This window comes from Chloroflexota bacterium, from assembly GCA_038040195.1.
GTDB lineage: Bacteria > Chloroflexota > Limnocylindria > QHBO01 > QHBO01 > DASTEQ01.
Window position 1 is genome coordinate 602450 of record JBBPIR010000001.1, and the last position, 115343, is coordinate 717792.

Annotated in this window: 115 protein-coding genes and 1 riboswitch (2 of these 116 running past the window's edge); of the genes, 44 read left to right on the forward strand and 71 right to left on the reverse strand. The window is 68.0% G+C overall.

Annotation, left to right across the window (positions count from 1 at the left end; all coding sequences use genetic code 11):
* The 15 genes from atpB to AABM41_03105 form a co-directional block, all read left to right on the forward strand.
* Positions 1–67 carry the end of a F0F1 ATP synthase subunit A gene (atpB, locus tag AABM41_03035; protein ID MEK6191282.1) on the forward strand. It extends 635 nt beyond the left edge of the window, so only the last 67 of its 702 coding nucleotides appear in the window; the start codon falls outside the window, past its left edge; its stop codon occupies positions 65–67.
* A 55-nt stretch (positions 68–122) separates the two neighbouring features.
* Entirely contained in the window at positions 123–344 is a 222-nt protein-coding gene (atpE, locus tag AABM41_03040) for an ATP synthase F0 subunit C (GenBank protein ID MEK6191283.1), read from the forward strand.
* Positions 345–356: 12 nt separating this feature from the next.
* The gene (gene atpF, locus AABM41_03045) at positions 357–854 is read left to right on the forward strand and encodes a F0F1 ATP synthase subunit B (GenBank protein MEK6191284.1); all 498 of its coding nucleotides are present in this window, start codon (positions 357–359) and stop codon (positions 852–854) included.
* 2 nt (positions 855–856) lie between these two features.
* Positions 857–1393: an ATP synthase F1 subunit delta gene (gene atpH / locus AABM41_03050; protein MEK6191285.1), complete on the forward strand. Its 537-nt coding sequence runs from the start codon at positions 857–859 to the stop codon at positions 1391–1393.
* A gap of 10 nt (positions 1394–1403) precedes the next feature.
* A complete protein-coding gene (atpA, locus tag AABM41_03055) occupies positions 1404–3158 on the forward strand; it encodes a F0F1 ATP synthase subunit alpha (GenBank protein ID MEK6191286.1) in 1755 nt (584 codons plus the stop codon).
* On the forward strand, positions 3158–4042 hold the full coding sequence (gene atpG / locus AABM41_03060) for an ATP synthase F1 subunit gamma (GenBank protein MEK6191287.1): 885 nt from the start codon (positions 3158–3160) through the stop codon (positions 4040–4042). The genes atpA and atpG overlap by 1 nt, the downstream gene beginning before the upstream one ends.
* A 36-nt stretch (positions 4043–4078) precedes the next feature.
* The gene (atpD, locus tag AABM41_03065) at positions 4079–5464 is read left to right on the forward strand and encodes a F0F1 ATP synthase subunit beta (GenBank protein MEK6191288.1); all 1386 of its coding nucleotides are present in this window, start codon (positions 4079–4081) and stop codon (positions 5462–5464) included.
* 4 nt (positions 5465–5468) lie between these two features.
* Complete coding sequence (locus AABM41_03070; GenBank protein MEK6191289.1) at positions 5469–5879, forward strand: F0F1 ATP synthase subunit epsilon; 411 nt, start codon at positions 5469–5471, stop codon at positions 5877–5879.
* An 83-nt stretch (positions 5880–5962) separates the two neighbouring features.
* Positions 5963–6289, forward strand: coding sequence for a hypothetical protein (locus tag AABM41_03075; GenBank protein ID MEK6191290.1), 327 nt, complete (start codon positions 5963–5965; stop codon positions 6287–6289).
* A gap of 8 nt (positions 6290–6297) precedes the next feature.
* Positions 6298–7575: a UDP-N-acetylglucosamine 1-carboxyvinyltransferase gene (gene murA, locus AABM41_03080; GenBank protein MEK6191291.1), complete on the forward strand. Its 1278-nt coding sequence runs from the start codon at positions 6298–6300 to the stop codon at positions 7573–7575.
* 61 nt (positions 7576–7636) lie between these two features.
* On the forward strand, positions 7637–8629 hold the full coding sequence (locus tag AABM41_03085; GenBank protein MEK6191292.1) for a rod shape-determining protein: 993 nt from the start codon (positions 7637–7639) through the stop codon (positions 8627–8629).
* Complete coding sequence (locus AABM41_03090) at positions 8626–9384, forward strand: PHP domain-containing protein (protein ID MEK6191293.1); 759 nt, start codon at positions 8626–8628, stop codon at positions 9382–9384. The genes AABM41_03085 and AABM41_03090 overlap by 4 nt, the downstream gene beginning before the upstream one ends.
* A complete protein-coding gene (locus tag AABM41_03095; protein MEK6191294.1) occupies positions 9381–10493 on the forward strand; it encodes a lysylphosphatidylglycerol synthase transmembrane domain-containing protein in 1113 nt (370 codons plus the stop codon). The genes AABM41_03090 and AABM41_03095 overlap by 4 nt, the downstream gene beginning before the upstream one ends.
* Positions 10494–10601: 108 nt before the next feature.
* The gene (locus tag AABM41_03100) at positions 10602–11039 is read left to right on the forward strand and encodes a helix-turn-helix transcriptional regulator (protein MEK6191295.1); all 438 of its coding nucleotides are present in this window, start codon (positions 10602–10604) and stop codon (positions 11037–11039) included.
* Positions 11040–11079: 40 nt separating this feature from the next.
* Complete coding sequence (locus tag AABM41_03105) at positions 11080–11274, forward strand: hypothetical protein (GenBank protein MEK6191296.1); 195 nt, start codon at positions 11080–11082, stop codon at positions 11272–11274.
* 49 nt (positions 11275–11323) lie between these two features.
* On the opposite strand, the gene raiA is transcribed toward AABM41_03105, so the two are convergent.
* From raiA to AABM41_03225, 24 genes are all read right to left on the reverse strand, one after another.
* On the reverse strand, positions 11324–11878 hold the full coding sequence (gene raiA, locus AABM41_03110) for a ribosome-associated translation inhibitor RaiA (GenBank protein ID MEK6191297.1): 555 nt from the start codon (positions 11876–11878) through the stop codon (positions 11324–11326).
* A 62-nt stretch (positions 11879–11940) separates the two neighbouring features.
* Complete coding sequence (locus AABM41_03115; GenBank protein ID MEK6191298.1) at positions 11941–12606, reverse strand: ComF family protein; 666 nt, start codon at positions 12604–12606, stop codon at positions 11941–11943.
* Positions 12607–12651: 45 nt separating this feature from the next.
* A complete protein-coding gene (locus AABM41_03120) occupies positions 12652–13014 on the reverse strand; it encodes a DUF192 domain-containing protein (protein ID MEK6191299.1) in 363 nt (120 codons plus the stop codon).
* Between the two features lie 31 nt (positions 13015–13045).
* Positions 13046–14296 (reverse strand): Tad domain-containing protein, encoded by a 1251-nt coding sequence (locus tag AABM41_03125; protein ID MEK6191300.1) that lies wholly within the window; start codon positions 14294–14296, stop codon positions 13046–13048.
* A gap of 13 nt (positions 14297–14309) precedes the next feature.
* Entirely contained in the window at positions 14310–14789 is a 480-nt protein-coding gene (locus AABM41_03130) for a TadE/TadG family type IV pilus assembly protein (GenBank protein ID MEK6191301.1), read from the reverse strand.
* The gene (locus tag AABM41_03135; protein MEK6191302.1) at positions 14789–15505 is read right to left on the reverse strand and encodes a TadE/TadG family type IV pilus assembly protein; all 717 of its coding nucleotides are present in this window, start codon (positions 15503–15505) and stop codon (positions 14789–14791) included. The genes AABM41_03130 and AABM41_03135 overlap by 1 nt, the downstream gene beginning before the upstream one ends.
* 262 nt (positions 15506–15767) lie before the next feature.
* The gene (locus AABM41_03140) at positions 15768–16991 is read right to left on the reverse strand and encodes a pilus assembly protein TadG-related protein (GenBank protein ID MEK6191303.1); all 1224 of its coding nucleotides are present in this window, start codon (positions 16989–16991) and stop codon (positions 15768–15770) included.
* 20 nt (positions 16992–17011) lie between these two features.
* Positions 17012–17473, reverse strand: coding sequence for a TadE/TadG family type IV pilus assembly protein (locus tag AABM41_03145; GenBank protein ID MEK6191304.1), 462 nt, complete (start codon positions 17471–17473; stop codon positions 17012–17014).
* Between the two features lie 2 nt (positions 17474–17475).
* The gene (locus AABM41_03150) at positions 17476–18213 is read right to left on the reverse strand and encodes a TadE family protein (protein MEK6191305.1); all 738 of its coding nucleotides are present in this window, start codon (positions 18211–18213) and stop codon (positions 17476–17478) included.
* Between the two features lie 134 nt (positions 18214–18347).
* Positions 18348–19868 carry a HAMP domain-containing sensor histidine kinase gene (locus AABM41_03155; protein ID MEK6191306.1) on the reverse strand — a complete coding sequence of 507 codons (1521 nt, stop codon included), beginning with the start codon at positions 19866–19868 and terminating at the stop codon, positions 18348–18350.
* 10 nt (positions 19869–19878) lie between these two features.
* A complete protein-coding gene (locus AABM41_03160) occupies positions 19879–20574 on the reverse strand; it encodes a response regulator transcription factor (protein MEK6191307.1) in 696 nt (231 codons plus the stop codon).
* A gap of 13 nt (positions 20575–20587) precedes the next feature.
* Positions 20588–21511, reverse strand: a complete 924-nt coding sequence (locus tag AABM41_03165) for a type II secretion system F family protein (GenBank protein ID MEK6191308.1) — start codon at positions 21509–21511, stop codon at positions 20588–20590.
* A gap of 3 nt (positions 21512–21514) precedes the next feature.
* Positions 21515–22507 carry a type II secretion system F family protein gene (locus AABM41_03170; protein ID MEK6191309.1) on the reverse strand — a complete coding sequence of 331 codons (993 nt, stop codon included), beginning with the start codon at positions 22505–22507 and terminating at the stop codon, positions 21515–21517.
* A 13-nt stretch (positions 22508–22520) separates the two neighbouring features.
* A complete protein-coding gene (locus tag AABM41_03175; protein MEK6191310.1) occupies positions 22521–23933 on the reverse strand; it encodes a CpaF family protein in 1413 nt (470 codons plus the stop codon).
* A gap of 16 nt (positions 23934–23949) precedes the next feature.
* Positions 23950–25170, reverse strand: a complete 1221-nt coding sequence (locus tag AABM41_03180) for a response regulator (protein MEK6191311.1) — start codon at positions 25168–25170, stop codon at positions 23950–23952.
* Positions 25171–25210: 40 nt separating this feature from the next.
* A complete protein-coding gene (cpaB, locus tag AABM41_03185) occupies positions 25211–26083 on the reverse strand; it encodes a Flp pilus assembly protein CpaB (protein MEK6191312.1) in 873 nt (290 codons plus the stop codon).
* A 299-nt stretch (positions 26084–26382) separates the two neighbouring features.
* Positions 26383–26562: a Flp family type IVb pilin gene (locus AABM41_03190; GenBank protein MEK6191313.1), complete on the reverse strand. Its 180-nt coding sequence runs from the start codon at positions 26560–26562 to the stop codon at positions 26383–26385.
* Positions 26563–26935: 373 nt separating this feature from the next.
* A complete protein-coding gene (locus AABM41_03195) occupies positions 26936–27736 on the reverse strand; it encodes a response regulator transcription factor (protein ID MEK6191314.1) in 801 nt (266 codons plus the stop codon).
* 15 nt (positions 27737–27751) lie between these two features.
* Positions 27752–28816, reverse strand: a complete 1065-nt coding sequence (locus AABM41_03200) for a sensor histidine kinase (protein MEK6191315.1) — start codon at positions 28814–28816, stop codon at positions 27752–27754.
* A 105-nt stretch (positions 28817–28921) separates the two neighbouring features.
* Positions 28922–29827: a glycosyltransferase family 87 protein gene (locus AABM41_03205; GenBank protein MEK6191316.1), complete on the reverse strand. Its 906-nt coding sequence runs from the start codon at positions 29825–29827 to the stop codon at positions 28922–28924.
* Positions 29793–31328, reverse strand: a complete 1536-nt coding sequence (locus AABM41_03210; GenBank protein MEK6191317.1) for a hypothetical protein — start codon at positions 31326–31328, stop codon at positions 29793–29795. Before AABM41_03210 ends, AABM41_03205 begins: the two co-directional genes overlap by 35 nt.
* On the reverse strand, positions 31321–32967 hold the full coding sequence (locus AABM41_03215; GenBank protein MEK6191318.1) for a hypothetical protein: 1647 nt from the start codon (positions 32965–32967) through the stop codon (positions 31321–31323). The genes AABM41_03210 and AABM41_03215 overlap by 8 nt, the downstream gene beginning before the upstream one ends.
* A gap of 806 nt (positions 32968–33773) precedes the next feature.
* Complete coding sequence (locus AABM41_03220; GenBank protein ID MEK6191319.1) at positions 33774–34661, reverse strand: glycosyltransferase family 87 protein; 888 nt, start codon at positions 34659–34661, stop codon at positions 33774–33776.
* A complete protein-coding gene (locus AABM41_03225) occupies positions 34648–35496 on the reverse strand; it encodes a glycosyltransferase family 87 protein (protein ID MEK6191320.1) in 849 nt (282 codons plus the stop codon). Before AABM41_03225 ends, AABM41_03220 begins: the two co-directional genes overlap by 14 nt.
* Before the next feature lie 87 nt (positions 35497–35583).
* Between AABM41_03225 and AABM41_03230 the strand changes: the two genes are divergently transcribed.
* Entirely contained in the window at positions 35584–36504 is a 921-nt protein-coding gene (locus AABM41_03230) for a hypothetical protein (protein ID MEK6191321.1), read from the forward strand.
* Here AABM41_03230 and AABM41_03235 read toward each other — a convergent pair.
* Entirely contained in the window at positions 36398–37489 is a 1092-nt protein-coding gene (locus AABM41_03235) for a glycosyltransferase family 87 protein (GenBank protein ID MEK6191322.1), read from the reverse strand. The two genes, AABM41_03230 and AABM41_03235, sit on opposite strands and share 107 nt — an antisense overlap.
* Positions 37490–37591: 102 nt before the next feature.
* On the opposite strand from AABM41_03235, the gene AABM41_03240 reads away from it, so the two are divergent.
* Both AABM41_03240 and AABM41_03245 read left to right on the forward strand, forming a co-directional pair.
* Entirely contained in the window at positions 37592–39067 is a 1476-nt protein-coding gene (locus AABM41_03240) for a hypothetical protein (protein ID MEK6191323.1), read from the forward strand.
* Positions 39064–40647, forward strand: a complete 1584-nt coding sequence (locus tag AABM41_03245) for a glycosyltransferase family 39 protein (GenBank protein MEK6191324.1) — start codon at positions 39064–39066, stop codon at positions 40645–40647. The genes AABM41_03240 and AABM41_03245 overlap by 4 nt, the downstream gene beginning before the upstream one ends.
* Here AABM41_03245 and AABM41_03250 read toward each other — a convergent pair.
* Entirely contained in the window at positions 40644–42299 is a 1656-nt protein-coding gene (locus AABM41_03250) for a hypothetical protein (protein ID MEK6191325.1), read from the reverse strand. The two genes, AABM41_03245 and AABM41_03250, sit on opposite strands and share 4 nt — an antisense overlap.
* Positions 42300–42403: 104 nt before the next feature.
* On the opposite strand from AABM41_03250, the gene AABM41_03255 reads away from it, so the two are divergent.
* Entirely contained in the window at positions 42404–43693 is a 1290-nt protein-coding gene (locus tag AABM41_03255) for an NAD(P)/FAD-dependent oxidoreductase (GenBank protein MEK6191326.1), read from the forward strand.
* Here AABM41_03255 and AABM41_03260 read toward each other — a convergent pair.
* Together AABM41_03260 and AABM41_03265 are read right to left on the reverse strand one after the other, a co-directional pair.
* Positions 43648–44664 carry a hypothetical protein gene (locus AABM41_03260; protein ID MEK6191327.1) on the reverse strand — a complete coding sequence of 339 codons (1017 nt, stop codon included), beginning with the start codon at positions 44662–44664 and terminating at the stop codon, positions 43648–43650. The genes AABM41_03255 and AABM41_03260 overlap by 46 nt on opposite strands.
* Positions 44664–44864 carry a hypothetical protein gene (locus AABM41_03265; GenBank protein ID MEK6191328.1) on the reverse strand — a complete coding sequence of 67 codons (201 nt, stop codon included), beginning with the start codon at positions 44862–44864 and terminating at the stop codon, positions 44664–44666. Before AABM41_03265 ends, AABM41_03260 begins: the two co-directional genes overlap by 1 nt.
* Positions 44865–45017: 153 nt before the next feature.
* Here AABM41_03265 and AABM41_03270 point away from each other — a divergent pair, with 153 nt between their 5' ends.
* Entirely contained in the window at positions 45018–47321 is a 2304-nt protein-coding gene (locus AABM41_03270; GenBank protein ID MEK6191329.1) for an O-antigen ligase family protein, read from the forward strand.
* A 146-nt stretch (positions 47322–47467) separates the two neighbouring features.
* Positions 47468–48253 carry a metallophosphoesterase gene (locus AABM41_03275; GenBank protein ID MEK6191330.1) on the forward strand — a complete coding sequence of 262 codons (786 nt, stop codon included), beginning with the start codon at positions 47468–47470 and terminating at the stop codon, positions 48251–48253.
* On the opposite strand, the gene AABM41_03280 is transcribed toward AABM41_03275, so the two are convergent.
* Entirely contained in the window at positions 48184–49068 is an 885-nt protein-coding gene (locus AABM41_03280; protein ID MEK6191331.1) for a glycosyltransferase family 87 protein, read from the reverse strand. The two genes, AABM41_03275 and AABM41_03280, sit on opposite strands and share 70 nt — an antisense overlap.
* Entirely contained in the window at positions 49068–49223 is a 156-nt protein-coding gene (locus AABM41_03285) for a hypothetical protein (protein ID MEK6191332.1), read from the reverse strand. The genes AABM41_03280 and AABM41_03285 overlap by 1 nt, the downstream gene beginning before the upstream one ends.
* 124 nt (positions 49224–49347) lie before the next feature.
* On the opposite strand from AABM41_03285, the gene AABM41_03290 reads away from it, so the two are divergent.
* From AABM41_03290 to AABM41_03305, 4 genes are read left to right on the forward strand one after another with little or no spacing between them, the layout of a single operon-like run.
* Positions 49348–49623, forward strand: coding sequence for a type II toxin-antitoxin system Phd/YefM family antitoxin (locus tag AABM41_03290; GenBank protein ID MEK6191333.1), 276 nt, complete (start codon positions 49348–49350; stop codon positions 49621–49623).
* A 1-nt stretch (position 49624) separates the two neighbouring features.
* Positions 49625–49879, forward strand: coding sequence for a type II toxin-antitoxin system mRNA interferase toxin, RelE/StbE family (locus tag AABM41_03295; GenBank protein MEK6191334.1), 255 nt, complete (start codon positions 49625–49627; stop codon positions 49877–49879).
* Positions 49879–51039, forward strand: a complete 1161-nt coding sequence (locus AABM41_03300; protein ID MEK6191335.1) for a glycosyltransferase — start codon at positions 49879–49881, stop codon at positions 51037–51039. The genes AABM41_03295 and AABM41_03300 overlap by 1 nt, the downstream gene beginning before the upstream one ends.
* Positions 51036–51752 (forward strand): class I SAM-dependent methyltransferase, encoded by a 717-nt coding sequence (locus AABM41_03305; GenBank protein ID MEK6191336.1) that lies wholly within the window; start codon positions 51036–51038, stop codon positions 51750–51752. Before AABM41_03300 ends, AABM41_03305 begins: the two co-directional genes overlap by 4 nt.
* Here AABM41_03305 and AABM41_03310 read toward each other — a convergent pair.
* From AABM41_03310 to AABM41_03325, 4 genes are all read right to left on the reverse strand, one after another.
* Positions 51731–52684, reverse strand: coding sequence for an SGNH/GDSL hydrolase family protein (locus AABM41_03310; GenBank protein MEK6191337.1), 954 nt, complete (start codon positions 52682–52684; stop codon positions 51731–51733). The two genes, AABM41_03305 and AABM41_03310, sit on opposite strands and share 22 nt — an antisense overlap.
* A 347-nt stretch (positions 52685–53031) precedes the next feature.
* A complete protein-coding gene (locus AABM41_03315; protein ID MEK6191338.1) occupies positions 53032–53994 on the reverse strand; it encodes a cupredoxin domain-containing protein in 963 nt (320 codons plus the stop codon).
* 153 nt (positions 53995–54147) lie between these two features.
* The gene (locus AABM41_03320; protein MEK6191339.1) at positions 54148–54876 is read right to left on the reverse strand and encodes a protein-L-isoaspartate(D-aspartate) O-methyltransferase; all 729 of its coding nucleotides are present in this window, start codon (positions 54874–54876) and stop codon (positions 54148–54150) included.
* Positions 54877–54941: 65 nt separating this feature from the next.
* Positions 54942–55502: a GNAT family protein gene (locus AABM41_03325; GenBank protein ID MEK6191340.1), complete on the reverse strand. Its 561-nt coding sequence runs from the start codon at positions 55500–55502 to the stop codon at positions 54942–54944.
* Positions 55503–55614: 112 nt separating this feature from the next.
* Here AABM41_03325 and AABM41_03330 point away from each other — a divergent pair, with 112 nt between their 5' ends.
* Complete coding sequence (locus AABM41_03330; protein ID MEK6191341.1) at positions 55615–56427, forward strand: alpha/beta hydrolase; 813 nt, start codon at positions 55615–55617, stop codon at positions 56425–56427.
* 33 nt (positions 56428–56460) lie between these two features.
* Here the strand turns inward: AABM41_03330 and AABM41_03335 are convergent, their stop codons facing one another.
* From AABM41_03335 to AABM41_03345, 3 genes are all read right to left on the reverse strand, one after another.
* The gene (locus AABM41_03335; GenBank protein ID MEK6191342.1) at positions 56461–57120 is read right to left on the reverse strand and encodes an adenylate/guanylate cyclase domain-containing protein; all 660 of its coding nucleotides are present in this window, start codon (positions 57118–57120) and stop codon (positions 56461–56463) included.
* Positions 57121–57317: 197 nt separating this feature from the next.
* Positions 57318–57590, reverse strand: coding sequence for a YtxH domain-containing protein (locus AABM41_03340; GenBank protein MEK6191343.1), 273 nt, complete (start codon positions 57588–57590; stop codon positions 57318–57320).
* Positions 57591–57634: 44 nt separating this feature from the next.
* Entirely contained in the window at positions 57635–57925 is a 291-nt protein-coding gene (locus AABM41_03345; GenBank protein ID MEK6191344.1) for a hypothetical protein, read from the reverse strand.
* A 360-nt stretch (positions 57926–58285) separates the two neighbouring features.
* Here AABM41_03345 and AABM41_03350 point away from each other — a divergent pair, with 360 nt between their 5' ends.
* Entirely contained in the window at positions 58286–58843 is a 558-nt protein-coding gene (locus AABM41_03350; GenBank protein MEK6191345.1) for an RNA polymerase sigma factor, read from the forward strand.
* The gene (locus AABM41_03355) at positions 58840–60108 is read left to right on the forward strand and encodes a hypothetical protein (protein ID MEK6191346.1); all 1269 of its coding nucleotides are present in this window, start codon (positions 58840–58842) and stop codon (positions 60106–60108) included. The genes AABM41_03350 and AABM41_03355 overlap by 4 nt, the downstream gene beginning before the upstream one ends.
* An 86-nt stretch (positions 60109–60194) precedes the next feature.
* Here AABM41_03355 and AABM41_03360 read toward each other — a convergent pair whose 3' ends face one another.
* Positions 60195–60800, reverse strand: a complete 606-nt coding sequence (locus AABM41_03360; protein ID MEK6191347.1) for a dihydrofolate reductase family protein — start codon at positions 60798–60800, stop codon at positions 60195–60197.
* Between the two features lie 224 nt (positions 60801–61024).
* Between AABM41_03360 and AABM41_03365 the strand changes: the two genes are divergently transcribed.
* The gene (locus AABM41_03365; protein MEK6191348.1) at positions 61025–61471 is read left to right on the forward strand and encodes an SRPBCC family protein; all 447 of its coding nucleotides are present in this window, start codon (positions 61025–61027) and stop codon (positions 61469–61471) included.
* 74 nt (positions 61472–61545) lie between these two features.
* On the opposite strand, the gene AABM41_03370 is transcribed toward AABM41_03365, so the two are convergent.
* The 8 genes from AABM41_03370 to AABM41_03405 all read right to left on the reverse strand — a co-directional run bounded on the left by AABM41_03370 (position 61546) and on the right by AABM41_03405 (position 71956).
* Positions 61546–63465 (reverse strand): MFS transporter, encoded by a 1920-nt coding sequence (locus AABM41_03370; protein MEK6191349.1) that lies wholly within the window; start codon positions 63463–63465, stop codon positions 61546–61548.
* On the reverse strand, positions 63455–64354 hold the full coding sequence (locus AABM41_03375) for an HD-GYP domain-containing protein (protein ID MEK6191350.1): 900 nt from the start codon (positions 64352–64354) through the stop codon (positions 63455–63457). Before AABM41_03375 ends, AABM41_03370 begins: the two co-directional genes overlap by 11 nt.
* A gap of 751 nt (positions 64355–65105) precedes the next feature.
* A riboswitch (cyclic di-GMP riboswitch) is annotated at positions 65106–65172 on the reverse strand.
* A 531-nt stretch (positions 65173–65703) separates the two neighbouring features.
* A complete protein-coding gene (locus tag AABM41_03380) occupies positions 65704–66192 on the reverse strand; it encodes a hypothetical protein (protein MEK6191351.1) in 489 nt (162 codons plus the stop codon).
* Positions 66193–66586: 394 nt separating this feature from the next.
* Positions 66587–67354: a hypothetical protein gene (locus AABM41_03385; protein MEK6191352.1), complete on the reverse strand. Its 768-nt coding sequence runs from the start codon at positions 67352–67354 to the stop codon at positions 66587–66589.
* Between the two features lie 349 nt (positions 67355–67703).
* Positions 67704–68480: a GNAT family N-acetyltransferase gene (locus AABM41_03390; protein ID MEK6191353.1), complete on the reverse strand. Its 777-nt coding sequence runs from the start codon at positions 68478–68480 to the stop codon at positions 67704–67706.
* 385 nt (positions 68481–68865) lie between these two features.
* The gene (locus AABM41_03395) at positions 68866–69423 is read right to left on the reverse strand and encodes a hypothetical protein (protein ID MEK6191354.1); all 558 of its coding nucleotides are present in this window, start codon (positions 69421–69423) and stop codon (positions 68866–68868) included.
* 446 nt (positions 69424–69869) lie between these two features.
* The gene (locus tag AABM41_03400) at positions 69870–70850 is read right to left on the reverse strand and encodes a ParB N-terminal domain-containing protein (protein MEK6191355.1); all 981 of its coding nucleotides are present in this window, start codon (positions 70848–70850) and stop codon (positions 69870–69872) included.
* Entirely contained in the window at positions 70847–71956 is a 1110-nt protein-coding gene (locus AABM41_03405) for a DUF2130 domain-containing protein (protein ID MEK6191356.1), read from the reverse strand. Before AABM41_03405 ends, AABM41_03400 begins: the two co-directional genes overlap by 4 nt.
* A 291-nt stretch (positions 71957–72247) precedes the next feature.
* Between AABM41_03405 and AABM41_03410 the strand changes: the two genes are divergently transcribed.
* Positions 72248–73168 (forward strand): exonuclease domain-containing protein, encoded by a 921-nt coding sequence (locus tag AABM41_03410; GenBank protein MEK6191357.1) that lies wholly within the window; start codon positions 72248–72250, stop codon positions 73166–73168.
* A 374-nt stretch (positions 73169–73542) separates the two neighbouring features.
* Here AABM41_03410 and AABM41_03415 read toward each other — a convergent pair whose 3' ends face one another.
* The 5 genes from AABM41_03415 to AABM41_03435 form a co-directional block, all read right to left on the reverse strand.
* Positions 73543–74202, reverse strand: coding sequence for a hypothetical protein (locus tag AABM41_03415; protein MEK6191358.1), 660 nt, complete (start codon positions 74200–74202; stop codon positions 73543–73545).
* 268 nt (positions 74203–74470) lie between these two features.
* Positions 74471–75067 (reverse strand): hypothetical protein, encoded by a 597-nt coding sequence (locus AABM41_03420; protein MEK6191359.1) that lies wholly within the window; start codon positions 75065–75067, stop codon positions 74471–74473.
* Positions 75048–75782: an ImmA/IrrE family metallo-endopeptidase gene (locus AABM41_03425; GenBank protein ID MEK6191360.1), complete on the reverse strand. Its 735-nt coding sequence runs from the start codon at positions 75780–75782 to the stop codon at positions 75048–75050. The genes AABM41_03420 and AABM41_03425 overlap by 20 nt, the downstream gene beginning before the upstream one ends.
* Positions 75783–75787: 5 nt before the next feature.
* On the reverse strand, positions 75788–76147 hold the full coding sequence (locus AABM41_03430; protein ID MEK6191361.1) for a hypothetical protein: 360 nt from the start codon (positions 76145–76147) through the stop codon (positions 75788–75790).
* 462 nt (positions 76148–76609) lie between these two features.
* Positions 76610–77128, reverse strand: coding sequence for a DoxX family protein (locus tag AABM41_03435; GenBank protein MEK6191362.1), 519 nt, complete (start codon positions 77126–77128; stop codon positions 76610–76612).
* Between the two features lie 100 nt (positions 77129–77228).
* Here AABM41_03435 and folK point away from each other — a divergent pair, with 100 nt between their 5' ends.
* The 11 genes from folK (at position 77229) to AABM41_03490 (ending at position 89407) form a co-directional block, all read left to right on the forward strand.
* Entirely contained in the window at positions 77229–77783 is a 555-nt protein-coding gene (gene folK / locus AABM41_03440; GenBank protein MEK6191363.1) for a 2-amino-4-hydroxy-6-hydroxymethyldihydropteridine diphosphokinase, read from the forward strand.
* Positions 77780–78202, forward strand: coding sequence for a peptide-methionine (R)-S-oxide reductase MsrB (msrB, locus tag AABM41_03445; protein ID MEK6191364.1), 423 nt, complete (start codon positions 77780–77782; stop codon positions 78200–78202). The genes folK and msrB overlap by 4 nt, the downstream gene beginning before the upstream one ends.
* A 57-nt stretch (positions 78203–78259) precedes the next feature.
* A complete protein-coding gene (locus AABM41_03450) occupies positions 78260–79189 on the forward strand; it encodes a hypothetical protein (GenBank protein ID MEK6191365.1) in 930 nt (309 codons plus the stop codon).
* Positions 79190–79498: 309 nt separating this feature from the next.
* Positions 79499–80620, forward strand: a complete 1122-nt coding sequence (locus AABM41_03455) for a hypothetical protein (protein MEK6191366.1) — start codon at positions 79499–79501, stop codon at positions 80618–80620.
* A 185-nt stretch (positions 80621–80805) separates the two neighbouring features.
* Positions 80806–81246 (forward strand): hypothetical protein, encoded by a 441-nt coding sequence (locus AABM41_03460; GenBank protein MEK6191367.1) that lies wholly within the window; start codon positions 80806–80808, stop codon positions 81244–81246.
* A gap of 25 nt (positions 81247–81271) precedes the next feature.
* Positions 81272–82195 carry a DMT family transporter gene (locus AABM41_03465; GenBank protein ID MEK6191368.1) on the forward strand — a complete coding sequence of 308 codons (924 nt, stop codon included), beginning with the start codon at positions 81272–81274 and terminating at the stop codon, positions 82193–82195.
* A 237-nt stretch (positions 82196–82432) separates the two neighbouring features.
* Positions 82433–85132 carry an adenylate/guanylate cyclase domain-containing protein gene (locus AABM41_03470; GenBank protein ID MEK6191369.1) on the forward strand — a complete coding sequence of 900 codons (2700 nt, stop codon included), beginning with the start codon at positions 82433–82435 and terminating at the stop codon, positions 85130–85132.
* Positions 85133–85229: 97 nt separating this feature from the next.
* Entirely contained in the window at positions 85230–85619 is a 390-nt protein-coding gene (locus AABM41_03475; protein MEK6191370.1) for a nuclear transport factor 2 family protein, read from the forward strand.
* Positions 85620–85671: 52 nt separating this feature from the next.
* Positions 85672–87108 (forward strand): amidase family protein, encoded by a 1437-nt coding sequence (locus AABM41_03480; GenBank protein ID MEK6191371.1) that lies wholly within the window; start codon positions 85672–85674, stop codon positions 87106–87108.
* Positions 87109–87154: 46 nt separating this feature from the next.
* Positions 87155–88570, forward strand: a complete 1416-nt coding sequence (locus AABM41_03485) for an FAD-binding oxidoreductase (GenBank protein MEK6191372.1) — start codon at positions 87155–87157, stop codon at positions 88568–88570.
* 87 nt (positions 88571–88657) lie between these two features.
* Positions 88658–89407, forward strand: a complete 750-nt coding sequence (locus tag AABM41_03490; GenBank protein ID MEK6191373.1) for a sulfite exporter TauE/SafE family protein — start codon at positions 88658–88660, stop codon at positions 89405–89407.
* A 57-nt stretch (positions 89408–89464) separates the two neighbouring features.
* Here AABM41_03490 and AABM41_03495 read toward each other — a convergent pair whose 3' ends face one another.
* The 5 genes from AABM41_03495 to purH all read right to left on the reverse strand — a co-directional run bounded on the left by AABM41_03495 (position 89465) and on the right by purH (position 94889).
* Positions 89465–89893 (reverse strand): hypothetical protein, encoded by a 429-nt coding sequence (locus AABM41_03495; protein MEK6191374.1) that lies wholly within the window; start codon positions 89891–89893, stop codon positions 89465–89467.
* 147 nt (positions 89894–90040) lie between these two features.
* Complete coding sequence (locus AABM41_03500) at positions 90041–91357, reverse strand: MFS transporter (GenBank protein MEK6191375.1); 1317 nt, start codon at positions 91355–91357, stop codon at positions 90041–90043.
* Positions 91354–92208 (reverse strand): adenylate/guanylate cyclase domain-containing protein, encoded by an 855-nt coding sequence (locus AABM41_03505; protein ID MEK6191376.1) that lies wholly within the window; start codon positions 92206–92208, stop codon positions 91354–91356. The genes AABM41_03500 and AABM41_03505 overlap by 4 nt, the downstream gene beginning before the upstream one ends.
* A gap of 220 nt (positions 92209–92428) precedes the next feature.
* A complete protein-coding gene (glpX, locus tag AABM41_03510; protein ID MEK6191377.1) occupies positions 92429–93406 on the reverse strand; it encodes a class II fructose-bisphosphatase in 978 nt (325 codons plus the stop codon).
* A gap of 31 nt (positions 93407–93437) precedes the next feature.
* The gene (gene purH, locus AABM41_03515) at positions 93438–94889 is read right to left on the reverse strand and encodes a bifunctional phosphoribosylaminoimidazolecarboxamide formyltransferase/IMP cyclohydrolase (protein MEK6191378.1); all 1452 of its coding nucleotides are present in this window, start codon (positions 94887–94889) and stop codon (positions 93438–93440) included.
* A 94-nt stretch (positions 94890–94983) separates the two neighbouring features.
* On the opposite strand from purH, the gene AABM41_03520 reads away from it, so the two are divergent.
* The 3 genes from AABM41_03520 (at position 94984) to AABM41_03530 (ending at position 99068) form a co-directional block, all read left to right on the forward strand.
* Positions 94984–95406 carry a hypothetical protein gene (locus AABM41_03520; GenBank protein MEK6191379.1) on the forward strand — a complete coding sequence of 141 codons (423 nt, stop codon included), beginning with the start codon at positions 94984–94986 and terminating at the stop codon, positions 95404–95406.
* Positions 95407–95409: 3 nt separating this feature from the next.
* Positions 95410–95820, forward strand: a complete 411-nt coding sequence (locus tag AABM41_03525) for a hypothetical protein (protein MEK6191380.1) — start codon at positions 95410–95412, stop codon at positions 95818–95820.
* A 170-nt stretch (positions 95821–95990) separates the two neighbouring features.
* Positions 95991–99068, forward strand: coding sequence for an adenylate/guanylate cyclase domain-containing protein (locus AABM41_03530; protein ID MEK6191381.1), 3078 nt, complete (start codon positions 95991–95993; stop codon positions 99066–99068).
* 564 nt (positions 99069–99632) lie between these two features.
* On the opposite strand, the gene AABM41_03535 is transcribed toward AABM41_03530, so the two are convergent.
* The 15 genes from AABM41_03535 to AABM41_03605 form a co-directional block, all read right to left on the reverse strand.
* Positions 99633–100097, reverse strand: coding sequence for a type II toxin-antitoxin system VapC family toxin (locus tag AABM41_03535; protein MEK6191382.1), 465 nt, complete (start codon positions 100095–100097; stop codon positions 99633–99635).
* Positions 100085–100318 carry an AbrB/MazE/SpoVT family DNA-binding domain-containing protein gene (locus tag AABM41_03540; protein MEK6191383.1) on the reverse strand — a complete coding sequence of 78 codons (234 nt, stop codon included), beginning with the start codon at positions 100316–100318 and terminating at the stop codon, positions 100085–100087. The genes AABM41_03535 and AABM41_03540 overlap by 13 nt, the downstream gene beginning before the upstream one ends.
* A 161-nt stretch (positions 100319–100479) precedes the next feature.
* Complete coding sequence (locus tag AABM41_03545; GenBank protein ID MEK6191384.1) at positions 100480–102048, reverse strand: hypothetical protein; 1569 nt, start codon at positions 102046–102048, stop codon at positions 100480–100482.
* Entirely contained in the window at positions 102045–102587 is a 543-nt protein-coding gene (locus AABM41_03550) for a sigma-70 family RNA polymerase sigma factor (protein MEK6191385.1), read from the reverse strand. The genes AABM41_03545 and AABM41_03550 overlap by 4 nt, the downstream gene beginning before the upstream one ends.
* 114 nt (positions 102588–102701) lie before the next feature.
* Complete coding sequence (gene clpB, locus AABM41_03555) at positions 102702–105350, reverse strand: ATP-dependent chaperone ClpB (GenBank protein ID MEK6191386.1); 2649 nt, start codon at positions 105348–105350, stop codon at positions 102702–102704.
* Positions 105340–106302 (reverse strand): J domain-containing protein, encoded by a 963-nt coding sequence (locus AABM41_03560; protein MEK6191387.1) that lies wholly within the window; start codon positions 106300–106302, stop codon positions 105340–105342. The genes clpB and AABM41_03560 overlap by 11 nt, the downstream gene beginning before the upstream one ends.
* Before the next feature lie 22 nt (positions 106303–106324).
* Positions 106325–108862, reverse strand: a complete 2538-nt coding sequence (gene lon, locus AABM41_03565) for an endopeptidase La (GenBank protein ID MEK6191388.1) — start codon at positions 108860–108862, stop codon at positions 106325–106327.
* A 5-nt stretch (positions 108863–108867) separates the two neighbouring features.
* Positions 108868–109239 carry a MerR family transcriptional regulator gene (locus tag AABM41_03570; protein ID MEK6191389.1) on the reverse strand — a complete coding sequence of 124 codons (372 nt, stop codon included), beginning with the start codon at positions 109237–109239 and terminating at the stop codon, positions 108868–108870.
* 361 nt (positions 109240–109600) lie between these two features.
* Positions 109601–111016: a DUF4129 domain-containing protein gene (locus tag AABM41_03575; protein MEK6191390.1), complete on the reverse strand. Its 1416-nt coding sequence runs from the start codon at positions 111014–111016 to the stop codon at positions 109601–109603.
* Complete coding sequence (locus tag AABM41_03580; protein ID MEK6191391.1) at positions 110994–112226, reverse strand: DUF58 domain-containing protein; 1233 nt, start codon at positions 112224–112226, stop codon at positions 110994–110996. The genes AABM41_03575 and AABM41_03580 overlap by 23 nt, the downstream gene beginning before the upstream one ends.
* Positions 112223–113188 (reverse strand): MoxR family ATPase, encoded by a 966-nt coding sequence (locus tag AABM41_03585; GenBank protein ID MEK6191392.1) that lies wholly within the window; start codon positions 113186–113188, stop codon positions 112223–112225. The genes AABM41_03580 and AABM41_03585 overlap by 4 nt, the downstream gene beginning before the upstream one ends.
* A 4-nt stretch (positions 113189–113192) precedes the next feature.
* Positions 113193–113852 carry a TrkA family potassium uptake protein gene (locus tag AABM41_03590; protein ID MEK6191393.1) on the reverse strand — a complete coding sequence of 220 codons (660 nt, stop codon included), beginning with the start codon at positions 113850–113852 and terminating at the stop codon, positions 113193–113195.
* A 1-nt stretch (position 113853) separates the two neighbouring features.
* Positions 113854–114354, reverse strand: a complete 501-nt coding sequence (locus AABM41_03595; GenBank protein ID MEK6191394.1) for a TrkA family potassium uptake protein — start codon at positions 114352–114354, stop codon at positions 113854–113856.
* Positions 114351–114857 (reverse strand): universal stress protein, encoded by a 507-nt coding sequence (locus AABM41_03600; GenBank protein MEK6191395.1) that lies wholly within the window; start codon positions 114855–114857, stop codon positions 114351–114353. The genes AABM41_03595 and AABM41_03600 overlap by 4 nt, the downstream gene beginning before the upstream one ends.
* A gap of 54 nt (positions 114858–114911) precedes the next feature.
* A protein-coding gene (locus AABM41_03605; protein ID MEK6191396.1) for a metallophosphoesterase family protein crosses the window boundary here: on the reverse strand, positions 114912–115343 show its 3' portion. Its footprint extends 300 nt past the window's final position; 432 of the gene's 732 nt are visible here — the last part of the coding sequence; its start codon lies off the right edge, out of view; it ends in the stop codon at positions 114912–114914.

The window sequence follows — 115343 nt, forward strand, 5'->3', positions numbered from 1 at the left end:
CATGACCTACATCACCCTGGCCATCGCCGAGCATCGGCAACACGAGTCCCACACCGAAACGGCCTGACAACGGGCATGCTCCGCCCCCTCTCACGCGGAGCCAGAAGGAGGAATTGAACACCGTGGAATTCCAGCTACTCGCCGCCGGCCTGGCCATCGGCCTGGGCACCATCGGCCCGGGGATCGGCATCGGGATCGGCTTCAGCAAGGCCATGGAGGCCATCGGTCGGAACCCGGACGCTGCGGGCGCGATCTTCGTCCCGTACATCCTGGGCCTCGCCCTGACCGAAGCAATGGCCATCTATGCCCTGGTCATCGGTCTGATCCTGCTCTTCGCGGTCTAGGCTCACAGCCCAGTGGCATTCTTCGAGGCGTTCGGCGTCGACATCTGGAAGCTCGGCTTCCAGATCATCAACTTCCTGCTCCTGCTGTACCTGCTGAACCGGTTTCTGTTCAAGAGGGTCCTGCGGCTGCTGGACGATCGGCAGAGCCGGATCAGCCAGGGGCTGGAGGACGCTGAGACGGCCGCGCGGGACCGAGAGCTGGCACGTGCCGAGCGTGAGGCCGCGCTGACCGAAGCGCGCCGCGAGGCCGAGGCCATGGTTCAGCGCGCCGCCAAGACGGCCGAGGCGACCAGCGCCGAGATCCTGGCCGAGGCCAAGGCATCGGCGGAGCAGATCACCGCTCGGGCCCAGGAGGAGATCTCGGCCGAGAAGGACCGGGCGCTGGCCGAGATTCGAGGCGAGGTGGCCGACCTCGCGCTCGAGGCGGCCGGCAAATTGATCGGGGCCGAGATGGACGCGCCGACCCAGCGCCGGCTGGTGAAACAGTTCCTGTCCGAGAACCACAACTGACCATGGCCCGTCGCGACACCGCCGCACGCCGCTACGCCGAGGCCGCCTTCCAGGTGGCCCAGGCGTCGGATGCGCTCGATCGCTGGCAGGCGGATCTGGCTCTGCTGGACGATGCCCTCGCGGTGCCCGAGCTGCGCGCGCTGGTGGAGCACCCGGCGGTTGCGTTCGCGGACAAGGAGCGCGTTCTGCGCCGAGCGGTGTCCGAGGTTGGGGCCGAGCCGCTCAACCTGGTCCTGCTCATGATCCGGCGCGGCCGCCCGGGCGCCATTCCGGCCATGCGACGGCACTTCGAGGAGCTCGTCCGCCGTCAGCGTGGGATCGCTCGGGCCGAGATCCGCAGCGCCTTGCCCCTCGACGAGCAGGACCGCGCGGCGCTGGAGCACACGCTGGAGCGCCTGGCCGGACGCGACGTCGAATTGACGGAACTGGTCGACCCCAGCCTCATCGGCGGCATCTCGGTGCGGATCGGGGATCAACTCTATGACGCCAGCGTCCGGAGCCGGCTGGAACGGCTCCGGGCGCGCCTGACCGCGGTCTGAGGAGAACTGAATGGCCATTCGATCCGATGAGATCACGTCGATCATCCGCGACGAGATCCGGAACTTCGCCGAAGGCGCCGATGTCGCCGGGGTGGGCACCATCGTGGAGGTCGGCGACGGGATCGCCCAGGTGTATGGCCTATCCGGGGCCCTGGCCTCGGAGCTGCTCGAGTTCCCCGGCGGGGTGATGGGGATGGCCTTCAACCTCGAGGAGGAGACGGTCGGCGCCCTGATCCTGGGCGATTACACGCACCTGAAAGAGGGCGACCAGGTCAAGACCACCGGCCGCGTGGTGGAGGTTCCAGTCGGAGATGCCCTGGTCGGGCGGGTGGTCGATCCGCTGGGCAACCCACTCGACGGCAAGGGCGCCATCGAGACCGATCGATTCCGACCGGTGGAGCGGATCGCTCCTGGCGTCATCGTCCGCCAGCCGGTGGACACGCCGGTCCAGACCGGCATCAAGGCCATCGACTCCATGATCCCGATCGGGCGCGGCCAGCGCGAGCTGATCCTGGGTGACCGCCAGACCGGGAAGACGGCGGTGGCCATCGACACGATCATCAACCAGCGCGGCCAGGACCTGGTCTGCGTCTACGTCGCCATTGGCCAGAAGCTGTCGACCGTGGCGCAGATCGTCTCCCAGCTGGAAGAGCACCATGCCATGGAGCACTCTATCGTGGTCGTGGCCGGGGCCTCCGACCCGGCGCCCATCCAGTTCCTGGCCCCGTATGCGGGCGCAGCCATCGGCGAGGAGTTCATGGAGGCTGGGCGCGACGCACTGTGCATCTACGACGACCTCTCCAAGCATGCGTGGGCCTACCGGCAGGTCTCGCTGCTTATGCGCCGCCCGCCGGGCCGTGAGGCATACCCGGGCGACATCTTCTATGCCCATTCGCGGCTGCTGGAGCGCGCGGCGCGGATGAACAAGGACCACGGCGGCGGGTCGCTGACCGCGCTGCCCATCATCGAAACCCAGGCCGGCGACCTGTCGGCGTACATCCCAACCAACGTCATCAGCATCACCGACGGCCAGATCCACATGCAGACAGACCTGTTCAACCAGGGCCAGCGGCCCGCGCTGAACGTGGGGTTGAGCGTGAGCCGGGTCGGCGGCAACGCCCAGATCAAGGCCATGCGCCAGGTGGCGGGCCGGCTGCGGCTCGACCTGGCCCAGTATCGCGAGCTGGCCGCGTTCGCCCAATTCGCCTCGGACCTCGATAAGGCGACCCGCGACCAGCTGACCCGCGGCGAGAAGCTGACCGAGATCCTCAAGCAGCCCCAGTTCGCCCCGCTCGCGGTCGAGCGCCAGGTGGCGATCATCTGGACCGGCACCAACGGCTACCTCGACGACGTCCCGACACCCAAGATCGCCGAGTTCGAGACCGGCCTGTATCGGTACCTGGACCAGAACCATAAGGGCCTCTTGCCGGGCATCGCCAAGGAGAAGGCCATCTCCGACGCAACCACGGAGGCACTCCGGAAAGCTGTGGTGGCGTACCGGCATGAGGCCGGCTACGAGACAGCTGAGACCAAAAAGGCGGCAGGGGCGGCTGAGGCCGCTGGCGGCCAGGACGCGGCCGAGACCAAGGACGCCGCCGAGACCAAGGACGCAGCCGCGACCGATGAGGGGGCTGCGAGCCAGGAGGCGGCCGGCAACGCAAAGGCGGCGACCCCCAAGGCGGAGGCCCCCAAAAAGGCGGCGACCCCCAAGAAGGCGGCGACCCCCAAGAAGGCGCCTCGCCGGAAGAAGGCGAAGACCGCCTGATGGCCTCCCTGCGCGACATCCGGCGCCGGATCGGCTCCATCCGCAACATCGCCCAGATCACGCGCGCGATGGAGATGGTGGCCGCCTCACGCATGAAGCGTGCCCAGGAAGCGATCCTCGCCGCGCGGCCCTTCACAGAGGAGCTGGATGAGGTCCTGGCCCGGGTCTCGGCCGCCGTGGAGCATGAGGACGAGCCGCTCCTCGCTCGCCGGCCGGTTCGGCACCTGGCGCTGGTCATGGTCACCACGGATCGGGGCCTGGCCGGGGCGCTTAACTCAAACGCTGTCCGAAACGCGCTGCGCTGGATCTCGGAACGGGGCGATGCGGCCCGCGGCGAGGAGCCGGTCCGGGTCTCGGCCATCACGGTCGGGCGCAAGGGCCGCGACGCCCTGCGACGGGCTGGAATCCCCATCGCCGCCCACTTCCCGCAGTTCGGAGATCGACCGACGTTCGCCGACGTGCAGCCCCTCGCCCGGCTCGTGATCGACGACTTCCTGGCCGAGACCTACGACGAGGTCGTCATCAGCTACAGCTCGTTCATCAGCACCCTTGTTCAGCGCCCCGCCATCCGCCGGGTGCTCCCCGTCGAGGAACCCACGCTTCAGGAAGGGGGGACGATCCGCAATGACGAGTACCTGTTCGAGCCCTCGGCCGAGGTGCTGTCTCGGCTCCTGCCGTTCTACGTGACCGCGGACATCTATCGGGCCGTGCTCGAGAACATCGCGTCCGAGCATTCGGCTCGCATGATCGCCATGCGGAACTCCACCGACAACGCGCACGACATCATCGATGAGCTCACCCTCGTCTACAACAAGACCCGCCAGGCCACCATCACCCGCGAGATGATCGAGATCGCCTCCGGTGCCGAGGCCCAGGCGAGCTGAGCCCGAGACCCGACCAGAAGGAGCGCCAGACAATCCATGGCCACCGGAAAGGTGATCCAGATCACGGGACCCGTGGTCGACGTCGAATTCCCCGTCGGCGAGCTGCCCGCGATCTATAACGCGCTGACCATCGGCGAGCTCACCGTGGAGGTCCAGCAGCACCTGGGCAACAACTGGGTCCGGGCCGTGGCCATGTCGACCACCGATGGGCTGTCGCGAGGGGTGGACGCGGTCGACACCGGTGCCCCGATCACCGTGCCCGTGGGTGCCGTCACCCTGGGCCGGGTGTTCGACGTGCTGGGCCACCCAATCGACGGCAAGGGCCCGGTCAAGATCACTGACACGTTGCCCATCCACCGCAAGGCGCCCGGCTTCGAGGACATGGAGACCGAGTCGGCGGTGTTCGAGACCGGGATCAAGGTCATCGACCTCATCGCGCCGTTCAAGCGCGGTGGCAAGGTCGGCGTGTTCGGCGGGGCGGGAGTGGGCAAGACCGTCATCATCCAGGAGCTGATCAGGAACATCGCCGCCGAGCACGGCGGGTACTCGGTGTTCGCGGGCGTGGGCGAACGGTCGCGCGAGGGGAACGACCTCATCGGCGAGATGACCGAGTCGGGCGTCATCGACAAGACGGTGATGGTCTTCGGCCAGATGAATGAGCCGCCCGGGGCCCGCCAGCGAGTCGGGCTCACCGCGCTGACCATGGCCGAGCACTTCCGCGATGTCGAGGGGCGCGACATCCTGCTGTTCATCGACAACATCTTCCGCTTCACCCAGGCTGGGTCCGAGGTCTCGGCCCTGCTGGGCCGGATGCCGTCCGCGGTTGGCTACCAGCCCACCCTGGCCACCGAGATGGGCGACCTCCAGGAGCGGATCACCTCCACGAAGAAGGGATCCATCACCTCGCTGCAGGCCATCTTCGTGCCGGCCGACGATTACACCGATCCGGCACCGGCCACGACCTTCGGCCACCTCGACTCGACCATCCGCCTGGAGCGCTCGATCGTGGAGCTGGGCATCTACCCGGCCGTCGACCCCCTGCTCAGCACCTCGACCGTGCTTGACCCCCGGGTCGTGGGCGAGGACCACTTCGAGGTCGCCCGCGAGGTGCAGCGCACCCTGCAGCGGTATCGCGACCTCCAGGACATCATCGCCATCCTGGGCATGGATGAGCTGTCCGAGGAGGACAAGGTCACCGTCTCGCGCGCCCGACGCCTCCAGCGCTACATGAGCCAGCCGATGTTCGTAGCCGCGCAGTTCACCGGTCGGGATGGCAAATACGTGGAGCTCAAGGAGACCGTGCGCGGCTTCCGGGAGATCCTGGACGGCACGCACGACGCGCTGCCGGAGCAGGCCTTCTATATGGTCGGTCCGATCGAGGAGGCTGTCGCCCAGGCCGAGCAGATGGCGTCCGCCGGATGAGCCGATGACGCTGCGCCTGGAGGTCGTATCGCCCGAGGGTCGGATCTTCACCGACGACGTGGACATGGTGGTCGTGCCCGGCATCGAGGGCGAGCTGGGCATCCTGCCCCACCACACCCCGCTGGTCACAGCGCTGGGCACCGGCGAGCTGCGCATTCGCCAGGCCGGCACGGTCCAGTTCATGTTGATCAGCGGCGGGTTCGTGGAGGTGCGACCCGACAAGGTCGTGGTCATGGCCTTCGTGGCCGAGCACTCGGACGCCATCGATGCCGCGGCCGCGGCCGAGGCGCGACGCGCAGCCGAGGCGGACCTGGAGGCGGTGCACGACCCGGTCGACCTGGCCCGGGTCCGCGCTGCGCTGCAGACCGCCCTCATGCGCGAGCGGATCGCCACCCGGCGCAGCAACCGGAGCTGATCTACGCTGCGCGCGTGAGCATCGAGAAGGGCAAGCCGTTTCAGCGGATGCAGCCGAGTTACCTGGATTGACGGCCTGATCCGGTGCTGAGCTGCGAGCGCTGTGGCGCCCGGTCGGGGGCGCTGCCGGTCCGGATCGAGATCGTGCGCGAGAGCGGACCGATCGGCCTTGCCGGCGGTTCGGACGTGGCCGGTCGGCCGGACTTCACACGGCGCTTCGCCTTCTGCTCTAGCGGCCACCTGTACGAGTGGCTGCGCGAGCATCGGTACATGCTCTGCAACCGCCAGCCTACCCAGGTCGAGGAGGGCATGCAGCCCCTTCTGCCGTCGCGCCACATGGGCGGTCGGCTGGGTCTGTGCGACGGCCACCACCTGGGTGGCCACGAATGGAAGGAGGCGTGGCCCGCCTAGGGCCGCCCATGGACCGCTTCATCGTCGAGGGCGGCAATCCCCTCCGGGGCGAGGTGCGGGTAGCCGGGGCCAAGAATGCGGTCCTGAAGATGATGGCGGCGGCCATCCTGACCGACGAACCGGTCGTGCTCACCAACGTGCCGCGCATCAGCGACGTGGCGATCATGCGCGAGACGATGGCCGACATCGGCTTCAGCTGGACCGATGTCGACGAGCACACGCTCGAGCTGTCGGCCCGCGGCCCGGAGTGGCTGTTCGTCCCGCTCGAGGCGGCCATGAAGATGCGCTCCTCGTTCATCCTGCTCGGACCCCTCCTGGCCCGCCACGGGCGGGTCATCATCAGCAACCCGGGCGGCGATCGAATCGGGCGCCGGCCGGTGGATCTCCACGTCAGGGCCATGCAAACCCTCGGCGCCTCGATCGAGTACAGGAACGGGTACTACTTCGCGCGGGCCGAGCGCCTGCGGGGGGCGCGAATCGCGTTCCCGTACGTCACCGTCATGGGCACTGAGAACGTCATCCTGGCGGCCTGCCTGGCGGATGGGACGACGGTCATCGACAACGCCGCCCGGGAGCCGGAGGTCGACGACCTCATCGCGATGCTGCGGACGATGGGGGCCCGGATCGAGCGGACGGCCCCCCACACGGTCGAGGTGGAGGGTGTCGGATCGCTGAGTGGGGTCGAGCACGCGGTGATCGGGGATCGGATCGAGGCCGGAACGTTTGCCGTTGCGGCAGCCTCCACCGGGGGCGAGGTCAGCATCACCGGCTTTGACGCCACGCACCTGGGCGCGTTCATGGACGTGCTGGCCCAAATGGGGGTCGAGCACCAGGCGTTGGATGCCGATGGTCAGAAGGGGCTTCGGATCCGCGGCGGTTTGCCGGGGAGCGTCCGACCGATGGCGGTCGAAACGCAGCCTTACCCCGGCCTGGCCACGGACCTCCAGGCTCCTCTGGCCGTGCTCATGACCCAGGCTTCGGGCGAGAGCTCGATCCACGAGACGATCTACTCCGACCGCCTGGAGTACGCCGCCGAGCTGGTGAAGATGGGCGCCGTGATCGAGGTGTCCGACGCGCGACACGCCCGGGTGGCGGGGCCAACCCCACTGCACGGGCGGACGGTCCAGATCCCCGACCTGCGCGCGGGTGCGACCCTGGTCCTGGCCGCACTGGCGGCCGAGGGGAGAAGCACCATCAGCGGTGTCGAGCACGTCGATCGCGGGTACGAGGCCTTCGAGGCCAAGCTGGTCGACCTGGGGGCGCGGATCAGCCGGGTTACCGACTGACCCCCGTCAGCCGGCCGATATACTCGGCCCCCACCCCCTTCGCTCTCTGATCGGCCCCGCCATGAAGATCGGCATCGACCTCGGCACCGCCAACATCCTGGTCTATGTCCAGGGCAAGGGCGTCGTCCTCAACGAGCCGTCGGTGGTTGCCATTTCCGAGGATGACAACCGGCTGGTGGCGGTAGGCGCGGAAGCCCGGGAGATGATCGGCCGCACGCCGGCGAACGTTCGGGCTATCCGCCCCATGCGCGATGGGGTCATTGCCGACTACCTGATCACTGAGGCCATGCTTCGCTACGTGATCAACAAGGTCGCCCGGGTCCGCTTTTTTCGCCCCGACGTCATGATCAGCGTCCCGTCGGGGGTGACCAGCGTGGAGAAGCGCGCCGTTCGGGACGCGGCCCTCAAGGCCGGGGCCCGGGACGCATTCCTGATCCAGGAGCCGCTGGCGGCGGCCATCGGGGCCAACGTGCCCATCAGCGGGCCTTCCGGAAACATGATCATCGACATCGGGGGCGGGACCACCGAGATCGCTGTCATCGCGCTGGGCGGGATCGTGGTGTCGGAGTCGGTGCGGGTCGGCGGCTCGCGCTTCGACGAGGCCATCGCCTCGTACATTCGGCGCAAGTACAACCTCATGATCGGGGAGCGCACGGCGGAGGAGGTGAAGATCCGCATCGGATCAGCGCTGCCGCTGGATGAGCCGCTCCAGATGGAGGTCAAGGGGCGGGACCTGATTGCCGGCCTGCCCCGCACCATCCCGCTGTCCAGCGGCGAGGTGACCGAGGCCATCGAGCAGCCGCTGCAGCAGATCATCTCCGCCATTCGCGGCGTGCTGGAGCAGACCCCACCCGAGCTGGCGAGCGACATCATCGACAAGGGCATGGTGATGTCGGGTGGCGGGAGCCTGCTGCGCAGCCTCGACACGCTGCTGACCCAGGTGACCGGCATACCGTGTCACGTGGCGGAGAACGCGCTGAACTCGGTGGCCGTCGGTACCGGCCGCGCGTTGGAGCAGTTCGGGACCTACCGCAAGAGCCTGGTGAGCGTGTGACGGCGACCGTGGCGGCCCCGACCGCGGTCCGCGAGCGTACCGGGGAAGACCGTCGCGGGCTGGCGTTCGCGGATTTCCACTGCCATACCCGCCACAGCCGCGACTCCCGCCTGGGGGAGGACCGCTTCATCGAGCTCGCCCTGGAGCGGGGACTGACCCACGTGGCGGTCACCGATCACAACACGATCGAGGGCTCGGTCGTCGTTCGTGACCGAGCCGAACGGCTGGGCGTGACCGATCGACTGACGGTGATCCTCGGCCAGGAGGTGTCGAGCGCTGACGGGGAGATCATCGGGCTCTTCATCGAGTCCACGATCCCGCGCGGGCTGAGCGCCGAGGAGACCGCGGATGCCATCCATGCGCAGGGCGGCCTGGTATCGGTTCCCCATCCGTTCGATCCGTTCCGGCGGTCCCACATCCGCCCGGAGCCCCTTGAGCGTCTGGCGGCCAGTCGTCGGATCGATGCCGTGGAGGTCTTCAACAGCCGGGTCACCCTCCCGCGCCACAACCAGCAGGCCGCCGAATTTGCCGCGCGGCACGGGATCCCGGGCGTCGCGTGCTCGGACTCCCACACGGCCCTCGAGGTGGCCATGAGCTTCAACGCGCTGCCGGCCTTCGCCAGCGCCGCCGAGCTGTCGGCGGTTCTGCCCGATAACGAGTGGCATGGCAGCCGGACGACCAAGCTGGTCCACCTTGGCACCCGATGGGCGGTGGCATCCAAATGGGTGGGACGCCGGGCTCGACCGAACCGATGAGCAGCGAGCCACCCCACGGTCACTCGGTCTACGAGCCGAGCGAGTTTCTGGGCGCGCCGGCAGCGGAGGCCATCCCCGAGAGCGAGGTGTCGCTGGCCCAGCGGTTCCTGAACCTGCGCACCATCGGCTCGCTGGTCTTTGCCGTGCTCATCCTGTTCCTCTTCTTCCGGGTCGTGCTCAACATCGATTTCGCCGCCACGTGGAACCTGATCCGGGGCGCCGACCTGGTGCTCCTGCTCGGAGCGCTGGTTGTCTACTACCTGACCTTTCCGCTGCGCGGCGGGCGGTGGTGGTACATCCTGGGCAAGGTCGGGACCCGGATCCGGTACTGGGTCGCCACCGAGATCCTGTTCTTGTCGTGGTTTGTGAACTGCCTGGTCCCCGCCAAGCTGGGTGACCTGTATCGCGCCTTCCTGCTGAAGGGCAACTTCGGAGGATCGGCGTCGCGCACGGTGGGCACGATCTTCGTGGAGCGGATTGGCGACGTGGTCGTCATCTTCTCGCTGGCCCTGGCCGCCGGCTTCTGGAGCTTCCGCGGCCGCGAGCGTCCGGAGCTAGACCTCATCTTCGCGGCCGGGTTCCTGCTGGCGGCGGTCCTCATCCTGCTCCTGCTTGGTCTTCGGTTTGCGGGCCACCACGTCGACCGCTTCCTGCCGCGACGCGTGGAGGGGTTCTACACCCGCTTCCGTGAGGGGAGCACGGCGGCGCTCACGCCCCGGGCGTTGGCCGTGATCGGCACCCTGACCGTCCTCGTCTGGCTGGCCGAAGGGCTGCGGGTCTTCTTCGTGATCAAGGCACTCGATCTTCCCGACGCCCAGGTGGGGATCTCGGCCGCCGTGTTCGTGGCACTCGTGGCCGCGCTCCTGACCGCCATCCCGCTCACCCCGGCCGGCCTCGGGTTCGTCGAGGCCGGGATCGTTGGCGCGCTCACCCTGTACGGGGTCAGTGCGGAGTCCGCGGTGGCCATTGCGCTCACCGATCGGGCCATCTCGGTCCTGACCGTGATCGTCCTGGGCGGCCTGGACTACGTCCGCAGTCCGCTCGTACGGCGTGCTCATCGGGCCGGCCTGGGGAACCCGCCCAGCCAGGAGCCGCTGACCGGCACCTGAGCGAGGTACCTTTGTCCCATTGAGGCAATGGCTCCCGAAAGGGATGCTGCGGGTGCGCGCACGCACCACCCGCGCTGCGGGTGGCAGAGCGCCCTACGAGCCTCGTGCATGACGCTCCAAACCCCGCGATCCTTCAACAGCTGGCTACGCGGCCAGCTGAAGGAAAAGAAGATGAGCCAGCGCCAGCTGGCACTCCAGTCGGGAGTCGACCATTCGACCATCTCCCGACTGATCAAGGGCGACCGTATGCCCTCGCTGGGCACCGCGACCAAGCTGGCCCGCGGTCTGCGCGAGATTCACGACGAGGCCGAGGGACCCACCTATTTCGCCGGCCTGGCGGCCCGCCAGCTCCTGCCCACCAGCCGCGTGGAGTACGCGCTTCGCGGCGACGAGCTGCTCACCGAATCCGATGTCCGCGAGCTCATGCAGGCCTACATTGCCGCCCGCTCGCGGCGGCTGCGCCCAGCCATGGGTGGCAATGGCGGCTCGCCTTCTGGGCCGAACGGCGATGGCCCGCCCGGCCCGTCCGCGGGGCGACGCTCATAGGCGACCCCTGCCGGGGAACGCGGTCTGCTAGCGTGGACCCGTGGAAGCGCCCGATCCGTCCGATCCTGTCGCCCAGCCCGACCAGTCAGAACGCGACCAGCCGGACACACCGTCGTCCGCGGCCCCGGTCGGCCTGGACATCACCACCATTGGGCTGCTCATCTTTTTCATTGCCCTGATCGGGATCGTGGCCGCCCTGCTGCTCCTCCCGATCCTGACCGGTTGTTGTAGCTGACTGGTCGCCGCCGGTTGAAACGGCCGGCTGACCTGCCGGCTGACCTCCGCTAGGGCGCGACGACCGGGTCGATCAGCCCGTGGCCGCCACCCGTGCGGCGGTACACGACGTTGACCCGCTGGGTCTGCGCGTTGAGGAAGACGAAGAACGCCTGGCCCAGCTCATCCATCCGGGCGATCGCGTCCTCCGGGAACATGGGGACCATGTCCACCCGCCGGATCTCCACCACCCCGGCTTCCTCCCTCGCTGTTGGCGTCACCGTGCTGCTTGCCGCGCTCCGGGACAGGGGTGGCGCAGACCGTCGCGCGCCTCGCAGACGCTCTTTGGCGCGGATGACCTGGCGTTCGAGCTTGTCGATGACGGCGTCCACCGCGGCCATCGGGGTGGCTGCGGATGAGGTGGAGCGCATCGTGGCCCCGTTCGTCACCAGGGTGATCTCGGCCACGTGAGAGGCATCGGCGGCGCGCGAGGCCTTGGCCGTGAGCTCCACCGTGGCGTGCGCGGCTGGATCGGCTACGCGATCCAACCGCTGCAACTTACGCTCGATCCGGGCCCTGAGCCGCTGGTCGAGCTCGAGATGACGGGCGTGGAGGGTGGTCTTCACACACGGTCTCCGGGTCGCGGGGGCAGACCCTACCGTAACACCTCGCCTCTACGGTGACTGGATCACACCTCACGAGCGACCGCGAATCCGTAGACCGCCTCGATACCGGCCCCACGGAGGATGACCGCGCAGGCCTCGAGGGTGGCCCCGGTGGTCAGGATGTCATCCACCAGCACCACGCTGGAGCCGCCCGGAATGCCCTCAGGGGGAGGGACCGCGCTCAGTGCCATGGCCTGGCGAAGGTTGCGCAGGCGCGTGGCGCGATCCAGCCCATGCTGGCGTTGAGTCGCGCGTCGTCGGACGAGGGCGGGCCACACGGCGACGTTCGCGCGCCGGCCCAGCTCGGTGGCCAGCAGCTCCGCCTGGTTGTAACCGCGATCGCGCTGCCGCGAGCGATGCAGCGGAACCGGGACCAGCGTCGCCGGGCCGGTGACCGCCAGCAGCCGGCACAGGGCCGGCAGTGCCATCTCGGCCAGCGGGCCGGCCAGGCGGCGCCCGCCGCCATACTTGAGTCGGCGCAGGATGCGTTGCGCGGCGTCGCGGTGGGCGAAGGCTGCGAGGCCGAGGATCAGGGCGTCGCCGACCACCAGGCTGGGATCAGGCGCCAGGAACTGGTCCGCAGCCGACCCCAACCGGCGCAGGCCCGCTCGGCAGGCAGTGCAGATGGCGGCGCCGTAGCGGCCGCAACCCGCACATGCCGGGGGCAGCAGCAGGTCGAGGACAGCCACCTGGGCACTATGCCGATGCCGGCTTATCGCCAGCTCACCAGGGACTTAGCCGATGGCCTCCAACCTCAGCTCGTCCCCGACCTGGATGCCAGCTGCCTGCGCCGCACCCGCCGGCATTTCCAGGCAGTCTCGGGCCCCACGTACCCAGGCCACGATCCGCCACGGGCGCAGCCGCTCCACGATCCGCACGACCCGTCCGCTGCGGTCGACGAACACGGCATCGATCGGGTAGCGCATGAAGAACATGTGGATCGACGGCGACCGTTCGATCCACAGCCCCTCCGCGGCCGGGAGCTCCGCGGTTCCCAGCAGCCCGACCGTGCGGTCCCGCAGCGATCGCGCGACGCGGCACCTCTCGACCGCCACCGATCCGCGGGAGTTGTTGGTCACCCGCGCCCAATCCGCCATGCGTGGATGGTACGCGTGGGCCACCCGACGGCTAGTTGATGAGCGTGACCGCCAGGTTCTGGACCTCGCCGGGATTGATGGGACCGATGCCCACCGAGCCCGGCGCGGGGTAGTACGCCACGAACCATCCCTTCAGACAGCCGACCTTGCCGGGAGGTTCGGGCCCGACCAGGACGGGCGAGCCGGGCCCTGTCTGGCACTCGAAGTCGCCGCCCTGGGTGTAGGCCTGGTCGAGCTTGAAGCCGATCCAGAACGGGACGTGGTAGTAGAGGTTGTTGCCCATGCCGGACCAGTCCTCGAAGCTTGGGCACCCCGGATCCGGGGCCACGCCATCAGGTTCTGGCTCCACGTTGTCCGGGACATCCTGGCTGCACGTGAAGTCGTGGATGGGCAGCGCGAGCACGCTGTCCTCGTTGGTAGGCGTGCCGACCTCTGCTGCGGGGCCCGCGTACGAGTTCAGCTCGGCCTCGAGGGAGTTCACGTTTCCGGTCTGGGTGTGAACCCATGCCGGAATCGGGATGGTGATCGGGCAGGGTTCCGTGATCGACAAGGCGAGCCGCTGGCCGCAGTCCCAGTCCAGCCAGCCGACCGACCCAGGCGCAACGTCACACAGCGGGACGATGGCCAGGTTCGACGAGTTTGCAGCCGCCTCGCTGCTGAGGATCTCGTACGGTTCCCACGGCGCAAACCCGTCGTCGGCCTGGACCGTGAACGGCGTTTCAGTCGAGTCACAAATCTCACTCGTCTGGGGGAACGTCACAGGCAGCGCGCCGCCGGTAATCGTCTCCAGGGTGCCCACCACGGCGATGGCGTCGGCGACCGCGGTTAATGTCGGCACCCCGATGACCGCCATCAGGAACGTGTCGAAGGTCTCCGACGCCCGAGCTTTGACGCCCTGCGCGCCAGCCGGGATGCCGACCCCGAGGTCGGATGCGCAGTCGCCCACCAGGACCGGGTTGGGAAGGAGCGATTCGCCGGCGTAATCGACATATTCCGCTTCCTCCACTGCGACGCCGTTCTCGGCCGCGGCGGCGGCGACCGCGCACGCCACGTCGAAGTCGTTCGGGGTCGGCGTATCCAGATCGCCGATGTAGTGCTGCACGACGATCGTGCCTGCCTTGGCCACCGCGTCGGCGCCGTTCTGCGTGTCTCGCTGGCGGCTCCAGGCAAATCCCCCGTCGATGACCAGGCCGACCATGGCCACGATCACGACCAATCCGCCCGCCACGATGACCAGGACCTGACCGCGTTCGCTGCGCCTCGGCGCCGGCACGGGATTCATTCGAAGGTCTCCTCTATTGTCCGAGCGGGCAGTCCCGGCCCGGGAGCTGGTCGATGCAGTTGAACTCGACCGGGAAGCGCCCCTCCCCGGTGACTGATATTGGTCCGATGAGGGCGCTGATGATCGGCGTTGCGGCGGTGTACACGTATGTCACCCGCACCACCGCCAAGCACCCGTAGATGTCCGCCGTCCCCAGCTCCGAGTCGCAGGAGCCGGGATCATTGGGCGTGGTCGGGAGCCGAAAGTCGACGCTCACGCCCGACGGCGCGATGTCGAGCGCAACCGCGTGCTGGGCCGCACGGGCCTGGACATCGGTCTCCGTCTGGTTGACGGTCGCCTCCCGCCCGCCCTCACGCGCCGCGTTGTTCACCCCGTTGTACGCGAAGACGAGCCGTCCGCCGTCGAAGATGCCGACCAGGATCACCACGAAGACCGGCAGGATCAGGGCGAACTCGGCCAGAGTCTGGCCGCGGGACGAATAAGGAACTCTCATCACAGGTTAACCCGCATGGTCGCCGTCTCCAGCGGTTCACACGTGCCGGCGGCAGGCGACTGGAACGTGACGAACCGGTTCCGGTTCGGGCCGATGGGTTGCGGTGTGTAGTTCGCGGGGTCGAAGCCGGCATCCCTCCACAGGCCGTGGGCGTCGATGTTTCGCTCGTCGACCAGGTCGGGCACCCGAGCCTGGCCGGGGTCGCAACCCAACGGGGGCGGAGGGTTCCCGCCACCCGGCAGGCCGGAGGTGATCGCCCGATTGATGGGGAACTCCGAATGGGCCCGGATGATGGCCGGGCTCCCGAGGAAGCTTTCCGCCAGCGGAGTGATGAGCCCGATGGCGCACCTCAGCTGCACTTGAACCAGGTCGCCGTCCTCGAAGTCATCCGTCCCGTTGCCGTCCAGGTCGAAGTTCGGGGCCGGCACCGGGTCACCCTGGCAGCCGAGAGCCTGGAGGTCCTCGCTGACGAGGAGCTCGTAGCGGGCGAGGTCGTCGAGCTCGTTCCCATTTGGAGTTCCTTTCCAGGCGTCAGCGTGGCCGGCAGCGTAATCGGCGCCGATACGGCTCGCGTTGTGGAGGGCGACCCACCCGAAGAACAGGCGACCGGCGTCTACGGCCATGACCAGTAGGAGGGCCAACAGGGGCAGGATGATCGCCATCTCGACGAGGGCCTGACCGCGACGATGGGAATGCAAGGGTGGAAGGGCGAACACCCAGATGACTCCTGCGATGAATGGCGAACCGCGGGGCGACGCGGTCGCGCAGTATAGGCGCCCCCACCTTGCCGGTCACCTTGCGGAGGATGCCGTCAGGTGCGCCCTCGCAACGGAGCCTATTGAGGCCCGCCCTCGAGGCGGCCGCCGTCAGTTGCGCATTGGCAACGGCGCGTTGCGCCGCAGCAACGGAAAGAACGAGGCCGCCCTGCGGAGGGGCGGCCTCGTGCCGTGGGGCCGCCTCGTTCGGCGGCTGGCCGCGCTACTTGATCAGCTGGATGCCCACAGCCGCATTGGGATCCACGGCGCCCGAGCCCGGTCCCACGGTGCCCGTGGTCACGAACCGGACGAACATGCCCCTCAGGCAGCTCGTCGCCCCGTTTCCGTTCTCCTCGCAGTCGGGCTTGTCGGACCCGCTGAGGAACGCACCCTTGGGGTCCTCCAGCAGGAACGAGACGAAGCGGGCAATGTGGTACCACTGGTTCTGGCCACTGCCACCTACGTTGGCGGGCTGACAGCGGTCGACGTCGAGGGTCCCCGGACTGGGCTCGTCGGGCTCGGTGTTGCAGGTCGAGTCGAACATCGGGATCAGGACCGGGATCTGGTTGACTGCGTAGTAGTTGATGGCATCCTCGACGCCCGCGCTGTTCACGTTGCCGGTCGAGGTGATGTACTGCCACGACGGGACACCGACTTCGGGGTTCGTCGTGGGTGGCCCGATTGCGGTGATCAGCTCCGAGGTTCCGCCGGCCGTGGGCGTCCAGTCCAGCCAGCCGACGTTGCCCGGGTTGTTCTTGCACAGCGGGATGGTGAGCGGCACGTTGTAGTACGGCGGCACCGCGTCCTCCGCCCATTCCTGGGGCGGATTGGACACCGCGCTCTCGCCGCTACCGTCGCAGGTCGTGACGTTGGTCGGGATGGTCACTGGAAGCGCGTAGCAGTCGGCATCGGCGGCGCAGACCTCCTCGAGGTAGCCGGCCACGGAGGTGGCGTCGGCGTCGGCGGTCAGAGTGTCGAAGCCGATCACCCGAACCAGGAAGGTCTCGAACGTCTTGGACGTTTCGGCCTGGACCCCGAGCAGCCCGTTCAGACATGCCGGAAGGACACCGTCCCCGACCACGGCCGCGGCGTTCGTGGACCCGACCTCGACACAGTTGTTGTTGACGACGTTGCCCTGGATATTCGTATACCAGGCGCCGACCTTGTCCACGCCGTTGGCCGCCATCGACGCGTCGACAGCCGCCAGGACCTCGGCGTCGCCTCGTGGCAGGCCGGTCAGAGCTTCGGCCAACACCACGGCGCCCGCCTCACTGGCGGCGTCAGCCGCGTTCTGGTTGTCGCGCTGCTGCCCCCAGGCGAAACCGCCGTCGACCACCAAGCCGGTCATCGCGATCATGACGAGCAGGCCGCCGGCCACGATGACCAGCACCTGGCCGCGAGGTTCGCGTTGCGCTCGCTGGCTTTGGAGGAATCGGAACAGGGACATCAGAACTCCTTTAAGAACTATTAGGGCCACGGGCAGGGGTCAAGGTTTGGGTCGCCCGGTACAGGGCACCTCCGCTCCACCGGCATCTGGGTGGTGGCGGTCATCGTGAACGGACCGATAATCTGGCCGATCACCGGAGTTGCCGCCGTATACACGTACTGGACGGTGACCGTGGCCAGGCATCCCAGCCCGTAGGGAGAGCTGCACGTCCCGACACCGCTTGGATCGCCGTAGGTGATGGTCACGTCCGAGGCGCTGAGGCCCAGCGACACCGCCTGCTTCATTGCCTCGGCCTCAACGTCCGCCTGGGTCTGGTTGACGATCGCCACGCGCACCGATTCGCGCGACGCGTTGGAGATCGTGTTGTAGGCAAAGACCGCGCGACCGAGGTCGAACAGGCCGGCCAGGACCACGATGAAGATCGGCAGGATGAGGGCAAACTCGACCAGGGTCTGGCCGCGCTGCGATCGGCGTTTCAGCATCGTCAGTTACCGAACACGGTCATGACCGTGCTGTCACAGTCGACCCGCTGGCCGCCCACGGCAGGAATCTGGGTGGTGATGGTGTAGTTCCCCTGCGGCGGCCGGTTGATGATCACCGTGGTCGTGAATCCCGCCGCGTTCCAGATGGTCTGGGCGACGTTGACCTTGTAACTGCCGAAGCCAGGCACCTCGCACAGCTGCGGCGTGGGGCCTGGCGTTGCCGACGGGTCGGGGGTCGGGGTCGGCGTCGGGGTGGGCGGGAGGCTCCCGACGACTACGCCACCGGCAAGGCCGGCCCGAATCGGGAAGATCGAATCGGCCGTGATGGTGATCGTGTTGCCCAGGATCTGAGATACGAGGGGCGTGATCAGTGTGAAATCGCAGGTCAGGGTGACCTGTGCCGAATCACCCAGATCGGTCCCGCCGGGAAAGACCGGGTCCGGGATGGTTCCCGGCAGCGTGCAGTTGAGGGCGTTCGCGTCGGCGAGGATTTGATCGAGGTAGTTGTCGCGCTGGCCCGCGTCCCCGGGGACGCCCCACGCATCGGGATGACCAGCTGCGTAGCTGGCGCCGATGCGGCTGGCGTTGGCCAAGCCCACCCAGCCGAAGAAGACGCGCCCGAAGTCGACTGCCATGAGCAGGACGAGCATCAGGAACGGGAGGATGATCGCGAACTCGACGAGTCCCTGGCCGCGGAATGAGCGTCGCCGGAACAGGCGTCGGAGCAGGTGAATAACCATGCCGCGAGTGTGTCAGGGCGAACCTTGCGGCCGACCTGACATGCCGGAGTACCTTGCGGTATCGGGGTACCCGTACTTCGGTACCGACGATGCCTCGGGCGCCCTGTTGGGGCCGTCGGTCGGGAAGCGGAGCCCTACTCGCCGGCTTCGGGCTCGGCCCGCTCGGCCGGCAGGGTGACGCGGAAGGTGGTCCCGGCGCCTGAAGCACTCTCCAGCTCCAGGTGCCCGTGCATGGCCTCCACCAGGCCCCGAGCCGCATAGAGCCCGATCCCGCTCCCGTTCGGCACCATCTTCCGGGCGTCGTCACCCCGGAAGAACTGATCGAAGGCGCGTGCCTGGTCGGCCGGGCTCATGCCAGGCCCCTGGTCGGTGACGGCCAGCTCGCTCAGGAGCTTCCCGTCCGTGCCCGCCTGCCCGGTCACGGCGACCCCCACCTCGGTGCCGGGCGGCGCGTACTTGGTGGCGTTGTCGAGGAGTGCCCACAGGACCTGTTCATACCGATCCGGGTCGCCCACGACCAGGTGTGGCTCACCCTCCGATCGGAACGCGAACCGATGGTTCGCGTCGCGCAGGGCGTCCCAGGTGCGCTGGACGATCGGTTCGGCGCGGAAGATCTCCTGGCGAGATTCCAGCGCCCCGGCCTCGAGACGGGAGACCGCCAGCAGCTGGCCCACCATCCTGCGCATACGATCCGACTGGTGGGCGATGGTGGCCAGGTCGCGCTGGGCGGACGCCCCGAGATCTTCGGTTGCGCCAACCTCGGCCGCCAGCGCCCGGATGCTGGTCAACGGCGTCTGGAGGTCATGCGTGATCCCGCGCAGGAAATCGGACTGGACAGCCGCCATCCGATTCAGCTCGTCGGTCTGGGCCCGAAGGCGCGCGTAGAGCAGGGAGTGCTCGATGGCGGTCGACGCGATCTGGGCAATCAGGCTCAGCAGATCGCGCTCCGCCGGCGTCGGCTCCGGTCGCCCCTCCCAGGGGGCCAACAGCAGGGCGTTCAGCTCCTCGCCGCCCGAGGCTTCGACCGCCACCACCGCGCCCCACGGGCCGATGAGATGTCTCGGACCGCGCCGATCCGCTTCTCCGCTGACCGCCGCCCACCGCTCCAGCTCCCCGAGCGGGCGGGGAGGGGAATCCGGGTCCCCGTCGTAGACGCCGGATGGCAGCAGGCCGGGGTCACCGGCCTGCAGGACGACGAGCAACCAGGTTGGGTCGCGGGTGACCTGGCGCGCGACCGTGACGACCCGGGAGGCGACCTCGGCCGGCCCTCCGGTGATGGGCGTCGCTGCGACATCGGCGGCCAGGATCGAGATCTGCTGGTTCCGCTCCTCGAGGGCCATCCTGAGTCGTCGTTGGGCGGCGCTCAGTTCGCCCTCCTCCTCCGCCAGGCCAGACTCGGCTCCGGTCGCTGCACCCCGCTCGGCGAGGGTCACGACTCCCTGCAGGTCGCGCGTCACGCTCCGCGAGCCGACCGCGGCCACGATGGCGGCCCACAGCAGGGTGCCCAGGCCCACCACCAGGAGCACGACGCTGACGCCGACCTCGGCGACCCACGCGTCGCCCAGGACGAGAACCAGGGCCAGTGCAGCCAGCGCCGGGAGGGCGACGACCGCGATGAAGGCGAAGATGCGGAGTGCGGGGCGTCCGAGGTCCACCCGCGGCTCCTCAGCCCGCCGCGGCGCCGACCGTGCTCAGACGGTATCCCACCCCGCGATCGGTCAACAGCACCCGAGGCCGGTTCGGATCGCGCTCGATCTTGTTTCGGAGGCGCCGGACCGTGACCCACACATAGGACGGGTCGGGGAGCTCGCTGTCGGCCCACACCCGGCTGAGCAGAGTATCGGTTGGCACCGTGCGGTCGAGGGAGGCGATCAGCACCTGCAGGAAGCGGACTTCGGTGGGGCTCAGGCTTTCCGTTCGCTGGTCCACCCTGGCGCGACGCTGCACGAGATCGATCTCCAGCGACCCGCCGTCGAGCGTCAGCCCGCCGCGTCCGGACTCGGTTCGGCGCAGCACGCGGTGGATGCGGGCGCTGAGCTCGTCCGGATCGAATGGTTTGGTGACGTAGTCCTCCGCGTAGTACTCGAGCGCGCGAACCTTCGCCTCGCTGGCATCGACCGCGCTGAGCACGATGATGGGCAGGTCCGCGATCTGCTTGACCCGGCGGCACAGCTCAAAGCCGTCCATGCCCGGCATCATGAGATCGATCACCAGGAGGGCCGGCCAGGCCCGCTCCAGCGCCCGCAGCGCCTCCACCCCGGAGCTGACCGGGCGGACGTCGAAGCCGTCGCGGCCCAGACGTCGGGCCAGAACGGAGCGCAGGGTGGGGTCGTCGTCGACCAGCAGGATCGCCGGCCGCATCGCCGGCATCACGTCAGATGCCGACGCCTCGGACGACGGTGACGATGGCGGGTCCCAGGATGACGATGAAGATGGTCGGGAAGATGCAGCCCACCATGGGGAACAGCATCTTGACCGGCGCCTTGGCCGCCGCTTCCTCCGCCCGCTGCCGGCGCTCGATGCGCAACTGCTGGGACTGGATCTGCAGGACCTTGGCGATCGGCACACCGAGCTGCTCGGCCTGCACGATGGCACCGATGAAGTTGGTCACCGGCTGCGCGTCGGCGCGTGAGGCCACGTCGCGCAGCGCATCCCGGCGCAGGCGGCCCATGCGGATCTCGGCCAGGGCCTGACGGAACTCGTTGACCAACGGCCCCTCCATCTTCTCGACCACCTTGGCCAGCGCCGCGTCGAAGCCGAGTCCGGCCTCGACCGAGATGGTCAGCAGGTCAAGGGCGTCGGGGAGCTGGAGGATCATGTCCATCTGCCGCCCACGGATCTTCCGTCCCAGCCAGAACTCGGGGGCCAGGAATCCAACTGCCAGACCACCGATCCCGAAGAGGATTCCGACCGGGAAGCCCATGAGCCCCAGGAACAGAATCGTGAAGCCGATCGCGAACACGATGGATCCCAGGACCTTGACACCCATCCAGTCCGCGCCGCGCAGGCCGCCCGGATATCCGGCCCGATGGAGGCGAGCTTCCGCCTTCTCCACCATGCCGAGCCCACCGCCCCGCTGGGAGACACGTGACAGTCGCGCGACCAGCGGTCGGACCGCGCGCTCGAAGAACGGCTGCTCGAGCTCCGCCTCTTCGAGCGTCCTGGGCTTGACGACCAGCTGTTCGAGCCGCTGCTGGACCGCGTCCTTGGGGGGCCGGGTAGCCGCGCCGAACACGATCAGCAGGACCGCGACGGCGGCCAGGGTGGGGATGAGGAGGGTGGGGAGGTTTTCAGGCATAGCTCAGACCTTGATGTCAACGATGCGGCGAATGAACAGCCAGCCGATGCCCATGCTGAGCAGGCCCACCCCGAACAGGACGATTCCCATCGGGAGTCCCAGCAGCTCCGGCGGCCGCTCAACCATGGGGGTCATGTAGGTGGGGCTGATAACGAACAGCAGCACGGCCAGGCCCACCGGCAGCATGACAATGACGTAACCGCTGTAGCGCTGCATGGCCGTGAGCGTCTGAATCTCGCCCTGGATCCGAACGCGCTCGCGGATGGTGAACGCAATGGCGTCCAGCACGGTGGCCAGGTTGCCACCCACCTGGCTCTGGATGTTGATGGCGGTCACCATCAGCTCCAGGTCCTCGGAGGCCACCCGGCGCACGAGGTTGGCCAGGGCGGGCTGGAGCCCAAGGCCGAGGCTCATCTCGCGCACGACGCGCGCGAACTCAACACTGATCGGCGGCCGGGCTTCGCGGCTCACCAGCTCCATGCCCTGGAGGAACGACGACCCGGCGCGCAGCGAGTTGGCGAGCAGCGTGATCGTGTCCGGCAGCTGCTTGTTGAAGGACCTCAGGCGTCCCTTCTGCCGTCGTCCAAGGTAGAAGCGCGGCAGCCACAGGCCGAGTAGGAACAGCGCCACCAGCGCGAGCGGGCTTTGCAAGGCCGAGAAGAACACGCCCAGCGCTAGCCCTGCGAAAACCATCACGAACGGCGTCGCCAACCAGATGAGGATGAACTCGGCAGGCTTCAGTTTCAGGTCGGCGCGGGCCAGGTCCGTCCCCAAACGAGCGGTGAGGTCCTGCCCTTCGATGACGCGCGACAAGCCGGCAATGACAGCCGACTCGCGCTCGTCACCCTCTCCCTCCGCTCGACCGCCGCGTGACGAGACGTAGCGCTCCAGCCGGTCGGTGACGCCGCCGCCGCTGCCGCTCATGGCAATGCCGATGCTGACCACCAGCACGGCGGCAGCCCCAAGGCCGGCGATGAGCAACGGCAGCATGTTCATCGGACCGGGGCCGTCAGAACGGCGAGCCGAACGTGTTGGGGGGCAGGTGGATACCGGCTGCCTCGAACTTCTCGACGAACTTCGGTCGGATGCCGGTCGGCTTCAGCCGGCCCTGGATCTTGCCCTCGAGGATGCCGGTCTGCTCGAACACGAACACGTCCTGCATGACGATGACGTCGCCTTCCATGCCCTGGACCTCGGTGATGCTGACGATCTTGCGCGTGCCGTCCTTCAGTCGGTTCTGGTGGACAATGAGGTCCACCGCCGAGGCGGTCTGCTCGCGGATGGCGCGCAGCGGGAGGTCCATGCCGGCCATCAAGACCATCGTCTCCAGGCGGGCCAGCATGTCGCGCGGGGAGTTGGCGTGGCCGGTGGACATCGAGCCATCGTGGCCGGTGTTCATGGCCTGGAGCATGTCCAGCGCCTCACCCGATCGCACCTCGCCGACCACGATCCGGTCGGGTCGCATGCGGAGGGCGTTGCGGACAAGCTCGCGGATGGGAACGGCTCCCTTGCCCTCGATGTTCGATGGTCGCGCCTCCAGAGTCACGACGTGCTCCTGGCGGAGCTGGAGCTCGGCCGCGTCCTCGATGGTCACGATCCGCTCATCGTCGGGGATGAACGAGCTCAGCACGTTGAGCGTGGTCGTCTTCCCGGAGCCCGTGCCGCCCGAGACGAAGCAGTTCAGGCGAGCCTTCACGCACGCCTCGAGAAACTCGAACATCTCCGAGGTGGCGGTGCCGAACCGGATGAGGTCCTCAACGGTGAACGGGCTGGCGGCGAACTTCCGGATGGTCACCACCGGGCCCACCAGGGACAGCGGCGGAATGATGGCGTTCACGCGGGAGCCGTCCACCAGGCGGGCGTCGACCATCGGGCTCGACTCGTCGACCCGCCGGCCGATGGGGGCGATGATGCGCTGGATGATCTTCATCACGTGTTCATCGTTCTGGAACGTGACGCCGGTCAGTTCCAGCTTCCCTTCGCGTTCGATGTAGACCTGCTGGGGCCCATTGACCATCACCTCGGTGATGGTCGCGTCGCGGAGCAGGGGCTCCAGCGGACCGAGGCCCAGGATCTCGTCGGTGATCTGCTCCAGCATGCGGACCCGCTCGGCGCGCGTCAGGGCCAGACCTTCCTCATCGGCGACCTTGCCGAACAGGTCTTCGATCTGGCGCTTGACCTCGACCTGGTTGCTGAGGTCCATCTTGGGGTCGAGCTCGTTGATGAGCCGGTTCTGGACTCGGTACTTCGCCTCGCGGAAAGACTCGCGCGTCGCGCCGCCCGCAAACGGACGGGTTGGGCCCTGTCCGGACGGAGCGGCCGGTCCTTCGCCCGACGGCGCGGGCGGCATGCCGGCTGGCACGGGCGTGAAGTCGGCTTCTTGCCCTGGCTGGGCTCGTTCGATGCGCTTCAGGAGAGACATGGCGGCTTCCTTCTGGTCAGCGGCGCGCGAAGATACCACGCCGGTTGGGTTTTTCCTCCGCGGTGGCAATGGTGTCACCGATGAGGGTCTGGGCAAGACGATTGACGTCCCGCGACAGCGGGCTTTCCGGGTTGGAAAGGATGAACGGCACACCCCGGTTGACGGCCAGGACAGCGAGCCGTCCGTCGGACACGATGGTGCCGTCGATCGAGCGCCGGATGGAACCCTCGACGTCGCCGAGGCGGATGCCCTGCGTGGTGTCCGAGCGGTTCATCACGATCCGAAGCTTGGATCGCTCGTAGCCGAGCTGGTCGGCGACCTCCAGGAACAGGCGCAGGTTCTTGATGGCCGTGATCTCGAGGGCTGCCACGATCACGATCTGGTCCGCGATTTCCATGATCGCGAGCGAGTGGTCGTTGAGTCCGGCCGGCAGGTCTACCACCGTATAAGCGTGCATGGCCCGCAGATGCCCGACCACGGTCAGCAGCGACGCCGGCGTGATGAGGTCGGCCCCTTCGGGTGTCGGGGGCGCCAGGAGGGCCCGGATGCCGGACGAATGATCGATGAGGACCGATTCGACGAGGTCCCTATCCAGTTCCCCACCGTCGGCCGCGTCCACGATGGATTTCGTCTTTGGATTCAAGTTGAGCAGCACGCCCACGTCGCCGAACTGGAGATTGGCATCCAGCAGCGCGACCCGTGCGCCGGTCTGCTGCTTGATCGCGATTGCCAGGTTGGTGGCGATGGTGGTACGTCCCGAACCGCCCTTGGGCGAGAAGATGGCGATCACCTGGTGCTCGACATCGGGGTCCGCCTCGGCGACAACCGGACCGGCCGGCATGGACGCCTGGATCTGGTGACGCCGGGCCTCTTCTCGATCGTGGACGCGCTTGATGGTCTCGCTGAACTCGTCGCTCGAGAACGGCTTGACGAGGAACTCGCGGGCGCCCGCCTGGAGCGAGCGCCGCATCTGCTCCGCCTCGCCGTGGACGCTCATCATGATGATCGCGACCTGGGGCAGGCGCTGGGAGATCAGCTCGGCGGCGGCGATGCCGTCCATGCCGGGCATGTTGATGTCCATGACCACGACGTCGGGTCGGAGGTCCATCGCCATCTGGATGGCCTCCTCACCGGAGCTCGCGGACCCGGCCACCTCGACCGTCTGCTCCATGGCGAGCAGCTTGGTGAGGTGGTCGCGGGTTTCCGCGATGTCGTCGACGATCAGGACCTTGATCACGCCCGACGACCTCTCAAACCCGGTGCTCTGCGCACGCCGGCTACTCGAGGGGAAGCAGGATGAGGTTGGGAATCGGCACGCCGTACAGCTCGATCAGCATCTGGAGCGTGACGCCGGTCGTGGCCTCGGCCACGTCATCATCCCGCGAACGCAGGACCGCCGTAAGCGGGCCCACGGTCTCGACGTCGTTCTGCGCCAGCTTGATGAGCTCGGCATCCTGGTCGGTTCCCGCGAATACGATGATCACGCTGGTGATCGCCGCCGCCGGCGCGGCCTCGCCACCTTCCGGCGGCGGGGTGGGCTCGGGGCCCGGGACGTCCCGCGCCTGGCTAACGTACAGCACGCGCTTGTTCTGGAGGACGGTCTTCACGGTCGTGCTGCCCTCGAGGCCAGGGACGACCTCGAACCGCTGTGTCCCGGTTGGGTTATTTATCGTGTCCGAGGTCGGCTGGAGGACCGTAACGTTCACCCGGACGAGGACGTCAATCCGGTCGCCGGGCAGGATCAGGAAGTCGAGGCCCGTGACGCGGTCCACCTGGAAGGCGATGGCCTTCTCTCCGGGCTGGAGCTGGCAGGAGATACAGGTAGCCGTCCCCGCCACCAGCCCGATCGCCTCCTGGTTGACCTGCGTGCCCTCCGGAATGGGCAGCAGCGCCGGACGGCCGGAGACCTGCGAGGGGTCAACCAGGGGATGCCCCAAGACACCGGCGGGGTCGATCTGGACCGCCTCCACCATGTCGGGCGTCACTTCCTCGTCGAGTTCGATGTCCCGAGTCGCGACCAAGACCGTGGCCTGGATGGTCTCGGGCGTGGTCGTGGTCGGCTGCTGGTTCAGGATGAACAGGACGCCGACGAAGGCGAGCACCGCCAACAGGACGCCGACCAAGATCACCAGACGGTTGGATCGCTTCACGGGGAGCGTCTCCTATAGCTGAAACGGGTCAATCCGATGTGGATGATTCCCGCACTATTGTGACTGCGGTCAACAGTGTACGCACCCCGTCTCGAAGGTTCGACTGGACTTGTGGGCTAGGCGGCGGGGGTACTAGTCGGGAATGGCGCGCCGTGCAGGGAGCGGGGCGGTTGCGCCCGCGACAGGGGGAGCCGCGCCGGGGAGAGGCTCGGAAGTGGCCTGCGAGAGAGGAACTGCGCCTGGGAATGACAACGCCCCCGGGCCGGAGCCCGGAGGCGTTGTCTGCTAGAAGCCTGAACCTACTGAAGGTTCTGGGCAACGTTGCTGAAGATCTGGCTGACGATCGGGCCCAGGAACAGAAGGGCCACGATCACGATAATCGCGATGAGGGCTAGAAGCAGGCCGTACTCGACGAGCGTCTGACCTTCCTCGTCTTCCCGATGGAAGCGAGCGAGAAGAGTGCTGATGAACTGAAGCATGTTTTGCAGGTACCTCCTTTCCTCACAGGATTGGCGAAACCAGCGTAGGGCAGGCATCGGGCACATGAACATGACCCGTTGGTCCTACATGGCACTTCGCGGAGCCGTACCATGCGCGAGGCCCTCGACCCTTGTCAAGAGCCGGGACTGCCACGCGCCGCGTCCAACGCCCGGAAATAACATGAGAGCCGCGCCTGCTGCTGCGCGGCTCCCACGACCGGAGGAGGAGAGACCCGAGGTCCGGCGCGTGGCGCCGGCCCTCGCCCGATGAAGGTCCGCCTGGATAATCCAGGAGGACGTGGTCTGATCCTGTGCTGGTCTGGCGGGAAGCGAAATGGCACTCCCGTACCGACCGGCACCGGACCAGTGGCGGTCAGTCCTCCGGAAGCTTGATCCAGCCCTGGCGCATCGCATACACGACGGCCTGCGTGCGGTCGTTGACGCTCAGCTTGCGCAGGATGCTGGACATGTGGTTCTTCACGGTCTGCTCGCTGATGCCCAGGGTGTAGGCGACCTGCTTGTTAGTCATCCCCTGGGCGATGTTGTCCAGGATCTCCACCTCGCGCGGCGACAGCGGCGCAAAGATGGGCTGGGCATCGGAGCCGTAGACGGCCAGCTCGCGGAACTCCTTCAGGACGCGGCTGGCGACCGCCGGCCGGCTGAAGACCTTGTCGTTGATGAGGTACTCGCCGGCGCGAACCCGGCGGATGATGGCCACCAGGTCGCTGGGGTCGATGTCCTTGAGGACGTAGGCAGCGGCGCCAGCCTTGATGGCGTCGAACAGCTGCTCCTCGTCGTCGCCGCCGGCCAACACGATCACGCCGGTGTGCGGCAGCTCGCGCTTGATGCGCTGGGTGGTCTCGATGCCGTTGGGTGCCGGTAGGGTGAGGTCCATGAGGACCACGTCCGGGGTCAGCTCCTCGACCACGGCAATCGCCTCCCGGCCACTCCCCGCCTCGCCGACGACTGTCATGTCCGGCTCCAGCTCGAGGATGTTGCGCACCCCTCGCCGGAACAGGGTGTGGGTGTCGACGATGACGATGCGGGTCTTTTCCGTCGTTGTTCGGCGGTCACGCCCGGTGCGGCGTTCCATCGGGATCTCCTCGGTTCCGACCGAATCGGTCTCGACCGGGGCTGTCTTGGCTCGTGCCACGTTCTCCTCCTTGACCTTCATCCCCTGCCCCCGATGCTAGCGGACGGGTTCCGGGAGGCGGAGTAGGATCCGCGTCCCTTCGCCCTGCCGCGATTCAATCTGCAGCTCCGACCCCATCAGGTCCGCGCGTTCGCGCATGAACTGAAGGCCGAAGTTGCGAGTCACGCCGGTCGCCAGGCGCATGACGTCGAAGCCACGCCCGTTGTCGGCGATCACGAGCTGAGTGCCGTCCAGGCTGATCCGGACCTCGGTGGCTGCCGAATGCTTACGGACGTTCTGAAGTGCCTCTTGGGCGATGCGCAGGACCGATGCGCGGCCCGACGGCGACAGCCCGGCGTCGATGCCATCCACCTCGACCCGGACCGTGATTGCGTTGCGGGCCTGGAACTCGCCGGCGGCCTCGCGCAACGCGGCGGCGAGGCCCACGTCGACCGCAGGCGGCCGAAGCGACGCGATCGTGCCGCGCACTTCCTCCAGCCCGTCGCGGAGCATGCTGCGCAGGAGCGCCAGCTCGGTGCGGGCGTGGGCGCTGGTCGCCCGGCGCGCGGTCGGCTGGCGTGGGTCACTCCCCACCACGCGGTCGAGGTACTCGACCTGGAAGATGGCGTTGGTCAGGACCTGGGCCGGCCCGTCGTGGATCTCCTCGGCCAGGCGCTGGCGCTCCTGCTCCTGGGCGTGGATGATCCGCAGCGCCGTGGCGGCCGCGGAGTCGTCGGTGGTGTCGAGCGTGGGTTCAGCCGCGGTCGGGTCGGTGGCTGACAGGTAGCGCACCAGCAGGTCAAGCTGGCGCGCGGCCACTTCGAGCCGCTTCAGCCGGTGCTGGATCTGGGCCAGCTCACGGACCAATGCCTCGTGGTCGGCCTCGAGTCCCGCGCCGGCCTCGGCGCCGTTCGTCGCGGCCGCGCCGTTCGCGCGACCCGTGGGACGCTGGTCGAGGCGGGCGCGGAGCTGGAGCCAGGTGCCCAGCCGGCGCCGATACAGGGCCCGCGCCCGCTCGGCGTGCCGATGCAGGCGCCGCGCCTCGCGCCCAAGGCCTTCGGCGGCTTGCGCGTTGAGACGGTCGATTTGAACGATGCCAGTGCGATCGGGGGCCTGAGCCACGCTCAATCCTCGGGGAGGTACTAGGGCCCGATTGGTACCGGACCCTCGGCCCATCCTCCCGGCGTGCTGTGCGCGCGGTCAACAGTACTTCGGGACCCGGAAGTACTACTCCGTCGCGCTTGGGCTCGCCGATTCGCCCGGCGCGGGCGCCGAGCGATGTCTGGTCGAGTACCGCAAGAGCGGGACGACAGCGACGAGCATCGCCAGCGAGTTCACCCAGATGGCGGGCAGGGCCAGCATGGCGGCGACCGGCACCACGACGAACCAGCTGCGCCACGCGGCAATGGCCATGAGAACGGCGGCCGCTGCGAGCCGGGGCAGGACGGGTATCTCGAGGACGGATGGGCGCGTGATCTCGACGCTCCCGGTCAGGACCGCGAACCAGCGGAACCACAGATCGGGTGTGAGGACGAATGAGGCGGCGACCAGGGCGCCGGTCACGCCCAGGGCGATGGCGAGCGCCCGCCACTCTCGGCGCACCCCGAACCAGAGGAGTCCGACGCCCGGCGTGACCTTGGTGAGCAGCACCCACGCCCAGGTCCCGGAGTAGCGAAAGCCCAGCACGATCGCCGCCGCGATCAGGATGTGGATGTTGCCCCGGGCCACCTCGTTGGACACCGGGACCAGGAACAGGGACAGCGCGGCCAGCTCCGGTCGGAGGATCCACACCAGCGCCGCCAGATTGACCGCCGCCAGGATGGCGTAGAAGACCTCCCACGGCAGTGAGGAGAAGGGCACGAACAGGTAGGCCACCACCGGGGAGTACAGGAAGGCGTCCTGGTCGCCCAGCTGAACGTCGCGGTAGAGCTCGTCCAGGGAGAAGCCCCAGTAGGCCTCGGCATCGACCTCGGCGAAGTTCGACTGGGCCCCGATCAGCCAGAGCCAGAAGAACACGATCCACCCCAGCGCGAGGGCCCGGACCACAAGCCGGAAGCGTCGGCTGCTCCACAGCCGCATGAGACGAGACCGCGGCGACTCAGTCGCGCGGACGAGCGATGGTGGCGCCTGCACCGTCGTACACGACCTCGTAGTGCGTGCTGTCGCGGACGGTCTCGCGCAGCGCCGGACAGCAGTCGTTGGGGGAGAGCGGCCCGTTCACCTGGCCCTTGGGGATGAAGAGCCACGCATCAGCCAGGCCTTCCGAGTCCGCCCAATCGAACATGCATTGAACCGTCGATGGCGTGCAGCGGATGACGTCCCGATGCCGCTGACGCTGGGCGCGGAAGCCATCCCGACCCAGCCATTCGCTGCCCTGGACGGTGGCCACGCTCTGGCGCTCGGCCACGGCCGGGAACCACTCGCTGATCTCGTCCGCGCCCCAGCCGACCACGCTCGCGACGATGAACCGAGCGTCCTGCTCGGCTTCGTCGCGAACCCAGGCCATGGCCGCTGCCTGGTCGTCGCTCACCCGCTGCAGCCGGGAGGTGTCGTCGACCACGGAGCCCAGGCTGCTGACCAGCGCCCCGAACAGCGCGACCAGGGCCACGCCTGCTCGGAGCGCCCGGTCACGCCGTGAAACCATCGGGCCGATGCCCTCGAGGACGAACGCGAACGCCGCGCCTCCCAGCAGCGACCAGGGCACGGCAGCGATGAAGTCCGCCTCCCCGGCGAAAATCAGGCAGCCCAGCAGCAGCGGCAGCCGCCACCGGCGTCGGAGGAGCTCGACGGCCAGGCCGATGACACCGACCACCAGGAACAGGTCGGTGAAGCCCGACCCCGAGAATGTCAGGCCCAGCAGCCTGATCGCGCCGAGTGCCGGGTCCCAGCGATACCCCGGGGCCAGGACTCCGCCTAGCCCATGGACGCTTGCCATCACCAGCAGCCAGGGCAGGGTGACCAGGAAGGCGGCCACGCCCATGGTGACGACTCGCCTCACCGTCAGCGCCACGCCGCCCGGCTGATAGACGAGGACGGTCGAGGCCGCCGCGCCGTACAGCGCAGTCTGGGGGTGGGCGAGCGCCGCCAGGCCGAGCAGGACACCGGCGCCCGCCGCCCGGCGGGCCGTGACACCGCCCGGCGTCGCCGCCAGCCACATGGCCAGCATGGCCAGCAGGACGCCCGACCCGCGCGTGACGCCCCCGCCGGCCACGATGGGGTCGTAGGCGTGGGGCATGAGCCCGTACATCAGGACCGCTCCGGCCGCCGCGCCCGCCGGGAGGAGGCGCAGGGCAAGCACGGCGAAGGTGCCCACCGTCGCCAACGACAGCAGGGTGGCAACGAGCCGAACGCTGTCCAGGCTGGACAGGCTCAGCAGCTCGCCCAGCAGGGCGGCGCCGTACAGGCCGAGCGGGGGGTAGACGAACGGAATGTCCGCCGCGTTGTAACTGGTGACGGGCGGCATCACGAATCCGGCACGCCGGAGGTCATCGACCATGACCACGATCAGGCCCCCATCGCCCGGGGTGAGGGGGCCAGGCAGCGCCGGAACGAGCCGCACGACCGCCGCGAGGCCGACGCCGACCAGCAGCACGAACGCGAGCGGCCGCGACACAGCCCCCAGCTGACTAGTCATCCACCACCGCGAAGATCCGAACGCCCTCGGTCTCGAACACCGGCTCACAGCTCAGCCAAGTCGCCGTCGTGTCCGGGCCACCGGTCCACGCGTTGTTGTCAGCGCTGTCCTGCGCGGCACAGCCGTACCACAGTCCAAGCGGATCGCTGGTCCCGCCCTCGCGCAGGGTCACGATCACCCAGCGGACGTCGTAGGCGCGCACGACCTGCTCGATCACCGGGTACGGGTCGAACGGGGCGGGCACCCCGGGGTTTCCGGTGAGGTGCCACAGGGACGACGGATCGCCATACAGGATGGTGTCATCGGTCAGGCCGGCCTCCTCAAGGTAGGTGGCAGCTGCTTCCTCGCGCCCGTGCGAGTAGTCCCACAGGTTGTACAGCGTCAGCGAGCCGATGACCGATAGGACGATGGCACCAACCAGGGCCGCGACGTCCACGAACCGATGGGTGGGTGGGCGTCGGAGGAAGGCCCACCAGCGGCCGAGTGCGGTGAGCACCGGGCCGGTTGAGGCCACGGCCATGGGAATCGCAAACGGCAGCCAGGCGGCGGCCGAGTGGTAGTACGCGCCGTGCGGGGCGTGGAAGGTGAAGACCGCCCCCATGGCGAAGAACATCACCAGCCAGTAGGCGAAGAAGGGGGCGACCTCGACGCGGCGCCGCTCGCGCCACAGCCCGGCGAAGAACAGGAACCCAAAGATCCCGCCCAGGAGGACGACCGTCCTCCAGATGAGCTCCCACCAGGTGGCGAGCTTGGAGCCGATGATGTTGGCCCAGCCCCACGCGAGGTACGAGGCCGAGGTCGGGTCGGCGCTGATCGAGAACTGCTCGTTGTAGCTGGTGATCCACAGGGTGTGGCCACCGGCGGACGGGAAGGCCGAGCCGAAGGTGGCCAGGTTGCGAGCCAGCCAGGGCGCCATGACGGCGAGACCGATGCCAGCCGCCAGGACCAGGGCGCCGGCGCCCAGCCGGCGCGAACCCCCATCGGTCCACGGTCCCCACCCGCGGTCCACCAGCCAGGCTGTAAGCGGGGCGGTGCCGAGCAGCAGGCCGTCCACCCGGGCGAGGGTGGCGAGGCCTACCGCTGCGCCGGAGACGACCAGCCACCACCCCGAGGGCCCAGGTCGGGTGGCTCGAATGGCCGCCCAGATGGCGACCGCCCCGGCGGCCCCGAAGACCGCAAAGTTGTCGATGGTGGGGTACATGATCAGGAGAGGCCCGGCGAAGATCGCCAGCACCCCGGCCACCACCGCCACCCGTCGGGACTGGTACAGATCCACGCCCACCAGGTACGTGAACGGGACCAGCGCGACGCCCAGGATCACAATCGGGACCTGCCCGGCCCGCAGGTCCGGCCCGAAGAGGGCCATTCCGGCGGCGGCCACGATCGAGGTCAGCGGCATCCAGTGCCCGTTGCTCGGAACGGGGAGTCCCAGGTCGGCCGGGAGGCGGCCGCCGACCTCGAGGAAGGACCACAGGACCGGGGCCGAGAACCCGTGACCGGCGGCCAGCTGCTCGGCCACCATGCCGTAGTAGGCTGGGTCGGTATAGGGGGCGTAGTCGACCGGGAGAGCGGCCGCGATCCGCGCGACCAGCGCCGCGACGGTCAGCAGCAGCAGGTCGGAGCCGCGGGGCCGGATCATGGGCGTGGCGCGCGCGACATCGCGGGTGAGTCTATCGTGGCATGGCGGCCCGCACGGGCTGCCATCCCTGCAGCTCGCCGCGCTCCTCGCGGCCGCGGCGGCGCTCAGCCTGTACTCGATCATCCCCCTCGTCGAGGCGGTGTTCACCGGCTACTACGCCTTCGACTGGGAGAACTTCATCGAGGCGGCCAGCCGGGTCGGCACCGGCACCCTGTACGAGTTCGAGTATCCGTACGCGTTCCGCTGGTCGCCGGTGGCGGCGTGGATCCTCGGCTTCGTCACGCTCACGCCACTCTGGCTGTGGCAGGTCCTCCACGTGGCGGTCCTGCCCTTCCTCCGATCGTGGTGGCTGGTCGCGGTGTGCCTGATCACGTTCCCGCTTTGGTTCGACATCCAGACCGGCAACCTGATGATCTTCATCGCGGTGACCGGCTCCTGGGCGCTCCGCGGGAACGGCCCAGCCACGGCCCTGTTCCTGGCGCTCACCCTCCTCGTGCCGCGCCCACTGATGATCCCGCTCGCGACCTGGATCCTGTGGAACCGGCCGCAGTGGCGGCTGCCGTTCCTGCTGTTGTTCGTCGCTCACGCCGCCATCGTCGTCGCGAGCGGGTACGCGGCGGAATGGCTCGATGCGCTGTTCCGGGTGGGACCCGAGCTGACGAGCGACTTCAACTACGGCCCCTCGCGGTTCATCGGCCTGGTGTGGGTCCCGATCGGGTTGGCCCTCGCACTGTGGCTCACCTGGCGCGGGCGCCTGGGCCTGGCCAGTGTCGCCATCAGCCCGTACTGGTTGCCCTACTACTTCCTCATGATGCTCCTTGAGTTTGTCCGGCCAAGGTCGCCACGACCCCCGGCTGAGCTGACCTGGCCGCCCTGGCGTCCAGGTAGAGCACGACCGACGCCAGCAAGAGCGCGAACGAGTAGATGAAGAATCCCGGGACCGCCACGAGCATGCCGATCGGGAGCAGCCACGTTCGGCCGGTCTTCCCGGCGAGGACGGCGATCGCCCCGCCAATCGCCATCCTCAAGATGAGCAGCGTGGTGGAGTCGCCAATTCCCGGGTAGTTCTCCGGAGCCGCGCGAAGCGCCGCGAGCCACTCTGCCCAGATCTCGGCGTTGACGGCGAAACCGATCCCGATGATGAGCACGGTCACCCCCAGCGCCGTGGCAAAGGCTCGCCACTCACGGCGGCCGAGATGCCAGCCGAGCCCGACTCCGGGAGTCACCTTCGTGAGCAGCACCGTGGCCCAGAGGCTCGACGTTCCGTGCCGGACGATGAGAACGACCGCCAGGGCCTGGAACGTGTAGATGTTCCCCCACAACGCATCGTCCATCACCGGGATGAACGCGAGCATCCATGGAACCCGGAGGTACAGCAGGACGGCGATGTGCAGGCCGAACCACACGGCGGCGAACAGCTCCCACGGCAGGAGCCGGAGGGGGGCGGTGACCCAGAGGAATGCTGGGGCATAGCGGAATTCGCCAACGCCCTCCGCATCGTCGGTCCAGTCGTACGGCGTGGCCGTGTAGTAGTACGCCGCGGCATCCCCCATCAGGAAAGTGACGTCGTCCCCGTGGTAGCGCGCGTTCCCGGTGAGCACCAGAATCGAGTACACCAGCGCTCCGGCAAAGACGCCCCAGCCCAGAACCTGGCGGCGCGCCCAAATGCGCGTCGCAAGCCTAGGCGGACTCACGTCGTCCCTCGCGATCACCGGACGGCTGACTGGCGGCCGGCACCGAGCAGAGCAGGTAGCCGAGGTGATAGGGGATGAAGCGAACGCTGGCGCCGATGATGACGAGGACGCTTGAGGCCGGCCACGACGGCCGATGAAGAGCCCAGACCGCGGCCACAGCGACGGCGGCGATGTACACAACCGGCGACAACACCCACAGGCTGAGCGCTCCACCGATGGCGGACGGATACGCGTCGAATTCGTAGGCGAGGACCGGCAGCCACAGGACCGCGCCGGCCACAAGGGCTGTCAGCGCGCGACCCCACTCGCGCCGCGCCAGGTAGGTCACGGCGAACAGCGCCGGGAACAGCTTCAGGCTGGCAGCCAGACCGATGGCCAGCGGGCCCCAGCGCCGGTCGAGAAACGCCCACAGCAGCGCGACCACGGCAGGCTGGACGTTCCCTCCCAATGCCGCGATCAGCAGCGGAGGAGCGGCGAGCGCGGCGACGGCTCGCCCGGCCCATCCCATCCGCAGCATCGCCGTGGTGGGGAGCGCCCACGCAGCGACCATCGCGACCGTCCAGGCACCGGCGACAAGCGGCTCGGGCAGAAACGTCAGCAGCGCCCAGGCCCAGGCGAACCAGGGTGCGTACTTGTATGCCGTCTCCGGATCGACGCCGGCCGGGTACAGGGGCTGACCGGCGGCGGCGCGTTGGCCCGCCTCCCAGTAGACCTGGCCGTCGGTCCACAGGATTCCCGTGTGCACGCTCAGGATGGCGAGAGCGATCCCGAAGCCCAGCGCGACCGCCTGCAGGATGCGCTGGACCCGAATGCCGGGATCCTGGAGACGGAACATGGCCACGAGTCTAGGACCGCGCCGGCGCCCCGAATCCCCTCCATTCGTACCGCTGGTTAGGCACCTCGCCGGTGCTAGCCTCGCCCGGTGCAGCGGTCACGGCTGGGCTGGGCGGTCCTCATCGGTCTGTACCTCGCGCTCGGCATCGCCGGCGCGGTCTATCTGGCACCGACCACGGTCATCGGCCAGGACCTGGCGACCTACCAGCGAGCCGGCGAGCTGCTGTGGTCGGGCGAGAACCCGTACTCGGGTCAGTCGGACCTGGGGCAGGAGAACCAGTATCGGTATCCGCCGCTGCTGGCCATGGTCATCCCGGTCCTCGGCTGGCCGCCGCTGTGGTACGGCCTCCTCGCGCTGGCGACCGCAGCCACCATCTGGCTGTGGTACCGGACGGCCGGGCTTCCCGGGTTGCTCGTCCCCGCCCTCCTGATCGGGGCCTGGGGTCAGCAGCTGCTGAACGGCAACTCCCAGGCCATCGTGGTGTGGCTCCTGGCCATCACGCCGCTCGCCTGGGGAGGGCGGATCGGCTCGTCCGCCCTGGCTCCCGCCGTAGGCCCGACCGCCCTGGCCGTCGCCACCATGCTGAAGATCCACCCGGTCATCGGCCTGGTCTGGTTCGTCGGGCGGCGCGACTGGCGGGCCACCGGGCTGTACGCCGCCGCCTGCGCCGTCCTGCTCCTCGTTCAGCTGCCGTGGCTCGGCGACTTCATCGCCTACTATCTGAACGACCCGGCCGCCGCCGAGACCATCCCGGGCATGAGCCTGCGGGCCATCCATCCCGCCGTGTGGGTGATCGGCTTCCTGGTCGTCCTCGCCCTGGCCTGGCGCTACGCGGAGACGCGGTACGGGTGGCTGCTCGCCACCATTGCCCAGCTGGTGGCCTTGCCGCGGGTTCTCCTCGTCAACCTGGCGCTGCTGCTGGCGGCTCCGCCGCCACCTCGACATCCCCGGTCGGAGCCGGCGTCCGCCACATCGTCCACGCCAGCGCCAGCAGCCACAGCGGAATGAGCGGGAAGACGATCAGGAGCCACGGGTAGGGCGCCAGCCAGCGCGGCCGGCGACGGAGGACGGGATCGATGACCACCACCAGCCCCGACAGGTAGTGGATGAAGGTATAGGGCCCCAGCAGGATTCCCGAAACGAAGGACAGGCCCAGACCGATGTCCCCGCGGCGGACGACGGCTGCGGCGCCGACGACCACCGCGGCGACGACGCCGACCACCACGCCCGGCGGGCCCAGCAGACCGCTGAAGCCGATGTTCGCGGTGAATGTCCGCTCCAGCGGCTCGCGGAAGGTTTCGAGCCAGGCCAGCCAGAGCTCCGGGCCAAAGACCGCGACGCCGGTGATGGCCCACACCCCGGCCACGGCCAACGCCGCCACCGCGTCCCGCGGGCGGCGGACGGCGAGCCAGATCGCGAGCGGCAGGAGGTGCGGCTTGGGAGCGAGGATGAGCAGCAGGCCGAACATGACACCCCCGACGCCATCGCGCCGGGCGAGCAGGACCGCGAGCACCGCCACGGTGAACACGCTTACGTTGCCCAGGGCCAGGTCGTGCCAGATGGGCGGGAAGAACAGGACCATGCCCGCCACCAGCCAGCGGGCGTCTCCCGACCACCGCCGGGCGAGGCCGACTGCCACGACCACGACCACCGCCACCTTGATTGCCAGCCACAGCCACACCGCGGCCGTCTCCGACAGCGAGGCGAGGGGGGCGAACAGCACCGCCGCCCACGGGGAGTAGCGGAACAGATACGTATCGGACCAGTCGTACAGGCTGGATGGGTCCTCGAGCAGCCGCTGCCCCGCCTGCTGGTAGCAGCACGTGAAGTCGATGGCGAAGTCGCCGCGGGCCGCGATGTAGACGATGGCCACGTCCGCCAGCAGGAACGCGACCGCGGCCAGGATGATCAGGCTGGGATCGGACAGCCACGCGCGCCGCAGGGTCTCGCCCAGGGTTCGCCTGCTGGCGGCACGCCCGGTGGAGGCGGTCACGCGGCCATGCTGCCATGCGTGACGGAGGTCGGGGAAGCCCGCGAGGCGATCGGTACCTTCAGGTCATGCCGGTGCGCGGAGGCACCGACTAGACTCACCCGCGTGCTGAGGCTCCCCTCCACCGCGGCCGTGTTCGCGGCCGGGCTGGCCGGGATCATGGTCGTCATCGTGCTGGCCAAGGGCCTGACCGACCCTGACTTCTTCACCCACATCCGCACTGGCCAGCTGATCGTGGACAACGGGCAGGTCCCCACCACCGATCCATTCTCGTTCACCTGGTTCGGCCAGCCGTGGATACTCCACGAGTGGCTGAGCGAGGTGCTGATGTACCTCCTCTTCAGCGGGCCATCCGTCATGGTCCCCTTCGTCGTCTTCGGACTCATCCCTGGCGCCCTGCTGGCCGTCCTCCTCGCAGCGATCGTTCGGCGAGGCGTCCCCCTTCGGCCGGCTGCCCTCGCCTGCATCTTGGCCGCGTGGGTCCTCATCCCCTACGTGACAATCCGGCCGCAGGCCATCAGCTGGCTGCTCATGGCCGTACTCGTCGTGTTCCTCTGGGGTCTGGACGCGGCCCGACCTCGCCGCGTCCTGTGGCTCATCCCCCTGTTCATCCTGTGGGCGAACCTCCACGGCCTCTGGGTGGTGGGCCTGGGAGTGGTGGTCCTCTATGCCCTGTTCACGCTTGCCGGCCGCACCCCGATGGCCGGACGCATGGGGCGCACCTGGATCGGGATTGCGCTCGTCGGCTGCCTGCTCGGGGTCATGCTCACCCCCGCTGGACCAGTCGGCGTCCTGTACCCGCTCCGATACGTGGACTCCGGCGACTGGGGGCTGGCCTTCATCCAGGAGTGGCAGTCGCCGGACTTCCACCACGCCGGCAGCTGGGGCCTGCTGGCCCTGATCGTGGTGCTGGTGGGCCTCGGTGTTCGCGTCGCCGGCATCCCCGGCTGGATGAGCATCCTGGCCCTGGGCGGCGTGGCCATGAGCCTGTTCTCGCTCCGGAACGCACCGCTCCTCGCGGTGTGGGCAGTCCCGGTCGTGGCCTTCGCCCTGGCCGAGCGCTGGCCAGCGCGGCTGGCGGCCGGACCGGTGCCCGCGTCCCAGGTCCGCGCTCGCCGGCTGATGGAGGCCGCCACCGCTGTGGTGGTGGTCGTCGTCAGCGCGGTCGTCGTGCTGCCCAGCACGCCCGGGATTGACCTCGAGGAGTCGATCGCCGCCGATTTCCCGGCTGCCGGCATGGAGGTCTTACTCGAAACCAACCCCGGCGCACGTGTGCTGGCCGAGTACGGCTGGGGAGGCTACGTCATCTGGTCCGGCCACGACGCTGGCGCACGGGTATTTATCGACGGCCGGAATGACATGTATGACCAGTCCGTCCTCGAGGACTACAGCGCCATCCGCGGGGCCGATCCCGGCTGGGAGCAGCTCCTGGCCGAATACGGGGTGGAGGCCATGCTCTGGCCGCCGACCGCCACCTTGACCCGTGGCCTGCTGGACGGGCCGCTCCCCGACGGATCGGAGTGGTGCGAGGCCTTCCGCGACGAGCGCCAGGTCCTGTACCTGCCCCAATGTCCGCCGTGACCGATAGTCGGCCGAAGCCCGCCCGGATGCCCTGGCTGCTCATCGGCCTGGTCACCGTCGCCGGCCTGGTGGTCCGCGCCATCCCGGTGCTCCTGGCAGACTTCCCGGTCAACGACGGCGGCCTGTTCCTGGCCATGACCCACGCCATCCAGGACGCGGGCTGGGCTTTGCCGGCCACCGTCACCTGGAACGGAACCGACCTGCCATTCGTGTATCCGCCGCTGGCGTTCTATGGCGCGGGGGCCCTCGAGGCAATGTTCGGGGCGGACCTCTTCGCGACCTTCCGGTGGCTGCCCCTGGTCGCCAGCACACTGATCGTGCCCGCGGTGTTTCTCCTTGGTCGTGCCATCTTGCGGTCCGACCTCGGAGGTGCGATGGCGGTCCTGGCCTATGCGCTCGCGCCGGCGTCCTACGTTTGGATGATCCAGGGTGGCGGGGTCACCAGGTCACCGGGTCTGCTGCTGGCCGTCCTCGCCATCTGGCAGACGGTGGTGCTGGTCCGTCAGCCGACTCGTCGCGGGGCCGTAGTCGTGGGGCTCCTTGCCGGAGTGACCGCTCTTGTTCATCCGGGGGCCGCGGTCTTCGCCGCTATCAGCGGCGTGCTGCTGCTGATCCTCGAGGGCCGGACGCGCTCGTCCATCGTCCATGCGGCGGGCGCCCTGGGCGTCGCGGCGCTCGTCGTCCTGCCCTGGGTGGTGATCGTCGTTTCGCGCCACGGTGTCGGCGCCCTGACCGACGTGCCCAGCAACGGTCCCAATCCGCTCGCTGCGCTGCTCGCGCTATTCGCCGGTCGCGTCACCGGAGTCCCCTTCACCGATCCGCTGGCCATCCTCGGCGTCGCGCTGGCGGTTCTTTCCCTGATCCGCCGCAAGTGGTTCCTGCCCCTGTGGCTCACCGCGTCGCTGGCGTTGTCCTACCAGTACGCGATGATCCCGTTCGGGATGCTGATCGGCGTCCTCGCAGTCGACCTGGCGGCCCTCGTTGCCCGCGGCGCGGAGTCCGGCGCCGCTGACCATCCCGCGGCCCCACCCTGGATTCCGACGATCGGTGTGGCGGTCCTCGCCGCATGCTTGCTCATCGAGGGGATTGCCTCGGCGGCAACCGTCCTCAATCCCGGCGCTCCCGTCCACGCCCTCAGCCCGGAACGGCGCGAGGCCCAGGCGTGGGTGTCCGACAACACCGATCCGAACGCCACATTCGCGGTGATCACCGACAGCCAGTGGTCCGGCGACCCGGACTCCGAGTGGTTCCCCCTCCTCGCCGGCCACCGCTCGGTGGCCACGGTGCAGGGATCGGAGTGGCTTGGCCAGGCCGCCTTCTACGCCCAGGTCACGGCGCATCGAGCCCTCCAGGCCTGTGTCTACCCTGCTTCGGTCAGCTGCGTCCGGGAATGGCTGGCTGAGTGGCCGGCCGACTACCTGTACCTGCCCTCGGGCCCCTTGCACGGGCCGAACTCGCCATCCGACTGTTGCGCCGAACTGCGTGGAGCGCTGGCCGCGGATGACCAATATGCCCTCCTGTACGACGGTCCCGGCGCCTCGATCTTCGTGGTGAACGACAGAGCGGGCGCCGCTCGCTAGGGCAGCTCGATCACCGTCGCCCCAGGCCCGTCGTACACGACTCGAGCACCGTCAACCAGCTCCACGCTGTGGCGCGGAGCCGGACAGCAGTCGGCATCGCTGAGCGGGCCATGCAGCGCTCCCTTGGGGATGAAGACGTGGGTCACCGCGAAGTCGAACTCGTCCGCCCAGGCCAGGACGCAAGGAAGCACGTCGCTCGCACAGGCCTGAAGGCTCGCGTGTGCGTCCAGCTGGCGCTGCCAGGCCGCGTCGCCGAGCCACTCGTAGCCCTGCACGGTTCCGGCACTGCGTCGGTTGGCAATGGCGGGCAACCATTCGGAAACGGCATCGATCTCCCAGTCGTTGCTGCCCGTGACCACCGCGAGGACCGCATCCCCCGGAGTACGTTCGCCGGCCCAGACGATGGCCTGCCTCTGTTCGCTGCTCATCGCGTGCAGAGGTGAAGTTTGGCGCAGTCCAGAGAAGTAGTTCGCGAAGACCAGCCCAACGATGACCGCGAGCATGAACGTCGCGCCGAGCGGGTGGCCCCGGATATGGGCGAATGGAGGTGTGTCACCTGCCGGGAGCCACGCGGTGCTCAGGGCGAGCAAAGCAGTGGTAGCCAGCAGCGACAGGGGGACCATCGCAAACGCAAAGCCGGCGCGGCTATCCAAGACCCAGATCACGACGAGCCAGATTGGCAGCATCAAGGCGCGCCGTCGGTGAAAAGGACCGGGCTGCCGTCGGCGGTCGGGCCCTGGATGTTGCTCATGCACTTCGCGTTTTCTCACCGCCAGGATCAGCCCGACGACCGCGGCAATCGTGATGAGATCGAAGATGATCAGGTCAGTGAATCGGAGCGAGAAGAGCTGAGCCAGACCCTCCGAACCAGGGTTGCCACTTCGAATCGCGGAGATGAGCGGTTGCGCACCGTGGACCGCAAACACCGGGACCAGCCACGTCGCCAGCACAGCCAGTCCGATCACTCCCGAAACGGCCACGCGCGTGACCGCGTGTCTCCAATTGGCCGCCCATGGGAGGAACACCAACAGGCTGGTCGCCAGAAACACCGCCGCCTGGGGGTGAGCGAGGGCGCACAGTCCTCCGACGAGCCCGAGCATCACCGCCGTCCACCATCGATGCTCCGGGCTGCGGAGGAGACGCCATCCAATCCCCAACGCAACGATGGCCAGCAGGAACGCCAACGCGCGGGTGATGCCCCCTCCGGTGATCATCCACTGGTAGCTGCTCGGCAAGAGGGCGAAGGCAAGGGAAGCCAAGATGCCTCCGGTCCGGGACCCGATGATTCCCTGCCCAAGCCAGTACACCGCGACGACGGTGGCCAGGCTCAGAACCACGGGCAGGCCACGGAGGACGTCGAGGATCTCAAATCCGAATGCTTGGTTTGCGAGAGCGGCGACGTAGAACGCCAGGGGTGGGTAGGCGAACGGGATGTCCAGCCCGTTGTACGTGGTGGACGCAGGCAGCAGGAGTCGATTGTTGACGAGGTCCTGAATCATGGTCGCGAACAGGCCGCCGTCATTTAGCGGAAAGTCCGTGCCCACGAACGGCACGAACCGGACGATCGCGGCGCAAACGAGTGCGAGCGCAAGGCCAAACTGCACCGCTGCCGGCCCAGCGTCCTGATCCGCAGGGATCTTCGCTATGGTCACGCCGCCGGCCATCCGCGGGAGGCTAGCATCCGCGCGGAAGACTTCAATCCCGAGATCGAGGGTGGAAAGACCTACATACGTGTTGACTGACCAAGCGGTAGCCGATGGCTGATCGCCGAATCGCGGTCCTCGGCGCCGGGGCGTTGGGGCTAACCGTAGCCCTTCGCCTCACCCAGCGGGGCGACAACGTCACGGTCTTCGAGCGGGAGTCGGTCCCCGGGGGTCTGGCAGCCGGCTTTCAGCCCAGCGGCCCGGACGGGCCGTGGCTTGAGAAGTTCTACCACCACCTGTTCCAGAGCGACCACCGCGCTATTGCCCTGATTAACGAGCTTGGCCTGGGCTCGGACCTGAGCTGGCATCGACCGCGGACAGTCGTCCTCCGCGACGGCCATCTGCACCAGCTCGACTCGCCGTTTTCTCTTCTCCGATTTCGGCCCCTCCCCATCTGGGATCGGTTCCGGATGGGCCTCGCCTTGGCCTACCTCAAGACCCTGGGCAGCCCGCGGCGGTTGGAGGGCACGCGGGCCGCCCCCTGGATCCGCGGCCGGATGGGCCACCGGGCGGCCGAGGTCGTGTGGGACCCGCTCCTCCGCGCAAAGTTCGGCGACGCAGCCGACACCATCGCGCTGCCCTGGTTCTGGGCTCGTGTTCATGACCGGACGACACGCCTCGGCTACCTGGGTGGCGGGTTCCAGCGGCTCTACAACGCCATGGCAGACCGGATCACCGGCGCCGGCGGCGTCCTGCACTTCGGCCGCGACGTCACACGCATCGAGCGCACGGAGGGCCGGCTCATGGTGGCGCACGGAGGAGGAGAGGAGGCCACCAACGAGTTCGACCTTGTCGTGTCAACCTTCCCCACTCGAATCACCGCCAAACTCACGCCCGAGATGCCTGCTGAATGGCATGAGCGGCACGATCCGGGACCGGCACTCGGTGCCCACTGCCTGATCCTCGCGCTGGACCGGCCGTTGACCGATGCGTACTGGATCAACCTCAACGATCCGGGCTTTCCATTTCTGGCCCTTGTCGAGCACACCAACATGCGGTCCGCGGCCGAATACCGTGGGCAGCATCTGGTCTACCTCGGCAGCTACCGGCCCATGGATGACCCTGTCCTAAAGACCGATCCCGACACGCTGCTGGCCAACTGGCTGCCGGCGCTACAACGCCTCAACCCCGACCTCGAACGCTCTTGGATCACCCGCGTCTGGGGCTTCGCCGCCCCATTCGCCCAGCCAATCGTCACTGTCGATTACGCGAGTCGAATTCCCCCCTTTCAGACTCCCGTCGAAGGCCTGTGGATCGCCAACATGTTCCAGGTTTATCCCCACGACCGCGGGCAGAACTACTCCATCGAGCTGGCGGAGCGCCTGGTGGACACGATCGGATGAGGCGCGCCCGCGGCGAGCCAGCGGCGTGACTCCTGGATGACGAGCGGGATGGCGGCGATCATCGGCACCATGAGGTTGCCCCAGTAGATGTCGGGGAGTGGCACGGTCATGGCCAGGCCCAGGAGCAGGAACGACACGTCGTCGCGCTTCGCCCGCCATGATGCAAGCAGGAGCGCCAGACCGGCAACATAGCCGACTACCGCCGGGAGGCCTACGCAGGCGAAGGACCACAGGGCATACGGCGGACATGCCGCCTCCGCATTGCCGAGGGCGGTCAGCCAGTCCGTGAGCCATCTCGGGTGAGCAATGGTTATGAGCGCGCCGATCGCTACCGCGACGAGCAGCGGCCCCTTCCACACACCTTTCTTGCGGATGGTCCACAACAGCCCCTCGGCCGGGAAGACCTTGATGAGGCCACAGAGTAGGGCCGGGATCGCCGACCACCGAGGCCAGAGCCACATGCTCCCCATCGCAGCGGCCACCATGGGCGAGATGTAGCCGGCCTCCAGGTCGGAGAAGCCGACCTGGAACGCGGTCGCAGCCACGGCTCCGACTGCGAGAGCCATGGTCCCCGACATCCTGCCTACCTCACGGCGCACCATCAGGAGCACGATCCCGATCACCCCTACGAAGCTGAGCGCGTTCCACGCGTAGAAGAACGGCTCGCCCAGGGTGAACGGCATAAGGAGGTACGCACCACTCGGCGGGTAGACGAACCCGTGGCCCAGGATGGCGGCGTCCAGCGGGTACGGCCCCGAGAGCTGCATCTCGGTGTACGGCGTCATCCCGGCGTAAGCGCGACGAGCGCCTTCCGCGTAGGAGATCGCGTCGGCCCATTTCGCGAATACGAACGCATTGGTCAGTGAGATGCGAAGGGAAAGCGCTCCGACGGCCATCAAGGCGATGAATCCCGTGAACCGGACCAGGGGGCTCGTCCGGGCGACGGTGACGACCGACCGGACGCCGGCCATCAGGTCGATTCCTCAGCAGGGGACGGGGGCACGGCCGACTGTCGCTGAGCCGACCGAAAGGCCACATACAGGGTATCCGACCCGGGGATGAGGTCGGGGGACGAGGTCCACACGTTGGGGGACGCCAGCATGACCCCAATGGGCAGTAGCCACGTCTTGTCCAACCGCGCGGCCAGCATCAGGATCAGCCTGCGCGTCATGAGATCCGTTTGGTTATGGGCGTGGGGGCCCCATCCGGGGCGAATCATGGCAGACCGATTGTCTACCTCACCATGCCAAACCTCGCTACCGGCCATTTGTAATACTCGGCTTCTCCTGCGTCCCAACGTCGCGACGAGGGGGACAATTAACCGATGGCTCATGGCGGCGTGATTCCCCAGCGGCAGACCATCGCGATCGTAGCGGGCGTTCTGGCTCTGGCGTACCTCGTGATCCTCGGCGACCTCGGCGCGCGCGACCTTCATCCCGTCATTCGGCTGTTGAACGCGCTCGTCGCGGGCGGGCTGATCCTGACGTACCTGGTGAAAGCTCCAAGCCAGGCGGATCGCGTCGATCGAGGGGTCCTTCTCAGCCTCCTGCTATTTGCTTCCGCTGCGGTACTCGCCCAGTTCGCGCGCCAGGCCTTCGACGCCCTTCTGGGGGCGCTCCTCTTCGCCGCTGCGTTCTTCGTCGCCCGCTCGCTCCTGGGGAGCGAGGCCGGGCGCCGGGCGTTCGCCTGGTGCCTCATCTGTCTATCCACGCTGTTCACATTACTCACCGCAGTGAGATGGCTGCTTCCTGCGCTCGAGTGGTGGTCGCTCACGGGCTGGAGCGTCATCCCGCCGCTCGACCTCAACCTGGCTGCCTCCCCGTGGGCGCATCGCCACGACCTCACACTCTTGATCGTAATGCTCTACCCCAGCTGGTGGATCGGTCGCATCGGTCCGCGAAGGACCGCCGCTGCAACAGTGGTTGGGATCCTGACGCTGCTCATCGTGCTCGTGGATGGCTCACGAAATCTCTGGCTTGCGATGGCGGTAGCCTCGGCAGCCCTCTTCGTTCCATTCGCCGTCAGGCACTGGCCGACAGGGCGCAGGGCTCAGGTCGGTGTGGGCCTTGCCCTCGCTATTGCGGCGGTGGCGATTGCGCTGAGCGGCGTCGCCGGCTCCGTCCTGGAGCGATTGCTGGCCGCGGCATCCATTGAGGCCCGATTGGCGATGTGGGAGTCGTTGACCGATGCTTGGCTTTCAAAGCCAATCGCTGGCTATGGGCCAGGATCCTTCCCGTGGGTCCTTCAGCAGACGAGCTACTTCGACACCAATGCGTGGGCCCCGCGCCACCCGGACAGCGTCATCTTCCAGGTACTGCCAGAGGCAGGCGTGCTCGGGGTCGCGGCGCTCCTGGTCCTCGCGGTCACGTTGTTGCCGGCGATCATCCGTGGTCGCTCGCGGGGTGCTTCCTGGGTATTGATCACTTTTGCGCTGGCTGGACTAGGTGCCAATCCAACCGATTTCGGTTTCCTGGTTGCCTTGGCGATCGTTTGGGTCGCGTTCGCGATACCTCGCGAGTCCGACGCGGAGAACGAGGTGCCAGCTGGGCGGCGTGTGGTGCGTTTGGCGTCGCTCGCATGCTTTGCCGTGGTCGCCGCAGCCTGGACCGCAACCGCAGCGGGGGATGTTGCGTATCTATCTGCTCGGTCCGCGATTGATGGCGGAAGGCTTCAGGATGCATTGCCACGGCTCCAGCTCGCGAGCAGCCTCGATCCGGGAATGGCCCTGTACCGGCGCCAGCTCGGCACCGCTCAGCTCCTGGCCGAAGACGTACCGGCTGCAACGCAGAACCTGGAGGCTGCCGTCCGCCTGAACCCGAGTGACGACCTCGCCTGGCGGGTTCTGGCACTCGCGCACCTCGCATCCGGAGAGTCCGACTCAGCCTGGGCGGCGCTGGAACGGGCGATGGAGACCCAACGATCCGATTACACGAACCTGCTTCTCGCTGTCCGTTGGCAGGTGGACGACGGCCAGGATGAGGAGGCTCTGGCCACCCTGGGTGAGGTCGCTCAAGCGTGGCCCGAGATAATCGCTGCCCCCGGCTGGACTGAACTCCTGCCGCCGACGGTCTCGACGCTGGATGTGATCGAGGTCGCGCTCGAGCGATGGTTGCGGGACGAGCCATCGCCGGTGGGGCGTTCTCTCCAGCCGATACTGCTAGCGGTGATGGCGGGCCGCAGCGGCGATGTCGAGGCATTGGCCCAGGAGACACTCGGCCTCGCGTCAGGACCCGCCTACGTGGCGGTCATGGGTTGCGAGCCGAGCGCATCCGCTCACCTCGAAGACGCACAGAATCAAGCCCGCAGGTCATCCCTGTACTGGTGGCTGGTGGTCAGGCAGGCCCGGCTTGATGGCGAAGTCGCCGCACGAGCTGAACGCCTGCTCGACATTATGACCGGCACTGCACCCTCTTCACTGCTGACTCGCCGCTTCCTGAACCCATTGAACGAGAACACTGCCGACGGATTCAGCGCCGACGTCTGGGGCTATCGGCGTGACCCGATCACTTGGGCCAACGATTACCGCCAGTTGCCAGATCCCGGTGCTGGCGCCGCTCGCTGGCTGCTCCAGCCGAGGCAAGCGGTGCGCGACGCGGACCTGGACACCACCCTGCCGAGGTGCTCGTGAGGCGATTCAGCATCGCGCTGCTGGCGCTTCTGCTCACTGCGTGCGTCCCATCGGTCAGTCCATCGGCCAGTTCGACGCCAGCGCCGAGTACCAGACCAGCGCGCACTGAGACGCCCAGCCCGACATCTTCGACGCAGGCGGCGGTCGTGCTGGCCGCGGGTGACATCGGTGCCTGCGACTCGGCGGGCGACGAGGCGACCGCCTCGCTCCTGGATGGCCTGGAGGGAACAGTCTTCGCCCTGGGCGACCTCGCCTACGAAAGCGGGACCGCGGAGCAGTTCGCCGCATGCTACGACCCGTCGTGGGGCCGGCACCGGTCGCGAACCTGGCCCGTCCCGGGCAACCACGAGTACGAGACCGCCGGCGCGGCCCCCTACTTCGCGTACTTCGGCGCCGCCGCTGGCGCCCCGGGCCAAGGCTGGTATTCGTTCGATCTGGGCGCCTGGCACCTCATCGCCCTGAACTCGAACTGCGACGAGGTCGGCGGATGCGACCTTGACTCCCCCCAGGCCGACTGGCTGCGCTCGGACCTGGCCACTAGCACCTCCACATGCACCCTCGCCTACTGGCATCACCCGCGCTGGAGCTCCGGCTCTGAGCATGGCGCCGACCCGCGGACGGATGGGCTGTGGCGAATCCTGGCCATGGCCGGAGCAGAGCTCGTCCTCACCGGCCACGACCACGTCTACGAGCGATTCGTCCCCATCGACGCCGATGGGGCCGCGGCCACCGACGGCATGGTCGAGTTCGTGGTCGGCACTGGGGGCCGCTCGCTGTACGGCTTCAACAAGGTTCTCCCCACCAGCGCGACGCATGACAACGCGACGTATGGGGTCCTGCAGCTCACGCTCCACCCTGACGCCTACGACTGGGAGTTCGTCCCCGCCTCCGACATCGGCTTCTCCGACTCGGGCTCGGCGGACTGCCGCTGAGCCAACCACAGGGCGGGGGCCGCGGCCAGCAATGCGAGCGAGCTCGTCCACACGTTCGGCAGGGCCAGCATCACCCCGATCGGCAGTAGCCAGGCCCGGTCCCACCGCGCCGCCACCACGACCACGGCCACCGCCACCGGCAGGCGGATCACCAACGGCAGCGGAATGACCTGGATCCGCGGATCTGATCCCACGTTGGCTGCCAGCAGCGCGAGCCATTCGGCCCACAGCTCCGGCGTGAACAGGACCGATACGCCCACAATGCCCGCCGTCAGGCCCAGGCCAATGGCCAGCGCCCGCCACTCCCCGCGCACGGCATGCCACACGATCCCGATCCCCGGCGTGACCTTGGTCAGGAACGGGAAGGCCCAGGCCCCCGCCCCCCAGGGCCGGCGCCACAGCGCGAGCACCACCGCCCCGGCCAGGAAGACGTGGATGTTCCCGCGCAGGATGTCGTCGACGACGCCGGGAAAGGCGAGCATCCACGGCACCCGCATCCAGAACAGGATCGCGATCGCCAGGCCCGTCCAGAGGGCCGCGAAGACGGGCCACGGCAGCAGGGTGAGTGGATAGATGATCTGGGCGAAGGCCGGGGAATAGACGTAGGCCTCGTACTCCAGCCACGGGACGTCGTACAGGCCGCCGTCCCAGGCGTTCCAGATCCCGTACGCGTCGAACATCGGTCCGTAGGCGGGCACCGGCTCGGCGTAGGGGACCAGCCGCAGCCAGACTGCGCCGATGTACAGCAAGCCGGCCAGCGTCAGACCGTGGCGCAGGGCGGCCCAGCGCGTCAGCCCCCCGGCCCGGGCGGCCATCAGGGGAACAGGTCGGGGTTCTGGTTGATCTCGATGATGGGCTGCTGGAACGGGCCGCCGAGCGGGAAGTCGAGGATCGGCAGGTTCATGCCGGCCAGCTTCATTCCTCCGCCCAGGAGCAGCAGGACGAGCAGGAAGGCCAGCACCAACTTCATTGGGCGCAGCCTACTCCGGAGGGGCAAGGCCACAACGCTCCGATGGTCCTGGAGGTAGGCTCCCGATAGGCGTTCGTACCGACATCTGTATTGACAGTTGTACAGAGCGATGTACAGTAAGGCCGTGAAGACCGTCCCGATCAGCGACCTCCGTAGGCGCATCGCCGATGTCATCGACGAGGTTCAGGCCGGCGACGAGCCGACCGTGATCCTCCAGAGATCGCAGAAAGCGGCTTACATCGTCAAGCCCGAGCGCTACGAGCAGGACCAGGCCGAGCTGCTTCTCCTGCGCCGGCAATTGTTCCTGTCCGAGGTTCGCGAGGCGGAGGCGGAGTACCAGGCCGGCGAGGCGCATCGGTTCGACGACGTCGAGCAGCTGCTGGACGACATCCGGAGCTGACGTGCGGCTGACCGCGTCCAGCCGCTTCCTTCGCAAAGCCCGGAAGCTGAAGGACCCCCAGGCATCCATGCTGCGGGCCGCCCTGCGACGGTTCGCCGCCGACCCCCAAGACCCGCTCCTCCACACCCACAAGCTCAAAGGCGAGCTCGACGGCTACTGGGCCTTCAGCGTCGACGCCGATCTCCGTGTCCTCTTTCGCTGGGACGGGGACGAGGCTTTCCTGGTGAACCTGGGCTCGCACGACCAGATCTACTGATGGACCGGCCGCGTGTGCTGCAGTTGCTGGCCACCGGTGGGACGGGCGGCGCGCAGGAAAGCGCCATCGCCCTCCTCGTCCACCTGGACCGGTCCCGGTTCGAGATCGAGGCCGTCTCACTGGCCGATGGTCGCTCAATCCAGCGCCTCCGCGAGCTGGGCATCCGCGTCACCGTTATCCCGCCCGAGGACGACGAGTCCACCGTCCGCGAGCTCGTCGCGTACCTCCGCCGCCGGCAGATCGACCTGCTCCACGCCCACCTGTTCCGTGCCGAATTGCTCGGCACCCGGGCTGCCCAGGTAGCCGGCACGCCGGTGGTCGTGGCCACCGCTCACTCCAGCCGGATCCGCTCCCCGGCCGACATCGCCGCCCTGGCGGCCGTCACGCCGTCCATCGACCGCCTCATCGTCCCGTCGGCGGCCATTGCGACCAAAGTTCTCGCCGAGGGCCGGGGAGCGGCCGAGATCACGGTCGTGCCCAACGGGGTCGACCTGGATCGGTTCAGCCCGCAACGGTCCAGCCAGGACACGGCCGCGTTGCGAGCCGCGCTCGGCATCCCGCCCGACGCCTTCCTGGTCGGGGTTGTGGCCCGGCTCGAGCCCGAGAAGGGGCATCGGTATCTCCTCGAGGCCCTGCCAGCCATCGTGGAAGCCGTGCCCGACGCCTGGTTGTTGCTGGTGGGTGAGGGCTCACAGACCGATGCGCTTCGCGCCCAGGCCGGCTCGCTGCCGCTCGCAGCACGCCAGAGGGTCGTGATTGCCGGTTTTCAGACCGATATCGAGGCGGTGACCCAAGCCCTGGACGTGGCCGTGCTGCCGTCACTGCGCGAGGCGCAGGGGCTGGCCCTGCTGGAGGCCATGGCCGCCCGACGCCCGGTGGTGGCCTCCGCGGTGGGCGGCATCCCCGAAACCATCCGGGACGGGGTAGATGGCCTCCTCGTCCCACCCGCCGATCCGCCAGCCCTCGCAGACGCTGTCATTCGCCTCGCTCGAGATGCCCAGCTGCGGGATCGACTGGCCGCCTCGGGCCGGCGCCGGGTGGAGGATCGGTTCAGCGTGACCGTCTCGGTCAGGCGTGTGGTGGCCATCTACAGCGAGGAGCTGGCGCGGGCCGGCGTGCTCACCGTTCGACCAGGTAAGCATGGGAGCATGGGCCGATGAGCTGGGACGAGGCGTTCGCGAACCACTACGACGAATGGGCGGCCCACATGGCGGCGGACGTCGCCTTCTATGTTGAGCTCGCGCGCAAGGCGGACGGGCCGCTGGTCGAGCTCGCGATCGGGAACGGGCGGGTCGCGATCCCGGTCGCGCAGGCGACCGGCCAGCGAGTCATCGGGATTGACTCTTCACCGGCGATGCTCGAGCAGGCCCGTGCCCGCGCGGCGGTTGCGGGCGTGGAGCTCGACCTGCGCGAGGGCGACATGCGCGACCTCGCCCTCGACGAGCTGGCGGCGCTGATCTACTGCCCTTTCCGCGCGCTCCTGCACCTGCCGACGTGGGCCGACCGCCGTCGCACCTTCGAGCGCGTCGCCGCCTCGCTCCGGCCGGAAGGGCGGTTCGCCTGGAATGTCTTTGCCTTCGACCACCAGATCGCCGCGCGCCTCGACGGCGTGCACCAGGACGAGCCTGTACCGCACACCATCCGGTACTCGGTGGGCGACAACCGGATCGACATCACCCGCGACGACGGCGCGAAGAGCTCCCTGTGGTGGGCAACCAAGAACGAGTGGCTGGGGCTGATCGATGTCGCCGGTCTCGAGCTGGAGGCGTTGTACGCCGGCTTCGCCGGCGAGCCGTTTGCGGACGACAGCCGAGAATACGTGTTCGTCGCCCGCCGCAGGACGACTGATGCCTACGGACCGAGCGGGGCGTAGCCTGAGGCGGCGATCGCCTGTGCTATGACCTGATGGCCTTCCCTCGACGGGTGCACGTGGTCGTCGACCAGAAGTGGGGCGGCATCCTGATCGCCTGCGGGGCCGTTGAACGCCGTCAGCAGCTCGACGCAGAGCCCGTCGTGGGCGGCGACGGCTTCGCAGATCGCGGCATTGAGCGACGCCAGCTGCTCCGCATAGAAGGCCTGGAACGAGGGGCCGAACTGAGCGGCTCCCGGATCCCCGATCTTGACGTTGTAGTAGGCGGTCGCGCGCAGGATGTGTGGGTGGTCGCCCTGGAGCGTGTCGATCTGACCGAGCAGGGCCTCGAGATTCGATTGGAGGCCGGCGATCGCGCTGTCATAGCATGCGCGGTCGGTCTCGGCTCCGCACGGGTTGATGTCGTTGATGCCGATGGCGATGGTGATGATATCGGCCTCTTCAATCAGCGACCGCAGGATGGGCGAGGAATCAAGTGTTTCGAGCAGGTCGCCTGAGGTCGCGCCGTTGACCGCCCGGTTCTGCACCGCTACGGGCTGGCCAAGCGCCTTGGCAGCGAGCGGCCCGTAGACATCCGGGTACCTGGCGCATTCACATCGCTGCGAGGCCGCGATGGAATCACCGATGGCCACCAGGCGGAGATATTCAGCCGGCGACGCGGCCTCGGTCTGAGTGGGTGATGTGGCCTGGTCCGAAGACACCGTCGAGCCTGGGCTCACTGCGCAGCCTGACACCAAGACGGCGATCACCAGCAGGCCAGTTGCTGCCTGGCGCATCGACGCAATGTGCATCTGCGCATTCTGGCCCGGCGACGGACTCCGGAGCAAGGAGCCCCGGCCAGCGGGCGCGTCGTGTTCGCCGGTTTGCAGACCGATGCGGGGGCGGTGAACGAAGCCCTGGAGGTGGCGGTCGTTCAGCGTGACCGCATCGGTCAAGCGTGTGGAGGCGATCTACACCGAGGAGCTCGTCCGTGCGGGTGTAATTGCCGCGCCGAGTCACGGATGACTGGTAGCGGCCGCGGGGGCCGGAATCGGCGCCCCGCCAGTCACCAGTGACTCACAGAGTGCCGCGTCCGCCATCTGCGCACGTTGCCAGTCATGTGTGACTGGCCATTGCTGCTGGCGGCGTCCCTCGCGTCGCCTTGACCCGCGCTCGGCGGCCCGCGGGCGATAGCGGACGTCTAAGGTCCGGGCCCAGCTCGGCCACCCGACCCACCCGGGCACTCGACGAGGCCCCTCCAATCGTGGAGAGGCCCCGTCGTTGCGGTTCCGCAGGAGTCAGATCACGGAGCGGCCACCACCGTGATCGTGCCGAACATCCCGGCCTCGAAATGGCCCTCGATCTCGCAGACCAGGTCATACGTGCCCGGCTGGGTCGGGATCAGGAACAGCTCGATCTCCGCGCCGGCGAACACCTCCACCTCGCGCGGGGCGGGTCCTTTGAACTCACCCGAGGCGTCCTCGGCCTTGCGGAAGGCGATCGACGCGAAGAAGTCCTCGGCCGTGAACTCGTGCTTGATCTCGCCCATGTTGACCACGGTGATCACGTATGGCTGACCGGCGACGAGCTCGAAGTCCTTCGGCGTGAAGGCGTACTCGGAGAGCTCGATCGTCAGCTCCTGGCTGGCATCCCAGTCGGCCGCCTCTACGAGCGCCGCAGCATCCTGGACCCACGGGCCATCACCCACATTGGCCAGCTCCACAGCCGGTGAGGTGGGCGCCGCCCCGGTCACGGTAATCGTGCCGAGCATCCCGGCCTCGAAATGGCCCTCGATCTCGCAGACGAGGTCATACGTGCCCGGAATGAGCGGGATCAGGAACAGCTCGGCTGACTTCCCCGCGAAGACCTCGATCTCGGTGAAGAACGGGACCTTTACCTCGCTCTCGGCGGTCTCGGCCTTGCGGGTCGCGACCGTCCGGAAGAAGTCCCCGGCCGTGAACTCGTGCTTGACATCGCCGACGTTCACGATCTGCAGGATGTACGGCTGCCCCGCCTCGAGGGTGATCTCGCTCGGGGTAAAGGCGAACTCGGAGAGCTCTATCGTCACCGCTTCCGCGGTGTCCCAGTCGGCCGCATCGACGAATTCGGCAGCGTTGACGACGTATTGCTCGGCGGCAGGCGCCTGGCTCTGCGGCGCCTGACTCGCCGGGGGCTCGCTGCCACCGCCGGCTTCGGGGCTTGAACAGGCAGCGAGGAGGAGCCCACCGACAAGGACCGCGGCCGCTTTGGCGGGAATTGTGCTCATGACAGTTACCTCTGGGCGAATCCAGGCGCAGCTCGACGAGGCGCGCTCGTGTGTGTGCCGTGACCAGTGAAGCGCGGAACGCGACTCAGTCGCAGGGTCCGAATGGCCCCTAACCGCGGGATGTTGGTCATGAGACGCGGCCCGCGTTGCTGCCTAGTCGATCCGGCCCTCGCCGTAGCCGTGGGTGCCGATGAGGGGGACGAACACCACCGGCTCCAGGGACCGCTCGCGCCACTCGTTGTCGTGGCGCTCGACCAGGGTCAGCCACTGCCCCTCCCGGTCGCCGATGGGGATCACCATTCGGCCCCCGGCCGGGTTGAGCTGCTCGCGCAGTGGGGCCGGGATGGACGGCCCGGCGGCGGTGACCAGAATCGCGTCGTACGGCCCACCCGCCGGCCAGCCCTGGGTCCCGTCTCCAACCTCGGTCACGACTCCGCCATACCCGGCCGCGGCCAGGTTGCGGGCCGCCTGCGCACTGAGCTCAGGATCGCGCTCCACGGACACCACCGCGGCCCCCAGTTCGGCCAGCACCGCGGCCTGGTAGCCGCTTCCCGTCCCGATCTCCAGCACCCGCGCCCGATGCCACCCCCGCGCCGGCCGCGCGGCCTGGGTCATCAACGCCACCACGAACGGCTGGGAGATGGTCTGGCCGTGGGTCAGCGGCAGCGCGCGATCGTCGTAGGCCCAAGCCGAGTCCACGAACAGGTGGCGTGGAACCCGTCGCATGGCGGAAAGCACCTCCGGGTCTCGGACTCCGCGCTTTTCGATCTGCTCGCGGACCATCCGCTCGCGCGCGCGCTCGGTAGGATCGGTCTCGGCCGAGGCATCGTCCGGCGGCCGGGGTCGGCCCTGCCACCGTCGCCAGCTGCGGATCCAGGACATACCCCGATTCTGCGCTCACGCGCGGGCCCGGACTGGGTCGGCGAGACGCCGTCGGCGAGACGCCGTCAGCGAGACGCCGCCCACTCCGTGGCGAGGATGGCGTAGACGAACTCGTCGCACCACTCGCCCTTGACGAACTCCGTCTCGCGAAAGTGCGCCTCGCGGCGCATGCCCAGCCGCTCCATGACGCGCGCCGATGCGGCATTCCGCGCGTCGCAGCTGCCGTAGATCCGATGCAAGCCCAGGTCCTCGAACCCGATCCGCAGCATCTCGGCCGTGGCCTCCGTGGCGTAGCCCTGGCCGTGGTAGTCCGGGTGCACGATGAAGCCCAGCTCCGCCTGGAGGTGCTCGCGGTTGACGCTGTGCAGGCTGACGTCCCCGATCAGCACGTCCGATTCGCGGACAACCGCCGCCAGCCGGAGCGCATCGCTCCCATCCTCAATTAACGTCATCCGCTTCAGCCGCTCCAGCTGGACCCGAACCTCGTCCAGCGTCCGCGGCCCCCAGTACAGGTAGCGGGTCACGTCCTCGCGGCTCTGCATCGCGTGGAGGGCGTCGAGGTCGCCGTCGTCGAACGGGCGCAGCAGCAGACGCTCGGTCTGCACCGGGAATATCACGTGCGGCATCGTACGGGGGCTGCCCGCACGCCGCCATTGACCGGCGTAGACGACGCAGTAATCATGGGCTTGGCACGCTGGCCGGATCGGTCAGCAACGCTGGAGCAGCCGGAGGTGGTCCATGCGTGCGATCGCTGTCGAGGACGGACAGGCATCCATCCGTTACATCGAGGTCCCCGGCGCCGATCCCCCACTGGTGTGGATCCACGGCCTTATCTGCTCGTCTACTGGCGAGCTTCTGCCGGCGGCGGTCCAGCCACCGCTCCGAGGACGTCGCTCGCTGCTGGTCGACCTCCTGGGCTACGGCTACAGCGACAAGCCGGATGCATTCAGTTACACGCTGGAGGATCACACCGAGACCGTCGTCAAGCTGCTCGACGCCCTCGACGTGGACCGATGCGCGCTGATCGGCCACAGCATGGGCGGCACCGTCGCGACCCTCGTTGCTGCAGCTCGTCCGGCTGCGGTAGCGGCCCTCGTGCTGGCCGAGCCGGGGATCGACCTCAGCGGGACGCTGGCGCCCGGCATCGCCGAGCAGACCGAGGACGATTTCGCGGAGCGGGGCTTCGCCGAGTTCCTCACCGGCATGCGCACGGCAGCGGCCGAGAACCCGAAGGCCCCGCCGGCCGCGCACATCGGAATCACGCAGCTCATCAATCCGCGCGCGCTCCATCGGGTCTCGGTCTCGGTCATGCGTGGAACGCAGCCAACGATCCGCTCATTGCTGCGCGAGCTGGACTTGCCGCGGTTCTACCTCGGCGGCGAGAACAGTGACCAGGCGCTGCCCCCGCAGGATGATCTCACCGCGACCGGCATGGTGTGGATGACGGTGCCGAATAGCGGACACGCCATGGGGCTGATGAACCCACACGGGTTTGCCCAAACGGTGGCGGCCGCGTTGGCGGGCCTGGACCTGGACCGAGATCAGGGGTAGTCGCCGGCGTCGACTCCGCCGATCAGGGGGCGCCTAGGCCGCCAGGAGCACCAACACCTCGGTCGGCTCAGTCTTCCCCCTCAAGGCGAGCTGTCGGTGTTCGAGCCCGACGTCGGGAAGGTGGGCGGATTCCGCCGCGGCGGTGGTGACCAGCAGCTCACCGGCTCCGGCTGCCGAGGCCAGGCGCGCCGCCACGTTCACGGGGTCACCCATAGCGGTGAGCTCCACTTGCTCACCTTGGCCAACGGTTCCGACGAACGCCACACCGGTGTTGACCCCGGCGCCGACGGGGAGCCACGGCTGCCCGGTGTCGTGCCCGGTCGCTGAGAGCAGCGCGCGGCCCGCCGCAATCGCCCGTTGCGCGTGGAGCTCGCCGGTGAGGGCAGGGATGAAGATCCCGATCACCTCATCCCCGACGAACTTGTCGACGATTGCGTCATGGTCGACCAGCACCATGGAGGCCGTCTCGAAAAATCGCTCCATCAGGGCGCGGAATTCGGAAGGACGCATGGACTCGGCCATGGTGGTCGATCCGCGCACATCGGCGAACAAGAGGCTGCACGGGATCTCCGCGCCGGCCCGATGCTCGACCAGCTGCTTGAAGCAGGCCGAGCAGTACTTGGGGTTCTTCGGCCAGGGCGCCTTGCCGATCAGTCGCATCAACTGGCCGGCCGGCCCATGGAACGGCGACATACACAACTGGCACCGCGGTTGGCTTGGCACGCGGCGCATCAAGGCCCGGCCGAACCGCAAGCCTCGATTGGTGCCCAAGAGGACCCCGCGGCTGTAGTCCTCGTCGCGCGAAGCGTGCTCCGGATCCGATGGAGGTGGCGCTCGCGTCACAGCGCCCCTCGTCTATCCGGCGAAGGCGCGAAGGTCGATGGTCGCGGTCAGGACTTGGCCGATGCCGCCGTGCGGCGCTGGCGGGGCGCCGCCTTCTCGTTCGCCTCGGCGTCGTCCGCATCTTCGTTCAGCGCGTCGCCGTTGGCCGGATCGTAGGCGCCCAGGGTGGCGGCATCGAGCAGGTCATTGATCAGGCGATCGGCGCGCTCGCGGAGCATGCGTCGGGTGGCGATGCCGCTGCGGGGGGCGAGCAGCACGCCAATGACCAGGCCCACGAAGAAGAAACGAATGGCGACTTTGACCCGGCTGAAGCTGAACATGATCAACCTCGGTGAGCGTCGAAGCGGGAGCATACCACCGGCCGTCAGGGGCTCGGGGATGGGCTCCCTGGCGTGGATGGGCTTACCGATGGCGACGCCGATCCCGATGCGCCCGGGCTCTCACTTGGCGCCGGGCTGCCGCTCCCGCTCGGCGCGGGGCTGAGGCTTGGGATCGGCACCGGCGTGGGCTCGGGGAACAGGGTGCTGGGCATGTTCAGCGCCGCCAGGACGAACATGAATGCGAATCCCAGGATCACGATCAAGACCCACACCCGCGCCATGCGCTCCCCGCGGGGCGGCAGCGCTCCTCGATACCCGGGCTGTTCCGCGCTCATCGGCCGGGAAGCCTAGCCGATCCTGAGTGATCCTGGATGTTCCCATCCGGAATCCGTCGGCCAGGCCACACGGTCATGCCTGTCGCTGATATGGCATACGGGTGCCTTCGGGCGGCCGCCAGGCTCACTGAGCGATCGCGGCGCGGCCCGACAGTTCGGATGCGGCGGTCATGGTGTGCGGCGCGGGTCATCGCCCTTCGTCGCGGTGCGGACGACCGGCGGGACCCAATCGTCGACGTGGACGAAGCGGTCGAACGATCCGCGCTGGCGCTGGCGGACAGTCGCTGGTATTGGATGGGCGCAACGCAACCGATCGGCACGCTCGAGCGCCATTGAAGACGACGTACTCATGAGGCCACGGTGCCCCACCACCTCGTATCTCAGGCCCAGCGAGGCGACCACGACGCGTTCTCGGCCCTGATCACCGAGCGCATTCCAAGGCTGTACGGCGTCGCGGCCCTGATCACCGGACGCCGCGACCTCGCCGAGGACGCCGTCCAGGAGGCACTGATCAACGCGTGGCGCGACCTGCCTCGACTGCGTGAGGCGGACAGGTTCGATGCCTGGCTGCATCGGCTGCTCGTCAATGCCTGTCACGACCAGGGACGGCGCCTCCGGCGCCAGCGAGGCGAGACGCCGCTGGCGGATCAGCAGTTCGCCGGCGACCGGGACCCAGCGCAGACGGTCATAGCCCGCGACGAGATCGAGCGGGCATTCCGCTGGCTGAGCCACGAAGACCGAACCGTCGTCGTGCTCCGCCACTACCTCGGCCTGTCGACCAGGGAGGCGGCTGCGGCCATGGGGATGCGCGAGGGGACGCTGAAGTCGCGGCTGCATCGGTCCATGAAGGTGATGACCGCCGCCATCGCGGCCGAAGCACGACCCACCGGGATCACCACGAGAGGACGACCGGCATGAACGCGGAGGATCACCAGGCGGCCGAGCGGCGCCTCGCCGACTGGCTCAACGACACGGCGCCCATGCCTCCGACGGACTTTACCGATCGGATGCTGGCGCACACCTCGACGCTGCCTCAGCAAGGCAGGGGAGGAATCATGGACATGTTCGCATTCCGCGCCCTCGGTGTCGCCGCGATCGTCGCGGCCGCGGTGGTCATCGGCCTCAACCTCTCCCGAGTCATCGGCCCAGAGCCCCCGGTCGGAGCATCGCCGTCGCCGACCACCGGGGCCTTCGAGTCGATCGAGCCAACTGCGACGCCACCGGCGGTCGCCGAGCCGGGACGGATCGCATTCCAGGCCAATCGCGAGAATGAGACGAGCGGCATCTACGTGATGGATGCGGACGGCTCGAACGTCGTGCAGATGGTCGACGACCCGGCGGTCTATGAGATGTCCCCGATCTGGTCGCCGAACGGCTCGCTCATTGCCTACATCACCATGTCGGCCGACGGCACCATGCTGGGGGGCGTGTTCATCATCGATGCGGAGGGTGGCGAGCCGGTCCTGGTCGACGACAACTTCGCCTACGGGCCGGCGACCTGGTCTCCGGACGGATCGATGCTTGCCGTGGGCGGCGATGGTTCGGAGCGCGGCATTGGCGTCTACCACGTGGCCGACGCTCGGTTCGAATCCCTGACCGAGGATGGAGGCACGGCGCCGCTCTGGTCGCCCGATGGCCTTCGCATCGCGTACAACGTCGCTCCGCCGAACGACATCCGAATCGTCGACGTTGCCTCGGGCGAGACTCGGAACCTGACGGATGACGCATGGAATGACTCGGTCGCCCGATGGTCCGAGGATGGCACGCAACTGATCTTCGTCAGCGACCGCGATACCGATCAGTCGAGGGACTCATCTCGCAGCTGGATCGTGTCAGCCGACGGCGGCGAGCCGGAGCTGCTTGGCGACGACCCGGTGCTCGCATTCGCGCACTGGCTGTCACCTGACGGCGAGTGGCTCGCCTACCTGCACCCCGATGGCAGTGGCCTCCATCTCTCGCGCGCCGATGGGAGCGAGGACCGGGTCGTGCACGCTACGGGGCCGGCCGACGAGGGCGCGAGCTGGGCATCGGACAGCAGCGCGTTCGTCTTCAGCAACGCCGGGGAGGCACCGCGGGACATCTTCCTCATGCGCGTCGACGCCGACGCACCCCAGCAACTGACGGATGATCCGGCCGATGAGAGCGCGCCGAACTGGGGACAGCCCCGGCAGCTGAGCGAGTGAGACCCGCTTGCTAACCTGCCGCCTTGACGTCGGTCAGACGGTCTTCTGAGACCATCGATGACGCGCCGCGCCGAGGCGCTGCGCCCTCAGCCGGCGGTCCCGAAGGTCGCCCGCCCGGCCGGTCGATACGTCTGGAGCATCACGCCGGACGACGTCGACCGCGACTCGACCAGCTCCAGGTTGTGCGTCTGGCCGCGCTCCGGGAAGAGCCGGCGCCCATCGCCCACCACGACGGGGAAGATCCGCAGATTGAGCTCGTCGACGAGGTCGTGCTCGAGCAGCCAACGGAGCAGCTCGCCGCTGCCGTGCACCTGGAGCTCGCGCCCCGGCTGCGTCTTGAGCTCGCGCACCGCCGCCTCGACGTCGCCATTGATCACGTGGGTGTTCTGCCACGTCGGGTCCTTGAGCGTGGTCGAGGGCACGTACTTGGGCAGGACGTTGATCCCGTGGGAGACCGGATCGCCCTTGTCGTGGTGCGGCCAGTACGGTTCCCAGATCTCCCAGGTCTTGCGTCCGAGGAGCAGCGCATCCGCGCGCTCGAACCACGAGGTCAGGAAGGGCCACATGTCCTCGTCGGCGTGCGCCGCCGTCCATCCGCCGCGCTCGAACCCGCCGCGCCGGTCCTCGTCGGGGCCCCCGGGACCCTGGTACACGCCGTCCACGGTCAGCATCATCGTGGCGGTCAGCTTCATGGTCATCGCTCCCTGCAAGTGATCGTCGAAGGTTAGACGACCGTTCGGACAAGCCCAATCGGCGAGCCGCGGAGGACCCCATCGCCGAACGCCCATGACGAGCCTGCCTATTGCGAACTTGCTGACTTGACCTCCGGCAGCCGCCTGGCCTATTCAAGAAAGACCTCGGCCTACACTGCACCCAGGAGGGACGCAAGGTCAGGAGGGGTCAGGAGGGTTGCAGGATGGTTCCGTACTCCTCGGAGGTGACGATCGCCCGTCCGCCAAGCGAGGTGTTTCCTTGGCTCGTCGAGCCGGGAAAGCAGGCTCAATGGTCGGATGTGCCCATGCAGCTCCTCACCGAAGGTCCGCTGCGCCAGGGATCGCGGATGCGGCTCTCATTTGGCCGCGGGCCGCTGCATGCCAGCCTTGATCTTGAGATCACGAGCCTCGAGCCAGACGCGAAGATGGCCTTCACGACCGTTTCGCATGGCGGCATCCACTGGGAAGGCGCCTACGACCTAGCGCCGGCCGAAGGTGGTGGGACCCGCCTCGCGCAACAGGGAATGCTGCGCTTCAGCGGGCTGTGGCGAGTTCTCGAACCGATGATCGGTGCCGAGATCAAGCGCGGCGAAATCGCTGAGCTGGAGCGTCTCAAGAAGATTGTTGAGCGCCCGGTGGGCCCGCCCTAGGGAATGTGGCATTCAGGCTGAGCCGCCGAATGGAATTCGTCGTGACTTCCGCCCGGCTTGCGGAGTAAGTCCGCCTATTCCGCGTTGCGCATGGACGGGATCAGCAGCCCACCCAGACCGGCGACCACCGCCACCGCCCCGCCCAGCATCAGGGTCTTGTCGGCCCCGATCACCCCCACCAACGCCCCCGACACCGCCATGGACGCCGCCATGACCCCGAACACGAGGGCCTGGCGGGAGGTCACCACCCGCGCGAACAGGGCCTGCGGGGTCCGCTCCTGGAACAGGGTGATGTTGGGGATCACGAACGCAATGTTGGCGACCCCGGCCAGGAAGAAGAAGCCAATTGCCAGGACCGGATCGGTCACCAGCCCGGCCGCGATGAAGCTGGCGCCCAGGCCCACGAAGCCCGCGATGGCCATCGGTCCCTTGCGGAAACTGCCGGCCACCGAGCCGATCACGAGCCCACCCACGATGCTGCCCAGGCCGACGGCGGACATCAGGAGCCCGTAGTTCACTGGGAAGCGGACCTGGGACTGGTCCAGGATGGTCTGGGCGTACAGGAGCGAGCACACGACCTCGGTCCCCACCGCCACCTGGGCCACGGTGCTGATCACGGTGTTGGCACGCAGCTCCGCCTGGCGGACCAGGAAGCCCGCGCCTTCGCGGACGTCTGCCCACAGCTGACCGATGCCGAACGCGCCCTCCGCGCGTTCGGAGGGAGCCACCCGCATGAGAGCCAGGAGCGCGGCCGATGCCAGGTACGAGATCGAATCCAGGACGAACGCGACGTAGATGACCGGGGACAGGATGGCCACCAGGAGGCTGGCCAGCGGTATTCCGACCAGGTCGGCCAGGGTCTCGGTCACGCTGGTCGCGCTGTTGGCGGGGACCAGGTCCTCGCGCTCCACGATCTGGGGCACCATCGAGTTCTTGGCCGGCTGGAAGAAGAGGCTCACGGTGGCCACCAGGAAGGCCACCAGGTAGACCAGCGAGATGTGGATGTCGATGACGAACGGCACGGCCAGGACCATGGCCGCGCGGACCAGGTCGGAGACGATCATCGTCCGGCGCCGGTCCCATCGGTCCGCCAGGGCGCCCGCCCACGGACCGAAGAACACGTTGGAGATCGCGGCGGCGGCGAACGTGAGCCCCACGTCCAGCGGCGTGCCTCGGGTCACGACCAGGAAGCCCAGGGCGACGTAGTGGACCCGATCGCCCATCAGGCTGATGAGCTGGCTGGTCCACAGCAGGGCGTAGTTCCGGTTGGCGGCCAGTCGCAGGTACGCGCGTAGGCCCCGTCGCTCCTCTGGGACCGCGACCCCCGCAGCCGCCTCGGCCGCCTCGGCCGCCACCGCCGTGGCATACGCCTGGCCCAGCTGGAGCTCGCTCGCGGCCGTGCGCCGCAGCGGGGACGTGCCCAGGGCCACCGCCCGGCGGCTGAGAGCCACCCGGGTCATGGCCGCCACGATGGCCCACACGATGCCCAGCCACAGCAGCACGTCCCCCACGCTGACCACGTCGCGCAGGATGGGGATGGGGATGGGCACCACGTCGCCGAACAACCCGCCGGCGGCCACGAACTGGGCCGCGGTCATTGCCCCGCCCAGCACCACGTGGAACGGGTCGCCGACCAGGTCCGCCAGGGTCAGCCCCGACGCCAGCAGGGCGCCCTCCCAGACCGGCATCTTGCCGGCGTTGAGCAGCACCGCCAGGATGTTCAGGCTGACCCCGATGGCCGCCACCTGGAGCCCGGGCACCGACCAGTTGCGGTACAGCCAGACCACGATCAGCCCATAGGTCAGGGGCAGGCCCCACGCCCCGGCGAACTCGGCCCCCACATCGGTCGTGACCAGGAGCCCGGACAGGAGGCGGACCGCCAGGGCCGCGCCCAGCAGCCACACCCAGCGCAGGCGCAGGTCGGCCAGGCGAGGCAGCTGTCCCCCGGCCAGGGCCCCGATGACGAGGCCCAGCAGGATGGAGCTAAGGAGCATCTTCCGAGGCGAGGACTGGCCTCGGGGCTGGGCTCCCTTCGGGTGCAGGCGGTGTAGCGGCCTCCTCGGCCGCCGGCGTCAGATCGTCCTGGTGCAGCATGGTGGGCAGCTCGTCGGGCCGCTCCGGCGGGCGGTCTAGGATGCCTCGATCCAGGCCCAGCAGGACCGGCACGATCTCCGGGTCGAACTGGAGCCCGGAGAACTTCTCCAGCTCGGCCACCGCCTGCTCGTGGGTCAGCGCGATGAGCCGATACGGACGCGAGGAGGTCATGGCCTCGTACGCATCGGCGATGGTCATGATCCGGGCCCCGAGCGGGATGTCGGCGTACTCCAGCCCGTCGGGGTAGCCCGATCCGTTCACCCACTCATGGTGGGCGCGGATCAGCGGCGCCTCGGGCGCCAACGAGCGCGCGGGGGCCACGATCTCGGCCCCGATGGTCGGATGCTGGTTCATGAGGATCCGCTCGTCGCGGCTCAGCGGCCCCGGCTTGAGGAGGATGTTGTCGCGGATCCCGATCTTGCCGACGTCATGGAGGAGCCCGGCCCACTTGATCTTCTCGATCTCATTCTCAGGCAGGCCCATGACCCGGCACATCGCCTCTGAGATATGGCTGACCCGGTTCGAATGACCCCGGGTATACCGATCGCGGGCGTCGACCGCGTTGGCCAGTGCCCCGATCGTCTGCTCGAACAGCTCCCGGGTCTCCACGTAGCGGTGGTACGCCAGACGGGTCGTGAAGAGGGGGATCACGAACAGCGCGGTTGCCCACCAGCCGACCCCGTCCGGCAGCAGGAACACCTGCGCCATCAACCAGGCGACCGGCGCCAAACCGATCAGGTTAACGGCGATCCCCTGGAGATCGCGCGCCCAGACGGTTCTCAGTGACACGCCGGTTCGTGCTGCGACCGCGATGGAAGAGAATGCCCAGTTGACGGCGAAGGCCACACCGCTCGCCGCCAGGAGAGCGAGGAACGCTAGAAGAACGGCTTCGAAGGATCCACCCGCTGGGATCGCACGAAGGGCGACCTCATAGACGATTCCAGCCGCCGCGGCCGTCGAAATGATTGAAGCGTGGTTGTAAACGGTCCCGAACCAAGGGACTTCCCCGCGAACTTCCCGGGGGTCCGTGGTCCCGAGCCCGGCGACGATGACTGCCGCCATCGGGCCGCCGAGGACGACAGAGGCAAGAATGGGTGCGGCGCTGACGGACGCGACCGTCCCCTGGGGCAAGCGAACGGGCATCGCGCTACTGACGAGCGTTAGACCCGTCCAGTAGAGGACTCCGACCGCGCCACCTATGGTGGCTCGCACTGGGAACAGCCAGATAGCCGCTGCTGCCAGTGCGACCGCAACGGCTATGGAGAAGACGACGAGGCGCCGGACGCTTGCGGTCATAGGCCCAGCCACCCTATCAGGGTGGTTAGTGACCGTCTACCGCGGTACGGGCTACAGCCCGCGCAGTCCAGCGCCTGCCGCCAAAGCGAGAGCTGCTAGGCCCCCGAGGGCCGACAGCACCGCGCGGATTCGCCAATAGGCAATGCGCATTGCTGGCTTCCCCTGGGGCTGCTACCAGCCCTTTGTGAATTCCTTCATCAGAAGGTGCCCTCTTCTGAGCAAAAACCGACCTATCCGGTTGGATGGTCGGTTGCACTACTTGCTCCCCGCGTGCCTAAGTGCCCATTTTCAGCGCGCGGATCTATGCGTCCCGGAAGTCTGTGCACCAGTACCGAAGTACTAGTGTTGATAGGAAACTACTGCCCAGCGATCCTGAAGTCAAGCCCCCACCGCAGATTAGTCAAGTCCTATTGGACACGGATACCGGCGGGGCACAGCGACGAGAGTTGCAGCTAACGAACTCTGCGTCGAGTCCGGTCCTCATCGTTATCACCGCCATCGACGTCCAGTCCGCGTGCCGAATCGCTGTGTTGAGCAGCTGACTGTGAGTCAGGAAGCCATCGAATGATGGAAGCCGGTGGGTCGAGCGGTTTGGCCTCGTCGGCGCCGCCGATCCACGCCGGATCTTTTCCGAAGGCGACCTGAGTCGAAGTCAGGCGATCGATTACGGAGAGAGGCCAAACGAGCTGGCGCTGCCGGTCCTGCGATGAACCAGAAGTCAGACCTTCGTACGCGGTTTTGCAGTGCCGGCCATAGTGTCCGCCAGCGTCCGCTAGTGCCGCCGCCACGCTCAGATTAGCCGATTGGCGGCGGGTATCGACCGGGGGTATTCGCCCCTGTTGCTACCGGGCGTTGCTACCGGAGGACACGGCGGCCGGCCGCTGTGCGCCTATGCCGGCGTCACGCCGCGTGGCATCGGCGCAGAGTGTAAGGCAGGTCCGCGCGAAGTCGAGTAGGTGATCTGGAGGGCGGTCCAGTTCCTTGCTGTCGAAGGGCGGAGCCGCGAGGGTTAGCTGCCAGAGGACCTTGCCGCCGGCACCCTCAACGATCGTCGGCTTGCGCACCCGCAGCTCGACGCCTCCGACCCTATCCCAGGACCAGAGAGTTCCCTGGTAGGCGGGCAATCCCTCGACCATCTGGAAGTCCCACAGTCCGAGATCGGAGGCGATCAGTACCCGTTCGCCTTCTACGGTTCTCTCCGCGAAGAAGTCGAGTTCCTTCGCCCCGGATGCCCCGATGACCTTCGGCAGCTCGACACGAGCTGCCGACAGCTTGGGCATTGCCTTCTCGCCGCGAGTCCATTCCTCGTCGGACCACTCGGAGAGCTTCATTACGTGCCCCTCATCCGAACGCGGAGTCGTCGAAGGCTTCCCCGCAGGCCTCGCAGAACCGCTTGCGATCGGGCGGGATCTTCGCTCCACAGTTCGGGCATATCCGCTCTCCAGGGCTACCGACCCTCAGACGAGCCATGCCACTGCGTTGCTGGGTATTCCCTGCCTTGCGGACAAGTCCGATTGCTACTAGGAGGCCACCAACTGCCGCAAGCGCGAGGGAACTGCCGGTGCCCCTCAACACGAAACCTGAGCTCCCGTCGGGTATGACGAACTCGCTCACAAGTCCCAAGGCGATTAGCAACAAGCCGATAGCGATCATGCGGCCGTGTTGACGCTGCTCCGGGCTATGCCGGAGTGCCCGGACGATCCATCGAACGACGACGTGAGCAGCTCAGAACCCGGTATCGGACGCATACCCACGGACTGAGGCGCAAGAAGGGTGCAGGGGCGGTATTCCACCCACTGTCTCAAATCCCTTCGGCTGTCCTGCCGTCAAGTTCTGCAGCAAGTTAGTCCAGGTTCCACCCCAAACCTGCCCCTCTGGGCCGAGGCAGATGACGGCAAGCGCTGCATCGGTCACATCTTCGGACGGAGTTACGAAACCCGTCGCGACCTGACCGCCTCCGAACGCTTCTGGCTTCAACGCGATGTCGGTGACTTCGAATGTCGCCTCAGGTGAAGCGACTGGATCGTATCGACCGGAAATCTCGACAGTGGCGTAGTCAGCGACTACCGACCCACCGCCCCCGATGTCGCTGCCGTCGGCGATCAGGTACCCGAATTCACCCGGACCCACGAAGGTCGGATATTCATAGGTAAAACTCCCGGTAGTGACCACACTGCCGTCAGGACGGAGGATCGTGTAGTCGCTGTCAAACGCACTCAGCTCGGCCCAACCTGTCCCGATGTTCTGGACCTCCAAGACGACCTGGTAGCTCACGTAGTCCGAGAACTCCCGCTGCCAGGCAAGGACGACTTCCTGAGTCTTCTCGACTACGCCCTCGGGCTCGGGCGTTGGAGGTGGTGTCGGTCGCGGGGTCACGGCCGGGGTGGCGGATGTGCCGGCTTCCTCGGACCCGGTTGCTCCAGCGATGGGTGACTCACCTGGAACATCCGACCTGCCTGCCACGTAGCCGATGATGCCGATCGCGATGATCACCCCGAGCGCTATCAGGGCAATGCGGCCCCAGCTTGGGCGTGAGGAGCCAGTCGGTTGACCTGTAGTGCTTGCAAGTGCAGCCGGCGCCGGGGGTTCCGAAGCGGGAGAGGTCGATTCGCTCGATTCCTCGACCTTCTCAAAGTCATACGCGCACGAACCGCAGAATCGGTAGCCTGGTTGACGCGGCGCGCCGCACTGTGGGCACAAGTCGGCTGCCATCGGGCATCCCTCCGTCTCGGCGCTGGGCATGCGCCGACTGCGGGCACGCTACACCCGCAAGATCGCATAGGGAAGGGTCATAGGCGCGGCTCCCGACGCCCGCACCGCGAAGGGCTGAGCGTCGCGACATTCATGGGGATAGCCCGGCACGGCGAATGCGCTGTCTCGCGCGCTCGAGTCGGTCCTCGTGCTCTGAGCGGCGCTGGGTGTACGAGTACTGGCGAATCAGCGCGCCCCGCGGCCCTGGCGGCGCGACGATCGGCAGGTCGCCATCAGGGTTTGCGTCGTGTTCATCCAGCGCGCGCAAGGCCTCACGGAGTTCGCCGCGCATGCCAGATTCGGTCGTGGCATCGTCCTTGGGCGGCCAAGCGCCGCGCGGAAGCTGATAGACGAGCGCCATACCGGAGCCATCCTTCGATGTCGTGAAGCCGGCTGCAGGGCGCTGCGCGAATCCGATTCCGCGGACGATCGAGCGCGACGGCCCGTTGTCGGGCGTGATGTGGGCTTCGACGAGCGCCGCACCAAGCTCGTCGACTGCGAACCCGCAGGCCAGGCGGACAGCCGCGGTACCGAGACCCTGCCCGCGGTTCTCCGGCCCAAACCACGCCATGACGCGAACGCCGGCGCCCTCGGAATGGAGACGCAGCCAACCCGCGAATCCAGGGCTGCCCGCACGTCGCACCACCCACCTGCCATCGAACAGCTCGCCCGGCTTCGCCCACAGGCCACGCGCTGTCGCGATCGCATGCTTCGCCTCGTCCGCAGTGCTTGGCAGGCTCGCCCCAAATGGGCGCCGCGTCATTGGGTCTCGGGCTGCCCGGAGCATGGCTGGCGCGTCGTCGTCGCGCGGTTCGTCCAGGACAACCAAACCGTCGGTCAACGGTCGCATTCGCGGAACAGTGCCCACGGCCTCGAGGGTAACAGTCGCTTGACGCCGTGACATCTCGGCTAAGAACTGAAACAGGCAAGCCGAGGGAAAGGGTCGGCCAGATGCGGTGCGCCAAAAAGGCAGCGAAGAATGACCGCGCCGTTCACGTTTCGGCCCGCGATGGATTCCTTCTGATCAGAAGGAGGTCCTTTCGGACCCAGAGGCTCGTACACTCCTAGGCCCAGGGCAGGATGGAGCGACGATGGCGTTCTTGCGACGGCTTCTCGGCGGGTCATCCGGTGCTCCGACCCACAGCTTGCGACCCGGTCGGGACAGTCCGTTCACTCTCGTTGATGGGATTGTCGACCTCGAAGTGGTCGGCGAATCCTTCCGCCAGGACGCACTGAGGCGGGCCGCAGGAAGGTTATCTGGAGGCGTCCGGGCCCCTGTAAATGCAATCCTCGTTGCCGAGGAGAATAATCCTCACGACCCGAACGCCGTAGCAGTCTGGGTGCTTGGTGACCAGGTCGGCTATCTGCGTCGAGAAGATGCAGCTCGGATGCGTCCGGGCTTGCTTCGTTTGCAGGATCGGTCCCCAACGTGGATCGCCCTTCCCGGGGTCATCGTTAGCGGTGGCCCGAGCGACACTCTCGGCCTCTTCCTCCGATTCGACCCAGGCGCATTCGGCCTCGCCGTTCCCGCTGGAATCGCAGCCCGCCACCAAGCCGGCGGCCACGTCCGCACGGGGCTGGGTGAGGCGCTGCGTAAGGACTCGGACGACGACCGATACGACCTGGGCTGGGTGTCCGATATTCCATCTGACCCCTCCGATGCGGTCGGGATGCTGGGATCCCGACTTGCTCGCGAGCCCGAGCCGGTGAGCCGCCACTTCCTGTACGCCCAGTTCGAGGGGCACCTCTACGGCCTCCGCGACAGGCATCCCGATGCGCTCCACCTGTTCGACGAGGCCTGTGCGAACCACGACTCCGAGATGGATGCGATTCGGCCGGCGCTGATAGCCATGTTCCAGGGCCTACCGCTGTTGGAGGTCTACAGACAGGCCGCGATCCGCCATCAGAAGGCTCACGCCTGGGAGCCTGCCATCCGCTGGGCTCACCGAGGTCTCGCGGTGTACGGAGTTGATGCGCTCGACCCAAACAGCGTTGACGATCTGAACGTGCGACTCGGGAAGTACCAGGCCAAGCTCGCCGCAGAGCGCGCTCCAAAGCCAACCCCCATACGACGGCCGAAGGTAGAGACGGGGCCCTCCTTACCTAGCCAACAAGGGATGGAGGTGACTGAGGAACTTACGTGCCAAGTCTGTGGAAACCCTTTTGAGCGCATTCGAACTCGTGGGCGGAAGCCAGACCGATGTCCTGATTGTCGCGAGGCGCCGCGTAGCTCGAGCTAGCTGGGACGGTCGGCTGTCTAGGCCCGCTTCGCGCCATCATTTCCGGGTGTTAGCGCTTTCCGAAGCGTCCTCAAAAGGACCTCCGCCTCGTCAATCCGTTTGATGACCTCAGCGTTACCCTTCAGCTCCTCGAGCGCGGTCCACGGGACTCGACGCATTGCCGCCATCGCAGAGTCAAGCTCGGCGACGAGCTCTGGCTTGAGGTTCCTCTCGGGCACCGGGACGCGCAGTATCGCGGACTCGAGGTCGCCGTCGTCGGTGAGGAAGTACTCCCGGGCAACGGGATCGCGGAGGATCGCACGAAGCTTTCGCAGGTCCTTCGAGTTGGTGATGCGCTTCTGGTTCACCTTCTCGACGACAGCGTCTATCACCGAGGGAGTGAGTAGATTCTTGCTGAGCCCCATTAGCTCGCGGGACCAGGTGATCCCAGCGCCAGGTTCGCGTAGATTCGTAAAGCGTTCCGACAGCTCGAAGACATCGACAAGCTTGTCGAGCTCACGCACGGTGACACCTAGGATATTGGCGGCGCTGGCTCGGCCGACGAGGTCGACGAGCCGATACGCCACCATCTCCTTTTCCTTAGCGTCCCATTCTTTGCGCTGCCGGTGAATGTAGATCCAAACCCGCAGTCGCTCCTCGTCAGAGAGGGTCCGGTCGGTTACCTCGACAGGGATCTGGCGATATTGCTCCCTGCCCTGCTGAACGAGCACGACGGAGTTCGTCCAGCGTCTGTCGCCGTCGATGATCCGGAGCTTGTTCGGGAGCTCTGGGTGAGGCTCAACGAGCAATGGCTCGAAGATGCCCTCGTTTGCCTCGATCTGACGTTGGAGCTCGTCGTCCTCTTTCGGCCCGATCCGCGGTTGCCTGTCATTCGGCACCAGGTCGTCTATGTCGACCCGAGACCGGTAGGTCCGCAGCACCGTGCGACCGAGCCGACGCTCCTGCAGACTCACCACCTTCGGCTTTTCCCTCCGCGCTTCGGCGTGGTCGCCGGTCATGCTGATTGCTCGCTGGCTGACGTCCCGATGATCTGCTCGATCTCCGACAGCAATGCGCCGTGGGCGCGTTCCACGGAACGAAGGAGACTCCCGCGGTGCTTCCACACATTGTCGTGCGCCGTCTTCTCCTTGACGTCGAGCTCAAGCAAGTCCTCGGTCAGAGTGTCGAACTGCTCGAATAGCTGAGTGCAGGGCTCCGACGTGATGAACTCGTAAAGGAGTGCAACCTTCTCGCCCCGGGCCTCGCTGCTCATCCTCAAGGCATCCACCACCAGCACCTGGCGCCGGAGGATGTGCACGAGATCGGTGACGCGGGCCGGGTTGGCGATGATGACGCCGTCTTGAACGTGGATCTGCTGGGTCCCAGCAGGAAAGACTCGGGTGGACAGGACCGCGTGGTCGGCACCCGCAGCGAGTTGATCCTGTCGGAGCTTGGTGATGTAGTCGTTGCGCCATGCTTCCCGGTCCTTCGAGTCGTAGACAATCCGCCCGCAGACACGGTTGTTGTGCACGACTTCATGGATGATGTCCGCACCGGCCGTCCCCTTGCGCACCCGGGACAGGCGATCGTTGGGGAACTGGCCTTTCAGCGTCTCGAACAGGTCGACCTCCGCCCCTTCGCCCAGCTCGTCCGCAGTCTTGTGCTGCAGCTGCCTCTGTAGATCCGCAACCCTCTTCTCGAGTCGCTGTCGTTCCTTGAACGCTGCCGCCTTATCCGCGTCCGCCGATTTTGCCTGCGCCTTCTCGAGTGCATCACGCTGCTGGCGTAGCCGCTCGTTCAACACCGTCTCAGCGATGGACTTTTGAGCTGCGAGCTGGCGGTCCGCTTCCTGCTTTGCCTTTGCCACTGCTGCCGAGGCCGTCCGGTTGGCCTTATCGACCTTGCCCCGCGCCTCGGACTCGATCTGCGCCTTCTCCTGCGCCACCTTCTCCCTGAGCTCGCGTTCGACGCGGATGGTTCGCTCGTGCTCCTGAGCCGCGATCTTCGCCTGGATCGCCTCGAACTTGTCGTGCGCAATGGGGTGCCCACACCAGGGGCAGCTGTCATTGTGTGTCGTTGCCTGCCGCCCGGCGCGAACCGCGACGGCGGGATGTGTGGCTGTCATGAGTGGGCTCCTCACGTTAGGACCTGATAGGACCTATTCTATCCCACTTCCGAAGGCTGTCAAGGGTCGACAGTCGCGCGGACCGAGACATGGCGCCTCGTTCGCCGGCAGCGCGGTGTTGCCGCCGGCGGGCGCTAGGGCAACAACGCCCCCGCTTGCGGCTTGCTGACAGACGGGGCGTTGGGCTCGTCGCGGGTCAGTAGCCTCCGGAGGAACGATACTGGATCAGCCCCGAACCAAGGGGTCGACCGTATCGTCGTATGCCGACGCCGCTCCAGTGAGGAACCGGGCATGGCGGTGAGCTTCTGCGCGATCGACTTCGAAACGGCGAATTCGTACCGTGGGAGTCCTTGTGCTGTTGGGCTCGTTAAGGTCGTTGACGGCCAGGTGGTTGCCACCCGCCGTTACCTGATGCGACCGCCCGAGGGCTACGACCGCTTCGATCCGTTCAACATCGAGCTTCACGGCATCACTCCGGCCATGGTGCGCAACGAGCCCCGATTCGCCGCCCGACTGCCGGAGATCCTCGCGTTCGCAGATGGTCTCCCTCTTGTCGCTCACAATGCGGCCTTCGACATGGGCGTCATCCGCGACGCATGTGGGGTGAGCGACCTCCTTTGGCCGAGGGCGTCGTACGCTTGTACGCTCGTTTTGTCGCGTCTCACGTGGAGCCTTCTGTCTTACTCGCTACCGTGGGTCGCGGAGGCTGCCGGAGTCTCGCATCCTCATCACCACGATCCGGAAGCTGATGCGAAAGCTGCGGCGTCTATCCTCCTGGCGATAGCCCGACACCACGGCGCGACGACCCTCGACGAAATCGTGACGGCGACGCGCATCCAGCTTGGGTCGATGACGGCTGAGGACTGGAACGGCTGCCATCGTGAGTGGTCGGGCACGGGCGATGTCCCCGCCGCCAACTCGAACGCGAACCCCGAGCATCCGTTCTACGGCCTCGAGATCGCGTTCACCGGCGCACTCAGCTCCATGACGCGGGCGTCGGCGTGGACGCGAACCGCCGAAGTGGGCGGACAACCCGCATCGGGCGTGACAAAGCACACGAACATCCTCGTCATCGGATATCAAGACGCACGCAAGCTGCGGCCGGGCGAGGAGCTGTCAGCGAAGGCGCGAAAGGCGCGCGACCTGCGCATCCATGGGCAGCAGATTGAAGTTATGCCCGAGGTCGACTTCATCCAGCTTCTCGCACTCTGACTAAGGCTTTCGACAGGACTGAGGGTCGACTCGGCCCAAAGCCCGGGCGAGGCGGCCCCGATTTCTTGGTGTCGCCAGTTCCGTCGCCGGCATGATGCCGCAACGCGACCGTCCCGAAAGGACCTCCTTTTGGAGATCCAGGGAGGGAGCTATGGAGTGAGCGTCGGTCTGGCCGCTGTTCGAGCCAACCCTTTTGGATCCCTTTTGAAGGCATCCACGCAGGGCCCGTGCGTGCTGCGGCGACGTGTCCGACGAATCAGATTCGGCAGTGGGCGGACCTCGCCTGACTCACAGTCAGGTCGTCTTGTCGTCTTGGTGCAAGGCCGGCGAGGAGCGGAGGCTCTAGCTGCCGTAGTGCCCTTCCAGGCCAGCGGTCACGACGCGAGGCTGACCTCGAACGTCCATGGACCCTCAATCGGGGCGGCGGGACCGGGGAAAGGGTCGATGAACCTCTCTACTCGCAGCGTCAGGACCCGGGCGGTCTGCGGTGGCGACGGCGCGAAGCGGATCTCGTGGCGGGCTGTGGTCGGAGTCGGACCGCCCATGCCCTGGCCTGCAGCGACGTAGGCCGTTTCGGCATCGTCGCTGACACGGACCTCCACGAAATGGCCTGCGGGGCCGATGGGCGGTCGCGTATGGGCAACGAGCGTGGCGAGGCCTCCGTCTTCACGCAGCTCGACGGCGGTCAGCTCCAGCCGAACGCCGCTCGCTTCCACCGCATCACCGACCGCGACGACCCGTCGTAGGGCTCCAGCATCGATCCCGGCGACGGGCATGGAATCGCGGCCATGTCGCTCGAGCATGGCGTGGTCGGGCTCGGTTGGGCTGGAGGCGCTCTGCAGAAACGAGTAGCTCGCGGATCCGCCGGTGCGTCGCGCGATCGCCATGGAGGCGAGGATCGCAACAAACCCCAGCCCGAGCCCGACGAACACCCCTACCCCGACCGCGACACCCCAGCCGGCGATCAGCAGAGCCGCGGCGATGATCACGAGGGCCAGCAGGAGGAAGGCGGGTAGGCGCGACCCGGTTGTCATTCGACGGCAGTATGGCGTTGGGGTGTGGTCGAGGACCACTGTGGATGTGGCTGGGCGCCGTTGTTCGTCTAGCTCTATCGAACCCAAGAGCGGAACCGACCAGACTGTCGCCGCTGCCCGCGAGCGCGGGCGAGACTCAAATTGCGCCGTTCAACCCGGCTCCATAGCCTCAACCGAGCCACCGAGCTAGACGCTGAGCCCGATCGGGCAGGCGACGCCCGTGCCGTTACCCGAATCCGGGCCGCAGGTGTCGAGGCTTGGCGGCCCGCTAGAAGCAGCGGTCGAAGCCGTGATCCCTCCGGCAATACTGGTCAAATGCTCGACGGTCATCGAGGTCACCCCATGGGATGACTCCAAGCCTCGTCCGGCCGGCGTCCACCATGCGCCGCAGCGCTTCCCACGCCTCCTGATTCGATAGCCAGCCGGCACGCACCATCGCAACAACCAGGTCGATCATCCGCATGATGCAGAGGCCCTTCTCGTTGCGGCCGACCGAGTAGCCAAGGCTGTCGTCCACGACAATCCGATGATTGCGCGCGCCAGCCAATACGAGCGACGCGGCTTCGCCCTTGTCCCTTCCAGGCTCGGATCCCCAGCGCAACCGAAGATCCCGGTATTCCGTGAGATGCTCGGCGGCCTCCAGCTCCTCCTCCGTAAACCAATCGGTGCCCCTAACCTCCGGCCCGGTCTCGCCACCGTCGAGCTCCTCGCAGACCTCAGCGAGGAGATGGGCGCGGCCAGCGAAACGGCCTCGCACCAGAGCGAGCAGACCACCGATCCGCAAGCTGATTAGAGCGCTGGAGTCGAATATCCACTCCCCTTCTCTGGGGTCGTAGACATCACCTCTAAGGCGCTTCGCCGCCATCGTCGCCGGCGCTGCGGGCTGTGAATAGGCGCTCAAGGGCGCCCGGATCGGTCTCGATTAGTTCAGCGAGCCTCTCCAAGGTGATGGCACCGTCCGAATACGCCTTTACGGCCCGTCGAACGTACTCGACTGGAAAGGCAGTGATTGCCGGCGGAGCCGGCATCTCCAGGCTCTCGGGAAGGACTCCGATCTTGTCATCCAGCAGGACGTCGCGGCGTCGGGCGCCACCGTAGAGGAGCGAACAGTTGTGAAGCCGGTAGACCAACGCTTCATAACTCACGCCGAACTCGGTGGCCGTATCGAGTACCCACTCCGGCGTCACATGCCGACGTGGGGGCGTGCGTTCACGAAGGGCCGACTCAGGCATCAGCAGGGCGGCTGCAAATGAGTTTGCGGCCCTTTCCTGGGGATCGCCGCCGGTCTTGGTTACGTCTTGGTCAACCGCCACGCTGTGCCCGAGCGCGTGGTGGCCAGCTTCATGTGCGGCGGTGAACCGGAAGCGAGGCAGGTACTTGGAACCATTAAGGAGAACGAACCCCAGGTCCTGCCGGCGAATGTACATTCCGTCCGGTCCTTGGCGCCCAAGGTGCTTGAGCACCACCTTAAGACCCATTTGGCGGAGGAGCCCGACAATGTCTGGAATCGGGCCGTCAGGAACCCGGAGCCTCTCGCGGAGCTCGTCAGCCTGGCGTGCGATATGGCCGTAGTTGAGCACGCCGGCTAGTCACCGGCGCGGCCGGCCAGGAACTCGTACCGCTCGATGAACTGCTCGAACCAGTCCACGGCCGACCGGGTGGAACTCCGTGATGCGTCCTGAGTCCGCAGTAGTGCGCCGACCGGCTCATCGTCTGCTGCCGCAAGGAAGAACTCGATGCTCTGGTCGGTAGCCTCCGCCAAGCGCTCCAGTTGGAGCGTTGAGAGGCTACCGTTCCGCTCAGCGGCCCGTAGTTGGTCGGCAGTCGTGCCCACACGCCGGGCCAATGTCGCTATGGGAAGCCCGCTGCGCTCACGGGCGGTAGCTATGCGCTGGCCTAAGCGCACGGCAACAGACGGCAGGGCTGCCTCCTCAATCGCTGGCATCGGGCGCCTCAGTTTGGTCATCAGGTGCGGGATGTCAACCCAAGCCGGATGCTAATCGGTTGTAACCGAGCACCGCATGCCAGATACGCATGACGTGTGCGGAGCGTGACTCATCCGGACTCTAGAGCGGGTACGCGTCGAGATCGCGCCTGGACGCAAGGGGATCGCCGATGACCCCAACCTACCACTCACTGCGTGATGAGCGAGCGTGCTAGATGCGATAGAACGGCCGGCGAATAGCCGGGCTGCACCCTCGTCGGAATGTCAAGACCGCGCACGAATGGCTCATTCCAGATTCGAACACCTGATACGCAGTCAGACACCCGGGCGTGGATTGCATGCCTTCACAAGACCTCTCAGTCTGAACAAGCTGTACCACGCCGGGCCAGCCGTTTAACCCGCGCGTCGTGGAAATCACTCCGTTATCAAGCAGGAGCCACCGCAGCAGCGGACGGCGAGGGGTCAGGTCGACAGCGTCTCGGGCGCAGCCGGAGGCGGCAGGAAGGCGGCGACCAGCGCGCCGGCCACAGCCAACCCCAAGATAATCCAGCTCACCGCCGGGTCGTAGAGGACGTCCACCGGCAGGAACGCGTCGAGCGACCAGGAGCCCGGACCGAGCACCTGAACCGCGAAGGCGCCGGCCAGCAGCGCCAGCGGCCACTCGATCCCGCCATCCGCGTTCCAGAAGCCCTTTGCCCAGTGCGCTTTCTTGATGATTACGATGGTCTGGGCCACGAGCCCCGCGGCTGCGATCGGCACCAGCAGCCCCAGGATCAGCGCGATCCCGGCGAGCTCGGCCACCACCGAGATGGAGGTCCAGAAGAGGATCGGTCGGAGGCCCATGTGACCGATGGCGCCCTTCCAGCCCTCCCAGCCGGGCCCGCCCCACCAGCCGAGCAGCTTCTGGAGCCCGTGCGCGGCGAAGATGGCGCCGATCGTCGCGCGGAGCACCAACAGGGCAACGTCGGATTCCATGGTCATGCGCTACGAATTCTAGAGCGAACCTGCCCCCACCAGTGGGCCGCGGCGTCCTGACAGGCAATCAGGGAGCCACCAAACCTACTACCGTAGGCTAAATCAAATGCGAGCCTGGGTCGGTCTGGGCGGGAACCTGGCGCGGTCGCTGGAGGCGTTTGCAAACGCCGTGGTTTCGATGACAGCGGTCGCCCAGGTTCGAGGGGTCTCCAGCCTGTACCGATCGGCCCCTCGTGAGCGCGAAAATCAGCCGGACTTCATCAACGCTGCGCTGGTGCTCGAGACCGAGCTGACCCCCCGGCCCCTGCTGGCCGAGCTGAAGGCTATCGAGCGCCGCATTGGGCGGGACCCGTTCGGAGAGCGATACGGGCCGCGCGTGATTGACCTTGATCTACTGGCCATCGACGACCTGTGCATCGACGACGTCCCGGATCTGGTGGTACCCCACCCGCGCCTGGCCGAGCGGAGGTTCGCGCTGGAGCCGCTGGCAGAGCTGGACCCCGACTTGCGCCCGTGGGCGGCGTGCCCGGGCGAGCGGCGCGAGCTAACGGTGGCCCAGGCACTGACCGCGGTCATGGACCAGGACGTGGAGGTGGTGGAGGGACCCGGCTGGGCGGGCGACATCGGTCCATCCGGAATCCGGCGTACAGTTGAGCCATGACCAACAAGATCACCAAGGCCGAGGCCGACTGGCGGGCCGAGCTGACCCCGGAGCAGTACCACGTCCTGCGCGAGAAGGGTACCGAGCGGGCGTTCAGCGGGGCGCTGTGGGACGAGCATCGGCCCGGCACGTACCGGTGTGCGGGATGCGGGGCGGAGCTGTTCGCGGCGGACACGAAGTTCGAGTCCGGCACCGGGTGGCCCTCGTTCTATCAGCCGGCGGCCGCGGAGGCGGTGGACACCGAGACCGACCGCTCGTTGTTCATGAGCCGGACCGAGGTCATGTGTGCGAGCTGCGGCGGCCACCTGGGCCATGTCTTCAACGACGGCCCGCGTCCCACCGGCCTGCGCTACTGCATCAACTCGGCCGCCCTGAAGCTGGATCCATCCGAGCCGCGCGAGGAGATGGAGCAGGTCTAGGCTGGTTGGGTCCCGAGGTACAGTCGGTCAGAAGTTGGACATCCGATTGAGGCCGGCATGAAGGGCGGACTGTCCGGTCCTGACACGCGCGCCGGGGTGGTCCACGCCGTTTTGGCCGCGGTCTCGGCAGGAGCTCTGCTGTACCTCCCCGTCCTGCTGGTGGGCTACACCATGACCGTAGTGGCGGCCGTCGCCCGTGGCGAGGGCCTTGCCTGGCAGTCGAGCGTCGCGATGACGTACACGTTCCTCGGGATTCCGGCGGCAGTGGCGCTGTTCCTCCTCGTCATCCCCTACGCGCTGTTCCGGGCAGCCACCCGCCGGCTCGGCACCCAGCAAGCGGTGCGTTGGGTCGGCGGCCTCCTGGTCATCTGGCATGCCGGCGTGGCACTGATCAGTGTCGTGGGAGCCTCCTCGGCGGTCACCCCGGCGGCACAGGCTGACGCCATCTGGTCCCCGGTCGCGTTTGGCGTCGCGGCGGTCGTGATCCTGGTCGCCACCGTCGTGGCCGATAGACAGGCGAAGGGTGCCGCTGTCGCCTTGGCTGGCGCGCTGGCCGTCGCCCTCATCGGCCTGGTGGTCGTGCTGGTGGCGGTCTGGGGGACTCCCCTGAGAATCCCGACTGGTGCCCAAGAGGTGCACATCGTGGCCACGGAGACCGCGGTGCGGTTGGACCCAGCCACCGTTCACGCCGGGGACGTCTACTTCTTCTTCGACGCACCGGATGACCCGAGTGGCCATGCGGGTTTCACGTTCGTCAGTCGAGGATACCCAGGGCAGGGGGGCGGAGACCCGGAGCCCATGAGCGACGAGGACGTGGCCCGGCTCGCGCAGGGCGATTACCAGGGAACCGCCCTCGACGGCGGATGGGCAGGTCAGGCGAAGTTCACACTGCGCGAGGGGAATTACGTATTCCTCATCGCCGGTCCCGGCGGCGGCCAGCCGGGAGTCCCACCGCTCTCGATGGCAGTCCTGGAGGTCATTCCCTGACACGCGAGACGCAGCAGTCAGCCCGAGAGTCGCCTACTGAGCAGGTGGAGCCGACGCGGCCTAAGCGCCCGGTCCGCACTCTGACGTTCCCCACCGTTCCCGGCCTGCTAGCAGTAGCGCTCTGACGGGACGCCCAGGGACCGCCGCTAAGACGCTGCAATGGATTCCAGACGCCACGCGCTGATCACTGCGGTGTTGGTGGTATTGGTCGCCTGCCAGACTGCGCCGCCCGAAGCGGCATCGTCAGAGACGGGATCTGGAAAGGCGCGGTCGTCAGCGCCGCCTCCCTCGGCTACGGCCCCCACGGTGGTGAGTCTCCAAATCGAGTGGGCCGAGCTGCCATTCGAAGGCGGCGTGTCCGCGGTCGTGGCTGACGGGACGCAATTCGTGGCCGTGGGCGTTGTCGACGGCAGCGTCGCCTCGTGGGCCTCGGGCGATGGAGTCACCTGGCGTCGGGACCCGGTGCCCGACTCCATCTTCGACGAGGACGTCGTTGGCCCGACGGGTCTCCCGATCGACCTCGCGAGAGGTCCCGGAGGAGGACAACTGGTGCGCCTCGGCGACACGCTGTACTCCTTCGGTACTTCGAATTTCATGGACCACAACTGGCCGGTTGGATGGAGGCGGACCGATGGGGCCGCATGGGAGTACATCGTCTCCGAGAGTGAATTCTTCTCGGCAGGCGTCGTCATGGACATCACCGCAAGCAACAGCGCCCTGCTGGCGGCGACCATGGGAGGGAACCCAGAAGTGCCCTCTGGCCTCGACTACGCGCACTCCGCGAGCACCTGGCTGTGGACGCCGGAGACGAGTTGGGTCCGCAGCGGGCTCGCAGCGACCCCCGAAGATCGGATCCACATCACGGCGACCGCGTGGAGCGACGGCACCTATGTCGCGGTGGGCGTCCGGGCGGAGCCGACTGAGGGTCAGACCCCGTCAAGCTGGCCGACGGCGCCGTCGATCTGGACGTCGGCTGATGGCCGCACCTGGGCAAACGTTAATCCGCCCGAAGGCTTGGGTGCGCTCTGCACGGTGCGCGCGTTGCCGACTGGCGGCTTCATCGGGATCGAGATCGCTGACGGCGTGTTCACGGCGTGGACGTCCGAAACCGGTGCGGCGTGGACCGGATCGGGCCCGCTTCCCGCCCGCGGCTTGCTGCCTTCGGATGTGCCTGGGCCCTTCGTCCGAGGCTGCGCGGTCGTGCCGCTCGAGCGCGGCCTGCTTGCGACGTTGAGGACTGAAGACGGACTACTGACCTGGACGTCCACCGACGGCCGAACGTGGGAGCCGGGGGAGACGCTCGACCTATCGGTGTTTGGCCCGCCCGAGTTCGCCGCGGCGCTCGGCAGCGACGTCGTGATTTTCGGCAGGCGTCTCGATGCGTCAGGCGCCGGGACGCCGGTCCTCCTGCACGGCACGGTCCAGCCATGAAATGCTCGGGCCGGGGCGCCGAGCTGACCCCCGGCCTGCCGACTGCATCAACTCGGCCACCCTCAAGCTGGATCCCGCCGAGACCCGCGAGGAGATGGAGCAGGTCTAGGTAAGATCAACGCTGTGGTGCTCGCCCACGCGGGCCTCTAGCCACTTCCTTACATCGCACGGCGGAGGTGCGTTCAATGGGCGACACCGAGTTCTCCACCGAACGTCTTTTGGAGCAGGCATCGGGTAATCAGAGCGCCCTCTTCTTCGCGGCGCTCCGATGGGCTCGGGAGCGCGACGGATCGGTCGACGCCTGGGCGACATTTCTGGGCGAGGAGTTCGCCGAGGGCTGGGAAAGCATGCGCGAGGTTGGAGCACGGGATGTCGCTCGGGCAGCGGGACTGAACTTCGCCTGCTCCGCCGATTCGACGTTCGTGCGTCTGGAGGGCGACGCCCAGCGGGCTGAGGCAGTGATCTCTGGGCCGGACGAGGAGTGGCTTCGCGATACGGGAGTATCGGTCGAGGACAACGACCGAGCGAACGAGCTGATCTTCCGGCGCATCGCCGAGTACATCGGGCTGTCCTTCCAGCTGAATCGGGACGACCAGGGCCTACACCTCGTCTTCGCGAAGAAATAGCCATCGCCGGATGGTCTCGGAGCCGATGAGCGCCACGCGGAGCGCCGTCGACTGGCCGGGCCTGGGCGCGGCGCTGGTCACGATCGGGCTGTGGGCCTCAGCCTTCGTGGGGATCCGGGCCGCCGGTGCGGACATCTCACCCGGTGCCCTGGCCTTTGGTCGACTCCTGATCGGGGCCGTGCTGCTGGGGAGCGTGGCGTTGATCCGGCGCGGTCCGTTGCCGCGCGGTCGGGACCTGGCCCTGGTGGTGGGCACCGGGGTGATCTGGTTCGCCGGCTACAACCTGTCGTTGAACGCGGCCGAGCAGGTGGTGGACGCGGGGACGGCGGCAATGCTGGTGTTCATCGGTCCGCTCCTCATCATCCTCCTGGCCGGCGTGTTCCTGGGGGAGGGGTTCCCGCGGCGGGTGGTGCTGGGTGCGGCGGTGGCCTTCACCGGGATCTTGATCATCGGGCTCACCGTGGCCGGTGCCGGGGGTGGTGCAGCCCCGATCTGGGGGATTGTCCTGTGCCTGGTCGCGGCGCTGACGGCGGCGATTGGGGTGACCTTCGAGAAGCCCGTGCTGAGGCGGATCTCTGCGTTGAACGTGACCGCGTTGGCCTGCGTGGTCGGCGCGGTGGTAACCGCGCCGTTCGCTCCGCAGCTGCTGTCGGAGGTGGCGGTGGCGGAGCCCACTTCGGTGGGGTGGCTGGTCTACCTGGGGGTCTTCCCCACCTCGGTGGCGTTCACGACCTGGGCGTTTGCATTGGGTCGGTCGGCGGCGGGTCGCTTGGCAACCACGATGTACTTGATCCCTCCAACCGCGATCGTCCTGGCGTGGCTCATCCTGGGTGAGGTGCCGCCGCTGGTAGCCATCCTGGGCGGGGCGCTGTCCATCGCAGGTGTGGTCATCGCCCAGAGTCGGGGCGCGTCGGCGCCCGCTCCAGCGATCGCCCCGGAAGTCGGGTGATCTGGCTCCGCGTAATCGGCGCGGTCCTGATCCTCGTCGTCTTCGTCGTCGTGGGGGTGATCGTGTTCAGCGCAATCTCGTCGACGCCGCTTTTGCGGTGACGCTGACGCCCGTATCCTTCAGTCGATCCCGGACCGTCACCGAGCTGGCCAGCGGTTGTCGCCGCTCGTTGACGCACACGCAGTCTCCTAGCAGCATGGACGCGGCCAACAGTGAGAGAGACGACCGAGGGACAGGATGACAGCACAAGAATCACTCCCTTCCGGGACGGTCACCTTCCTGTTCACCGACATCGAGGGCTCCACCCGACTCGTCCAGCAGTTGGGTGAGCGCTACCCGGAGCTGCTCGAGGCACACCGTGACGTCATTCGGTCGGCCATCGCCGCCGAGGGCGGTCGGGAGTTCGGCGCCGAGGGCGACGCCCTCTTCATCGCCTTTTCTAGCCCGACGCGCGCTGCCGCCGCTGCGGCGGCCGCCCAATGGGCCCTTGCGGCCTACGCCTGGCCGGAGGGCGCCGCGATCCGCGTCCGCATGGGTCTACACAGCGGCGAGGCGACGCTCGCCGGAGGCAACTACGTGGGCCTCGACGTCCATCGCGTTGCGCGCATCACGGCGGCCGGCCATGGCGGCCAGATCCTCCTATCCCGTGCCACCGCCGCGCTCGTCGAAGCGAACCTTCCTGCCCGCGTCGTGCTGCGAAACCTCGGCGAGCATCGCCTCAAGGACCTGGCGCTGCCGGAGAGTCTGTACCAGCTCATCGTCCTCGAGCTGCAAAGCGACTTCCCGGCGCTGAAAACCCTCGACGCGACGCCGAACAACCTGCCGATCCAGCTGACAAGCTTCGTCGGTCGGGAGCGCGACGTCGCCGAGACCCGGGATCTCCTGCTCGACGGCGCGCGTCTCCTCACCCTTACCGGGCCGGGGGGCACAGGCAAGACGAGGCTCAGCCTGCAACTGGCAGCGGAGGTCAGCGACCACTTCCAGGGCGGGGTCTACTTCGTTCCGCTTGCTCCAGTCACCGATCCGAGCCTGGTCGCCTCGGCGATCGCGCAGTCGCTTGCGCTCCAGGAGTCTGGCGGCCGGCCGATCCAGGAGCGGCTCGCCGAGTACGTGCATGACAAGGAGCTGCTCCTGGTCCTGGACAACTTCGAGCAGGTCCTCACCGCCGCGCCGCTGGTCGTCGAGCTTCTCAGGGCGGGACCTCGCCTGAAGATCGTGGTCAGCAGCCGGGCTCCCCTGCACGTCTCCGGCGAACACGAGTATCCGGTTCAGCCGTTGGGATTGCCGGATCCGCAACATCTGCCATCGCTCGACGCACTCTCGCAATTCGAGGCGGTCAGGCTCTTCATCGAGCGGGCGATCGCCGTCAAGCCCGACTTCGCAGTCACCAACGAGAACGCCCCCGCGGTTGCCGAGATCTGCGCCCGCCTCGACGGGTTGCCCCTCGCGATCGAGCTGGCGGCGGCCCGCATCAAGCTGCTTCCCGCGCAAGCCATCCTTGCCCGCCTCGGCGATCGCCTCGCCCTGCTCAGCGGAGGTAGCCGTGACCTCCCGGCCCGCCAGCAGACGCTGCGCGGCGCCATCGCCTGGAGTCACGATCTCCTCGATGACGGCGGGCGACGGCTCTTCGCGCGCCTGGCCGTCTTCGTGGGCGGCGCGCGCCTGGGCGAGGCCGACACGGTCTGCGGCCCCGCCTCTGAGCTGGGTATCGATGTGCTGGACGGCCTGGCCGCACTCGTCGACCAGAGCCTGGTGCGCCAAGAAGAGATGCACCGCGAGCCTCGCTTCACGATGCTCGAAACCATCCGCGAGTTCGCCCGCGAGCGAATCGAAGAGAGCGCGGAGTTCGGCGAGATCTGTCGACGCCACGCGGCCGTCTATCTCGCGCTCGTCGAGCAGGCGGAGCCTGAGCTGACCGGCCCTGATCAGCGCGACTGGCTCGATCGCATCGAGCGTGAACACGACAACCTGCGCGCCGCTATTGACTGGACGGTCGACGCTGCTGAAACCGAGACCGCCCTCCGACTCGTCGCCGCCCCGTGGCGATTTTGGCAGATGCGAGGCCATCTCCACGAGGCACGAGAGCGGATCGCGAAGGTGCTCGGGCTTCCGGATGCGTCCGATCATCCGAACGCGCGAGCGAAGGCGCTCGAGGCGGCGGGCGGGGTCGCCTACTGGCTGGGCGACATCGTCCCCGCGCATGACTTCTACGAGGAGGCTCTGGCGCTCACGCGGCAGCTGGGGGACGATGCGGCCATCGCCAACGCGGCGTACAACCTGGCTTTTGTGGCCGAGACGTGGGAAGACACGGCCGGAGTGGCGTTGGCGAGCCCACGCGGTCAGGCACTGCTCGAAGAGAGCCTCGCACTCCACCGGGAGCTCAGCGATCGGCGAGGAGTGGCAAAAGTGCTCTGGGCGCTTGGCGCCGCGAGCTCCAGGACCGGTGACTTGAACGCTGGAGAGGAACGATACCGGGAGAGCCTGGCCGTCTTTCGGGACCTGGACGACCGCTTCATGACCGGCTGGGCACTCTACGAGCTGGGCGCCCTGGCGCTGAAGAAGATGGAGCTGGCGTCCGCGTACTCCTTGACCACTGAGGCCTTGACCATCTTTGACGCAGTGCGTGACGTGACGGGGATCGTCCTCTGCCTTGGAGAGCTCGCGGCGATTGCCGACGCCGAAGGCAATTTTGAACGCGGCATGCGACTCGCCGGTGCCGAGGCGGCCCTCCAGGCATCTGGTGGGGTCGACCTGGCCGCGGTCAGGAACAGATTGCTGGGCCGCGAGGATCCGGCGGCGCGGGCGGAGGGCGACCCGCAGCTGGCGGCCGCGTGGGCGGAAGGCCAGGCGATGACGACCGAACGGGCCGTCGCTTACGCCCTTGCGGGATCGGAAAAGGAGGCTCAACAATCGGCGCCGGAGTCGCCAGCCGACTGACGTACCATGACGAGGGGGCGCGCCCCTAGGCGTGGGGCGATGTAGCGCAGGGAACACGCCAGGTGCGTGGCGGGTCCCGCCATACGGTGAGGACGAGATGAGCGAGCAAGACAACCGAGCCATCCTGGAGCGCACGCTCGATGCGATGTACGGCGGCGACTTGGATACTGCCGCCGAGGCGATGGCCGACGACGCGGTGGTCGAGTGGCCGCAGTCTCGCGAGCGCATCGTCGGCCGCCAGGCGTGTCTGACGGTGTACAGGAACTACCCGGGCGGATCGCCAGCCTATCGGCTGCAGCGAATCACCGGCGGTCCCGACATGTTCACCGTCGAAGCGGTGGGCGACTACGGCGGCCAGCAGGTGTACGTGACGAGCATCATCGAGTTCCGCAACAGCATGATCGTGAAGCAGACCGACTACTTCGCCAACGCCTTTGAGGCTCCCGGATGGCGCGCCCAATGGGTTCAGCCGATGGACCGCGTCTGAGCGCCAAGTGCGCCGAAGGTCCACAGAGGCGCGGCGCCGCCATACTCGGCCAGTGGCTGAGCTCTGCTTCCTGCCCGCCACTGAGCTGGCCCGCCTGATCCGCGAGCGGCGTGCCTCGGCGGTCGAGGTGCTCGAGGCGCACCTGGCGCAGATCGAGCGCCGCAACCCGACGCTCAACGCGATCGTCACGCTCGACCCCGAGCGCGGCATGACCGGCGCCCGCGACGCCGACGCGGCGCTCGACCGCGGAGAAGTGCCGGGGCCGCTCCACGGGGTGCCGATGACGCTGAAGGACGCCTTCGACGTGGCAGGCATGCGCACCACCTGCGGCCACCCTCCCTTGGCCGAGCGCGTGCCAGTCACGGACTCGACCGTCGCGGCCCGCCTGGCGGCGGCCGGCGCGATCGTGATCGGCCACACCAACGTCCCCCCGCTACTCGCCGACTTCCAGACCGCCAACCCGATCTTCGGCCGCACCGCCAACCCGCACGATCCGTCGCGCACCGCCGGGGGCTCGAGCGGTGGCGCCGCCGCGGCGCTCGCCGCCGGGCTGTCTCCTCTGGAGGTCGGCAGCGATACCGGCGGCTCGGTGCGCCTGCCGGCCCACTGCTGCGGCGTCTACGCCCTCAAACCGAGCCAGCACCGCATCCCCCTGAGTGGCCATATTCCGCCGCCTCCGGGAACACCGCGCGCGGATCGCATCTTGACCGTCGCGGGACCGATGGCTCGCAGCCTGGACGATCTCGAGCTGGCGCTGACCCTCCTGAGCGGACCCGACATGCGCGATAGCGACGTACAGCCGTTGCCGCTCGCGCCTTCTCCCACACCGACGCTGGCCGAGCTGCGCCTCGCGTGGACGGGGACGCTCCCGGGAGCGCCGATCGCGTCGGCGATCACCTCCGCGTTGGAAGTGCTCGCCGGCGAGCTCTCGGCGGGAGGTGCTCCGGTAGAGCAGCGGCTGCCCGATCTCGACTTCGCCGCACAGCACCAGCTTTTCCGGGACCTCGCCAACCTGCTGCACCACGTCGAGGCCGGAGAGCCGTCGGTGCCGGACGAGCACCTGACCCTGGGTTGGTATGCGGGAGCCCTCCACGAGCGCGATCGGTACCTCACCGCCTGGGAAACCTTCTTCGGTGAGTACGACGCCCTACTCTGCCCGGTGGCCATGACGAGCGCATTCCCCCATCGGCCGACCGGCAGCGCGATTCCGGTCGACGGCGTCGATACTTCCTACTGGCACTTCAACCGCTACACGGGTCTTGCCAATCTGACCGGGCTGCCGGCGTTGGCCATGCCGCTGGCACGCGATGGAGCCGGAATGCCGGTCGGGCTGCAGGTCGTGGGGCCGCGCTTCTCGGAGATGCGACTGCTGGCAATCGGCCGCGCGCTCGAGCCGTTCACGATCGGCTTCGTAGCCCCGACCGGCGGCCCTGAAGCTCGAGCCTGGCGAGAAGCGCGAGGAGATGACCCAGGTCTAACGGGCGGGTAACCGCCAGGAGCGTTGAGGAAGCCGCGGCTGTGCTACACATGGCGCCGTGACAGAGATCGGCACCGAGCTGCGTGAAACTGGGAAGCTGGAGCCGGCTGCGTACTCGCAGCTCGAGACCGCATTCAGCGGCGAGCTGATCGGTCCAGACGATCCCACCTACCACGAGCACCGGAAGATCTGGAACGGTGCGATCGACCGGTTTCCCGCGCTGATCGCCAGGTGCCGCGACGTGGACGACGTCATCGCGGCCGTGGCGTTCGGGCGCGAGACTGGCCTGCCGGTCGCCGTGCGAGGCGGTGGCCACAGCTTTCCCGGACTGTCCGTCATCGACGGCGGGCTGGTCATCGATCTGGGGCTGATGAACGCCATCCGCGTCGACCCGGAAGCCCGCATCGCCCGCGCCGGAGCGGGCGTTCGCCTCGGCGACCTTGACCGCGCCACGCAGCCATTCGGCCTGGCCGTCCCGGCTGGCATCGTCACCACCACCGGGCTGGCCGGCCTCACCCTGGGCGGCGGCATCGGTTGGCTCATGCGCAAGTACGGGCTGACGATCGACCAGCTCCTATCGGTCGATCTCGTCACCGCCGGCGGCGAGTTCGTCAAGGCGAGCGAGGCGGAGAACGCGGACCTGTTCTGGGGGGTGCGCGGTGGCGGCGGCAACTTCGGGATTGTCACCGAGTTCGAGTTCCGCCTGAATCCGCTTGGACCGATGGTGCTGGCCGGTCCCATCTTCTGGCCGATGGAGGACTCGGCGCGGGTCCTCCGCTTCTATCGCGACTGGATCACCGGTGCTCCCGACGACCTCACCACGATCGTCGTGCACCGCAAGGCGCCGCCGCTGTCGTTCGTCCCCTCGCATCTGCATGGCAAGCGGGTCGTCAGCGTGACCGTCTGCTACGCCGGACCCATCGAAGAGGGCGAGAAGGTCGTTCGGCCGCTCCGCGAGTTCGGCTCGCCGGTGCTGGACCTCTGTGCGCCGAAGCCCTTCCTCGAGCTCCAGTCGATGTTCGACGCCTCGTTCCCGCCCGGCTACTGGTATTACTTCCGGGCCTGCGACGTCGCCGAGCTGACCGATGAGGTGATCGACATCACGGCTGAGCACGCGCTGCGCTTGAAGTCCCCCATGACGGCGTTTCCCATCTTCCAGCTGGGGGGTGCGGTGGGGCGGGTGGGCGATGGGGAGACGGTCTTCAACGGCCGTCGCGCCGGCTACACCTTCAACATCAACGCCACGACCGTCACGAGCGAGGGATTCGACGAGGAACGGGAGTGGTCGCGCGACTTCTGGGCGGCCCTCGCCCCGTACCACACCAGCGTCTACGTGAACTTCCTCATGGACGAGGGCGAGGAGCGCATCCGCCAGGCATACGGGCCACACAAGTACGACCGCCTCAAGGCACTCAAGCGCAAGTACGACCCGGAAAACTTCTTCCGGTTGAACCAGAACATTCGCCCGGACTGAGGTCCTGTGCGCGACCTCCGGCGGCCACCTGGGCAAGGCCTAGCCGCCGGCGGGGAGACTGCCGCATTGCTCGACTAGGATGGCGGGGTGGTCGATCCCCTCCTGCTGGCGGGTTTGTTCTTCGCCGGGGCCGTCCTATACGCCTCCGTGGGTCATGCCGGCGCGTCTGCGTACCTCGCAACAATGGCGATCCTGGGCGTCTCGCCTGACGTCGCCCGACCGACTGCCCTTGCCCTCAACATCGTCGTTGCGAGCCTCGTCACCTTTCGGTTTTGGCGCGCCGGCTACATCTCCGGCCGTGCGCTGGCGCCGTTCCTGTTGGGCTCCGTTCCGCTCGCGTTTATCGGCGGATCGCTACCTCTCGCTCCGGTGGCATACAAACAGCTCCTCGGGATCGTTCTGCTGGTCGCGGCCGTTGGCATGGCCGGAACCGCTCGCCGGGCGGCTCAGAACGACACAGGGCATGCCACGCCTCATGTTCCGGGCCTACCAGCGGTCCTGATCGGCGCCGCGATCGGGCTGGTGTCAGGCCTGACCGGAACGGGTGGCGGGATCTTTCTCAGCCCGGTCCTACTGTTCACGGGATGGACCGAGACGCGCGCGGCGTCTGGCATCGCCTGCGCGTTCATCCTTGGCAACTCCATCGCGGGGCTGGCAGGCAACCTGGCCCGCCTGGCTTCGGTCCCCCCTTCGCTGCCGTTATGGGCCATTGCCGTCGTCATCGGCGCCGCAATCGGTTCGGAGATTGGGAGCCGCCGGGGCCGCACGTTCCTGCTCCGACGGGCGCTCGGCCTGGTTCTGGCCATCGCCGGATTGAAGCTCATCTTCCTCGGGTGACCGATTCAGAGAGACGCTACCCGTCCCTCGCATCGAGGTCCCAAGATACCGGGACACTTAGCCGCGGATCAAGCCCACGGTCCAGCGCACCGAATCGACCGCATGTCGGACCAGGCCCGATACGCCGCCGTAGACGCGGTAGATGTCCAGGATCACGAGGACGATGAGCGCGACCTCGACGCCCTTGGTGACGTAGGCCAGGTCGTAGCGGCCGCCCATCAGCAGCCAAGCCACGATCGAGGCCGCGGCATAGCCGATGAGGGCAACCCGCGGCAGCCAGCTGAAGCGAACGACCAGGGGATGGGAGATCGCGGCCCCGACGACGAACGCGGCGGCCAGGGCGAAGTAGCCCAGCCCATTGAGGGTGAACAACAGACCGCCCAGGCTCAGGTGGATGGCGCCGGTGACCAGGGTCAGGACGACGATGCTGGTGGTCAGCGCCGCGGCTCGGGCCCGATGGGTTCGCGGAGCGGCAGTGGCAGACATTTCTCGGTGCCTCGCGACTTACGTTTTAGCCTGAGGTATCGAGTATATCGGTGAGTTGGAATACTGGCCGAGATGGCGGGAGCTGTTGCGCGGCTTCATCGGCCTCGCCCGCAAGCGGGGGATCGCGCGTCTGTTACGGGGCAGCCGCTAGGTCATCGATACGGCTTCGTCCTCGCCCTCGTCTACCTCGTACTCTTCTCCATCATCATCGGCCTCTATCGGGTCCGATGACGCCTTCTCGCGGCGGGCAAGCAGAACGAATGGCAGCGCCAGGACCTGGATGCCGGCCGAAACCAGGTAGGACGTCGCGTACCCGCTGACGTCGGCCACCCGACCCAGGAATGGCTGGGCGACGACACCGCCTGCCGAGCCCATCAGGGAGTCGAACGAGAGGACGGTGGCCCGCTGCTCGGACGGGATGACCCCATTCAGGAAGGCCGATCGGATGGGTCGCGTGACGGCACCCACAAGCGACCAGACGGCAAGGAGCACCAGTGCCACGACGAACCCCGGCGCAAGGCCCAGCACTGCCAGTATCGCGATGCCCATGACGCCGCCGACCAGCAGCGCGTCGGTCCGCCGGCGGAAGAGGCGCCGGACCCAGGGAACCATGAGCCCGGCCGCGATCTGGACCCCGGCGAAAATCGCGGCCGCCAGACCGGCGATGCTGTACGCGGTCGGATCGCCGTACAGCTCCAGCAGATACGGCTGAGCGGCGTAGAAGACGTAGATCCCGGTGCCGGCGGTGAACGGGATGGCCAGCATCAGCCATCGGACCGGCGGGTTCCGGAAGCCACCGTCGATGGAACCGCGGATGACGTTGCGGACCGCCCTCCCGGTGCTGACATCGCGCTGCGGCGTGAACCCGATGTCATGCATGAAGCGCAGCGCCACCACCATGGTCAGCCCCAACATTCCGGCCCGGACGAGGTACGGCACGCCCAGGTTGGTGACCTGCGCGATCACGCCCCCGGCGACGGTCCCGATCAGCATGGCCGCCCCGCCAACCGTCTGCGCGCGACCGAAGACGTGGTCCAGGTGGCCGTGAAAGCCGGTCGCGTGCAGGGCATCCACCAGCCAGGCATCGGTCGCACCGGAGAAGAACGTGAAGCCCAGCCCCAGCAGGACCGACGCGATGGCCCAGCCCCACAGCGGCGCGTGGACCTGCCACATGGCGAGGTAGAGGAGCGTGGCGAAGAGCAGCGTCACCGTGCCCAGGACGAACGAGAAGCGGCGGCCGCGGGTGTCGGCGACGACGCCGGTGGGAATCTCGAAGATCACCATCCCCGCGGTGAAGAAGGCGTTGGCGGCAAACGCCTCCACATTGCTGAGGCCCGCATCGAGCAGGAAGATGGTGTTGATGCCCCAGATGAACGACGAGGCCAGGGTGTTCAGTAGGGTGAGGACCAGGTAGGTCCGCTCCACGGCTCGGGCCGGGTCGTTGGCGCCCTGGATGGCGTTCATCCGCGGCTAAGGGAGGTCCGCAGCCGGGGGAATCTCTTGGGGAGGTCGGGGGCCAGCACCTGGTAGATCACGTCCGGACGCGGAAAGCCGCGCAGGCGGCGCCGCCCCAGGCTGCGGAAGGTGACATCGTCCGGGAGCTCATCGGTCATGGCTTCATGAGCCGATCGGGAGACGAGGATCTGGCCGCCGTGGGCGGCCTGGCACACCCGCGAGACCGCGTGGACGGACAGACCGATGTAGCCGGTCTCGGTCAGGGTGGGATGCCCGCGGTGGATGCCGATCCGGATCCGTACCGGTCGCTTGCTGGGCCACACCTTGTCGCCCACCCGGCGTTGAATGCCGATCGCGGCGTCCAGGGCGGCGGGGGCCTCCGCGAAGGCGGCCAGGAACTCGTCGGCGTGGACCTCCACCTCGTGCCCGCCGGCGCGGCGCACCTTGTCGCGGAGGAGGCGACGCACGTCGGCCATGAGGGCGGCGTACTCGACGCCCAGTTCGGCGAGGAGGGAGGTGGAGCCCTCGATGTCGGTCATCAGGAAGGTGACCGTCCCGCTCGGCAGCTTCTTGACCTGCCGGGCCTGGGCATCTGCATGGCCGCGGCGGCGCTCGGTCCGCAGCTGGGCCTCGATGAAGCCGACTGGGACCACCCCGAAGCGCTTTGCGGCGCGGAGGAGCTTGGTGCGGGCCTGATCGCGAGCGGCATCCGATTCGAAGGCGACCTGGTTGAAGCGGCCAAGGGCCGAGCGGATGTGGGCTTCGTCGTAAATGGGGAGGCGCCGACGACCGTGGGAGTCGATGTATGCGAACGCGCTCTTGGGGAGTTGGGCGCGCTTCGTCTCGGTGAGCTTGGCCATGACAGTGCGCAAGTGTAGGGTCAAGCCAGAGCCTGCCTACCAGCACTAGGCGACGATCGGTGACGAGCGTTTCGTCACAGTCATTCGTGCTATCGCGCTACACGATGTCACGAATGGTTGTGATGAGGTCCCGGGTAGAACGATGTGGACTCGCGACCGGGTTGGGCCGGTTCAGCGGGACCGAGGTTCGCGACCCGCTCGCAGACGAGAGTGGAGCCGGCTAGAGGCGGACCCGGGCCGGCTGGTTGGGGTCGAACATGTGGACCGTGTCCACGAACCGGATGAGCCCTTGGGCACGGCTCATGACCAGGGAGTGGGTCCGAGCCCCGCCGCCGAAGAAGCGAACCCCGCGCAGCAGCTCCCCATCGGTCACGCCCGTGGCGCAGAAGACGACCTTCTGGCCACTGGCCAGGTCATTCGTGAAATAGACCCGGTCGGGGTCGTCCACTGCCACACCCATCTCGCGGCCCCGCTCCCGCTCCTCGTCCGAGCGCCACCGGAACTGGGCCTGGATCTCGCCCCCCAGGCACTTCAGGGCGGCCGCGGTCAGCACGCCCTCCGGGGCGCCGCCGGTGCCCATCACGGCATGCACGCCGGTTCCCGACACGGCGGCGCTGATCCCAGCCGTGAGATCGCCGTCGGGGATGAGCTTGATCCGGGCCCCGGTCTGCCGCAGCTCGGCCACCAACTGCTCGTGCCGCGGGCGCTCCAGCACCACGACCGTGATGTCCGACACGGCCCGCCCAAGCCGCTCCGCGATGATCCGGATGGTCTTGTCCACCGGGTCGTGGATGCTGACGTGGCCGACCACCCCCGGGCCTACGATCAGCTTGCGCAGGTACGTGTCGGGCGCGTGCATGAGCCCGCCCGGCTCCGACGCGGCCAGCACGGTGATGGCGTTGGCGGCCCCGGTGGCCACCAGGTTGGTCCCCTCCAGCGGGTCGACCGCGATGTCGATCAGGACCGCCGACTCGGGATTGCCCACCTTCTCCCCGATGTACAGCATGGGCGCCTTGTCGCGCTCTCCCTCGCCGATGACGATGGTGCCGCTGAGGTCCGCGTCCTCCATCGCGTGCCGCATGGCCTCCACCGCGGCCCGGTCCGCCCCGTGGCGGTCGCCGCGGCCCATCTGGCGGGCGGCGGACAGGGCCGCCGCCTCGGTTGCGGCCAGGGCGTTGTCGGTGATCAGCTTGTCCATCGGTCAGTCCGTATCGGTCAGTCGGTATCGGTCAATGGCGGAAGTGGCGGCGCCCTGTGAAGACCATGGCCATATGGTGACGGTCGGCGACTTCGATGGCCATCGCGTCGCGCGCGCTGCCACCGGGCTGGATGATGGCGGTGACGCCGGCCTGGGCCGCGATCTGGATCCCGTCCGGGAACGGGAAGTAGGCGTCAGAGGCCATGACCGAGAGCGGCGCCCGCTCGCCGGCCTTGCGAAGGGCGATTTCGACGCTCACCACCCGGGACGGCTGACCGGCCCCCATCCCGATCATGACGTGCCGCTTGGTCAGGACCACCGCATTGCTCCGGACGTGGCGCACCACGCGCCACGCGAACAGGAGGTCGGTCAGCTCTTCCAGGGTCGGGCCGCGCTGGGTGACGACCTGCAGCTCGTCGCGGTCCTCCTCCACCGAGTCCCCGGTCTGGACCAGCAGCCCGCCCCCGATGCGCTTGAGGTCCAGCTCCCCGCTTCCCGGGTTGGCGACGTCCTCCGCCGGCGGCACCTCCACGACCTCGAACCCTTCCTTGGCGCCCAGGATGGCGACCGCCTCCGGCGTGTAGCCGGGAGCGACGATGGCCTCGAAAAAGCCGGGCGCAATGGCTGCCGCGGTGGGCTCGTCCACGATCCGATTGGCGCCGATGATCCCGCCGTATGACGCCACGCTGTCCCCCTCCAGGGCCAGGCGGAACGCCTCGGCCAGGTCGACCACGCTGGCCAGCCCGGTGGGGTTGCCGTGCTTGACGATGGTCACCGTCGGGGTCTTGAAGTCCGACGCGATCCGCCAGGCGGCGTCCAGGTCCAGCAGGTTGTTGAACGACAGATCCTTGCCCGCGATCTGGCGGGCCCGGCTCAGGACGGCGCCGTGGTGATCGGCATCGGCGTAGAAGGCGCCCTGCTGCTGGGGGTTCTCGCCGTATCGGAGGTCCGCCTTCTTCTCGAATACGAGCGTCAGCCGGGCGGGGAACAGGGTGCCGGCCTCGCGGTTCAGATCGGTGGCGATCTGCGCGTCATGGGCCGCGGTCAGCCCGAACGCCTCGGCCGCCAGCTTCTGGCGGGTCTCGGGCGCCACCGCCTTGTCGCGCTTGACGTCTCGCAGGACCGATGCGTACTGGGTGGGGCTGGACACCGCCGCCACCCATTCGTGGTTGGCGGCCGCCGCCCGCAGGAGGGCCACGGCGGCCAGGTCCGGGTCAGTAGCCAGGTTGAGGACCACGATGTCAATGGGCTCCGTGCCCTGCTGGGCCAGGGCCGCCATCTCGTCTCCGTGGTCTCGGCGCGCCGTGACGGCACGCAGGAGGTTCGGATCGGCGAGATCAGGGAGGAGGGCGACCTCGACCCCGGCTTCGGCCAGATGGGCGCGCGTGTCCTCGGTGGCTATGCACTCGATCCCCGCGTCGATGAGGCCGCGCGTCAACTCGGTGATCCCTTCGCGGTCCGAGACGGAGAGGAGAGCGCGCAATCAACGGTCTCGCTAACGGAGGGATCGGCCTGCCGATTATACCGACCCCCTCCTGCGATTCTGGACCAGCCGCCCCTGATAGACTCGCCGGCCGGTGAGCATCCTGTTCGACGCCCTCAGCCCGACCAACTTCGCCGACCTCTTCACCCTGATGTGGATGGGAGCGATCGTGATCTGTGTGGGGGCGTCTTTCGTGTACTGGCAGGCCCAGCGTCGGTATCGGCGCTATCCGGAGCACCTCGCGCTTCACGAGTGGGTGTACTGGTCGATCCTGGTGCCCTGGATCCTGGTCCCGCTGTTGGCCGTCATCCACGTCCCGTTGTTCCTGATCCTGATCCTGGTCGTGCCCGGCATGGCGCTCGCTGCCTGGGGGGCGTTCATCCGCTACCCAGCCCGGATCGCAGTTGCCAACGACGAGATCCGCCGCCGCCGATACGTGCCGCCACCGCGTCGCGAGGTCCGCGGCCGGGCTCGCCCCACCCCCACCGGCGGTCACAAGACCCACCGCCGCGGCTGACCGATGCGGCACCTGAGCCTCGTGGCATCGGCCATCGCCGCGGGGACGGGGGTTATCTACCTCGGGTTCCTTATCAAACAGGGCACGCCGGTCGTCCCGTTCACCGTCGTGGTCGTGACGGCTGCGATTGCTGCGCTGGCCGTGCTGACCGCCTACGGGTCGTTGGGCCTGAATCCGACGCGTCGCGCTCTGGCGCTGTCGGCTGCCGTCCCGGGGTTCGTCGGCCTGGGGTACCTGGCCGGGTTCTCCATCGGCGGACCGTTGCTGATCGGCGGCGTTCTGACCCTGCCCGCCGCGGTTGCGTCCGTGCGCGGCATTTCGCTGACGCCTCGCGCCGTCGGCGGATGGATCGTGGTCATCCTGCTCGCGTGGTCTGCGGTCCTGGGCGCTCTTTTGATCCCGGTGCTTTCCTAGGCCGGCGAGCCCTCGGCGAGCTCAACGCTTCCTTCGTCACGGAGTACGGAGCACACTTGGCGCAAATGCAGGTGTGCGCTTCTTGTGGCGCTGCAATTCCCGACGCCGCACGCTTCTGCCCGAGCTGCGCGGCTCCGGTCGAGGCGCGTCCGGATCAGAGCGAACGAAAGTTGGCGACGGTCATCTTTGCTGACCTCGTCGGCTCGACCGAGCTGGGCGGCTCGCAGGACCCCGAGCGGACGCGGGCGATGCTGGACCGCTTCTACGATGCCATGGCCGCGGAGATCGACACCGCCGGCGGGACGGTGGAGAAGTTCGCCGGGGATGCGGTGATGGCGGTGTTCGGCGCCCCCGCATCGCTCGAGGACCACGCCGAGCGGGCCCTGCACGCGGCGCTGGCGATGCAGCGACGCCTGCGTGAGCTGTTCGGCGAGGAGCTCGCGCTGCGAATCGGCGTCAACACGGGTGAGGTCGTCGTCGGCAAGGCGCGCGAAGGCAGCTCCTTCGTCACCGGCGATGCGGTCAATGTGGCCGCCCGACTGGAGCAGGCTGCCGAACCGGGTGACGTGCTCGTTGGCGAGCGGACGGTCGCGACCGTTCGCGGTGCGTTCGAGTTTGCCGAGCCTCAAACGATCCAGGCCAAGGGGAAGTCGGAGGGGGTCGAGTGCCGCCGCCTCGTGCGCGCGCTATCGCTCATGCGCCCACGCGGCGTCGGAGGCCTTCGCCGCGCCTTCGTCGGCCGCGACGACGAGATGAAGCAGCTCGAGGGCACCTACCAAGAGGTGGAGGATCAGCGCAAGCCCCGGCTGGTGACGATTCTCGGCGATGCGGGGGTCGGCAAGACGCGGATCGTACGGGAGTTCTGGGAGCGCCTCGGTGGCCGCTCGCCGGAGCCCCTGCGCCGGACGGGACGCTGTCTGTCGTACGGCCAGGGCATCACCTACTGGCCCCTCGCGGAGGTCCTGAAAGAGCATCTCGGCATCCTGGAGAGCGATCCTCCGTCTCTCGTGCTCGAGCGGCTTGGGTCGCGCGAGATCTTGGGCCTGACGCTTGGGCTCGACGTGGCTCGCGGGCTCCACCCTCTCGCCGCGCGCGACCGTTTCCAGGATGCGTGGGTCGAATTCCTCGACGAGATCGTCGCGGATCGGCCCACCGTCATGCTGATCGAGGACGTCCACTGGGGCGAGGAGCAGCTGCTCGACCTCCTGGAACGACTTGTGCACGACACGCAGGGGCCGCTGCTTCTGGTCGCGACGGCGCGGCCGGAGTTGCTCGAGCAACGGCCGGGCTGGGGCGCCCGCCTCCATGGCGCGACCGTGGAGCTCGAGGCGCTCTCGGCGGAGGAGGCGGTCCGAATGCTCGACGAGCTCCTCGGGGGGACGCTCCCGGCCGGGCTGCGAGATGTCGTCGTCCAACGCGCGGAGGGCAACCCGTTCTTCGTCGAGGAGCTAGTCGGGACCCTGATCGATCGCCAGCTGCTCGAGCGGCAGAATGGATCCTGGCGCTTGGCGGACCTGCCGCCAGACTTCGCTGTCCCGGACACGGTGCAGGCGGTTGTGGCGGCTCGCGTGGATCTGCTCGAGCCGGACGAGAAGCAGGCGCTCCAGGCCGCTTCGGTGATCGGTCGGATCTTCTGGGCGGGTCCGGTCTACGAGCTCGTCGGGGAGGCGCAGCCGGACTTACGGATACTCGAGGAGCGCGACTTCATCCGGCGTCGCCCCGGCTCCTCGATCGCGGGCGACCGCGAATACGCCATCAAGCACGCGCTGACGCGCGAGGTCGCCTACGCCAGCCTGCCGAAGGCCAAACGGGCGCGGCTGCATGCCGGGTTCGCGCAATGGCTCGAACGGACCGGCGACGGACGGGATGAATACGCGCCACTCCTTGCCCACCACTACGCGGAGGCGGTGCGGCCGGACGACATGGATCTGGCGTGGGCGGGCGCAGCGGATGAGGTCGAGGATCTGCGCGCGCGCGCTCTGACGTGGCTCCGTCGCGCGGCCGAGCTCGCGATCGGTCGCTTCGAGATTGACGAGGGGCTCGCGCTGCTCCACCGAGCGCTCCAGCTTGAACCGGACGTCGCGGCGCAAGTCGCACTCTGGCGGGAGGTCGGGCGCGCCAACGTCTTCAAGTTCGACGGAGAGGCCTTCTGGACGGCGATGCAGAACTCGCTTGAGGGTAGCGATCAGGCCATTGCCGCGGACACGTACAGCCTGCTCGCGTTCCATACCGCGACGCGCGCCGCCATGTGGAAGCGCCGGCCGGACCGCGGATTGATCGAAGGGTGGATTGAACGGGCGCTCGAGCTATCCGAGCCGGACGCGCCGGCAAGGGCGAGGGCATTGATCGCGCACACGTATTTCGACCCGGAAACATTCGGCCAGGCGGCGCAAGAGGCCAGCGAGCTCGCCGACCGCTTGGACGACATCGAGCTGCGGTCATGGGCTTGGGCCGCCCGCTCGCAGGCGGCCTGGGCCCGGGGCGACTATGACGAGGCATACGCCTGGGTCCGGCGCCGCTTCGCTATCGTGCCGGAACTGACCGATCCCGATCACATTGCGTTGATCTACCTGAACGGCCTCTACCACCTCCTGGCCATCGGCCGTTTCGAGGAGGCCCGCCGCGTCGCAGCCGCGCATGACGAGGTCACGAGGAGCCTCACGCCGCACCATCGGCTGCACGCCGTGGAAATGTTGATCTCAGTCGACTTTGCCGCCGGCCGCTGGGAGGCGGTGCGGGATCTAACGCCCCGGGCGGAGGCGGCAGTCGCCGCCAACATGGCGACACCCTGCGTGATGAACGCGTGGTCGCTGCTCGCCTCCGCTCTCGCCAACGTCCAGCTGGAGAACGACCAGGAAGCGCGGCGCCTCGAACGTAGTGCTGCAGACCTGGGCATGGAGGGGTACGGCGACTGGTTGGATCCTTTGCACATCGAGATTGCCATCGCGCGAGGCGAGCTGGCTGAGGTCGAGCGCAAGCTCAGCGAGTGGAACCCCGGAGGCTTGGGGGATATCGATGGGCTCGTCACGCGGCTCAACGCGCTCGTCGCCCTCGAGCGACGCGTGGAGATTGAGAACGAGGCGCCGGCTTTCCTGAAGCCGAAGAGCTACCTAGAACCGTTCGCGCTTCGCGCGCTAGGTTTCGCGCGGAAGGACGACGGGCTGATCGCGCAGGCGATCCAACGGTTTGAGGCGATGGGCCTCGACTGGCACGCAGCCGAGACGAAGAAGCTGCTAAGCCCCGTTTAGCCGGGCCGCCCCCAGTCCGCCGCGCCGCGCTCGACTCCGTATGACGCGGAGGTTGGTTCCATGAAGCGGACCAGGGCGGCGGCCTCGTCCCGCAGCTCCCATTCGCATCCGACGCCAGCCGCTCGAACGGGGTGTAGGACAGACTCGCGCGGTTGCCGGATCGCTCGGTCCGCCAGCTCCCCACAACCGAGCCATCCAGCTTGGTCGCGACGGTGTCCATGTCCTGCCTCGGGAATTCCTTGCCCCAGACCTGCTGCCACCAATCCTGCCGGGATGGACCGATGCCTTCGGCGAACCCCCACCCGTCCCGCGCCGAGACCAGGTGAATGGTCGAACGCATGAGCGTGCCCTGGACCACCTTGCGCCGGTTGAGCAGCCGATCCAGGTCGCCCATCGCGAACTTCCGGAGGCTGGACCACAGCCGGATGTAGGCCGATGGCGCGTATTGGTTCTGGATGCCGGCCATCTGCTCGAGTGCCTTCGGAACCGATATCGCCGACCGCTTCAGGAGCAGCTGCCGCGCCAGCAGGGCGCGATTGAGTTCGCGCGTGGTCAGGACCCGGGTCATTCCGCCGGCGGGACGAGGTCGTCGAGATAGACGACCTCGAGCTTGGCACTGCCTCGAATCCTGCGGTCGTTGGTGACGAAGACCGTGGCGCCTGCTGCCCTGGCGCTCGCGAGGTGAATGGCGTCCGCCAACGACATGCCCCGGACACCGTGGATGACGGCTGCGTCACCGGCCACGTCCGAACCGATGGACTCAACGGCCAGGCCCGGGATGTCCCGAATCTCGGCTTCATACCGCTCCATCTGCGCCAGGTCGCCGGCCCGGGACGGGCCACTGAGGATCTCTGCCAGAGCCAATGAGGAAAGGGACGCCACCGCCGCTCCGGTCTCGATGGCATCCACGAGCTCGTCGGCACGCTCATTCCACGGTGCGACCTGCTCAATGATGTAGATGAGGACGTTGCTGTCGAGCCCGACCTTCCGATGCAGCTCGCACAGCTTTGCGACTGTCAGTCTTCCCATTCATCACGGAGGGCGCGGATGTAGGCCACCGGGTCATCCCCGTAGTAACCGCCACCCAGCCCTCGCAGCCGCTCCACCGCACGAGGAGGACGGGGCCGGAGTGCGATCTCATCGTCGCGGATCACGACGGTAAGCCGATCGCCCGCCTTGATCCCGAGCGCGCGTCGTGCCGCGCTGGGCACGGAGATCTGATGCTTAGTACTTACCTTCACGCTTAGCATGACGCGACGATGCTAAGCGTCGATGCCCCGTCCAGTCAAGGCATCCCGAGACGTGCGCGAGGGCATCAATCCTTGACGCTTGGGTCGTATAGCTTTGCCGAAGCAAGCATGCCGCGGCCGCCCGCCACCAGCACCCTGCCATCGGGCAGGAGTGTGGCTCCCTAGTCGACCGTCTCCAGCAGCGGAATCAGCCGCTCGGCCAATTGACGCAGCGTGGCCTGCGAATTCCAGGTGATGACCACGAAGTGAGGCTCCGTGGAGATCGCGACGGCCGCCCGGCACTGACCGACGCTGGGCGCGCAGCCGCCGAAGAAGACATCGCGGCCAGCGATCTGCTCGGTGCTGAAGTTGCCGTCGCCGAACAGGCTTGTGGCCTGGTCGGCTGCCCGCTCGCTGGGGAACGATCGACGGCTTGAGAAGATCACAAGTCCGTCCCCCGAGACCGGGTGCCAGCAGAACGCCCAGTCGTCAGTCCACTCGGGATAGTGCTCGCTGGAGCCTTGGGTTGGGCCAATCAGCTCACCGACGAGCGAGGCCGGTACGTAGTCGCACGCATCGGTGAATGGCGCCGAGCGATCGGTTGAAGGAGATGGCGGAGGCTCGGCTGGTTGTGCACCAGCTGCCGGGGCGTCGCTCGGGCAGTCAGGCTCGTGCGGCAGGAGCCCCACAACGTTGACGGCAATAGTGTCGTGGAAGACTTCTTCGGCGTTGAGGGCGCCATCGGTGAAGCGCCAAGCCGGGTCGAGTGCGCCTTCAGTCGGGCCGGCACCCAAGCCGGTCAGGATGGCCGCAATCGCCCGTGCTCCCTTTGTATCCGTTGCGCCGCAACGAACCATGGTCCAGCCCGAATCGCTGGCATTCGGTGCCTCGGATCCGAATGTCTGTAGTGTCGATCCATCCGGAAGCACCACGCCGTCCGATGAGGGATAAGCGACGTCCTGCGGCCCAGTGAACTGGACCAAGAATCTCCATCGCTCGGGGAGGTAGGGGTGCCACTGGTCCTCTGCCCACCGGGCGGCGGTGAGGCCAAGGTCGGGATCCCTGAGCCGCTCAGCGAGGTCGCTGGCCGCGGCTTGCTGCGCCGCGGTGGTCTGCCGGGTCTCGAGGATGCTCAGGCCAAGACCGATGGAGAACACATCAGCTCCTGCCCGGGCTCGGATATCCATGTGCCCGGCGAACTCAAAGCTCTGGCAGCTGGGCAAGGAGTTCGTCACGGCGTCCATCAGAGCTGAAACACCCTCGGCCGTCAGCCGTCGCTGCGACCACGTCCCATCTAGTCCCACTGTGACGGGTGCGCCGCCCCAGTCCGTTGGGAAGCCGATTAGGACCAGGCCATCCTCATAGACGGTCAACTGGGTCGCACCAGGCCACTCCCCGCTACCAAGGGGAACGACAGTGAGGAGGACGCCGTCTGCCAGCGTCGGGTCGCAGTACGCGACTGGTCCAGCCAAGGGGAACGAATTCGAATCGGCGCGGTCATCGTCCAACCACGGCAGCCGGATCAGACCGGAACCCACCGCCAGCGCCCCGCCAATGAGCAGCGCGGTCAGCATCGCCGCAGTGGCCAGCAGCGCGAGATTGCGGCGTCCCCCAAGCAGCGTGACAGGCGTCGGCATGGTGTCTGGGAGGCCGACCACGCTGGCGCGCAGCTCGGCCGGAGCCTGCAGGCCGTCGCCGACCTCGGCTTGGAACCAGGCGCGCAGTCGCTGTTCGAGTTCGCGTTCGGTCATCGGACCGTCTCCTTGGCGTCGGCTTCCTCAAGCGCCGCGCGAAGCCGCTTGAGCGCGTAGTGGAGTCGAGAGTTCACGGTGCCGGGACGAATGCCCAACTGCCTGGCGATCTCGTTGATGGTCAGGTCTCGGTAGTAGCGCAGTGTCACGACCAGGCGGTGATCCGCCGATAGGCCGGCTAAGGCGCCGGCCATTACATCCCGTTCGTTGGCCAGGTCGAATGCGTTCTCCTGCTCGAGGGAGAGCTGCCCGGAGAGGTCCTGCATCCGCCATCTCGTCGTCCGCTTGAGGCGGTTCCGGCACGTGTTGACCAGGATCCGGGAGAACCATTGCTCGAATCTGGCTGGATCACGCAGCGTCGACCACCGTCGCCAGGCCTGGACGAATGCATCGTGGGTGGCGTCCTGTGCTTCGGCCGCGTTCCCCAGGATCGCGTAGGCCACGCGGTAGCTGGCGTTCAGGTGCCGGTCGGCCAATTCCCGGAAGGCGGCCGCGCGAGTCCCGACCTCGCGTGCCTCCGTGAGCGAGTCGCCGACCATCGTGTCTATCTCCGGCCCATGCCTCACGATGACATGACAATCGGGCGGGGGAAACCCTTCATCTGTCGCTCGATCGATGGCTGGTGGGAATCAACGGCCGCCGATTAGTCTCGCCTAGACCGATACCTCCGCAGGGGTACCAGCCTCACCCTCGGGTGCCTGCCCATCGACCTTCTCGAAGACCAGCGAGCCATCCCGGACGTCGACCCGGACCGTGTCGCCGCGGGTGAACTCTCCGGAGAGGACGGCCTTGGCCAGCGGGTTCTCGATGGCGCGCTGGATGGCGCGCCGCAGGGGCCGCGCCCCGAACTGCGGGTCGTACCCCTCGCGCGCGACGTGGGCGCGCGCGGCATCGGTCAATTCGAGGCTGATGCCGGAATCGGCCAACCGGGCCTGGACCCCCGCCAGTAGGAGACCCACAATCTCGCCCAGCTGCGACTCGTCGAGCGGGCGGAAGACGATGATCTCGTCCACCCGGTTCAGGAATTCGGGCCGGAAGTGCTCGCGCAGCTGGAGGCGGACCGCCTCCGCGGCCCGGTCGAACGCCTCGGCCCCGGCGTCGGCGGCCTCCACCAGGGCAGTCGAGCCGACGTTGCTGGTCATGATCACGATCGTGTTCTTGAAGTCCACGGTCCGGCCCTGGGCATCGGTCAGTCGCCCGTCGTCCAGCAGCTGGAGGAGGACGTTGAAGACGTCCGAGTGGGCCTTCTCGATCTCGTCGAACAGGACTACCTGGTACGGCCGGCGGCGCACCGCCTCGGTGAGCTGGCCGCCCTCCTCGTAGCCCACGTATCCCGGCGGCGCGCCGACCAGCCGGGACACGGCGAACTTCTCCATGTATTCGCTCATGTCGATCCGCACCAGGGCGCTCTCGTCGTCGAACAGGAACTCGGCCAGCGCCCGCGCCAGCTCCGTCTTGCCGACTCCCGTGGGGCCCAGGAAGATGAACGAGCCGATGGGCCGCTTGGGGTCCTTCAGCCCGGCCCGCGCCCGGCGGATGGCGTCGCTTACCGCCATGACCGCTTCGTCCTGGCCGATGAGCCTGCGGTGGAGCCGCTCCTCCATGCGGAGGAGCTTCTCGGTCTCGCCCTCCATCAGGCGGCTGACCGGGATGCCCGTCCAGCGGGCCACGACCTCGGCGATGTCGTCGGCGTCCACTTCTTCCTTGACCAGGACCGATCCTGACGACTTCAGCTCGTGCAGCCGCTGCTCCTGCTCGGCCAGCTGTTTGGTGAGCTCCGCCTCGCGGCCGTACTTCAGCTCGGCGGCCTTGGCGTAGTCGGCGGCCCGCTCGGCGGCCTCGATCTCGGGGGCCAGCTTCTCGAGGGTCTCGCGCGTCTCGCGGATGCCGGCCACAACTTCCTTCTCGCGCTGCCATTGGGCCTTCATGGCATCGGTCTTCTCGCGCAGGTCGGCGAGCTCCTTTTCTAGGGCCGCGAGACGTGCCTTGGAGGCTGCGTCCTTTTCCTTACGCAGCGCCTCGCGCTCGATCTCGAGCTGCATCCGGCGCCGCTCCAGCTCGTCCAGCTCGGCCGGCATGGAGTCCATCTCCATCCGCAGGCGGCTGGCGGCCTCGTCCACCAGGTCGATGGCCTTGTCGGGCAGGAAGCGCTCGGTGATGTACCGATTGGAGAGGACCGCGGCGGCCACCAGGGCCGAGTCGGTGATCCGGACCCCGTGGTGGACCTCGTATCGCTCGCGGAGGCCACGCAGGATGGAGATGGTGTCCTCCACGCTCGGCTGGTCCACAACGATCGGCTGGAAGCGCCGCTCCAGGGCGGCGTCCTTCTCGATGTTCTTCCGGTACTCGTCCAGGGTGGTGGCGCCGATGGCGTGAAGCTCCCCGCGGGCCAGCATGGGCTTCAGGAGGTTGGCGGCGTCCATCGCGCCCTCGGCGGCTCCCGCCCCGACCACGGTGTGGAGCTCGTCGATGAACAGGATGATCTGGCCCTCCGCGGCGGTGATCTCCTTGAGGACGGCCTTCAGCCGCTCCTCGAACTCCCCGCGGTACTTGGCACCGGCCACCATGGCGCCCAGGTCCAGGGCCACCACCCGCTTGTTCTTCAGCCCCTCGGGTACGTCGCCGCGCACGATGCGCTGGGCCAGCCCCTCGGCAATGGCCGTCTTCCCGACCCCCGGCTCCCCGATCAGCACCGGGTTGTTCTTCGTCCGGCGGCTGAGGACCTGGATGACGCGGCGGATCTCTTCGTCGCGACCGATGACCGGGTCCAGCAGGCCGCGTCGCGCGGCATCGGTCAGGTCGCGGCCGTACTTGGCGAGGGCCTCGTAGGTGGCCTCGGGGTTCTCGGACGTCACGCGCTGGCTGCCTCGGATCTCGGTCAGCGCCGCCAGCACCGCCTTCTCGTCGATCCCGTTGGCGCTCAACAGGCGAGTGGCGGGGCTGGGCGGTTGGGTCGCCAAGATGGTGAGCAACAGATGCTCGGTGGAAACGTACTCGTCATGCATCCGTTCCGCCAGCGGGTGGCTGTCGGCCAGGATGCGGCGCGCGTCCTCGGACAGCGTGAGCTGGGTAGTGCCGGAGATGCGCGGGTGCTTGGCCAGCTCCTCGCGGATCTGGGCGGCCAGCGCCGACGGATCGTGGCCAATGCGCTCAAGGACCGCAGGCACGACCCCATCCGGCTGCTCGACCAGGGCGTACAGCAGGTGGAGCGCCTCCAGCTGGCCGTGGCCCTCTCCCTCGGCCAGCTGCTGGGCGGCCAGCACGGCCTCCTGGGCCTTCTGCGTGAACCGATCAATTCGCATGGCGAGGGTCTGGCTGGGGGTGGGCCTCTGCGAAGCGCTCGAACTCGGCGCGTGCCTCATCGCCCAGCTTGGGGAGGACCACCCGGGTGGTCACCAGCAGGTCACCCTTCTGGTCACGGTGGCCGCGCTTGGGTAGCCCGCGGCCCGGGATCTTGATGACCTGCCCGTTCTGGGTGTTGGGGCGGATCCGGAGCTTCACCTTCCCGTTGAGGGTGGGCACCGGCACCTCCGCCCCGAGCAGGGCCTCGGGCAGACTGAGCGGCAGCTCGGTGGCCAGGTTGGCGCCCTGGCGTGTGAATCGGGGATCGGGCTTGACCTTGACAGTCAGGGTCACTCCTTGGTCGCGAAGGCGAATCTTGGCGCCATCGGTCACGCCAGGCGGGATCTTCACCTGCAATCGGCGGCCATCAACCGCCACCGTCCGCTCGGTCCCCTTCGAGACCTCGGCCAGCGTGACCTCCACCGTGCCGTGAGCTTCGGCCCGGGGAACGGGCTGGCCGGTGGTCCGGAACGCCCCCAGGTCGCCGAATGGAGAGCCGCCTGCGCCAGCCGCGCTGGCCGCGCCGGCCCCCATCGATCCGTCACCGAAGAACATCCGGAAGAAGTCGCTGAAGCCGCCAAGGTCATCGGCGCCGGCGGTCCGCACCGTCCATCGCATCCCGCCCGGCACGCCGCCGAAGGCGGACCAGTCGCCGGCCTGGTTGGGGTCGAACCCGGCCTGCTGGTACGCCTGCCAGTTCGCGCCAAGTTCGTCGAAGCGCCTCCGCTTTTCCGGGTCCGAGAGGACCGCATGCGCTTCGTTGGCCTCCTTGAAGCGCCGTTCCGCGTCCGCGTCGCCCGGGTTGCGGTCGGGATGGAGCTCCCGGGCGAGGCGCCGATACGCCTTCTTGATCTCGGCCGCTGATGCGGTCTTGGGGACGCCGAGGACCTGGTAGTAGTCCCGGTATTCCACGGCGTCCCCTGCTAGGGCGTCCTCACGCGCTGCCGGTCGGCGGTGCCGCCGGCGGCTGCTTGGGCTTGACCGGCGGGACCGGGGTGGCCGCGATCGGCACCTTCTGCCCCTTTGGCACCTTCCGCGTCCGCCGCACGGGCTTTCGCACCAGCGGCGTGATCGCCCGCAGCGCGGTTCGCGCGGCCGGGCGCGCCTGGTCCAGCAGGGCCGCCGACAGGACCTGGTCCATGTGGTCGACCCCCACGATGGTCAGCTGCTTGCGGACCTCCTCCGGCACGTCCACCAGGTCCCTCATGTTGCGACCCGGGATGAGCACCGTCTCCACACCCGCCAGGTGGGCCGCCAGCAGCTTGGCCTTCAGGCCGCCGATGGGCAGCACCCGACCGCGGAGCGTGATCTCGCCGGTCATGGCGATGTCACGCCGCACAGGCCGGCCGGTCAATAGGCTGGCCATGGCGGTGGCCATGGTCACTCCCGCCGAGGGGCCGTCCTTGGGCGTCGCCCCGGCCGGGACGTGGACGTGGATCGTCTGCTTCTCGAAGATGGCCGGGTCGAGACCCAGCTCCCGACAGCGGGCGCGGAGGTAGGACAGGCCGGCTCGCGCCGACTCCTGCATGACGCTCCCCAGCTGGCCGGTCAGGATGAAGTCGTCCTTGCCGTCCATCTTGGTGGCCTCGACCTGCAAGATGTCCCCCCCGGCGTCGGAGACCACCAGCCCGGTCACGATCCCGATCTGGTCCTCCTCGTCCAGCTGGCCATAGTCGAAGCGCGCCGGACCGATGAAGTCCTCCAGGTCGTCGGCCTTGACCTTGACGCGCGTCCTCGCGTTGGAGGCCACCTTGCGGGCCACCTTCCGCGCGATGCCGGCGATCTCGCGCTCCATGTTGCGGACCCCGGCCTCCTTGGTGAAGGCCTGGATCATGCGCACCAGGGCCGGCTCCTCGAAGACGACCTGCTTGGGGGTCAGGCCATGGTTCTCAAGCTGCTTGGGGACCAGGAACTGCTGGGCGATCCGCAGCTTCTCGAGCTGGGTGTAGCCCGGAAGCGGGATGATCTCCATCCGGTCGCGCAGGGCGGGCGGGATGGTGTCGGCCATGTTGGCGGTGGCGATGAACAGGACCTTGGACAGGTCGAACGGCACCTCCAGGTAGTTGTCCTGGAAGCTGAAGTTCTGCTCGGGGTCGAGCACTTCCAGCAGCGCCGATGACGGGTCGCCGCGGAAGTCCATTCCCACCTTGTCGATCTCGTCCAGCATGAACACCGGGTTCGAGGTGCCGGCGGTCTTGATGGACTGGATGACCCGGCCCGGCAATGCGCCGATGTAGGTGCGCCGATGTCCGCGGATCTCGGCCTCGTCGTGGATGCCGCCCAGGCTCATCCGGACGAACTTCCGGCCCATGGCGCGGGCGATGCTCTTACCCAAGCTGGTCTTGCCCACTCCGGGCGGGCCCACGAACAGGATGATCGGGCTGCGGATCTTCTCGGCCAGCTTGCGGACGGCCATGTACTCGAGGATCCGCTCCTTGGGCTTCTCCAGGCCGTAATGGTCCTCGTTGAGGACGCGCTCCGCATCGTTCAGGTCGAGGTTGTCCTCGGTCGTCGTGGCCCACGGCAGTGACACGAGCGTGTCGACGTAGGTGCGCACCACGCCCTGCTCTGGCGAGGCGCTGGGGATGCGGGTCAGGCGGTCGACCTCCTTGAGGGCCTTTTCCTTGACCTCGTCGGGCATGCCCGAATCCTCGACCTTCTGGCGCAGCTCGTTCACCTCGCTGACCGCCGGGTCGTCCTCGCCCAGCTCCTTCTGGATGGCCTTCATCTGCTCGCGGAGGATGTACTCGCGCTGGTTGCGGTCCATCTCCGACTTGACCTCGCTCTGAATCCGGCCCTTCAGCTCGAGGATCTCGATCTGCTTGGCCAGGAACGTGCTGACCAGGCGCAGCCGATCGGCGACGTCAATCGTCTCGAGCAGCTCCTGGCGCAGCTCGATGCTCATCTCCGGCGAGTAGGCGGCCATGTCGGCCAGCAGCCCGCCATCGGTGATGTTGCGGGCGGCGACCGCCACCTCGGGCGGCACCGGCGCTCCGGCGGTGACGTATTGCTCGATTTGAGCCTGGATCGACGCCATGAGGGCCTCGATCTCGACCCCGGTCTCCTTCTGGTCCTCGATGAGCTGGATGCGCGCCTCGAGGTGCGGGTCGACCTGGACCAGGTCCAACAGCCGGATCCGGCGCTGGCCCTGGACGATGGCCCGGATGGTGCCGTTCTGGAGACGGATGAGTTGGGCGATCTTGGCCAGCGTGCCCACGCTGTGCAGCTCGTCGACCGTGCCGATCTCCTCGGTCTCGGACGAGCGCTGCGCGATCAGGGCCACCGGGGAGTTGGCGCGCACGGCGCGCTCCAGGGCCTTCACGCTGCGGTCGCGGCCCACTTCCAGCGGGACGATCATCTCGGGGAAGATGACGGTGCCGCGCAGGGCGACCAGGGGCAGGACCTGGATCTGGTCCGCCGGCTCGTCGGTCGGGGGAGTGGGCTGGATCTTTGTGTCTTTTTCGGATTCCACGTGGCTCACCTGCTGCTGGGTTCGGGGACGGGCACGGCGACGGGCTCGAGCTGAGGCTCGGGTTCCGCGTCGCCCTGGACAAAGCGTTCGACATCACCTTCATCGAACAGGTCGTAGACCCGGATCTTGCCGAGCGCTTCGAGCTGCAGGATGACCTTGACGCCCGCCAGGTTGACCCCCTGGCGTCGGGTCAGGAAGCGGATGATACGCACCCGCTCAATATCGGCCTCGGAGTAGAGGCGGAGGTTGTTGCGCCGATGCGGGCAGACGAGTCCCTCCTCGTCGTAGATCCGCAGCGTGCGCGGGTGCACCGCCGCCAGTTCGGCGGCGATGCTGATGAAGTAACGCGGCCGCTTCGGGTCGCGGATCCAACTCACCTGGTCGGAACTCCAATCATCGGTTCTTTCATCGATTGAGCTGTGTTTCAGGCGCTCCGTAGAGGCGCAGCGGTACCCTAATCATTGACAACGGCGTTGTCAAGACCTATAGCAATTCAGAATTCGGAGCCGCGGTTCGAGCTCGGCTAGCCGCGGAGGCGACCCGCCCAGGACCATTTGTTCACCAGGCGTACCGAACGGCCACATTTCCAGCCCATCTTGACGTCTGACCCCCAGCCTGCCGGTTTCGTTCATTGAACGTACAAGAACGGCCGATTTGACCACCCCAAGGGCCGCCGACGGGTCCTATTTGGCCGATGTGTACATGAGGTGAACATCGGGACCGATGGATGGGGGCGAGTCAGGTCGAGCGAGCCTCGCGCAACGCTCGTTCCAGGCGCTCCAGCCGGCCGGCGGCGCGGCGTCGTTCCGGGTTGCCAAGGGCCAGCCCGGCATAGCGGAGAAGCTGGTACCCGGCGGCCAAGCGGGCCAGGGCGGGAGCGACCGGGGCGGAAGGCGTGAGCCGGGCCAGGTGCTGCCGCGGGGTTTCGGCCGATCGGCGCGCCCAGCGGCCGTCCGCCGCCAGGGCGTCCAGGGCCGCCAGGTAGGCGCCCACCGGGTCGCTGCGGTCACCGCGGGCCGGGGCGGCAGGCCTGGGTTCTCGTCGGGGCCGCGGCGGGCGGTCGAAGACCACGCTCCGCTCCTCCACGACGTCGCCCAGCAGGGCCTCCATCCGGCGCCGCTCGCGCCAGTGCCACCAGATGTAGAGCGCGACCGCGGCCAGCTCGAGCAGGATGATGGTGGCGATCACCAGGAAGAACAGGATGCCCGGCAGCTGGCTCGTCGGCTGCTGCGTCGCGCCGATCTCGATGACCGGGAGCTGGATGGTTCCCTGGCCGAACCCTTCCGGCAGGATCCCGCGCGCCAGGTCGATGAAGAGCGCGGCCAGGATAATGACCGGAGACAGGAGCAGGACGACCAGGGCGCCGAGGACTCGGATGGGCGCCACCAGGGCGACCACCAGGGCCTCGAGCGGGACTCCCAGGAACAGCGCGGCCGGGATCCCGAGCACCGTCACCCCCAGCGCCACCAGCAGGACGAACCCAAACCACGAGCCGCCGCCCGGGCCATCACCCCGTACGGCGGCCAGGCGGGCCAGTCCCAGGGCCAACACTCCCGATCCCACGAACATGAGCGAGCCGATGAAGGCGAGCGCGGTGAACGCTTCCTGGATGCCGGGGCCTGCCCGTCCGGCCGTCAGGTCGCCGATCAGCCATGCGACTGCGACAACCGGCAGGCCCCAACGCATGAGCTGGTCCTGGACCTCTTCGTCCACGGCTCGGGACTGGTGGGCGTGCCCGCGCAGGACGGCCAGGGCGCCGATCCATCCGCCGTGATGAGCGGCCAGGGCCGCCTGGGCGTCGCCCTGGATCAGGGCGACCCGGACCTCGGGCGCCAGCAACCAGGCCATCGTGCCCGCGGCCACCGCCAGCACCGGCAACCCGAACGCCTCGCCAGCCGGTCCCCGCCACCGGACGCGGCGCGCCCAGCCCATGCCCGCCCCGGCCAGGATGGCGAACTCGAGGGGCCCGATGATCGGCACCTCCCCGAACAGGGCTTGGAGGGCCGCCGCCACCACGGCCAGCAGGCCGCCCTCGGCCACGCACTGGGCGACCGGCAGCAGCCGCGAGGGGCGTGGGGGGCTGGGCGGCGGGGCGGGCCGACCGTCCGGCTCGACGCCGATCGGGACCGGCTCAGGCGGATAGTTCGACCACATCCGCCGTCTCCCAGGATGGGGTGATGATCATGCCGCGTGCCGCGATGCCGGCGCGGCGGGCTGCGGCGAGCCCCTCGGGCTCGGCGCCGAGGAGGAGCACCTCGACCGCGTAGCCGGACGCCTGCAGGCGGCGCAAGGTGGGGTGTATGGCGTGCGGGGAGCGGGCGGTGAGGACCACCAGGCTGGCGCCCGCCGCCACGCGCCGGGTGAGCCAGGTCAGCAGGCCGGCCAGCGTCCCCGAGCTGATCGGTCCCAGGCGCGCGAGCAGGTCGGTGACCCGACCCAGCTGGGCCGGGCCCGACCGCGACGGCAGGTACGCCACGCGCTGGGCGGTACCCGAGAATCCGGCCGCCGCCAGGCCGACCGCGGCGCCGCCGTCGAGCAGGCTGCGGGCCACGGAGGCGGCTGCCACGCACAGTCCCTCGAAGGCGTCAACGTCCCAGTCCATGGCCCAGTCCGCTCCTTCGACCGTCCGGACGTCGAGCACCAGGATCACCTGTCGGCTGCGCGCCGGCTCCCAGCGGCGGCTCACCGGCCGCCCGAGGCGCGCGGTCGCTCGCCAGTGGATGCGCCGCAGCGGGTCGCCGGGCTGGAAGGGCCGCACCCCGCCGAAGAGCGCCGGGTCGTGGACCAGGCCGCTGCGGGCGCGCCGCTCTCCGATGGGCGCGCGGGCGGGCGCCACGTCCCGGACGGCCGCCGTCCGGGGGGCCACCACCAACCGGTCGGGGAGCGTCCGCTCCTCGGTCACCGCGTGGCGGCCCACCAGGTCGCGAATGTGGAGCCGAACCGGGCCGAACTCGAACACTCCCCGGTGCCGCGCCTCGAGGTGGTAGTGACGGACCACGCGCTCGTACCAGCCCAGGGCCCAGGTGTTGCGCAGGCTCCGGCGCTGAAGGGCCACGTCGTCCAGGTCGAGCATCCGTTCGCGGACCTCGATCCCGTCGGTCACGAGGTCGTCGGCGGCGATCCACGGCAGAGGCAGCGCCTTGCGGTTCCAGACCGACACGTCCAAGTCGACCGTGTCGCCGACCACCGCCCGCCCGGTTCCCAGGCGGCGGTCATAGGAGAGGTCGCGCAGCCCGTACCGGGTCCACAGCCGGGTCGTGGCCCCGTACGCGAAGGTGGCGAACGCCAGGAGGAGAAGGCCCGGCACACCGGCCACGGCGGCCACCACCGCCATCCCCAGCGCGAGGGCGGTCCAGCCGGTCATGGCGTGAGCGGGACCGGAACCTCGTCCAGCACGGCGTCGACCACGCTCGCCACGCTGGCCCCGCGCAGCTCACGGTCCAGGTCGAGCAGGATCCGATGGCCGAGCACGGCATGCGCCACGGCCCGGACGTCGTCGGGCAGGACGAAGGCGCGGCCGTCCAGGGAAGCCCAGGCCTGCGCGGCGCGGTACAGGGCCACGCTGCTGCGCGGTGACGCGCCAAGGCGGACGTCGGGATGCTCCCGGGTGGCCCGCACCAGGCTTACCAGGTACGCCTCCACCTCGTCGGCGACCCGGATGACGCGGACCGCGTCGCGGAGGCCCAGCAGCGCATCGGCGCTGGAGATGGTCGGGACCTGCGTCAGCGGCTCCGCCTGGGCCTGGTGACGCCGGGCGATGGCGTGCTCCGACTCGACGCTGGGGTAGCCGACCGCGATCCGGAGCAGGAAGCGATCCAGCTGGGCCTCCGGCAGGGCAAACGTCCCCTCCAGCTCGATCGGGTTCTGGGTGGCCAGCACGATGAACGGCTCGGGCAGCGGGCGGGTGACCCCGTCGACCGATGCCTGCCGCTCCTGCATCGCCTCCAGCAGCGCGGACTGGGTCCGCGGCGTGGCGCGGTTGATCTCATCCACCAGCACGACCTGGCTGAAGATCGGTCCGGGCACGAAGCGAAAGGCCTTGCCCTCCAGGATGCTGCTGCCGGTGACGTCGCCGGGCAGCAGGTCGGGCGTGCCCTGGACACGGGCGAAGGACAGACCGATGGCGCGCGCCACGGCGCGCGCGAGCAGCGTCTTGCCGACCCCCGGCACGTCCTCGATCAGGGCGTGGCCATCGGCCAGGAGCGTGACGGCCAACAGACGCAGGGCCTCGGGGGCTCCTACGACCGCGGTCGCAACCGCCGAGCGCAGGTCGTCGAAGAACGCGGCCGCCTGCCGGCCGACGTCGGTCGGCGCGTCGGCGGTCATCGGTCTAGTCGCCGATCAGGAGCTGCCGGAGCTCCGGTTCTCGTTCAGACGAGGTCACCGCCAGCATCCGGTCTCCGTCCATCAGCTTGGTTTCGGGGCGGACAGGGACCGCTTTCGAGCCGCGCAGGATGACGGCCACCGACGTGCCCTCGGGCAGGGTCAGCTCCCGCAGCTCGCGCCCCACCGCGGGCGATTCGGCGGTCAGCTGGGCCTCGACGATCTCGAGGTCGCCGCCCTCCAGCTCGGTCAGGTGGAGGAGGTCGTGGATCGGGATCTCGTGCTCGATGACGCCCAGGATGGTGCGGGTGGGACTGACCGTGTCGTCGATGGCCAGCCGGCGGAAGAGCTGCTCGTTCTTCGGGTTGTTCACCCGGGCGATGGCCCGCGGGACGTTGAAATGCATCTTCGCCACCTGGCACGCCACCAGGTTGTCCTCGTCGTCGCCGGTCACCGCCGCCACGACGTCCGCCCGCCCCATGCCGGCCAGCTCCTGGTAGCGACCCTCGCACCCGTCGTTGGGCACCACGATGCTGCCCAGCTCCTCCGCGATCTGGCGGGCGCGGCTGGCGTCCTTTTCGATCATGACCACCTCGTGGCCGGCGTGCAGCAACTCCTTGGTGAGGTAGTAGCCGACGTTTCCGCCCCCGATCACGACCACGTACATGTCAGCTCTCCTCCGTCGCCGCAGCGGCGCGGCTGCCGGGGGGTGGAGCGCCGCGCATCGGCTCGGCAGTTGGCTCCTCGACCATGCCGTTGGTGGCCGCCGCTCCGTCGACCGCAGCGGTGGCCAGCGCCGAGGACAGGATGTTGGTCCGGCAGATGGTCTCAAGCCCCAGGGTCCGATAGGCCTTGGCCCGCAACGGGTCGTTGATCTTGGCGATGACGCGCGGTACGCCGAACACGTGCTTGGCCAGCTGGGCCGCCATCACGTTCCGGTTGTCACCTTCGGTCAGGGCCATGACGATGTCCGCCATCTCGGCTTCGGCACCCCGCAGGACGTCCTCGTCCGACCCGTTGCCGCGGATCGTGATGCCGCTGTAGTCCGTGGGCAGCCGCTCGAAGGCGCGCGGGTTGACGTCCAGCACGGTCACGTGATGACCCTGCTGGTCGAGCTGCACGGCTGTCTGAGCACCCACTCGTCCACAGCCGATGATGATGACTCTCATGGGGACAGTGCCAGCTCCTCGGTTCGGGCCCGGAGGCACCAGACCGGCGCCTTCGAGTTGCGCATGACGTAGGGGACCGTCCGTCCGGCGTCCCAACTGCCGCCGAACCGGCGCTTATAGCGTAGCCCCATCACGATCAGGTCGGCGCTGGAAGCCACCGCCTCGTCCACGATGGCCGGCCCCGCCGCGCGGGCCTGGATCATGCCAACCCGGTTCGGGATGCGGCGGGCCTCGAGGAACTCGGCTCCGCGGTCCAGGATCTCGTCGGCGAAGGCGATCGCCTTGTCGTCCTGGGTGTCCAGCGTCCGCTCGAAGCCGACTTCGATGACGTGGACCAGCACGATCTCCGCCGCATCCGCGCCGCTCTTCGCCGGCTGGCCGGCCAGGAGCAGCGCGCCGAGGCTGAGTGCATCGTCGTCCGCGTCCCCGCCGGCCAGCGGAATCAGGAGCCGGCGATACGGGAGCAGCAGGAGATCCGATTCCGAAGGGCGTCGGCGGAACATCGGAGCGATATCCTAGCCGCCCGCCGCGTGCGGGACGGGCGTCATGGGGATTGGTCAGCGGCCGTAACTGAGCCGCTCCGCCAGCCAGCTCGGAAGCTGCCGCTCGCGCATGAGCTGCTGGGTGCGCTCGATGTCGTAGTCCACCCGGCGGAACTCCACGCTCCCCGCGTCCAGGTCCAGCACCGCGTAGGAGCTGGCCCGGTTGCCGTCGCGCGGCTGGCCCACGCTCCCCGGGTTCAGCATGAGGCGTCCGTCCGGCAGCGAGGTCTGGCTGCCTGCGGACGTCGCCACCCGGGTCACCGCTCCGTCAGTCGCGGCGTACAGGACCGGGTAGTGGGTATGACCGAACAGGCAGATGCGGGTCGCGAACGCGGCCAGGTTGGCCCGGGCCACCTCGGCTGACACGATGTACTCCCAGATCGGATCGCGCGGCGACCCGTGCACGGCGGTCAGCTCTCCCTCGATGCGACGTTCGGGCAGGGCGGC

Bases quoted from the DNA above. Each gene is read 5' to 3' on its own strand.
- atpH (MEK6191285.1), top strand. From the start codon at position 857: ATGGCCCGTCGCGACACCGCCGCACGCCGCTACGCCGAGGCCGCCTTC.
- atpA (MEK6191286.1), top strand. From the start codon at position 1,404: ATGGCCATTCGATCCGATGAGATCACGTCGATCATCCGCGACGAGATC.
- atpG (MEK6191287.1), top strand. From the start codon at position 3,158: ATGGCCTCCCTGCGCGACATCCGGCGCCGGATCGGCTCCATCCGCAAC.
- atpD (MEK6191288.1), top strand. From the start codon at position 4,079: ATGGCCACCGGAAAGGTGATCCAGATCACGGGACCCGTGGTCGACGTC.
- AABM41_03070 (MEK6191289.1), top strand. From the start codon at position 5,469: ATGACGCTGCGCCTGGAGGTCGTATCGCCCGAGGGTCGGATCTTCACC.
- murA (MEK6191291.1), top strand. From the start codon at position 6,298: ATGGACCGCTTCATCGTCGAGGGCGGCAATCCCCTCCGGGGCGAGGTG.
- AABM41_03085 (MEK6191292.1), top strand. From the start codon at position 7,637: ATGAAGATCGGCATCGACCTCGGCACCGCCAACATCCTGGTCTATGTC.
- AABM41_03095 (MEK6191294.1), top strand. From the start codon at position 9,381: ATGAGCAGCGAGCCACCCCACGGTCACTCGGTCTACGAGCCGAGCGAG.
- AABM41_03100 (MEK6191295.1), top strand. From the start codon at position 10,602: ATGACGCTCCAAACCCCGCGATCCTTCAACAGCTGGCTACGCGGCCAG.
- AABM41_03120 (MEK6191299.1), bottom strand. From the start codon at position 13,014: ATGGCGGATTGGGCGCGGGTGACCAACAACTCCCGCGGATCGGTGGCG.
- AABM41_03125 (MEK6191300.1), bottom strand. From the start codon at position 14,296: ATGAATCCCGTGCCGGCGCCGAGGCGCAGCGAACGCGGTCAGGTCCTG.
- AABM41_03130 (MEK6191301.1), bottom strand. From the start codon at position 14,789: ATGAGAGTTCCTTATTCGTCCCGCGGCCAGACTCTGGCCGAGTTCGCC.
- AABM41_03140 (MEK6191303.1), bottom strand. From the start codon at position 16,991: ATGTCCCTGTTCCGATTCCTCCAAAGCCAGCGAGCGCAACGCGAACCT.
- AABM41_03145 (MEK6191304.1), bottom strand. From the start codon at position 17,473: ATGCTGAAACGCCGATCGCAGCGCGGCCAGACCCTGGTCGAGTTTGCC.
- AABM41_03150 (MEK6191305.1), bottom strand. From the start codon at position 18,213: ATGGTTATTCACCTGCTCCGACGCCTGTTCCGGCGACGCTCATTCCGC.
- AABM41_03160 (MEK6191307.1), bottom strand. From the start codon at position 20,574: ATGCGGCCGGCGATCCTGCTGGTCGACGACGACCCCACCCTGCGCTCC.
- AABM41_03165 (MEK6191308.1), bottom strand. From the start codon at position 21,511: ATGCCTGAAAACCTCCCCACCCTCCTCATCCCCACCCTGGCCGCCGTC.
- AABM41_03170 (MEK6191309.1), bottom strand. From the start codon at position 22,507: ATGAACATGCTGCCGTTGCTCATCGCCGGCCTTGGGGCTGCCGCCGTG.
- AABM41_03175 (MEK6191310.1), bottom strand. From the start codon at position 23,933: ATGTCTCTCCTGAAGCGCATCGAACGAGCCCAGCCAGGGCAAGAAGCC.
- AABM41_03190 (MEK6191313.1), bottom strand. From the start codon at position 26,562: ATGCTTCAGTTCATCAGCACTCTTCTCGCTCGCTTCCATCGGGAAGAC.
- AABM41_03195 (MEK6191314.1), bottom strand. From the start codon at position 27,736: ATGAAGGTCAAGGAGGAGAACGTGGCACGAGCCAAGACAGCCCCGGTC.
- AABM41_03210 (MEK6191317.1), bottom strand. From the start codon at position 31,328: ATGACTAGTCAGCTGGGGGCTGTGTCGCGGCCGCTCGCGTTCGTGCTG.
- AABM41_03215 (MEK6191318.1), bottom strand. From the start codon at position 32,967: ATGATCCGGCCCCGCGGCTCCGACCTGCTGCTGCTGACCGTCGCGGCG.
- AABM41_03225 (MEK6191320.1), bottom strand. From the start codon at position 35,496: ATGTTCCGTCTCCAGGATCCCGGCATTCGGGTCCAGCGCATCCTGCAG.
- AABM41_03255 (MEK6191326.1), top strand. From the start codon at position 42,404: ATGGCTGATCGCCGAATCGCGGTCCTCGGCGCCGGGGCGTTGGGGCTA.
- AABM41_03260 (MEK6191327.1), bottom strand. From the start codon at position 44,664: ATGGCCGGCGTCCGGTCGGTCGTCACCGTCGCCCGGACGAGCCCCCTG.
- AABM41_03265 (MEK6191328.1), bottom strand. From the start codon at position 44,864: ATGACGCGCAGGCTGATCCTGATGCTGGCCGCGCGGTTGGACAAGACG.
- AABM41_03270 (MEK6191329.1), top strand. From the start codon at position 45,018: ATGGCTCATGGCGGCGTGATTCCCCAGCGGCAGACCATCGCGATCGTA.
- AABM41_03280 (MEK6191331.1), bottom strand. From the start codon at position 49,068: ATGGCCGCCCGGGCCGGGGGGCTGACGCGCTGGGCCGCCCTGCGCCAC.
- AABM41_03285 (MEK6191332.1), bottom strand. From the start codon at position 49,223: ATGAAGTTGGTGCTGGCCTTCCTGCTCGTCCTGCTGCTCCTGGGCGGA.
- AABM41_03300 (MEK6191335.1), top strand. From the start codon at position 49,879: ATGGACCGGCCGCGTGTGCTGCAGTTGCTGGCCACCGGTGGGACGGGC.
- AABM41_03305 (MEK6191336.1), top strand. From the start codon at position 51,036: ATGAGCTGGGACGAGGCGTTCGCGAACCACTACGACGAATGGGCGGCC.
- AABM41_03315 (MEK6191338.1), bottom strand. From the start codon at position 53,994: ATGAGCACAATTCCCGCCAAAGCGGCCGCGGTCCTTGTCGGTGGGCTC.
- AABM41_03320 (MEK6191339.1), bottom strand. From the start codon at position 54,876: ATGTCCTGGATCCGCAGCTGGCGACGGTGGCAGGGCCGACCCCGGCCG.
- AABM41_03325 (MEK6191340.1), bottom strand. From the start codon at position 55,502: ATGCCGCACGTGATATTCCCGGTGCAGACCGAGCGTCTGCTGCTGCGC.
- AABM41_03330 (MEK6191341.1), top strand. From the start codon at position 55,615: ATGCGTGCGATCGCTGTCGAGGACGGACAGGCATCCATCCGTTACATC.
- AABM41_03335 (MEK6191342.1), bottom strand. From the start codon at position 57,120: ATGTCGCCGTTCCATGGGCCGGCCGGCCAGTTGATGCGACTGATCGGC.
- AABM41_03340 (MEK6191343.1), bottom strand. From the start codon at position 57,590: ATGTTCAGCTTCAGCCGGGTCAAAGTCGCCATTCGTTTCTTCTTCGTG.
- AABM41_03345 (MEK6191344.1), bottom strand. From the start codon at position 57,925: ATGAGCGCGGAACAGCCCGGGTATCGAGGAGCGCTGCCGCCCCGCGGG.
- AABM41_03355 (MEK6191346.1), top strand. From the start codon at position 58,840: ATGAACGCGGAGGATCACCAGGCGGCCGAGCGGCGCCTCGCCGACTGG.
- AABM41_03360 (MEK6191347.1), bottom strand. From the start codon at position 60,800: ATGAAGCTGACCGCCACGATGATGCTGACCGTGGACGGCGTGTACCAG.
- AABM41_03365 (MEK6191348.1), top strand. From the start codon at position 61,025: ATGGTTCCGTACTCCTCGGAGGTGACGATCGCCCGTCCGCCAAGCGAG.
- AABM41_03370 (MEK6191349.1), bottom strand. From the start codon at position 63,465: ATGCTCCTTAGCTCCATCCTGCTGGGCCTCGTCATCGGGGCCCTGGCC.
- AABM41_03380 (MEK6191351.1), bottom strand. From the start codon at position 66,192: ATGAAGCTCTCCGAGTGGTCCGACGAGGAATGGACTCGCGGCGAGAAG.
- AABM41_03400 (MEK6191355.1), bottom strand. From the start codon at position 70,850: ATGACCGGCGACCACGCCGAAGCGCGGAGGGAAAAGCCGAAGGTGGTG.
- AABM41_03405 (MEK6191356.1), bottom strand. From the start codon at position 71,956: ATGACAGCCACACATCCCGCCGTCGCGGTTCGCGCCGGGCGGCAGGCA.
- AABM41_03410 (MEK6191357.1), top strand. From the start codon at position 72,248: ATGGCGGTGAGCTTCTGCGCGATCGACTTCGAAACGGCGAATTCGTAC.
- AABM41_03415 (MEK6191358.1), bottom strand. From the start codon at position 74,202: ATGACAACCGGGTCGCGCCTACCCGCCTTCCTCCTGCTGGCCCTCGTG.
- AABM41_03420 (MEK6191359.1), bottom strand. From the start codon at position 75,067: ATGGCGGCGAAGCGCCTTAGAGGTGATGTCTACGACCCCAGAGAAGGG.
- AABM41_03430 (MEK6191361.1), bottom strand. From the start codon at position 76,147: ATGCCAGCGATTGAGGAGGCAGCCCTGCCGTCTGTTGCCGTGCGCTTA.
- AABM41_03435 (MEK6191362.1), bottom strand. From the start codon at position 77,128: ATGACCATGGAATCCGACGTTGCCCTGTTGGTGCTCCGCGCGACGATC.
- folK (MEK6191363.1), top strand. From the start codon at position 77,229: ATGCGAGCCTGGGTCGGTCTGGGCGGGAACCTGGCGCGGTCGCTGGAG.
- msrB (MEK6191364.1), top strand. From the start codon at position 77,780: ATGACCAACAAGATCACCAAGGCCGAGGCCGACTGGCGGGCCGAGCTG.
- AABM41_03450 (MEK6191365.1), top strand. From the start codon at position 78,260: ATGAAGGGCGGACTGTCCGGTCCTGACACGCGCGCCGGGGTGGTCCAC.
- AABM41_03460 (MEK6191367.1), top strand. From the start codon at position 80,806: ATGGGCGACACCGAGTTCTCCACCGAACGTCTTTTGGAGCAGGCATCG.
- AABM41_03465 (MEK6191368.1), top strand. From the start codon at position 81,272: ATGAGCGCCACGCGGAGCGCCGTCGACTGGCCGGGCCTGGGCGCGGCG.
- AABM41_03470 (MEK6191369.1), top strand. From the start codon at position 82,433: ATGACAGCACAAGAATCACTCCCTTCCGGGACGGTCACCTTCCTGTTC.
- AABM41_03475 (MEK6191370.1), top strand. From the start codon at position 85,230: ATGAGCGAGCAAGACAACCGAGCCATCCTGGAGCGCACGCTCGATGCG.
- AABM41_03495 (MEK6191374.1), bottom strand. From the start codon at position 89,893: ATGTCTGCCACTGCCGCTCCGCGAACCCATCGGGCCCGAGCCGCGGCG.
- AABM41_03500 (MEK6191375.1), bottom strand. From the start codon at position 91,357: ATGAACGCCATCCAGGGCGCCAACGACCCGGCCCGAGCCGTGGAGCGG.
- AABM41_03505 (MEK6191376.1), bottom strand. From the start codon at position 92,208: ATGGCCAAGCTCACCGAGACGAAGCGCGCCCAACTCCCCAAGAGCGCG.
- glpX (MEK6191377.1), bottom strand. From the start codon at position 93,406: ATGGACAAGCTGATCACCGACAACGCCCTGGCCGCAACCGAGGCGGCG.
- AABM41_03525 (MEK6191380.1), top strand. From the start codon at position 95,410: ATGCGGCACCTGAGCCTCGTGGCATCGGCCATCGCCGCGGGGACGGGG.
- AABM41_03535 (MEK6191382.1), bottom strand. From the start codon at position 100,097: ATGGGAAGACTGACAGTCGCAAAGCTGTGCGAGCTGCATCGGAAGGTC.
- AABM41_03540 (MEK6191383.1), bottom strand. From the start codon at position 100,318: ATGCTAAGCGTGAAGGTAAGTACTAAGCATCAGATCTCCGTGCCCAGC.
- AABM41_03545 (MEK6191384.1), bottom strand. From the start codon at position 102,048: ATGACCGAACGCGAACTCGAACAGCGACTGCGCGCCTGGTTCCAAGCC.
- AABM41_03550 (MEK6191385.1), bottom strand. From the start codon at position 102,587: ATGGTCGGCGACTCGCTCACGGAGGCACGCGAGGTCGGGACTCGCGCG.
- clpB (MEK6191386.1), bottom strand. From the start codon at position 105,350: ATGCGAATTGATCGGTTCACGCAGAAGGCCCAGGAGGCCGTGCTGGCC.
- AABM41_03575 (MEK6191390.1), bottom strand. From the start codon at position 111,016: ATGTGGTCGAACTATCCGCCTGAGCCGGTCCCGATCGGCGTCGAGCCG.
- AABM41_03580 (MEK6191391.1), bottom strand. From the start codon at position 112,226: ATGACCGGCTGGACCGCCCTCGCGCTGGGGATGGCGGTGGTGGCCGCC.
- AABM41_03585 (MEK6191392.1), bottom strand. From the start codon at position 113,188: ATGACCGCCGACGCGCCGACCGACGTCGGCCGGCAGGCGGCCGCGTTC.
- AABM41_03590 (MEK6191393.1), bottom strand. From the start codon at position 113,852: ATGTACGTGGTCGTGATCGGGGGCGGAAACGTCGGCTACTACCTCACC.
- AABM41_03595 (MEK6191394.1), bottom strand. From the start codon at position 114,354: ATGAGAGTCATCATCATCGGCTGTGGACGAGTGGGTGCTCAGACAGCC.
- AABM41_03600 (MEK6191395.1), bottom strand. From the start codon at position 114,857: ATGTTCCGCCGACGCCCTTCGGAATCGGATCTCCTGCTGCTCCCGTAT.